Source organism: Actinotalea fermentans (genome assembly GCF_007991475.1).
GTDB classification, from domain to species: Bacteria; Actinomycetota; Actinomycetes; order Actinomycetales; family Cellulomonadaceae; genus Actinotalea; species Actinotalea fermentans.
In genome coordinates this window covers 1-114,587 of record NZ_BJYK01000001.1, presented here as the reverse complement: position 1 = coordinate 114,587, position 114,587 = coordinate 1, and the positions used below count along the sequence as shown (strand labels likewise).

Genomic DNA, 114,587 nt, shown 5'->3' with positions numbered 1-114,587 from the left:
GGCCATCCCCAGCAGCATCGCCACGCCGCCCATCCGCGGGATCGGCGTCACGTGCACGTCCCGGTCGCGCACAGCGGTGATCGCACCGGTGCGCAGGGCCAGCCACCGCGCGAGCGGCGTCGTCAGGTAGGTGACGGCGGCCGCGACGAGGGCCAGCAGCACGTAGATCCTCACCCGGCGCTGCCCTCCGGGCCCTCGACGGCGGCCACGGCGGAGAGCTCCGCGACGCCGAGCGCGCCCAGGCGGACCACGCGCAGCCGCGGCGTGGTCGCGTCGACGATGGTCGAGGCCACTCCCCCGGGCGCGACACCACCGTCGAGGTAGACGGCGACGGCGTCGCCGAGCTGGTCACGCGCCTCGCCCGCCGTGAGCGCGGCCGGCGAGCCGGTGCGGTTCGCGCTCGAGACCGCGAGCGGTCCGGTCCGGCGCAGCAGCGCCAGCGCCGCGGGATGGTCGGGCATCCGCACGGCGACGGTGCCGCGCGTCTCGCCGAGGTCCCACGCGAGCGAGGGCTGCGCCCGGCAGATGACGGTCAGCGCGCCCGGCCAGAAGGCCTCCATCAGGCGGCGAGCGGCGTCGGGGACGTCGTCGCAGAGACCGTCGACGGTGCGCACGTCGGGCACGAGGACCGGCGGCGGCATCTGGCGGCCCCGGCCCTTCGCGGCCAGCAGCGCCGCCACGGCGGCCGGTGAGAAGGCGTCGGCGCCGATGCCGTAGACGGTGTCGGTGGGGAGGACCACGAGTCCCCCGCGACCGAGGGCGTGCACCGCCTCGTCGATCGCCGGGCCCCAGGTGGCCGGGTCCGTGCAGTCCATCACGGAGCCCGAGTCTGTCATGTCCCGTCGGCGCCGTGGTCACCCACCCGCCGCGCCACCACCATCCGGTCCCGGCCGGTCAGGTCCGACACCGTGCTGACCTGCTCGAACGCGCCCAGGCGTGCGACGGCGTCGCGCATCCCCGCGCCCTGCACGTCGGCGTGCTCGACCACCAGCAGCCCACCTGCCCGCAGCAGCGCGGCCGCCCGCGCGACGACGCCGCGGGGCACCTCGAGCCCGTCAGGCCCGCCCCCGTAGAGGGCGAGCGCGGGGTCGTGGTCGCGCACCTCCGGGTCCAGCGGGACGGCGTCCGGCGGGATGTACGGCGGGTTCGACACGACGACGTCCACGATGCCGTCGAGGTCCGCGAGCACCCGGGGGTCGGTCGCGTCGCCGTGGACCACCGGCACGGCGGCCCCGCAGGCCCGGGCGTTCTCGCGCGTGAGCGCGACCGCCTCCGCCGACGCGTCGACGGCCGTCACCACCGCCCCGGGGACCTCCGTCGCCACGGCCAGCGCGATGGCCCCGGTACCGCAGCACAGGTCGACGACGACGGGGGTCCGTCCCGCGGCCGTCAGCCGCCGGGCCTCGTCGACGGCGAGCTGCGCGACGGTCTCCGTCTCCGGGCGCGGGACGAAGACGCCGGGGCGCACGGCGAGCGTCAGGTAGCGGAACGGCGCCGAGCCGACGATGTGCTGGAGCGGCTCCCGCGCGCACCGGCGCTCGACGAGTGCCGCGAACACCGGGAAGAACGACGCCGGCGGGGTCGGCGCGAGGGCGGGCTCGACCCGCTCGACCCCGAGCACGTGGGCGGCCAGCGCCCGCGCGTCGTGCTCGGCGGAGGGGACGCCCGCGGCGGCCAGCAGCCGCGCGGCCTCGCGCAGCGCCGCCCGCAGGTCACGTCGTCCCGGGTCCACCGGCGAGCGCCCGTCCACCCGGCTGCCCTCGTCCACCGGCCCGGTCACCGGCCCGCGTCCGCCAGTCGCGCCGCGTCGTCGGCCTCGATCGCCGACCGCACGACGGCATCGAGGTCGCCATCCAGCACCTGGTCGAGGTTGTAGGCCTTGAACCCCGTGCGGTGGTCCGCGATCCGGTTCTCCGGGAAGTTGTAGGTCCGGATCCGCTCGGACCGGTCGACCGTGCGCACCTGCGAGCGCCTGGCCTGGGACGCCGCGGCCGCGGCCTCCTCCTGACGCGCCGCGAGCAGCCGGGCCCGCAGGATGCGCAGGGCCTGCTCCTTGTTCTGCAGCTGCGACTTCTCGTTCTGGCAGCTGACGACCAGGCCGGTGGGCAGGTGCGTGATGCGCACGGCGGAGTCGGTCGTGTTCACCGACTGCCCGCCGGGGCCCGACGAGCGGTAGACGTCGATGCGCAGGTCCGCCGGGTCGATCTCGACCTCGGCCTCGTCCTCGACCTCCGGGAGCACGACGACGCCGGCCGCGGACGTGTGGATCCGACCCTGCGACTCGGTGACCGGCACGCGCTGCACGCGGTGCACGCCGCCCTCGTACTTCAGGTGGGCCCACACGCCGTCCTCCGGTGCGACGGCGCCGCGCGAGCGCACCGAGACGGTCGCGTCCTTGACCCCGCCGAGGTCGGAGTCCGTGAGCTCGAGGACCTGCGTGACCCAGCCGCGGCGCTCGGCGAAGCGCGTGTACATGCGCAGGAGGTCGCCGGCGAAGAGCGCGGACTCCTCGCCGCCCTCCCCCGCCCGGATCTCGAGCAGGACGTCGCGGGCGTCGTCGGGGTCACGTGGCACGAGGATGGCGCGCAGCACCTCGGCGCTCTCGCGCTCGGCCGCGATGAGCGCGGGGAGCTCCTCCGCGATCGAGGGGTCCTCCGCGAGCTCGCGCGCCGCCTCGACGTCGTCGGCCGCCGCGCGCCAGGCGCGGTAGGCACCGACCACCCGGCCGAGCTCGGCGTAGCGGCGGCCGAGCGCGCGGGCGCGGGCCGGGTCGCCGTGCACCGCGGGGTCCGCCAGGGCTGCCTCGACCTCGGCGTGCTCGGCGAGCATCGCCGTCGGGTCGAACGCCGTGCCGAAGGCCTCGTGCCTGTCCTCGGGCCCTGCCATCTCCGCCGTCCTCCGCCTCGGTGGTCGACCCGGGCTTCCCGGGCCGCAGACGCGACGACGCCGGCGGGACCAGGTCCCGCCGGCGTCGGCGAAGCGCTACTTGGCGGCGGCGTCGGCCTTCTTGCCGTACCGCGCCTCGAACCGCGCCACCCGGCCACCGGTGTCGAGGATCTTCTGCTTGCCCGTGTAGAACGGGTGGCAGTTGCTGCACACGTCGGCGTGGATCTCGCCGGACGTCTGCGTGCTGCGGGTGGTGAACGTGTTGCCACACGTGCAGGTGACGGTGGTCTCCACGTACTTCGGGTGGATGTCCTTCTTCACGGTCTCTCCTCGTTGCCGTCGACGGGTCGCCGCGCGGGTGCGGGCGTGAACCGCCGAGCCAGGGTCAAGTCTGCCAGAACACGGGCCGGGCTCCGAATAGTCCCGATCGCCCGTGCGGACGTTCAGTCGCCGGAGTGCCCGGGCGGGGCCGGCGTCGTCTTCTGCACCTGCAGCAGGAACTCCACGTTGGACTGCGTGTCGCGGAGCTTGGACAGGAGCAGCTCGATCGCCTGCTGGGTGTCCAGCGCGCTCATCACGCGGCGGAGCTTCCAGCTGATCTTGAGCTCGTCGCCCGGGATGAGGATCTCCTCGCGCCGGGTACCGGAGGCGTCCACGTCGACGGCGGGGAAGATCCGCTTGTCGGCGAGCTGCCGGGAGAGCTTGAGCTCCATGTTCCCGGTGCCCTTGAACTCCTCGAAGATGACCTCGTCCGCCTTGGAGCCCGTCTCCACGAGGGCGGTGGCCAGGATCGTCAGCGAGCCGCCGTTCTCGATGTTGCGCGCCGCGCCGAAGAAGCGCTTCGGCGGGTACAGCGCGCTCGAGTCGACGCCACCGGACAGGATCCGGCCCGACGCCGGCGCCGCGATGTTGTACGCCCGGCCGAGGCGGGTGATCGAGTCGAGCAGCACGACGACGTCCTGGCCGAGCTCGACCAGCCGCTTGGCCCGCTCGATGGACAGCTCCGCGACGGTGGTGTGGTCCTCCGCCGGGCGGTCGAAGGTCGAGGCGATGACCTCGCCCTTCACCGTGCGCTGCATGTCCGTGACCTCCTCGGGGCGCTCGTCGACGAGCACGACCATGAGGTGGACCTCGGGGTTGTTCTGCGTGATGGCGTTGGCGATCGCCTGCAGGACGAGCGTCTTGCCGGCCTTGGGCGGCGACACGATGAGGCCGCGCTGGCCCTTGCCGATCGGTGCGACCAGGTCGATGACGCGCGTCGTCATGACGTTCGGCGCGGTCTCCAGGCGCAGGCGCTCCTGCGGGTACAGCGGCGTGAGCTTGCCGAACTCCGGCCGGCTCTTCGCCTCCTCCGGGGACAGCCCGTTGACCGAGTCGAGCCGCACCAGCGCGTTCACCTTGGACCCGCGGCCCTGCGGCAGCGGCTCGCCCTCCCGGGGCGCCCGGACCGCGCCCACGATGGCGTCTCCCTTGCGCAGCCCGTAGCGCTTGACCTGGTTCATCGAGACGTAGACGTCGTTGTCGCCGGGCAGGTAGCCGGACGTGCGCACGAACGCGTAGTTGTCCTTGATGTCGAGGATGCCTGCGACGGGGACCAGGACGTCGTCCTCGGTCACCTCGATCTCGTCGAGGCCCAGGAGGTCCCCGGAGCCCGTCCGGCCGCCGCGGCGGTTCTTGTTGCGGTCTCGGTCCCGGTACCGGCGGCCACGACGGCGGCCGCCGCCCTCCTCGTCGTCCCGCTGCTGAGCCTGCTGGGACTGCTGGCCCTGCTGGCGACCGTCCCGCTGGCCCTGCTGGCCGTCGCGCTGGGGTGCCTCCCCCTGACCGGCGTCGCGCTGGCTCTCGCGCTGCGTCTCTCGCTGGCCGGCGTCGCGCTGCGTCTCGCGCTGGCCGGCGTCGCGCTGCGTCTCGCGCTGGCCCGCGTCGCGCTGCGTCTCGCGCTGCGCGTCCCGCTGACCGGACTCGCGCTGCTCGCCGGGCGCGCCCGCGGCCCGCGCGGCGCGGCGCTGCTGGCGCTCGACGGCGACCGCCCGGGCAGCCTCGGCCGCGCGGCGCGCGCGGTCGTCGCCGGACTCGTCGTGCTCCTGGCCCGCGGCACGGCGTGGCGCCTGCCCGGACCCGGCGCCCGTCTCGGCCGCCTCCTGGGCGGGAGCGGCCGCGGCGGGGGCGGCCGCGGCGGGAGCGGCCGCGGTGCGCGCGGCCGACGTGCGCGCCGCCGTCGTGCGCGGGGCCGCCGCGCGCGTGGCGCCTCCGGTGCCGCCGCGACGCTCACGGATCGCCTCGACGAGATCGCTCTTGCGCATGCCCGACGTGCCCTTGAGCCCGAGCTCGCTGGCCAGGGCCTGCAGCTCCGGCAGGCGGAGCGCGCTGAGCGCGGCGGCACGGCCGGCGGCACCGCCGGTGCCCGACGCTGCGTCGATGGTGTCTGTCACGAAGGTCCTTCCCCCTCGTCGGCGGCCGGAGGACACGGGCCGCGGAAGTTCGCCGGACGTGCTCCGGCGCGTTCGCCCGCCACGGGATCGCTGAGCGATCGTGACGGTGACGGGATCCCCCTGCACCGCGGCGACGGCGCGTGCGTGGTTGCACCGTGACCGCTGGGGTTTTCCGGGGGATTGGCCCCAACGGTACCACCCGCCAGGAAGGGCTGCGGGGCCCTCCCGGGTGATCTCCCGGCACGGCCGGCGCCGACCCGCCGGGCGGGCCCCGCGTGCCTCAGAGGCGCTCGGCGAGGGCCCCGTCCGCCGCGATGCCCGGGGCGACGACGGCCCAGTCCTCCCCCGTCTCCGCGAGGACCTGCCGGCGGATCGCCGCCGACTCGTCCCCCGCGCTCGCGCGCTCGAGGACGAGCACCGACGGGCCCGCCCCCGAGACGACGGCCGCGAGACCGGCCTCGCGCAGCGAGCGGACCAGGCGCCACGTCGACGGCATCACCGGCGCGCGGTACTCCTGGTGCAGCTTCTCGGCCGTCGCGTCGAACAGCAGCTCGGGACGGTGGCACAGCGCCTGGACCAGCAGGGCGGACCGGCCCGCGGTGAAGGCGGCGTCGGCGTGCGGGACGGTGCCCGGCAGGACGCCGCGAGCGGTCCGCGTGGCCAGGCGCACCTGGGGCACCAGGGCGACCGGGACGACGTCGGGGTGCAGGGGCAGCTGCGTCGCGTGCGGGCCGTCCGGGCCGGTCCATGAGATCGTGGCGCCGCCCAGGATCGCCGGCGCCGCGTTGTCCGGGTGGCCCTCGAACTGGGTGGCGATCTTGAAGGCGGCCGTGTTGTACAGCGCCTCCGGCTCGTTGATCATCATCCGCACCGCGAGGATGCCCGCCACGACGGCGGCGGCCGACGAGCCGAGACCGCGCCCGTGCGGGATCCGGTTGTCGCACGTCAGCTCCAGGCCGACCTGCGACGCCCCGACGGCGTCGAGCGCGGCCCGGATCGCCCGGACGACCAGGTGGTCCTCGCCGTCCGGGAGCTCGCCGGCGCCCTCACCGGTGACCGAGACGCGCACGTCGGTGCTGCCGAGCGCGCGGACCTCGATGGTGTCGTAGTGGGCCAGCGCGAGACCCATGCAGTCGAACCCCGGGCCGAGGTTCGCGCTCGTCGCGGGCACCCGCACGCGCACGTGGTCGCAGACCAGTCGCATCGTCCGCTCCCTCAGCCCAGGCCGAGCGCGTCGGCGATCGACACCACGTCGGGCGTCACCCGGGTCAGCTGGACGGGCTCGCCGTCGGGCGTGCGCAGCGCCCACTGCGGGTCCTTGAGGCCGTGGCCCGTCACCGTCACGGTGATCCGGGCGCCGGCCGGCACGCGGCCCTGCTCGGCGAGCATGAGCAGGCCGGCGACGCCGGCCGCGGACGCCGGCTCGACGAAGACCCCGGCCTCGGCGGACAGGATCCGGTGCGCCGCGAGGATCTGCTCGTCCGTGACGGACTCGATGAGGCCGCCCGACGTGTCGCGCGCCTCGACGGCCTGTCGCCAGGACGCCGGGTTGCCGATCCGGATGGCGGTCGCGATCGTCTCCGGCTCGTCGACGGGGTGGCCGAGGACGATCGGCGCGGCGCCGGCGGCCTGGAAGCCCCACATCATGGGCGTCCGGGTGGCGGGGCCGTCCGTCGCGTACTCGGTGAACCCCTTCCAGTACGCCGTGATGTTCCCGGCGTTGCCCACCGGCAGCACGTGGATGTCGGGCGCGTCGCCGAGCCAGTCGACGATCTCGAACGCGGCCGTCTTCTGGCCCTCGATGCGGTCGGGGTTCACCGAGTTCACCAGCTCGACGGCGTAGCTCTCGGCGAGCTTGCGGGCCGCGACGAGGCAGTCGTCGAAGTTGCCGTCCACCTGGAGCAGGCGCGCGCCGTGCGCGACCGCCTGGCTCAGCTTGCCCATCGCGATCTTGCCGTCCGGGACGAGCACCGCGCAGGTCATCCCCGCAGCCGTGGCGTACGCGGCCGCCGACGCCGACGTGTTGCCCGTCGAGGCGCAGATCACCACGCGGACGTCGCGGGCCGCTGCCGACGAGATCGCCGTCGTCATGCCGCGGTCCTTGAAGGAGCCGGTCGGGTTCATGCCCTCGACCTTGAGGTGGACGTCCGCGCCGGTGCGCTCGGAGAGGGCGCGCGCGGCCACGAGCGGCGTGCCGCCCTCCCCCAGGGTCACCACGCGCTCGCGCACGTGGTCCGGCAGACGCTCCGCGTACTCGGCGATGACGCCGCGCCACTGGTTGGCCATCACGCCCCCTCGACCCGCAGCACCGACAGGACCGCCGACACGGCGTCGAGGCCCTCGAGCGCGCCGACGGTGGCCGCGAGCGCGGACTCCTTGGCGCGATGCGTCACCACCAGCAAATCGGCCGCCTCGCCCGTCGACCCGTCGGGGGCCACGGCCTGCCGCACGGTCTCGATCGACACGTCGTGCGCTGCGAAGGCCCCCGCGACCTGGGCGAGCACGCCCGGCCGGTCGGCGACCCGCAGCCGCACCTGGTACCGCGTGACGGCCTGCGCCATCGGCAGCACGGGGAGGTCCGCGTAGCGCGACTCCGCCGGCCCGCGGCCGCCCTGCACCCGGTGCCGCGCGATCGTCATGACGTCGCCGAGCACGGCCGAGGCGGTGGGCACGCCGCCCGCGCCCTGCCCGTAGAACATCAGCGGCCCGGCGGCCTCGGCCTCGACGAACACCGCGTTGAACGCGCCGCGCACGCCGGCGAGCGGGTGCGCGAGGGGCACCAGGGCCGGGTGCACGCGGGCGACGACTCCGGCGTCGCCGGGCAGCCGCTCGGCGACCGCGAGGAGCTTGAGCACGTGGCCGGTCTCGGCCGCCCACGCGACGTCCTCGGCGGTGACGGCGGTGATGCCCTCGCGGTGCACGTCCGCGGTCGACACGCGGGTGTGGAACGCGAGCGAGGCGAGGATCGCCGCCTTGGCCGCGGCGTCGAAGCCTTCGACGTCGGCCGTGGGGTCCGCCTCCGCGTAGCCGTGCGCCTGCGCCTGCTTGACGGCCAGGGCGAGGTCCTCGCCCGTCGTCGCCATCTGGTCCAGGACGTAGTTCGTGGTGCCGTTGACGATGCCCAGCACGCGCGTGATGCGGTCGCCGGCGAGCGACTCGCGGACCGGGCGGATCAGCGGGATCGCGCCCCCGACCGCGGCCTCGTAGTAGAGGTCGACGCCGGCGGCCTCGGCGGCGGCGTAGAGGGTCGGCCCGTCCTTGCCGAGCAGCTCCTTGTTGGCCGTGACGACCGACGCCCCGGCCGCCATCGCGCCCAGGATCATCGTGCGCGCCGGCTCGACGCCGCCGATGAGCTCGATCACCACGTCGGACCGGGCGACCAGGCCCTGCCAGTCGGTGGTCAGGAGCTCCCGCGGGATGACGGGGTCGCGCTCCGCCTCGGTCGACCGCTCGGCGATCCCGACGAGCCGGACCTCGTCGCCCACGCGGGCGGTGAGCTCGTCGGCGTTGGTCAGGAGGAGGCGGGCCACCTCGGTGCCCACCGTTCCGCACCCGATCAGAGCCACCCGGACCGTCACGCGCCTCACGCTCCCGACCTCGTCCACGCCGGGCAGGGGCCCGGGCGGCCCCAGGATACGGGTGAGCCGATCACGCGCGAGCGGCTGTCCGCGCCGATGCCACGCGCGGACCCGCCGAGGCCGGGAACCCGTCCCGGCGTCGTGTCGATCCGTCCTTCCGACGATCGTCATGAGGGTGTCAGGATCACCGAGGACGGAAGGACCGACCATGCGCTACACCCTCCTGCTCCACTACCCCGAGATGACGGCCGAGGAGCTCGGCCCCGAGGCCCTGGCCGAGGGCATGGCCGCGTTCGACGCCTACACGAAGGCGCTCGACGCCTCCGGCGTGCTGATCTCGGCCGAGGTCCTGCAGCCCGTCGCCCACACGACGACGGTCTCGCTCGCGAGCGGGACGCCGGTCGTCCAGGACGGCCCGTACGCCGACACGAAGGAACAGCTCGGCGGCACGGTGGTGATCGACGTCCCGGACCTGGACGCGGCGCTCGCCTGGGCGCAGCAGGCACCGCCCGTGCACTACGGCACGGTCGAGATCCGGCCGAGCGCGACGCATTTCGCCGACGGCGCCTGGACGGCGTTCGACTTCCAGTGAGCTCCACGGACGAGGCGCGCGCCGCGGCGACCCTGGCGGCGCGCGCCTCGTACGGACGCCTCGTGGCGATCCTCGCAGCACCCACCCGGGACATCCCGGCGGCGGAGGACGCCCTCGCCGACGCGTTCGAGCGTGCCCTGCGCAGCTGGCCCCAGGTCGGTGTGCCCGACAACCCCGAAGGGTGGCTGCTCACGGTGGCACGCAACCGGGTGCGCGACGCGCTCCGCTCGGCGGCCCACCGCACGGCCGCGCCGCTGACCGACGCGGCGACGGTCCCCGCCGACCTGCTCGAGGTGGACGTGGACGCCATCGGCGACAAGCGGCTCGAGCTGCTCTTCGCGTGCGCCCACCCGCGCGTCGACCCCCCGGTGCGCACGCCCCTGATGCTCCAGGTGGTCCTCGGGTTCGACGCGCGGGAGATCGCGCGCGCGTTCGCCGTCCCGACGGCGACCATGGCCCAGCGCCTGGTCCGCGCGAAGCGCCGGATCAAGGGCGCCGGCGTCCCCTTCGCCGTCCCGACGAGGGCGGACATGCCCGAGCGGCTGCCACCCGTGCTCGAGGCGATCTACGGCGCGTACGCGATCGACTTCCTCGGGGGTTCGCCGCTCCCGGACGAGGCCCGCTTCCTGGCCCTCACGACGGCCGTCCTGCTCGGGGACGAGCCCGAGGCCTGGGGCCTGGCGGCGCTGCTCACGCTCGCCCAGGCGCGGGCGTCCGCCAGGACCGGCGACGACTACGTCCCGCTGTCCGAGCAGGACGTCGCCACCTGGGACCGGGCGCTCGTGGCCGAGGGCGAGTCGCTGCTGCGCCGGGCCGCCGCCTTCGGCCGGCCCGGGCGTTTCCAGCTGGAGGCGGCCATCCAGTCGGTGCACTGCGACCGGGCCCGCACCGGGACGACCGACTGGGCCGCGCTGCGCCGTCTCTACGCGGCGCTCGTCGCCCTCACGCCGACGCTCGGTGCGCGCACCGCGCTCGCGGTCGCGATCGGGCGGGTCGACGGCGCCCGGGCCGGGCTCGCGGCCCTCGACGCGATCGACGACCCGGGGATCGGGCGCTTCCAGCCCGCGTGGGCGGCCCGTGCCGAGCTGTCGGGCGATCCCGCGGCGCTCGCCAAGGCGATCTCGCTCACCACCGACCCGCGCGTGCGCAGATGGCTCGAGTCGCGGGGCCTGTCGGACGACCGGTGAGTCAGCCGAGGTCGAGCGCCAGCAGGTCGTCCTCCGTCTCGCGGCGCACGATGACGCGGGCGGCGCCGTCGCGCACGGCGATCACCGGGGGCCGGGGCACGTGGTTGTAGTTGGAGGCCATCGAGCGGCCGTAGGCCCCCGTGGCCGGGACCGCGAGGAGGTCGCCGGGGGCGACGTCGTCGGGCAGGGCGACGTCGTGCACCACGATGTCGCCCGACTCGCAGTGCTTGCCGACGACGCGCGCGGCCACGGTCGTCGCGCCCCCCCGCCGCGAGGCGAGTGCCGCCGTGTACCGGGCACCGTAGAGCGCCGGGCGCAGGTTGTCGCTCATCCCGCCGTCGACCGACACGTAGGTGCGCGTGCCGCCGTCCTCCAGCGTCACGGGCTTGACGGTGCCCACGCGGTAGAGCGTGAGGGTGGTCGGCCCGACGATGGCGCGGCCCGGCTCGATCGAGATCCGCGGCAGCGGCGTGCCGAGCTCGGCGCACGCACCCTCGACGACGCCGGCGAGGTCCTTGGCGACGCGACCCGGCTCGAGCGGGACCTCCCCCGGCAGGTAGGCGATGCCGAAGCCGCCGCCGAGGTCGACCTCCGGCAGCAGGTGACCGGTCGCGGCGGCCAGCTCCGCACGCAGCTGGAGCACCCGGCGTGCGGCCGCCTCGAACCCGGAGGGGTCGAGGATCTGGGAGCCGATGTGCGAGTGCACGCCGATGAGCTCGAGCTCCGGGCGGGCCAGGATCGCGAGCAGGGCCACCATCGCCGGGCTGGCGCCCTCGCCGGCCAGCGACAGGCCGAACTTCTGGTCCTCGTGGGCCGTCGCGATGAACTCGTGCCCGCCCGCGTGGACGCCCGTCGTGAGCCGCACCATGACCGGCGCGCGCACGCCCGCACGCGCGGCGGCGTCGGCCACCCGGTCCACCTCACCGAGGGAGTCGACGACGATCCGCCCGACGCCGGCGGCGAGCGCGCGCTCGATCTCGGCGTCGGACTTGTTGTTGCCGTGCAGCCCGATGTCGGCGCCCGGGACGCCCGCGCGCAGCGCGACGGCCAGCTCGCCACCGGTCGCCGTGTCGATCCGCAGGCCCTCCTCGTGCGCCCAGCGCGCGACGGCGACCGAGAGGAACGCCTTGCCGGCGTAGTACACGTCGACGCCCGCGCCGACGGCGGCGAACGCGCGCTCGAACGCCTCGCGGAAGCCCCGGGCGCGGGCCCGGAAGTCGGCCTCGTCGAGGACGTAGGCGGGCGTCCCGTGCTCGGCCGCCAGGTCCCGCAGGTCCACGCCGGCGACGCTCAGCGCACCGTCGTCGCCCCGCCGTGCGCCGGCGGGCCAGACGTGCGGGTCGAGGCTCACATGCGCTCCGGCGCGCTCACCCCGAGCAGGCCCAGGCCGTTGGCGAGGACGGTGCGCGTCGCGTCGTTCAGCCACAGACGCGTGCGGTGGCCGTCGGAGACCTCCTCCTCGCCGAACGGGACGACGCGCCGCTGCTGGTCGTACCACTTGTGGTAGACCCCGGCGAGCTCCTCCAGGTACCGGGCGACGCGGTGCGGCTCGCGCAGCTCGGCGCCCTGCGCGACGACGCGCGGGAACTCCGCGAGCTTGCCGAGCAGCGCCGACTCGCTCGGGTGGTCGAGCAGCGACGGGTCGAACCCGTCCTCGCGGCGCACCCCGAGGTCGGCGGCGTTGCGCGCGATGTTCGCCGTGCGCGCGTGCGCGTACTGGACGTAGTAGACGGGGTTGTCGTTGCTGCGCGAGGCGAGCAGGTCGAGGTCGAGGTCGATCGCCGAGTCCGCGGACGAGCGGGCGAGCCCGTACCGGCCGGCGTCCACACCGACGGCCTCGATGAGGTCGTCGATCGTGACGACCGTGCCCGCGCGCTTGGACATCCGGACAGGCTCGCCGCCCTTGACGAGGTTGACCATCTGCCCGATGAGGATCTCGAGGTTGACCCACGGGGTGTCGCCGAACGCAGCGCACATCGCCATCATCCGGCCGATGTACCCGTGGTGGTCGGCGCCGAGCATGATGATCGCCCGGTCGAACCCGCGCTCGCGCTTGTCCAGGTAGTAGGCGAGGTCGCCGGCGATGTAGGCCGCGTCGCCGTCGGACTTGACGATGACGCGGTCCTTGTCGTCGCCGAACTCCGTGGTGCGCAGCCACGTGGCGCCCTCGGACTCGTAGACGTGGCCGAGCTCGCGCAGCCGCGCGATGGCGTGCTCCACCGCGCCCGACTCGTGCAGCGAGGCCTCGTGGTAGTAGACGTCGAAGTCGACGCCGAACGTGTGCAAGGTCGCCTTGATCTCGTCGAACATCAGCGCCACGCCGCGCGCCCGGAAGATCTCCTGCGCGGCGTCGTCGGCCAGGTGCGTCGGGTCGGGCTCGCCGGCCGCGACGGCGTCGGCGACGACGCGCGAGGCGATCTCCTCGATGTACGCGCCGCCGTAGCCGTCCTCGGGCGCCTCCTGGCCGCGGGCGCGGGCGAGCAGCGAGCGCGCGAACCGGTCGATCTGCGCGCCGTGGTCGTTGAAGTAGTACTCGCGGGTCACCTCGGCACCGCAGGCCTGCATGAGCCGGGCGAGCGAGTCGCCGACGGCGGCCCAGCGCGCGCCGCCGATGTGGATCGGCCCGGTCGGGTTCGCCGAGACGAACTCCAGGTTGATCCGCTCGCCTGCGAGCGCGTCGTTCGTGCCGTAGGCCGGGCCGGCCTCGACGATCGCCTGCGCGAGCCGCCCGGCGGCCGCCGCCTCGAGCGTGATGTTGAGGAAGCCCGGGCCTGCGACGTCGACCTTCGCGATGCCCGGCTCGGCGGCCAGGCGCGCGGCCACGAGCGCGGCGAGGTCGCGCGGAGTCATGCCGGCCTTCTTGCCCAGCTGCAGGGCGACGTTCGTCGCCCAGTCACCGTGCTCGCGCTGCCGCGGTCGCTCGACGACGATCTCCTGCGGCAGGTCCTCGGCGGACAGCGCGACGGCGCCGTGTGCGACGAGGCCGGTCAGGACGGCGTGCAGCGACTGGGCGAGCTCTGCGGGGGTCACCGGCAAAGCCTAGCGAGCCGACGCCGTCCGCCCGGTACGTGAGCTCGCCGGTGCGGCCGCGACCGCGCGTCCGCCAGGCCCGCCCCAGGTGTCCTCGAGCATCACCGGGCGGCACGCGAGGACCCCGGCGACGGCCAGCACGCCCACCATGCCCAGCAGCATCGCGATCGTGGCAGTCCAGTCCCCTGTCGCCTCCCGGAGCAGACCGGCGGCGACCGGCCCGGCCGCGGCGAGCGCGTAGCCGAGGCCCTGCACGAAGCCGGAGAGCGCCGCGGCGCCGTCGGCCGTGCGCGTGCGCAGGCCGACGAGCGTGAGGACCAGCGGGAACGAGCCGGGCGCGGTGCCCAGCAGCGTCACCCAGAGCCACAGGGGCGCCGTCGGGCTCACGAGGAGCCCGACGTACGCCACGACGTAGAGCGCCGCGAACGCCACCATGAGCCACCACGGGTTCGCCACGCGCACGGCCACGAGCGGGACGAGGAGGGCGGAGACGAGCCCGAGGGCGCTGAAGAGGGCGAGCCATCGGCCCGCGGCGACCTCCCCGACCCCGACGTCGCCGAGCAGGTCGGGGAGCCAGGCGAACACGATGTACACGTTCGCCGTGTTCATCGCGAAGGTGACCGCCATCGCCCAGGCCAGCGGGGCCCGCCAGACGTGCCCGCGCCGGTGCGGACCGGTCGCCACGTGCTCGAGCACCGGACGCAGGCGGCTGCGCGCCGCCGCGGACCGGGCCACGACGACCAGCCAGGGCACGACCGCGAGCACGCCTACCACCGACCACGCCCCGACCGCCTGCCGCCACCCGACGGCCTGCGCCGCGGGCACGGCGACCAGCGGCGGGAGCGCGGCGCTGACCGCCATGCCGACGGCGTAGGCCGCCGTCACCGCCCCGATCCGGTCCGGGAAGTAGCGCTTGACCAGCGGTGGCACCAGGACGTTGCCCATGCCCATCCCCGCGAGCGCGACGAAGGAGAAGACGAGGAACCCGGCGGGCGAGGTGGCCGCGGCCCGGGCGACCTCGCCCAGGGCGGACAACGCCATCGCGGCGACCAGGGCGGGCTCGAGGCCCCACCGGCGGCCGACCGCAGGCGCGAGCGCCCCGAACACGGCGAAGGCGAGCACGGGCGCGGCGCCCAGCAGCCCGGCGTCGGCGGTGCTCAAGGGGACGTCCCGGCGCACCAGGTCGAGGATCGGCGACACCGCGGCCACAGCCACCCGCAGGTTCAAGGAGACCAGCACGAGGCCGGCGAGGACGACGAGGCGCCCGCGCCATGGCGCGGGTGGATCGACCGGGACGAGGGACATCGCCGGAGATCCTCCCACCTTTGCCCCGGCGCCCACGCGCCCACAGCCCGGGGGAAGCGGGCGCCCACGGTGCGGCGGGGTGCGCGGGATGCCCCGACGGGTGTTGACTTCCTCTCACTGACCCCCGGGAGGTGGGATGACTCGGCGCACGAACCTCATCGACCAGGCGGTGGGGCGCTTGCGGAAGCAGATCACGTCGGGCGCGTGGCCCGTCGGCACGCGCATCCCGCCGGAGCCCGAGCTCACCGAGCTCATCGGAGTCGGCCGGAACACCGTCCGCGAGGCCGTCCAGTCGCTCGTCCACGCCGGCATGCTCGAGCGTCGCCAGGGCTCCGGCACCTACGTGATCTCGGACTCCGAGCTCGGCACCGCCATGGGCCGGCAGATCGCCGGCGCCCACCAGCGCGACGTGCTCGAGGTGCGCCGCTGCCTCGAGGTCGAGGCCGCGCGTCTGGCGGCCCAGCGCCGGTCGGACGAGCAGCTCGCCACCCTGACGGAGCTGCACGACCAGCGGGCTGCCGCCTACGCGGCCGGCGATCTCGACGCCGCGACGGTGGCCGACCTGGCCTTCCACCGCGGCATCGCCGAGGCAGCCGGGAATCCGGTCCTGCTGGCGATCTACGAGACCCTGCTCGACGCCGTCGTCGCGAACATCCGGTTCAACTTCGAGCACCCGGCCGAGGAGCACGACGTCGCCCACACCGCGCTCCTGGACGCCATCGAGACCGGGGACACGACGCGGGCCATGACGGAGATCGACGACTACCTGTCGCTGTTCATCGGCGACGACCCGGTACCCGCCTGACCGAGGTCCGCACGGCGGCTGTCCACCGGCGACCGCCGCCCCGCCCGTCCTGGTAAGGTTGCGGACCGTCCCGCCCGAGTAGCTCAGCGGATAGAGCGTCTGCCTCCGGAGCAGAAGGTCGCAGGTTCGAGTCCTGTCTCGGGCACCACGGCTGGTTCCGGAAAGTCACGTCGATGACTTCCGGAAAGTCAGCCAGCAGGACGACGAAGGAGCCCCGGACCACCAGGTCCGGGGCTCCTTCGCTTCGTCGGCGCTGGCGCTGCCGGCTTCTGCTGCCCAGCCACACCCGCCGGGTGAATCTGGTTGGTCCGCACCTTCCGTCCTCCATCCCGGCGCTAGCCTCGCGGCGACGGCTGTGTGGTCTGTGGGGGCGGATCGATGGCGGATGCGGCTGGGCTTGGCGTCGACACGGACGAGCTTCGGGCTCGGGGGTCGACCTTCGTGCGAGTTGGTGACGACGTGGTGGCCTCGGCCAACCGCGGGGTGCTGCTGGCGCACGATGGGTACGGCGACCGCGACCTGAGCGCGGCGGCGGGCCGGTTCGCCGGGCGGTTCACCTACCTGTCCAGGGGTCTGGGTGAGGATGCCGGGGACCTGGGCGTGCAGATGCGTGGGGCGGCGTTCGCGTTCGAGGAGCTCGAGGCGAGCGTGGCCGACGGTTTCCAGGCGATGCCGTACTGATGGCGCGCGTGGGCGGCTACCCCGAGCTGGGGTACACCTCTGACCCGGTGGTGCTGGTTCCGGGGTCGTTGTCGGGTCTGCGGGCGGACATCGACGACCTGACCGCGCGAGCGGAGGATCTCGCGCTGGCGGCCGAGGACCTCGCTCGCGGGTATGTGTCGTCGTGGGAGGGCGAGACGGCGGTCGCCGCGAACGAGCACCGGGCCGCCCTGGTCGACGCGCTGACGGTCAACAGCGACCTGTACCGCGTCGTGGCCACGGTCCTGGCCGGGCACGTGGACACGATCCGGTGGGCGCGGGAGCGGGCGTCGGTCGCGGTGCGCCTGTGGGAGCAGGCCAAGGCGCTCGGGGCGGTGGAGATCCGGGGCCCGGCCATGCCGTCGAGCCGGGGTGGGTGGCCGCCGCCGACCCCGAGCATCGTGGGCGATGGCCGCGGCGCAGACTTGGCCGAGGCCGCCCAGCAGATCCTGGCCGCTGCCCGCGAGGAGGTGCGCCTGTCGGCCCAGGCGGCGGCCCGGGTGATGGACCAGTTCTCCGACGGGCTGCCCGACGGGCGGTTCACCTGGATGAGTTCCTGCGTGGTATCGGGGGTTGGGTCGCCGGTCTGGCCGGCCTGGTCTGGAAGTTCAACATGGTCCGCCTGGCCGTCGACCCGGGCGGCGTGGTCGACGACGCCCTCGAGATCGGCCGGGGCGCGTGGGACACCGGCGCCTACCTGCTGGACAACCCCGACCAGGCGGTCCCGATCCTGCTGGACACCCAGACCCTGCACGACAACCCCGGCCGGTGGTGGGGAGCCCTGTTCCCCGACCTGGCCCTGACCGCGGTCGCCGGGGCGGGCGCGGTCACCCGCGGCCTGAACACCCTGCGCCGAGGCGTCGACATCGTCGATGAGCTGCCAACACGGTCCGGCCTGTCAGCCCTGGCCCAGTCCAAGATCGAGATGTACCAGCGGCTCATGGACCGCGCCGGGACCCCGGACTGGATGCGGCGCATGTTCGCCGGCTCCCAGTTCGACTGGACCCAGCAGCACCGCTACACCGCCAACCAGGTCTGGATCGACCAGCTCGACAACCAAGGCAACCTGGTCGGCAGGTTCCGCCTCGACTCCATGAACCCCGGCGAGGAGATCGTCTCCCGCAAGCTCACCGACCTCTCCGCAGTCACCGAAGCCACCGCCCGTACCTACATCGACGAGATCCTGGACAAGTACAACCCAGGGCGAGCGAACCTGGTCGTCGCAGACACACCCGCCAACCAGGCCCAGCTGGGACACGTCGACGACGTCATCGGTAGACCGATGACCGGGGGGCGCGTGCTCGAGGTCCCGGTCCAGCCCAACGGCATACCGCAGGCGGTGCTGGACTACGCCACCGAGAACCTCGTGAGGATCCGTGACGTCACGGGCCACTCCTACAATCTGACCGGCTAGAGGAGGCAGGGTGACCGAGGACGTGCTGTACACCACGCAGTGGAACGACTTCACGCGTCGGCCGGTGATGCGGCACCGGTGGCTGACCGAGGCCGAGGCGCAGGAGGCGTACCACGGCGAGGACGGCATTGAGGTCGTCGATGCGGTGAGCCGGGACGCCGACGGCAACCCGATCCCGCGGTGGGTGATCGGCGGGGGTGCCTCGGGGCGGATTCGGGTGAGGTTCTTCACGCCCGGCGGGTCGAACTGGCGCACGACCGACTACGACGTCATCGACGGGCGACTGTGGCGGTGGATCTGCTGGACGTACGTCTACCCCGACCAGGACACTCGCTACGACCTCACTCAGGCCACACGGGTCATCAGAGAGGAGTTCCGGCCCGACCGGACCGGCAGCGTGCAGTTCGACGAACGCGACGGCCTCCTGCACAAGGCCACCATCACCGACGCCCCGGTCGACGGCTTCTGGCTCGACCGCCCCGCCTTCGGCGACTGGACCAACCTCGCCAACCCCGACTACGGCGTACCCACCGACGCCGACTGGCCCACACCCTCCTGAACCACGGGCCTCTGACCTGCGGCTGTGGAGCGTCCCGCCCTTAGCCGGTGGAGCGATCACGCCCACGCGCACATCGCTCCAGGTCACCCACCTTTCCGGAACCAGCCGCCACCACACGTGGGCCCCGTCCTCTCGAGGACGGGCCCACGTGCGTCTTCAACGCCCGATCGACCCGGTCACGCGCGAAGCGAGCGAGGCGATCCGCGCACCGATCGGCCGCGCGCACAGGGCTCAGGAGAGTAGACCGGTCATGAGCGCCCCGACGTCACGGTCGGCCCCGTCGGCGACCCGAGCCGGGCGGCCGATCGAGCAGCAACGGGGGCACAGATGGACGCGCGCGACAGCATCGATCACCCGCAGCACCAGGCGCACGGCCCGGACAGGACCAGTGCACCACCTGCCGTCCGCTGGTACCGGCGCCCATGGGGCGTCGCGGTCCTCGCGGCCGCGGTCCTTCTCGTCGTCGGTGGCGTGGCCGCCGCCGTGGCGCTTGCCGGCGGCGACGACGGCGCCGATCCGGTCGTCGCCTCGCCCTCCTCCCCGGCGACGCAGACGCCGACGCCGAGCACCACACCGACGCCGACGCCCACCGCGGCCCCCTCGGTGACGCAGGAGCCCGAGGCGCCCGCCATCCCCGGGCTCGAGGCCTGCGGAACGGTCGTCCCGGCGCCTGCTGAGACCTCCCCCGACCTCTGGGTCGGCGACTACGGCGGGGGTATCGACGGCGACGTCATGGTGCCGCTGGACCTCGGCTGGTCGGCCATCACCGGCGAGGACTGGAGCGGGCAATCGGTGGCGGCGACCGTCGTCGGGCTGTGGCTCGTCTCGGAGCAGGACGTCGTCGTCGCCGTCCCCACCACGCCGCCCCCGGCGTCCGTCCCGGTGACGATGACATCGGGCTCGGAGGGTGGCGGCAGCGGGAGCGAGGGCCGGATCGAGCTCAGCACCCAGTTCGCGGCCTGCCCGGACGGCACGGGCGCCCTCCCCGCCGCGACGTACCGCGCGCGGATCGGCGTCGAGCTGAGCAACGGATCGAGCACCGAGTCCGCCTGGGGGGACATCCCGGTGTTCCTCCCGGACTACGCGACCGCCACCGCCGGGTGACCGGCACCGGCCCTTGGGCGCCCCACCCCGCCCGGGCCGGGGCGCACCACATCTGAGCCGTCGCGCACCTACGCTGGTGCGGCATCGTGCCGTGCGAGGCGGAGAGGAGCGGCGGTGCTCGCCAGCCAGCGCCAGGCGCTGATCCGTGACATGGTCCGCGCCCACGGCAGCGTCCGCGTCACCGATCTCGTGCGCGAGCTCGACGTGTCGGCGATGACGATCCGCCGCGACCTCGACCACCTCGCCCAGGAGGGCACCGTCCAGAAGGTGCACGGGGGCGCCACGCTCCCCGGCCGTTCGACGACCGACGAGCCTGGCTTCGAGTCCAAGCTGGTCCGGGACCTGGCGGAGAAGGAGGCGATCGCCGCCCTGGCGGCCACGCTGGTGCGCCCGGGCTCGGCGATCGGGCTCTCGGCGGGCACGACGACGTGGACGCTCGCGCACCGCCTGCTCGGCGTCGACGGCATCACCGTCGTGACCAACTCCGTGCGGGTCGCGGAGGTGTTCGACGGACAACCGGGAGAGCGCACGGTGGTGCTGACCGGGGGCGTCCGCACACCGTCGGACGCGCTCGTCGGGCCGGTCGCCGTCGGCAGCCTGCGGCACATCAACCTCGACGTCGTCTTCCTCGGCACCCACGGCATGGACGCCCACCGGGGGTTCACCTCGCCCAACCTGCTCGAGGCCGACATGAACCGGAGCCTCGTGGCGTCGGCACAGCGCGTGGCCGTGGTGGCGGACCACTCGAAGTGGGGACTCGTCGGGATGGGCACGTTCGCGGCGCTGGAGGACGTGGACGTCCTCGTCACGGACGACGGCCTGCCGGCAGCGGCGTTGGAGTCGCTCGAGGCGGCCGTGGACGAGGTGCTCGTCGCGACCACGCTGCCGCTGGGCGGGCAGGTCGCGGCCGCGCCCCGGCCGGCGGTGTGACCGGGGCGCGACCGCGACCAGCGGATCAGCCGTCCGCGCAGACGAGCCGGGCGTCCGCCCAGTCGGCGTGGTCGAAGTTCTTGCCGTTCGTGGCCTCGTGCGCCCGAAGCGTGAGCCGCCGCACGTCGGACACGTCGACCGCCATCGGCACGCCGCCGTCGGCACTGGTGACGACGCCCGTCTGAGCCAGGAGGGCGCCGTCGCCCCAGACCTCGAACCGCACGGACCCGCTCTGGGAGACCTCGTCGTCGATCCCGACGACGGCCTCGAACACCGTGCACGAACGCCCGAGCCACACGGTCAGCTGGCCCGTGGCGTGCATGCCGATGCCCTTCGCGTAGACGGCGCCCGCGATGGTCAGCGGACGACCGTCGCCCCGCGCCGCCTCCCCGTTGGACATGTCCCGCTCGATCGGGCCGTAGCCGTTCGACTCGCCGGTCCACTCGAGGTCGCTGACGTACGGCGTGCCGGTCGGTCCGGCGGGCTCCTCCGGGGGTTGCGGTCCCTCGGCGTCACCGCACCACACGCGGGCGTCGCCCCAGTCGGTGTGGTCGTTGTTCTTGCCGTCCCCGCCGTCGGTCGTCTGGAGCGTGAGCCGGTCCACCCCGCGGACGTCCACCACCATCTCGTACGGGTCGGAGGTCGCGCGCAGGACGGGTGACTCGGCGAGGATCCGCCCGTCGCCGAGCACACGGAAGGCCGCTGAGCTCTCCTGCGGCTTCTCGACGCCGTCGTCGGTGCCCACCACGGCACGGAATACGGAGCACTGCTCGCCCGTCCACACCGTCACGGTGCTCGGGGCGTGGGTGCCGATGCCCTTGTCGAAGACGGTGCCGCGGATGGTCAGGGGCGTGCCGGCGTTCGCCGCGTCACGCCTGTTGCTGGCCCACCCCGACGCGTCCTCGAGCCACGGCAGGTCCGACAGCCAGGCTGCCCCGGTCGGCGCGTCGGGCGCCACGAAGACGTCGATCCCCTCCGCGGCGAAGACGTCGCGCCCGCCGGACGTGAACGCCGCCCCGACGGCGACCTCGACGTCACCGCGCACGGCCTCCGGGCCGACCGTCAGCCGCCACGCGCCCTCGAGCACGTCGCCCGTGGCGATGGCGTCGCGGGTGACGGGCGCGCCGTCGAGCGTCCACCCGGCCGGCACGCGCGGCCCGAAGACCACGTCCGTGCCGCTCCCGGAGGTGACGACCGCCCGGGCGCTGACCTCGACGACGTCGCCCACCTCGAGCTCCGCCGCCGTCGGCGTGACCGTCACGTCCAGCGTCGCCGTGGGCTCCACGGGCGTCCAGCACGAGGTCCGGCCCGGGGTCGCCGGGCAGGCGACGACCACCGCTCCCCCGTTGCTCGCCGTCGTGACGCGGACCACGTCACGGGACGTCAGGGTCGCCACGTCACCCGCGAGCACGGACCCGTCGCCGCCGGCGTCGCTGATCGTGTGCACGATCCACGGCCCGTCGGCCAGCACGGCCAACGGGATCTCGAGCGACGCCGGCGCACCGGCGCGCATCGCCCCGACGAACCAGGTGTCACCCGACCTGCGCGCCAGCACGACGTGCTCGCCGGGCTCGCCCGAGACCAGCTGGGTCTCGTCCCAGACGGTCGGCAGGTTCTGCAGGAACTCCTCGGCGATCGGCTCCGCCGCGTAGCTCTCCGGCTTGTCGGACATGTGCTGCCAGGCCGACTCGTAGACGACGCTCATCGCGAGCTCGTGCGCCTTAGACGAGTTCCCGTTCCCGCGGGAGAACGTCACCGGCGTCCAGTCCATCGAGCCGACGACGCCGCGCGCGAACGGAACGGTGAGGGAGCGCGCGGACGAGATGCCGTTCTCGGCGCCGCGGACGGCCTCGTAGCTCATGATGTGCGGCCACGTGCGCTGCAGCCCGTGCGGGAGCGTCGAGCCGTGGAAGTTGATCATCAGCTCGTGGCGCGCCGTGTCGGCCAGGACGTCGTCGTACCACTGGTGCGTCGCCTGGCTGTCGGAGTCCATGAAGTCGACCTTGATCCCGGCGACCCCCCACTCCTTGACGAGCGGCAGCCAGTGGTCGCGCTGCTCCTGCGTCCACAGGTCGCGGCTGTGGAACCAGACGATCGTGTCGACGCCGCGCGCGTTCGCGTAGCGGGTGACCCTCGGCACCCAGTCGGCGCTCCACCCCTCGTCGAGCAGGACGTACTCCCACCCGTTGCGTGCCGACAGGTCCACGAAGTCGCGCTGCCGGGCTTCGTCGCGCGGGCTGCCCCAGTCGGTCATCCAGCTCCAGCTCGACACCCCCGGCTCGATCCAGCTCGTGTCGGCCAGGCGGCTCGGGTCGGCGAGGTCGTCGACGAGCGTCGACTCGACGACCGTGTCCAGCCCGCCGACGACGGCGACGCGCCACGGGGTCTCGAGCGGGCCGTCGTGCGTGACCGGCTCACCGCCGTAGAGCCCGAGGCCGTAGGCGAGCGAGCCCGCCTCGTGGACCAGGTGCGAACCGGCGTACCGACCGTCGACGGCCGCCTCGGTCAGCAGGGTGTAGGTGTCGCCCGTCTGGAAGAGGGCCGGGAACGCGAGGTCACCGGCGACGTTCCCGGCGATGCTCCGCTCCGTCCAGTCAGCCTCGTAGTTCGGCTGGTACCCGGTCTGGTTCCAGGCGGTCCCGTCCGCCGCGAACACCCAGCGCCCGGTCTCCTGGCGCACGACGTGCCGGGCGTCCTCGGGCAGCACGTACCGGTAGGCCACGCCGTCGGCGGACACGCGGACGCGCAGCTCGAGCTGCGCGCCGTCCTCCGTCGACAGGTCGAAGACCGACTCCGTCGCGCGGTACCGCCGCTCCTGGGCCTTCCCGGCGATCATGGAGTAGGTCTCGTCGACCGGGCGGGTCGTCCGCCCCTCGACGCGCAGGCCGGTGCTGAGGTCGGCGCGGTCCGTCACGAGGCCGAGCTGTTCGACGGTCATCACCTCCGAGCTGCGGCGGCGGACCTCGAGCGAGAGGTCACCCTCCTCGAGGACGAGCCGGGCACGGATCTGTCCCGGGCCGTTGACGGGCCAGCTCGCCGCACCGCCCGGCGGTTGGGCGACCGCCGCTGCGGCCGGCACGAGCGCTCCGAGGGTCAGGAGCACCGTGAGGGCGGGGGCGAGGCGTCGCATCGGCGCCGTCAGGCGCGCGGAGCGTGGTCGTGGCGTCATGGGTCCCCTTCGACTCAGGCCTGCGAGGGGGCGTCGTCGCCCGCCCCGGTACCCCGTACGCGGCCCGACAGCGCGCGATTCGCACATAATCGACCGTGACTAACGGGGTACGGCGCCACTTTCGCACAGATTCGCACAGAGTCAACCCCTCGCCCTTCCCGATGCGGCGGTGGGTCACCGTGCGGAAAGCCGGCTCGCTCGCGCCCGCCGCCCGGACAACGCACGAGCCCCCCGGGGGTCACCAGGGGGGCTCGTGGAGGTGCAGGTCCGCGCGTGCGGCCGCTGTTACCGCGTGCGCGGAAGGGGGATCAGACGTCGGTCCCGATCAGAAGTCCGTGTCGCGCGGGGCGGGGATGCCGGTGAGCAGGCTCCGGACCTCCGCCTCGCTGTAGCGACGGTGACCGCCGAGCGTGCGGATGGCCGAGAGCTTGCCGGCCTTGGCCCAGCGGGTCACGGTCTTGGGGTCCACACGGAACATGCTCGCCACCTCGGAGGGGGTGAGCAGTGCGCCAGGCGTCTCGGTGCGGTTCGCCTTGGCTGGGGTCTGAGGCGACATGTGCGCTCTCCTTTGTCGTTCGGTTCGCCCGGCCGACCTCGAGGGTCCCGTGGCTTTGCGTCCCCACCTCGCGGTGGGTTTGCCCTTTTCGCTGACATGGACAGGGTGCCACAAAACCGGACATTGACCAAGGATCGAACCCCGGCGTGGCGAAAGATCACCCGTTTGGCACAACCCGCTCACCCGTGCGGAGTAACCCCGGCCGAGCCGGGGACAACGCCCACCGGCGACCCCGCTCGACGGGCGGGTCCGCCTCCCCACACCTAGCGTGGACAGCGACCGATCGTCAATCTCTCACGCGGAGGTGGCTGACATGCCGACCGTCGAGCAGTCCATCGACGTCAACGTCCCGGTGGCCACGGCCTACAACCAGTGGACGCAGTTCGAGACCTTCCCCGAGTTCATGAGCGGCGTCGAGGAGGTCCACCAGCTCACCGACGAGATGACCCACTGGCGCACCACCGTCGGCGGCGTGGAGCGGGAGTTCGACGCCGCGATCACCGAGCAGATCCCCGAGGAGCGCGTCGCTTGGCGCAGCGTCGACGGCAAGACCCACGGGGGCGTCGTGACGTTCCACCGCCTCTCCCCCGACACCACGCGCGTCATGGTGCAGATCGACTGGGAGACCGAGTCCCTCACCGAGAAGGCGGGTGCGCTCGTCGGCGCGGACGACATGCAGGTCAAGCGGGACCTGGGTCGCTTCAAGGAGTTCATCGAGTCCCGCGGCACCGAGACCGGCGCCTGGCGCGGCGAGGTGCACTGACCCGGCACACCGGCCACCCGAGGGCCACGACGGCCGTCCGAGGCGCCTTCGGCCACCCGGCCGGGGGCGCCTCCGGTGTCCCTGGGACCCAGGGCTCCGACCGCTCCGTGCGCGACCGATACGGTGCGCCCATGAGCGACCCTCGTGACCTCCTCGACCCCGACGCCCTGCGCGCACGCGGCAGCCTCAAGTGGACCGGGATGCCGGCGGACATCGCCGCCTGGGTGGCCGAGTCTGACCTCGGCGTCGCCCCCGTGGTCCTCGAGGCGGTGCACGACGCCGTCGGCCGCGGCCTGCTCGGCTACCTGCCCCCGGCCGTGCGCGCCGCGCTCGGCGAGGCCTTCGCCTCCTGGGCCGGGCACGCCTACGACTGGCACCTCGACCCTGCGCGGGTGCGCCCCGTCGGTCACGTGACCGAGGGCCTGCGCCTGGCGATCGACCTCTTCTCCCGCCCCGGCTCGCCGGTCATCCTGCCGACGCCGGCGTACATGCCGTTCGTCACCGCCCCTGCGGTCTGGGGCCGCGAGGTGATCCAGGTCCCGATGGCGCGCGACGCCGTCGGCCGCCCGACCCTCGACCTCGACGCCGTCGACGCCGCGTTCCGGGCCGGCGGGCACCTCTTCGTGCTGGTCAACCCCCAGAACCCGACGGGCCGCGTCGCCGAGCGGGCCGAGCTCGAGGCCCTCGCCGAGGTGGTCGAACGGCACGGCGGCCGGGTGTTCGCCGACGAGATCCACGCCCCACTGGTGCACGGGTCGGGCCGGCACGTCCCCTACGCCTCGGTCTCGCCCGCGACCGCCGCGCACACCGTCACCGGGGTGTCCGCGTCGAAGGCCTGGAACATCCCCGGCCTGAAGTGCGCGCAGGTCGTGCTCACCAACGACGCCGACCTCGAGACGTGGCGCCGGCACGACGACCTGCTCACCGAGGGCGCGTCGACCGTCGGCGCGGTGGCCAACACGGCCGCCTACACGCATGGTCGCGCGTGGCTCGCCGACACGCTCAGCTACCTCGACGGCAACCGCCATGCCCTGGCCGAGGGCCTCGCCGTCGACCCGCGCATCGGGTACCGGATGCCCGAGGGGACCTATCTCGCCTGGCTCGACCTGCGCGAGGCCCTCGCGGCCCTCCCCACGGGCGCCGGTCCGGGGGCCGAGCCGCTGGGCACCTGGCTGCGGCGCACGACGGGCGTCGCGCTGACCGACGGCGCCCTGTGCGGCGAGGCGGGCGCCGGGCACGTCCGGGTGAACCTCGCGATGCCGCGCCCGCTCGTGGTCGAGGCAGGACGGCGCATCGCCGCCTGCCTCGACCGGTGAGCGACGCCCGGCGTCAGCTGCCGGAGACCTCCGCGCGGGGCTGGTCGCCCGCATGGATCGCGGTGGCCTCGTGCGCGCGCCGCACCTCGATGCGCCGTGGCTTGGCCTCCTCGGCGACCGGGATGGTCAGCGTGAGCACGCCGTCGGCGTAGCTGGCCGTGATGCGGTCCAGCGCCAGGCCGCGACCGAGCGTGAGCTGACGGACGTAGGTGCCCGTGGGGCGCTCCCGCGCCAGCCACTGCAGGTCGGTCTCGGTGCGGGCGGTCCGCTCGGCGCGGATCGTCAGGGTGCGGTCCTCCACGTTCACGTCCACGCTGCCCGGGTCGGCGCCCGGAAGGTCGACGTGCAGCACGTAGTGGTCGCCGGCACGGTAGAGATCGACGGGCATCGCCGCCGCGTTCAGGGCCGACGACTCGCGCACCGCGCCCATCATCTGGTCCATCCACCGAGCCGTCTCGGCGAACGGGTCGAAGCGCGTAGCCACGCTCACCACCTCCTCCGGATGCGTCCCGGACCGTCCGGGACGTCGCGTGGACCCGGGCCGTGAGCGGCGGCTGAGCGCCGGGCTCCGACCCGGGCGGCTACGCCTCCATTGTTAGCACTCTCCCTCGCTGAGTGCCAGTGGTGGGATGACCTCCGGGCAGCACCGTGAAAATCGCCCGTCTGCGCCGGGACTTTGGGCACAAGGAAAGTCATCCCAGGTCGCCTAGCGTCGATCTCGGGTCAAGGGCGATCCACTCCGACAGAGCAGACCGGCCCGGGAGGATCCCCGTGAGCAACCGCAAGAACGGCGGCGACGCCGCAGTCCCCGTCCAGCGACCGGCCACCGGGAGCGCGATCGACACGCTCGTCGCGGGCGCCGCCAAGGCACTCGCCGCGTACGCGTCGTTCACGCAGGAGGACGTCGACCACATCGTCAAGAAGGCCTCCGTCGCCGCCCTGAACAAGCACGGTGAGCTGGCCAAGCTCGCGGTCGAGGAGACCCGGCGCGGCGTCTTCGAGGACAAGGCCGTCAAGAACATCTTCGCGTGCGAGCACGTGACGCACTCGATGGCCGAGCTCAAGACGGTCGGCATCGTCGGCCGCGACGACCTGCACGGCATCGTCGAGATCGCCGAGCCCGTGGGCGTGATCTGCGGCGTCACCCCGGTCACCAACCCGACCTCCACGGCGATCTTCAAGTCGCTCATCGCGCTGAAGACCCGCAACCCGATCATCTTCGCGTTCCACCCGTCGGCTCAGGCCAGCTCCGTCGAGGCCGCCAAGGTGGTCCGCGACGCCGCGGTCGCCGCCGGCGCTCCCGAGCACTGCATCCAGTGGGTCGAGCAGCCGTCCATCGACGCCACCAACGAGCTCATGAACCACCCGGGCGTCTCGCTCATCCTGGCCACCGGCGGGAACGCGATGGTCAAGGCCGCCTACTCGTGCGGCAAGCCCGCCCTGGGCGTCGGCGCGGGCAACGTCCCCGCGTACGTCGAGAAGTCGGCCAAGCTCAAGCGCGCGATCAACGACATCGTGATGAGCAAGTGCTTCGACAACGGCATGGTCTGCGCGTCCGAGCAGGCCGCGATCCTCGACGCCGACATCTACGACGCCGCGATGGCCGAGTTCGCCCGGCTGCACGCCTACCGCTGCAACGCGGAGGAGAAGGCCAAGCTCGAGCAGCTTATCTTCGGGGTCACCGCCGCGGACGCGAACTGCGCCGGCGCCAAGCTCAACGCCGCCGTCGTCGGTCAGTCCCCGGTCCGGATCGCCGAGATGGCCGGCTTCACCGTGCCGGAGGACACCTCGATCCTGGTCGCCGAGGTCTCCCAGGTCGGCCCGGGCGAGCCGCTGACCCGCGAGAAGCTCTGCCCCGTGCTGGCGGTCCTGCGGGCCGAGACGCGCGAGCAGGGCCTGCTCATGGCCGAGGCGATGGTGGAGTTCGACGGCCTCGGCCACTCCGCCGCGATCCACACCGAGGACGCGCAGCTCGCCGAGGAGTTCGGCCGCCGGGTCAAGGCCGTCCGCGTGATCTGGAACTCGCCGTCGTCCCAGGGCGGCATCGGCGACATCTACAACTCCTTCATCCCCTCGCTGACGCTCGGCTGCGGCTCGTACGGCGCGAACTCGGTGTCCAACAACGTCTCGGCGGTGAACCTCATCAACATCAAGCGGATCGGCCGGCGCAACAACAACCTGCAGTGGTTCAAGGTGCCGGCGAAGACCTACTTCGAGCCGAACGCCATCCGGTACCTCGAGGACATGTACGGCGTGGACCGCGTGACGATCGTCACCGACGCCACGATGACCAAGCTCGGCTTCGTCGACCGGATCATCGACGTCCTCAACCGCCGCCCGGGCAAGGTGGCGCTGCAGATCATCGACAACATCGAGCCCGAGCCGACCATCGCGTCGGTGAACCGCAACACGGAGCTCATGCGCGAGTTCGGCCCGGACACGATCATCGCCCTCGGCGGTGGTTCGCCGATGGACGCCGCCAAGGTCATGTGGCTGCGGTACGAGCACCCGGAGATCGTCTTCGCCGACATGCGCGAGAAGTTCTTCGACGTCCGCAAGCGCGCCTTCAAGTTCCCGACGCTCGGCGAGGTCGCGAAGCTCGTCTGCATCCCGACGACGTCGGGCACCGGCGCGGAGGTCACCCCGTTCGCCGTCATCACCGACGAGAAGACCGGCGTGAAGTACCCGCTCGCGGACTACGCGCTCACGCCGACCGTCGCGATCGTCGACCCGGCGCTGACCGGCAAGATGCCTGGCTTCCTCGCCGCCGACTCGGGCTTCGACGCCCTCACGCACGCCACCGAGGCGTACGTGTCCGTCTACGCCAACGACTTCACCGACGGCATGGCGCTGCACGCCATCAAGCTCATCTTCGAGAACCTCGAGGAGTCGGTGAAGGGCGGCGAGGCCGCCGTCACGGCGCGGGAGAAGATGCACAACGCCGGGACCATCGCCGGCATGGCGTTCGGCAACGCGTTCCTCGGCATCGTGCACGCGATGGCGCACACCGTGGGCTCGACCTTCCACCTGGTGCACGGCCGCACGAACGCGACGCTGCTGCCCCACGTGATCCGGTACAACGGCACGGTCCCGACCAAGCTCACGAGCTGGCCGAAGTACGAGTACTACGTCGCCCCGGAGCGATTCCAGCAGATCGCCAAGCACCTGGGCCTGCCCGCCGCCACCCCGGAGGAGGGCGTCGAGTCCTACGCCGCGGCGGTCGAGCGGCTGCGCGACGCCGTCGGGATCCCGCCGTCGTTCCAGGCGCAGGGCGTCTCGGAGCAGGCGTTCATCGGCAAGCTCGACGACCTCGCGATGCGGTCCTACGAGGACCAGTGCGCGCCCGCGAACCCGCGCATGCCGATGCTCGACGACATGAAGGACCTGATGACCGCGGCGTTCTACGGGACGTCGCTGCAGGACGTGCGCCGGCGGCGCGCGGCGTCGGCTGACGAGCGGTCCGCCCAGGAGACCGAGACCGTCGCCTGACGCGGGCGTGCCCGCCCGGTCGCGCGGGCGGGCACGCCCATCCCGGCCAGCGGCCGTCGTCCCCTGGGGGACGGCGGCCGCTCGTCGTTGCGGGCCTCGGCCGCTGCCGTATCCGTCGGCGAGACATCCGGCCTTCTGGGCCGGAGATCCGGCCTCGTGCCGCGTCCGGGGCACTAGCCTGCCGGGGTGATCTCCCAGCCCGCCGGCGACGCCGCCGCACCCCTGTCCGGCCACCAGCTCAGCATCGCCTCCGGCGAGCACGAGGCCACCGTCACCGACATCGGCGCCAAGGTGCGTCGCTACTCCGTCGGCGGGCGCGACGTCTTCACGCCCTACCGCGAGGACGAGGTGGCCCCCGCCGGCCACGGCGCGCTCCTCGCCCCGTGGCCCAACCGGCTGCGCGACGGCCGGTACTCGTTCGGGGGGGCGGAGTACCAGGTCGACCTCAGCGAGCCGAAGACCAGCACGGCCCTGCACGGCCTGGTGATGTGGCAGCGCTGGTCCGTCGTGCCCGTCGACGACGCGGACCACGCCCGTGGCGCGGCCGTGACGCTCCAGGTCCGGCTGCCCGCCAGCGGCGGCTACCCGTTCGACCTGCTGCTGCAGGTCACCTACCGGCTCTCCGACGCCGGCCTGCACGTGCGCACGACGGCCACGAACCTCGGCGCGAGCGCCGCGCCCTACGGCGTCGGCTTCCACCCGTGGCTCTCGCCCGGCGAGGGCTCGCTCGACGAGTGCACCTTCCAGCTCGACGCCGCCACGCGCGTCCTCGTCGACGACCGCCTGCTGCCGACGGGCACCGAGCCCGCCTCCGGCGACTACGACCTCCGGGCGGCCAGGTCCGCGCGCGGCCTCGACCTCGACGACGCCTACCTCGACGTCGTCCGGGACGCGGACGGCCTGTCGTGGGCCCGCCTCACCGGCGCCGACGGGCGCACGGCCGCCGTCTGGATGGACGAGTCGATGGACTGCTGGCAGGTCTGCTCGGGCGACCACATCGACCCGACGCACTACCGCCGCACCGGCATGGCCGCGGAGCCGATGAGCTGCATCGCCGACGCCTTCCGCACGGGCGACCGGCTCGTCGTCCTGGAGCCCGGTGCGTCGCACACCGTCACCTGGGGCGCGACGCTCCTGTGAGACACCTGCCGGGCCCGCCCCTGCGGGCCCGGCAGAGCCACGAACGAGGAGGGGCCCCGGCTGTTGCCGGGGCCCCTCCTCGTTGCGACGTCTGCGGGGTCAGCGACCCCAGTCCGTGCCCTTCTCGACCGTGCCGGGGACGTACTCCCAGTGCCACGGCTCGTGGGGGCCGGAACCACCGCGCTTGGCCCACGGGGGGTTCTCCCAGCCGTAGGTGGGTCCGTTGTCGTTCAGCCAGGTCATGACGGAGCTGCTGTTCGTCTCGGACGAGCACAGGTCGATGGCGAGTCCCCAGCCGTGGTTCGACGTGCCCGGCGTGGCGGCGAGCCCGCCCTTCGTGTACGCCAGACGCCGCTGCTCGGCGAGCGTCCGGTACGAGTCGGTGATGCACAGGTCACGGCCGAACGACGCGCGGTACCCCAGGTTGAGCTCCGCGAGCGCGACGGCGGCGTCGCCACGCAGCATGTTGGCGCCGTCCCAGAGCGTGCACAGGTCGGCCGTCGCGATCTGTCCGTTCGCGCCGCTGTCCACGGCGATGCCCGTGCAGTCGGGCAGCGGGGTCCGGGCGAGGGCGCGGCTCGCGGAGTCGGCCATCCGCACCGTGCCCGGCACGGCCGCGAGCAGCGACGTGGGCGTGCCGTCGACGACCGTCCCGGACAGCACCTCGAAGGCCGTCGGCAGGCCGGTGGCGTCGATCGTGACGGCCTCCAGCGGGGTCTGCCGACCGTCCAGCTCGGCGGCCACCGGGACCCCGATCGTCGCGACGCCGAGGGCGGCGAGGATGGCCGTGCGCGGCACCCACGCGCCGCGGGCAGAGGTCCGCCCCGCGTCCTGCGGGCGGCGGCTCCGCCGCTCGGCCCGGTTGGGGGTCTCGTCCGTGCGGATCGCGCGTCGCGAGGCCGGAGTCTCGGGGGACGCCGAGGGCGGCGTCCACGACCGACGAGACTCCACAAGACCTCCGTTGCAGCTCACGACCCACCGGGTCCGGGCCGCAGGCACGCGTGTGGCTGAGGACCCGTCATCGAGGTGGTAACGGAACAGTAACGGGTGGCGTCCGGTGTCTCCAAGACCCGGAGGGACCGCATGCCGAGACACTCGTCACACCTGCCTTGTTCAGGCCTTCGTCGCCGCTTGTTCACGCGCCCGGGGCCGGCCCGGCCGCCCGGGCGACCGATCGTCAGCGCTCTCAGCGCTGCCGGCGCTGCATGGCGTCCCGGACCTCGCCCACCAACTCCTCGAGGATGTCCTCCAGGAACACGACGCCGACGACCCGCTCGGTCCCGTCCCCAGCCGCGTCCCCGGGCGCGCCGCGCTCCCCCGGCGCCCGGGCGGCCGTCACGCGGGCGAGGTGGACGCCGGTGCGCTGCATCGCCGCCAGGGCCTCCTCGACCTCGTCCTCGGGACGGACCTGAGCCAGCGGCCGGACCCGCCACCCGGGGACCGGTCGGTCCCGGTCCTGCGGACCGGCCCACAGCACGTCCTTGACGTGCAGGTACCCGACCGGCACGCCGTCGTCGTCGGTCACCGGGAAGCGCGAGAAGCCCGTCCGGGCCACGGAGCGCTCCACCTCGTCCACGGTGCAGCCCGACGGCACCGAGACCAGGCGCTCCAGCGGCACCATGACGTCGGCCGCCGTCCGGTCCGAGAACTCGATGGCGCCGGCCAGGAGGCCCTGCTCGTCCCGCAGGAGGCCCTCCGCCTGCGACCGCGCGACGATCGACTGCACCTCCTCCGCCGTGAAGGCGGACGCGACCTCGTCCTTCGGCTCGACGCCGCCCAGCCGCACCACGTGGTTCGCGAGCCAGTTGAGGACCGTGATGACCGGCCGCACGACCCGCGCCACCCAGACGAGCGGCGGTGCGAACCACAGCGCCGCCCGGTCGGGCCCGGCGACCGCGAGGTTCTTCGGCACCATCTCGCCGAGCACCACGTGCAGGTACACCACGACCGCCAGCGCGATCACGACGGCGACGGCGTGCACCGCGGCCTCGCCGAGGCCGAGCGCCGCCAGCGGGCCCTCGAGCAGGTGGGCCAGCGCGGGCTCCGCGACGGCGCCGAGCGAGACGGAGGCCAGGGTGATCCCGAGCTGCGCGCACGCCAGCATCAGCGACACGTTCTCCATCGCCCACAGCGCCGTGCGCGCCCGGCTCGACCCGGCCGCGGCGAGCGGCTCGATGGCGCTGCGGCGCGCCGAGACGACGGCGAACTCCGCGCCGACGAAGAACGCGTTGGCGGCCAGCAGCGCGACGGCGATGGCGATCCCCAGGCCCGGGCTCACGGCTGGTCCCCGTCCGCCGGCGCGGCGAGGACGCGGAGCCGGTCGACCCGTCGCCCGTCCATCCCCTCGACCTTCAGCACGACGCCGGGCACCTCCACGACGTCGCCCACCACAGGGATCCGGCCGAGAGCGGCCATGACGAGCCCGCCGAGCGTCTCGTACGCGCCGTCCTCGGGGACGACCAGCCCGGTCTGCTCGGTGAGCTCGTCGGGCCGGAGCAGGCCCGGCACGCTCCACGCGTGCTCGCCCACGCGGCGCGCGCCGGCCTCGCGAGGGTCGTGCTCGTCCGCGACCTCGCCGACGAGCTCCTCGACCACGTCCTCGAGCGTCACGACGCCGGCGGTGCCGCCGTACTCGTCGACCACGACGGCCATCTGCAGGTTCTCGCGCAGCTCGACGAGCAGCGGGCCGAGCGCGACGGTCTCCGGGACGCGCGGCGCCGGGTCCATCAGCGCGGCAGCGGGCACCTCGCCGCGCCGCTCCCACGGGACCGCCACGGCTCGACGCAGGTGCACGAGGCCGACGACGTCGTCGTGGCTCTCACCGATCACCGGGAACCGCGAGTGGCCGGTCGCGTGGGCCCGGGCCAGCACGTCGGCCGCGGTGTCGTCGCGGCGCACCACCTCCATGCGCGTCCGGTCCGTCATGACGTCGACCGCCGTGAGCGTGCCGAGCTCGATGGAGTTCGCGAGCAGCGTGGCGGTGCCCTCGTCGAGGGTGCCGGCCGCCGCCGAGCGCCGCACCAGGGCGAGGAGCTCGGAGGGCGAGCGCCCGCCGGAGAGCTCCTCGCGCGGCTCGACGCCGAACCGGCGCAGCAGGGCGTTCGCGCTGGCGTTGAGCACGGCGATGACGGGGCGCAGCGCCGTCGTGAAGCCGCGCTGGAGCGGCGCCACCGCGCGCGCGGTGGGCAGCGGCGCGCTGAGCGCGAAGTTCTTCGGCACGAGCTCGCCGAAGAGCATCGAGAACCCGTTCACCACCACGATGGCGAGCACCGTCGCCACGCCCCCGGCAGCAGCCGCGCCGAGCCACCCGTCCAGCGGGCCCTCCACGAGGCGCACGAGCGCGGCCTGGGCCGTGTAGCCGAGCAGGATCGTGGTGAGGGTGATGCCCACCTGGGCGCCGGAGAGCTGGGTCGACAGCTCGCGGACCGCGGCCCGCACGGCCGCGCCCCGGCGGTCGTGCCGACGCTCCTGGTCCTGCTCGACCAGGCCGGGGTCGAGCGTGACGAGCGCGAACTCGGCCGCGACGAAGACCGCGGTGCCGGCGGTCAGGAGCACGCCGAGGCCGACGAGGAGCCAGTCGGTCAGCACGGGACGTCACCGCACCATGCGGTGCCGCGTCGACCGTCGCCCGTGCGACCGGCGAACCGCGGGAGGGTCAGGACCTGGAGCGCGCCGGTGCTGAGGGTGCAGCACCGGCACGGACTTGAGCTGTCCATGATGCGGCGAGCATAACTCAGCACCCCCGGGACGCTGTGCCACGCTAGGCGCGTGATGAGCCGAGCAGCGCAGCCGTCGAACGGTGGGACCCGCGTGCTGGTCGTGGAGGACGAGCCGGCGATCGCCACGGCGATCGCGCACCGGCTCACCGCCGAGGGCTGGCAGGTCGACGTCGCGGGCGACGGCCCCTCGGGCGTGCGGGCCGCGACCACCCTCGAGCCGGACCTCGTCGTGCTCGACGTCATGCTCCCGGGCATGGACGGGCTCGAGGTGTGCCGGCGGATCCAGGCCGAGCGCCCCGTGCCGGTGCTCATGCTCACCGCGCGCGACGACGAGACCGACATGCTCGTCGGCCTGGGCGTCGGCGCCGACGACTACATGACCAAGCCGTTCTCGATGCGCGAGCTGGTGGCCCGCAGCAAGGCGCTCCTGCGGCGCGTCGAGCGCGCCGCACAGCTCTCCGACGCCGCTCCGCCCTCGATCGCGAGCGGCGACGTCGTCATCGACCGGGCGCAGCGCCGCGTCTCCCGCGGCGGCGAGCCCGTCCACCTGACCCCGACCGAGTTCGACCTCCTGGTCACGCTGGCGTCGTCGCCGCGCACCGTGCTCACGCGCGAGCGGTTGCTGGCCGAGGTGTGGGACTGGGTCGACGCGAGCGGCACGCGCACCGTGGACTCGCACGTGAAGGCGCTGCGGCGCAAGCTCGGCGCGGACCTCATCAGGACCGTGCACGGCGTCGGGTACGCCTTCGAGCCTGCGGAGGCCTGATCGGTGGACACCCCGCGGCACGCCGGGCGCCGGCTCCTGCCGGACGTCCGGCCGCTCGACCGGTTCTCCTCGATCAAGATCAAGCTCGGCATCCTCGTCACCGCCACGGTGACGCTCGCCGCGCTGTTCACGTGGGTCGGCCTGCGCAACCACCTGGGGCCAACCCGGACGCTCCCCCTCGCCATCGTCGTGAGCGTGATCGCGGTGCAGGTCATCGCGCACGGCATGACGGCCCCCCTGCGCGAGATGCGGACCGCCGCGCAGGCGATGGCCTCCGGCGACTACAGCCGTCGGGTGCGGGCGACCAGCCGCGACGAGGTGGGCCAGCTCGGGCAGGCGTTCAACACCATGGCGCAGGACCTGGAACAGGTGGACACGCTGCGCCGGGAGATGGTCGCCAACGTCTCGCACGAGCTGCGCACGCCCGTCGCCGCGCTGCAGGCCCAGCTGGAGAACATGGTCGACGGCGTCGTGCCCGCGGACACCGCGACGTTGCAGGCGGCGCTCGACCAGACCGAGCGGCTGGGGCGACTGGTGACCTACCTCCTCGACCTGTCCCGGATCGAGGCGGGCGCCGTCGGCCTGGAGATCACCGAGGTGGCGGTGGCCGACTTCCTCCGCGAGGCGGCGGCCACCACCGAGCCGCTGGGCGCCGCCAAGGGCATCACCTTCACCGTCGACGTGCGCCCACCCGAGCTCACGGTGCCGGCCGACGCCGAGCGCCTGCACCAGGTCGTGACGAACCTGCTGCACAACGCCGTGCGCCACTCTCCCGAGGGTGGCGAGGTCCGGCTGGAGGCCCGACGCGCGGGCGGGACGGTGGTCATCGACGTCGTCGACGAGGGCCCCGGCATCGCGCCCGCGGACCGTCAGCGCGTCTTCCAGCGCTTCACGCGCGGCAACGCCCCCGCCCAGACGGGCCGGGCCAGCACGGGCGGCACCGGCCTCGGGCTCGCCATCGTCCGCTGGGCGGTCGAGCTGCACGGCGGCACGGTCGCGGTCGCGGACTCGCCCACGGGTGCGCGGCTGCGCGTGACGCTGCCCGGTGGCCGTGGGGGCGCCGTCGGCGGGCCGCCGCTCCGGGCGCACCCCGGCGACTGACGCCGTCGCGACGGCTAATGCGTTTGTTATAGCGATACTCAAACAACTAGGGTGAGCGGCATGACGACCTCGATCGACGGTGTGGTGAGCGTCCAGCACCTGTCCAAGACCTTCGGCTCTGTGCACGCCGTGGAGGACCTCAGCTTCGAGGTCGGACCCGGCCGTGTCACCGGCTTCCTCGGCCCCAACGGCGCCGGCAAGACCACGACCCTGCGGATGCTGCTCGGGCTCGTCGTCCCGACGTCCGGCACGGCGACCATCGGCGGCCAGCGCTACCTCGACCTCCCGCGTCCTGGCCGCGTCGTCGGGGCGGCGCTCGAGGCGTCGAGCTTCCACCCCGGACGCACGGCGCGCGACCACCTGCGGGTGCTCGCCCCCCAGGTCGGCGTCTCCACCAAGCGCTGCGACGAGGTCCTCGAGCTGGTCGGCCTCAGCGACGCCGCCCGACGGCGGGCCGGCGGCTTCTCGCTCGGCATGCGCCAGCGACTCGGGCTCGCCACGACGCTCCTCGGCGACCCGCGGGTGCTGCTGCTCGACGAGCCCGCGAACGGCCTGGACCCCGAGGGCATCGCGTGGCTGCGCTCGCTGCTGCGCTACCTGGCCGCGGAGGGGCGCACCGTCCTCGTGTCCAGCCACGTGCTGTCCGAGGTCCAGCAGACCGTCGACGACGTCGTGATCATCGCCAAGGGCCGCCTGGTGCACGCCTCCTCGCTGCCGGAGCTCGAGGCGCTCGCACGCCGTGAGGGCCTCGCGCGTCGGACGACGCTCCTGGCCTCCCCCGACGCCGCCGGTCTCGAGCGCCTGGTCGCCGAGCGCTGGCCGGGCCGGGCCACCGCCGTGCCGGGGCGCACCGGCGCCGTCTGGCTGCAGGACGTCGAGGCGCACGAGGCCGGCGCCGCCGCGTTCGCCGCGGGCGTGGAGGTGCACGAGCTGGTACCGGGCGAGGTCAACCTCGAGGACGTGTTCCTCCGCCTGACGGGCGGGCATACCGGCGCCCCTGCTGCCGCGGAGGTGGCGGCATGACCACCCTCCTGCTCCCCGCCCTGCGGTCCGAGTACCGCAAGTTCGTCACCACGCGCCTGTGGTGGGTCCTGCTGCTCACGATGGCCCTGTACATGGCCTTCATCGCCGTCGTGATGGCGTTCGCCCTGACCAACGACCCGGCGAGCGCCACCGCGGGCATGCCTGGCACCGACGGCGCGGCCGCCCCGATCCCGCCGCGCGACATCGCGCTCGCCGTCTACACGCTGGCGCCGTCCCTCGGCTACGTCTTCCCGGTCATCGTCGGGGCGATGTCGGTCGCCGGCGAGTTCCGGCACATGACGATCACCCCGACGCTGCTCGCCGAGCCGCGACGCGACGTCGTCATCGGCGCCAAGCTGCTGGCGAGCCTGCCGGTCGGCCTGCTCTTCGGCCTCGCCGGCGTGCTGGCCACCTTCCTGCCGGGTGCCGCCGTCCTCGCCGCCAGCGGCGAGAGCACCTTCCTGACGGACTCCGAGGTCGTCCAGGCCGGCGTCTGGTCGGCTGTCGCGCTCGCGGTGTGGACGCTCGTCGGCGTCGGCTTCGGCACCGCGCTGAAGAACCAGGTCGTCGGCATCGTCGTGATCCTGGCGTTCACGCAGATCGTGGAGCCGGTCCTGCGCATCGCCTTCGCGATGATCGAGCCGCTGGCCGGCGTCGCCCGCTGGCTGCCCGGTGCGGCGGGCGAGGCCATCGCCGGGTCGAGCTTCTACTCCGCGGCCGGGATGAACGAGCTCCTGCCCCGGTGGCAGGGCCTGGTCGTGCTCGTCGCCTACGGCCTGGTGCTCTCCGCCATCGGCCGCATGACGACCTTCAGCCGCGACATCACCTGATCCCGCGCCCCCACCTCCCCACCGTGTGGAGCGTTCGGGACCGACACGCCCGGCGTGTCGGTCCCGAACGCTCCAGCCGCGGCTCGAACGCTCCACTCGCGCGCAGAACGCTCCACACGGGGCGGCTTGACCCGGTCGCGGGCAGGGCTTTGCGCCGTCCTGGCCGGGTTCTGACCGGCCAGTGACCAACCCGGTCGGCCATGGGACGAATGCGCCCGATCACCCGCCCCGGACCGGGACCTAAGGCCCGGGTTGGCCTAGGGTGGGACCCGGAATCGGCCGCATCGGCGCGGCCCTCGTCACGGTGGAAGAGGCGATCCCCGCGTGTCCCAGCAGGCAGACCGAGGCACCCTCCGGTCGACGTTCGGCGCCAACGAGTGGCTCGTGGACGAGCTCTACGAGCAGTACCTCGCTGACAAGGAGTCCGTGGACCCGGCGTGGTGGGAGTTCTTCGCCGACTACCGGCCACGCAACGAGGTGCACGCCCCGTCGGTGAACGGCTCGACCACCCCCCCGACCGGTGACAGCGGCCCGGCGCCCGCAGCTCCCCCGGCACCCGCCGCGGACGAGGCCGGCACCCCCGGGCCCACCGCTCCCCCGACGACGCCCGACGAGCGCCCGGCTCCCGACGCGCGGGCCATGCGCTCGCCGGCCCAGGCGACGCCGCGCACGCCGCGCGAGCCCGAGACCACGGCACCGATCGCGGCGGCCCAGCCTGCGACCGCCCCGTACGCCGAGAAGCCGCAGGCCCGGGTGCAGTGGCCCGAGACCTCCCCGGAGCCGGTCGTGGAGCGCCTGCGCGGGCCTGCCGCGCGCGTCGTCACCAACATGACGGCCAGCCTCGAGATCCCCACGGCCACCTCGGTCCGGGCAGTCCCGGCCAAGCTCATGGTCGACAACCGCATCGTCATCAACAACCACCTGCGCCGCGGCCGCGGCGGCAAGGTGTCCTTCACGCACCTCATCGGGTACGCGGTCGTCGAGGCCCTCGCCGACATGCCCGTGATGAACGCGAGCTTCGCCGAGGAGGACGGCAAGCCCGCCGTCGTGCACCACGGGCAGGTGAACCTCGGTCTCGCCATCGACCTGGCCAAGCCGGACGGCACCCGCCAGCTGCTCGTGCCGAACATCCGCAGCGCCGACGCGATGGACTTCGGCCAGTTCGTGGCGGCCTACGAGGACGTCGTCCGCCGCGCGCGCGCCGGCAAGCTGACGGTCGAGGACTTCGCCGAGACCACCATCAGCCTGACGAACCCGGGCACCATCGGCACGGTCCACTCCGTGCCACGCCTGATGCCGGGCCAGGGCACGATCGTCGGCGTCGGCGCCATGGACTACCCCGCCGAGTTCCAGGGTGCCTCCGAGGAACAGCTCGCCCGGATGGGCGTGTCGAAGGTGCTGACCCTCACCTCCACCTACGACCACCGCATCATCCAGGGAGCGCAGTCCGGGGAGTTCCTGCGCATCGTCGGCGCCAAGCTGCTGGGCGAGGGCGGCTTCTACGACCGCGTCTTCACCTCGCTGCGCGTGCCCTACGAGCCCGTGCGGTGGGTCCGCGACAACACCGTGGACGCCGACACCGAGCTGGCCAAGCCGGCGCGCATCGCCGAGCTCATCCACGCCTACCGCTCGCGCGGGCACCTCATGGCCGAGACGGACCCGCTCGCCTACCGCCAGCGCAAGCACCCGGACCTGGACATCCAGAACCACGGCCTCACGCTGTGGGACCTCGACCGGTACTTCCCGACGGCGGGCTTCACCGGCCAGCCCCGCGCGACGCTCCGCGAGATCCTCGGCCTGCTCCGGGACTCGTACTGCCGCACCGTCGGCGTGGAGTACATGCACCTGCAGGACCCGCGTCAGCGGCGCTGGCTGCAGGAGCGGCTCGAGGCCGGCTGGGCGCCGACCCCGCGCGAGGACCAGCTGCGCATCCTGCGCCGGCTCAACGCTGCGGAGGCCTTCGAGACCTTCCTGCAGACCAAGTTCGTCGGCCAGAAGCGGTTCTCCCTCGAGGGCGGCGAGTCCCTCATCCCGCTGCTCGACGCGATCCTCACCGAGGCCGCCGAGAGCGGGCTCGACGAGGTCTGCATCGGGATGTCCCACCGCGGGCGCCTCAACGTGCTCACGAACCTCGCGGGCAAGAGCTACGGGCAGGTGTTCGCCGAGTTCGAGGGCAACCAGGACCCCCGCAGCGTCCAGGGCTCGGGCGACGTGAAGTACCACCTCGGCACCGAGGGCGTCTTCACCGCCGACTCGGGCGCACAGACCCGCGTCTACCTCGCCGCCAACCCGTCGCACCTGGAGGCCGTCGACCCGGTGCTCGAGGGCATCGTGCGCGCCAAGCAGGACCGGATCGACCTGGGCGGCGACGGCTTCTCCGTGCTGCCCGTGCTCATCCACGGCGACGCCGCGTTCGCCGGCCAGGGCGTCGTCGTCGAGACGCTCAACCTGTCCCAGCTGCGCGGCTACCGGACCGGCGGCACGGTGCACGTCATCGTCAACAACCAGGTGGGCTTCACGACGGGTCCCTCGTCGTCGCGCTCGACCTACTACTGCACCGACGTCGCCAAGGGCCTCCAGGTCCCCATCTTCCACGTCAACGGGGATGACCCGGAGGCGTGCGTGCGCGTGGCGGAGATGGCGTTCGAGTTCCGCGAGCAGTTCGACCGGGACGTCATCATCGACATGGTCTGCTACCGCCGCCGCGGCCACAACGAGGGCGACGACCCCTCGATGACCCAGCCGCTCATGTACAACCTCATCGAGGCCAAGCGCAGCGTGCGCAAGCTGTACACCGAGGCGCTGGTCAGCCGCGGCGACATCTCCGTCGAGGAGGCGTCCCAGGCCCTGCAGGACTACCAGGCCCAGCTCGAGCGCGTCTTCGCCGAGACCAAGGAGAACGCGGCCCGGCCGAAGGTCGACGGCGAGTCGCTGTCCGGCCTGGAGAAGCCGGAGTCGCAGCAGGAGGACGCCGGCACGATGGTCGGCTGGCGGACCGCCGTCGCCCCCGAGGTCCTCCAGCGCATCGGCCGGGCGCACGTGCGCCCGCCGGAGGGGTTCTCCGTCCACCCCAAGCTCGAGCAGCTCCTCGCCAAGCGCGAGCAGATGTCGGCCGACGGCGGCGTCGACTGGGGCTACGGCGAGATCCTGGCGTTCGGCTCGCTGCTCCTGGAGGGCACGCCGGTGCGCCTCGCCGGGCAGGACTCGCGGCGCGGCACCTTCGTGCAGCGGCACGCCGTCCTGCACGACCGGAGCACGGGCGCGGAGTGGACGCCGCTGCTGTACCTGTCGAGCGACCAGGCGAAGTTCTGGGTCTACGACTCCTCGCTGTCGGAGTTCGCCGCGATGGGCTTCGAGTACGGCTACTCGGTCGAGCGGCCCGACGCGCTGGTCCTGTGGGAGGCCCAGTTCGGCGACTTCGCCAACGGCGCCCAGACGATCGTGGACGAGTTCGTGTCCTCCGCCGAGCAGAAGTGGGGCCAGCGCTCGTCGGTCGTGCTGCTGCTCCCCCACGGCTTCGAGGGCCAGGGCCCGGACCACTCGTCGGCCCGCATCGAGCGCTACCTGCAGCTGTGCGCCGAGAACAACATGGCGGTCGCGATGCCCAGCACGCCGGCGTCGTACTTCCACCTCCTGCGCCGGCAGGCCTACGACCGGCCGCGGCGTCCCCTGGTCGTCGCGACGCCCAAGTCGCTCCTGCGGCACAAGGCGGCGACGTCGTCGGTGGCCGACTTCACGGAGGGCCAGTTCCGGCCGGTGATCCCCGACGAGCACCTGCCGTCCGACGCGCGGGTGGACCGCGTGCTGCTGTGCTCGGGGAAGGTCTACTACGACCTCCTCGCGCACCGCGTGAAGACGAGCGACGCCGCGACGGCGATCGTCCGGCTCGAGCAGCTCGCCCCGATCGACGTCGAGGCGCTCCGCGCGACCGTGGACGCCTACCCGGACGCCGAGCTCGTGTGGGTGCAGGAGGAGCCGGCCAACCAGGGCGCGTGGACGTACGTCTCGACGTCCGTCGGCGACCAGCTGGGCCGACCGCTGCGGCGGGCGTCCCGGTCGGCCGCGGCGTCGCCGGCGACCGGGTCCAGCAAGACCCACCTGGCCGAGCAGGACGCGCTGGTCGCGGAGGCTTTCGCGCGCTGACGGCACGCAGGCGTGGCCCGGGGCCCGGTGGCGCGCGTCGCTCCCGCCGGGCCCCGGCGCCGTCCGCCAGACTGCTGGGGTGACGGGAGGGCACCATGGCGGCTGAGCAGCGACGGATCTGCATCGTGGGCGACGAGCTGGTCGCCGGCACCGGCGACCCCAAGGCGCTCGGCTGGGTCGGTCGCGTCTGCGCACGGACCGCGCTCGAGCCGGCGCCCGTGGTGATGCCGCTCGCCGTCCCCGGCGAGACGACGGCGGGGCTCGCCGCCCGCTGGGAGGCAGAGGTCATGCTCCGGCTCGGCGCCGACCCCGCACCTGGCGCCAACCACCTCGTCATCGCCCTCGGCCGGGCCGACCTGGCTGCGGGGGTCTCGCTCGCCCGCAGCCGGCTCAACCTCGCCAACGTCCTGGACACCGCCGAGTCCCGGCGCCTGTCGACCTTCGTCGTCGGGCCGCCACCCGGTGCGCACGAGGACCCGGAGCTGCAGGCCGAGCTCTCCGCCGCCTTCGCCGACGTGACGACCCGGCGCCGCGTGCCCTACGTGGAGACCTACACCCCGCTCGCACGGCACGAGCAGTGGCTCGCCGACCTCGCCGGTGGCGACGGCCGGGTGCCCGGCCAGGCTGGGTACGGCCTCATGGCCTGGCTCGTGCTGCACTCGGGCTGGCACCGCTGGCTCGGCCTGCCCGAGGACGGCCAGTGACCCTGGGCACGCCTGGGCACGCCTGGGCGCGCCTGAGGGCACCCGAGGGCGCCTGAGGGCACCTGGGCGCCCGACGGCTCGACGCCCCGCTAGCGCGCCAGCTCCAGGCCGTTCTCGGTGCTCTGGAGGAGCTCCCAGAGTCCCGCTGCGTCCATGGGCCGGGAGAACAGGTAGCCCTGGCCCAGGGCGCACGCCGAGCTGCGCATGACGTCGCACTGGTCGACGGACTCGATCCCCTCGGCGACCGTGGACAGGTGCAGCGTGCGGCCGAGCTCGACGATCGCGCGCGCCAGCTGCGCAGCCTCCTGGTCGCGGGCGACGTCGTCGACGAACGCCTTGTCGATCTTGAGGATGTCCACCGGGAACGAGCGCAGGTACGTCAGCGACGAGTACCCGGTGCCGAAGTCGTCGACCGCGAGGCCGACGCCGAGCGCCTTGAGCTCGCGCAGCCGCGTGATGGCCGTCTCCCGGTCCTTCATGAGGATCGACTCGGTGATCTCCAGCACGAGCGCGTCGGCCGGCAGGCCGGTCTCGGCGAGCACGGCTGCGACCTGGTCCGCGAACCCCGGTTCCTGGAGCTGACGTGCGGAGAGGTTGACGGCGACCGCCGGGGCGAGGCCACGGGACAGCCCCGTGTGCCACCCCCGCGCCTGGCGGCAGGCCTCCCGCAGCACCCACTCGCCGATGGCCAGGATGAGTCCGGTCTCCTCCGCCACCGGGATGAACTGCAGCGGCGGCACCCACCCGTGCCCCGGGCGCGACCACCGCAGCAACGCCTCGACGCAGACGACGTCGCCCGAGGCGAGGTCGACGATCGGCTGGTAGTGCAGCTGCAGCTCGTGGTGCGCCAGCGCCGAGCGGAGGTCGCCCTCGAGCGCCACGCGGCGCTCGAAGCTGTCGCGCATCTCGAGGTCGAACACCACGTACCGGCCGGCGCCCGACTGCTTCGCCTGGTACATGGCGACGTCGGCGTCCCGCACGAGGGACTCGGCGTCGATCTCACCGGGCGTGGTGGTCACGATGCCGATGCTGGCGTCGACGAAGACCTGGCGGCCGTCGATGATCGCCGCCTGGCGCAGGCTCTCCCCGATCCGGTCCGCGATGGCGACCACCTGCGCGACGTCCTCGACGCTCTCGACCAGGACGGCGAACTCGTCGCCGCCGAAACGCGCGGCCGAGTCCCCGGGGCGCAGGCAGGCCCGGATCCGGGCGCCCACCTCGAACAGGAGCTGGTCGCCCGCTGCGTGGCCGAGCGTGTCGTTGACCATCTTGAAGCGGTCGAGGTCGATGAAGCACACCCCGACCAGCGGACCGGCCGACGCGGTCAGCGACTCGTCCAGGCGCTGCATGAACAGCCGGCGCGTCGCGAGGCCGGTGACCGTGTCGTGGTTGGCACGGTCCATCTCCGCGAGGGTGAGCGCGTCGGTCAGCGCGAGGCTGACCTGCTCGGCGAACGCCTCGAGGACCGCCTGCTCCTCCACGCCGTAGTCGCGGGCCGGGTCGGCCGACGCGACGACGAGCACGCCCGCGGGCCGCGCACCCTCGTGCACCGGTGCGGCGAGCGCCACGCGGGGCGGGCGTCCGCCGGGCCACTCGTCGGGCTCCGGACCGCGCAGCACCGGACCACGCGCGAGGACCACCCGGTCGGCCCTGATCGCCGCCCAGGTCGGGTCGGTGGAGGACGGCCGCGACCGGCGCACCTCGACCTCCGCCGCGGCAGGCATCCCGCGTGACATGACGTGCACGAAGCGCGTGGGGTCGGCCCTGTCGACCAGGCAGATGGCCGCGACGTCGTCCTTCAGGAGCGTGCGTGCCGAGTCGACGATCGTGCCGAGCACCTCGTCGAGCGGGGCACGGCGGGTGACGGCGCGCTGCACGCCGACGAGGTGCTCCAGGAGCTGGTGGCGCACACGCAGGGACTCCAGCAGCCGGGCGTTCTCGGCCGCGTGCTGCTCCGAGAGGGCGCGCATGGCCCGCTCGCCCTCGACCGTCCGCAGGGACCCGACGGCCACGTGGTAGGCCCGCGCCATGCCGCGCAGGAGGTGCGCCTCGGCGGTGGAGAAGGGGACCGTCGACGCGCGGGCGACCACGAGGTGCCCGTCCGCCGGCTCCCGCAGCGGTGCGGCCAGCGCGGCGCACAGGCCGATGCCGGGCACCTCGACCTCCCGCTGGCCCCGGTGGGCCACGCCGAGCACCTCGTGCCGCCCGGCGACGCCCTCGGGCAGCCCGACCGCGGCGACCACACCGTCGAGGACGACGGCGCCGACCTCCGCCTCGAACGCGGCCGCGGCCCGTTCCGCAGCGACGACGGCGGCCGCATCCTCGTCGGCGCACGACGAGACGGCCGTGAGGAACTGCACGAGCAGCTGCGTGGAGAAGACCTCGGCGGGACTCGGCATCGCCGTGTCAGCTCTGCACCGGTACAGGACGGGTGCGGCCGACTGACGTCTCCGCCGCGTCCACGGGACGGGCCATCACGGCCATCTCACCCTCCGGGCAGCATCCAGGGGTGTGATGCCGCTCAAGGTCCATCGGCCCGCGACGCCGACATCTGAGCCGAACCGCGGGTGAACTGCCAGAAAGCATGCCCTACCCGGAGCCCAGTGTCCCCCGGATCGCCGTCCGCGCCGAGTCCAGGACGGTGCGGACGGTGTCCACCGTGAGCCGCCCGATCGTCCCGCGCGCGTCGGCGCGACGGATCTCGGCGCGCATCTCGTCGCGGAACTCGTGCAGCATCGCCTCGATCTCGGCGCGGTGCGCCCGCGACGTCGCCCGCGCATCCGGCCCGGTCGCGGACCGTGCGGAGGCGCGCGCCTCCTGGGCCGCTGCCGCGAGGTCGGCGCGCAGTCCCGCCATCGCCCCGCGAACCTCGTCGCGGACCTGGTCGGCGAGGGTGCGGACCGTCTCCGCCAGGTCCTCCTCGATCGCCGCGAGGTCGCCCTGGCGGGCGGCGAGCTCGGCGCGGCCCGCGGCCGTGAGGGCGTAGGTCCCCTTGCGGCCCTCGTCCGACCGCGTGACGAGCCCCTCCTCCTCGAGCCGGGCGAGCCGGGGGTAGATCGTCCCCGGGCTCGGCCGGTAGGTGCCCCCGAACCGGTCGGAGAGCGCGGTGATGAGCTCGTAACCGTGCTTGGGCCCCGAGTCCAGCAGGGCCAGGAGGTACAGGCGCAGCTGCCCGTGCGCGAAGACCGGCATCAGTACTCGCCCTCGTGGCGCACGGGTGCGGACCGCAGCACGGTGAGGTGACCGGAGACCGTGTTGGCCTGGATCCGGCAGACGCCGTCGCCGACGGTCACCTCGACGTTGCCGGTGAGGGGGCCCTCGCCCGTGCGGGCCTCGCCGTCGACCACGACACGCCCGGAGACGCTCCGCGCCGCCACCGTGACACCCACGCCTTCCGGCAGGCGGACGGTGGCGTCGCCCGAGACCGTCTGGAGGCTCACCCCGGCGGCGCGCGCCGCGTCGAGGGTGACGGCCCCGGAGACCGTCGTGAGCGAGGCCTGGGTGAAGGCGCCGGAGGCCGTCACGGAGCCGGACACGGCGTTCGCCCGCAGGTCGCCGGTGTGCCCACGGACGACGACGTCGCCCGACACGGCCTTGACGGTGAGCAGGCCCTGCGTGCGGTCGGTGACGAGCGAGCCCGACACGGTCGACACCTGGGCGCCCTGCGCGACGTCGCCGAGGAAGCCCTCCGCGCTCACCGTGCTCAGCCGGACCGCGACGTCGCGCGGCACGGCCACGTGCACGTCAGCACGGTCCGCGGGACGCCAGGACAGGAACTTGTCGAGCCACCCCTCCCAGCCGCCGAGCGTGAACGCGTAGCCGACCCGCAGCTCGCCGTCGACGAGCCCGACCTCGAGGGGGCGTCCGGTCACCCCGTGGACCTCGATCCGGGCGCCCGGCTCGTCGCGCCCGACGACGTCGACCCGGCCGGCCACGAGCGCGACGCGCAGGGCGCGCACGTCCTCGACCTCGATGATCTGCGGGCCGGTGACGACCCACGACTCCCCGCTGGTCCCGCTCACGAGCACGCCTCCTTGACGAGATATATCGCGTTACGGGAGAACACGTTATATCTCGTCTTGCCAGGGCGCAACTAGCGGACGATGCCCGCCGCCCGCAGCTCGACGGTGAGGTCCTGCGCACGGCTCGCGACCGTACAGGCGTCCTCGTAGGAGACGACGCCCTCGCTGACGAGCGTGAACAGGTGCTTGTCGAAGGTCTGCATCTTGTAGAACTCGCCGTCGGCGATGAGGTCCTCGAGCGGCGGGTTGTCGAAGGGCTCGACGATCGCGTCGGCCGTCCGGCCGGTGTTCACCAGGACCTCGACCACCGCCACCCGGCCGGTGCCGTCGGCGCGGCGGACGAGGCGCTGCGACACGATGCCGCGCAGGGCCTGGGCGAGGGCGCCACGCACCTGCTTCTGCTCGTGCGGGGGGAAGAAGTCGACGATCCGGTTGATCGTCTCCGAGGCGTCGATCGTGTGCAGCGTCGAGAGCACCAGGTGCCCGGTCTCCGCGGCGGACAGGGCGGCGCGCACCGTCTCGACGTCGCGCATCTCGCCCACGAGGATCACGTCGGGGTCCTGCCGCATCGCGGCACGGAGGGCGACCGTGAAGTCGGCGGTGTCGTAGCCGACCTCGCGCTGGGAGACGATCGCCTTCTTGTCCTTGTGCAGGATCTCGATCGGGTCCTCGATCGTGACGATGTTGACCTCTTTGAACGTGTTGATGAGGTCCACCATCGACGCGAGCGTCGTCGTCTTGCCCGACCCCGTCGGGCCCGTGACCAGCACCAGGCCCCGCGGCTCGAGGGCGAGCTCGCCGAGCACCTCCGGCAGGTGGAGGTCCTCCAGGGTCTGCGCGCCCATCGCGACCCGCCGGAACACGAGACCGAGGGTGCCGCGCGCGCGGAACACGTTGACGCGGAAGCGGCCGACGCCGGACAGGGAGTAGGCGAAGTCCGCCTCGTTGGTGCGGGCGAAGCTCTCCCGCAGCTCCTCGGGCAGCACCTGGGACACCATGTGCTCGGTGTCGGCCGGGTGCAGGTCAGGGACCTGCAGCCGGCGCAGGCGGCCGTCCACCCGCAGGCGCGGCGCGGAACCGACCTTGCAGTGCAGGTCGGAACCCTTGCTGCTGGCGAGGGCGTGCAGGAGCGGGATGACGGACTGCGGCTGCGGCGAGGTCTGCTCGGTCACCCGTTGTTGATCGGGCGACGACGCGCCCGACTTGAGCGCCGACGCCCACCTCGGGGCGTCAGTCCGCGGTCTGCACCTGGGCGCGCAGCACGGTGAGCTGCTGACGGATCCGCACGTGCAGCTCGGTGGGCGCCACCTCGGTGCACGAGCGCCGGACGAGCTTCTTGAGGTGGTCCGCCACGTCGTACTCCGACAGGCACGGCTCGCAGTCCGCCAGGTGCCGGCGGATGCGGTCCCCCTCGAGCTCGTCGATCTCGGCGTCGATGAACTCGAACAGCCGCGCGAGCGCCTCGCCGCAGTCGACCTCGTGCTCGGAACCGTCGTCGTGGGTGTGGCCGGCGTCCGGCCCGGCGCCTGTCGACGTCACGACTCGCTCCCCTCGGTGCGGGCAGGGACGAGGCCCCGCTCACGCGCGTAGTCCGTCAGCAGCTCCCGCAGCTGGCTGCGGCCACGGTGCAGGCGGGACATCACCGTCCCGATCGGGGTGCCCATGATCTCGGCGATCTCCTTGTAGGCGAAGCCCTCGACGTCGGCCAGGTACACGGCGATCCGGAAGTCCTCACCGATCGCCTGCAGGGCCTCCTTGACGTCGGAGTCCGGCAGGTTGTCGAGGGCCTCGGCCTCCGCGGAGCGGAGCCCCGTCGAGGTGTGCGACGCGGCGCGCGCGAGCTGCCAGTCCTCCACGTCCTCCGACGCCGCCTGGAGCGGCTCCCGCTGCTTCTTGCGGTAGGAGTTGATGAAGGTGTTCGTCAGGATCCGGTAGAGCCACGCCTTGAGGTTGGTCCCCGGCCGGTACTGGTGGAAGGCCGCGAAGGCCTTCGCGATCGTCTCCTGCACGAGGTCCTCGGCGTCCGCCGGGTTGCGGGTCATCCGCAGGGCCGCCGAGTACAGCTGGTCGACGTAGGCGAGCGCCTCGCGCTCGAACCGCTCGGCCCGCGCGGCCGGGGCCTCCTCGGGGGCACGGTCGGTCCCCGCGTCGTCGGCGTAGGTGCCCTCGTCGGGCGCGTCGGTGTTCATCGGCCACGAGCCTAACGGCGCGACCGCCGTCGGGCCGCTCCCGCGGTACCCGGGCGCCCAGGCCCACCCGTCCCGGCCGTCTCCGGCGGGCCGCCCGGGCGTCACGACGGCCGCGGGGCGCACCAGGACCATGCTCATGCCAGTGCCAACGCGCGCACCGACGCCCACCATTCCCGCACCCTTCCCGTGCCGGCACCGCGACCAGGGGATAGCGTGCTCGCAGGACCGAGGAGGAGATCATGCTGACCCGTCGGATCGCCCGTCCCCTGCTCGCCGGATGGTTCGTCACCGAGGGTGTCGATGCCGTCCGCCACCCGGGGCCGCACGTCGAGCGGATGCGCGACGCGTGGCGCCGGCTCGCGGCCCGCACCGGGCTCGGCGACCCGCCGCCCACCGACACGCTGCGCCTGGCCGTCCGGCTGCACGGTGGCGCCATGGCGGGGGCCGGCGTGCTGCTCGCCGCGGGCAAGGCCCCGCGCACCTCGGCCTGCGCGCTCGCCCTCCTGACGCTTCCCCTGGCGGTCGCGGACGCACCCGTCCGCACCCAGGGGGCGGTCACGCCCGCCACCCTCGCGGCGGGTGGCGACCGCGGGGCGCGGACGCTGCTGCGCGACCTCAGCCTGATCGGCGGGGCGCTCATCGCCGGGCTGGACAAGGAGGGGGCGCCCAGCCTCGGCTGGCGGGTCCGGCACGCCCGCCTCGACCGCGACGCCGAGCTCGTGGCCCGACGCACGGTCGCCTCGGCACGCAAGGAGGGCAAGCAGCTCGCACGGGAGACCCGCGCGGCGCTCGCCGCCGCGAAGGGCGCCGTCCGCGACTGAGCCGACGGCTCCCCCGCCCGACAGCGCCGCCCGACGCACCGCCCGACGCGCCGCCCGTGACCGAGCCAGCCGCGCCCGACGCCGCCCCGGTAACCTCGTCGACATGACGACCGAGCTCGCGCACGCCCCCGAGTGGGCGGCGCCGGAAGCCGAGTCGCCCCTGGACGCCGTCGTCGAGGTGCCCGGCTCGAAGTCCCTGACCAACCGGTACCTCGTGCTGGCCGCCATCGCCGACACCCCCGGCCACATCCGTGGCGCGCTGGCCTCCCGCGACACGGTGCTCATGGCCGACGCCCTCGAGGCGCTCGGCGCGCGCGTCGAGCGGCGAGGTTCGGACTGGGCCGTCGAGCCGATCCGCCTGGGGCGCCGCGCACCGTTCGGTGCGGGTCCGATCGAGGTCGAGTGCGGCCTCGCCGGGACCGTGATGCGCTTCGTTCCGCCTGTCGCCGCCCTGCTCGGCCGGCCCGTCCGGTTCGACGGCGACCCGGAGGCTCGCGTCCGACCGATGGGCCCGGTGCTGCGCGCCCTGCGCGACCTCGGGGCTCGCGTCGACGACGGGCCCGACGGCGGCCGCGGGACGCTCCCCTTCACGGTCACCGGCCCGGGCGTCCTGCAGGGCGGGCTTGTCGACGTCGACGCCAGCGCCTCGAGCCAGTTCGTCTCGGGTCTGCTCCTCTCCGCGCCGCGCTTCGCCCAGGGGCTCGTGCTGCGGCACACCGGGCCGACCCTGCCGAGCCTGCCGCACATCGTCATGACCGTGGACGTGCTCCGCGCCGCCGGTGTGCGCGTGGACGACTCGCGGCCGCACATCTGGGAGGTCGCCCCCGGACCGGTCGCCGGCCGCGACGTGCGCGTCGAGCCGGACCTGTCGAACGCGGCCCCCTTCCTCGCCGCGGCCCTGGTGGCCGGCGGGACCGTGCGCGTGCCCGGCTGGCCCGAGGCCACCACGCAGCCCGGGGCACTGCTCCCTGACCTGCTCACCCGGATGGGCGGCCGGGTCGAGCGTTCCGCCGACGTGCTCGCCGTGTCGGGGACCGGCGTCGTGCACGGGATCGACGTCGACCTGCGCGAGGCCAGCGAGCTCGCTCCGACGATCGCCGCGCTCGCGACGCTGGCGCACGGCCCCAGCCGACTGCGGGGCATCGCGCACATGCGCGGGCACGAGACCGACCGGCTGGCGGCGCTCGCCACGGAGATCACGCGGCTCGGCGGCCAGGCGGAGCAGACGCACGACGGGCTCGTCATCACCCCGCGCGCGCTGCACGGGGGCGTCTGGCAGACCTACCGCGACCACCGGATGGCCACCGCGGGCGCGCTCGTCGGCCTGCGCGTCAGCGGGGTGCGCGTCGTCGACGTCGACACGACCGCCAAGACCCTCCCGGGCTTCACCGGGATGTGGGCCCGCATGCTCGGGGTCGCCTGAGGCATGCGGGCCATCGGCCGGCTCGACGAGGACGCCGTCCGCACCCGACCCGGGCGCGGCTCCCGCCCCCGCACGAAGCGCCGGCCCGCGCACGAGGACGCCGTCCGCGCGCTCGTGACGGCGGTGGACCGCGGCCGGTACGCCGTCCTCGTGGCCCCGGACACGCCCGGCGAGCGTGCCGTCACCGCGGTGAAGGCACGCGAGCTGGGCCGGGAGCGGGTCGTCTGCGGGGACCTCGTGGACGTCGTCGGCGACACGAGCGGCGCGACGGGATCGCTCGCCCGGATCGTGCGCATCGCCGACCGCCGCACCGTGCTGCGCCGCACGGCCGACGACACCGACCCGGTCGAGCGCGTGATCGTCGCGAACGCCGACCAGCTCGTCATCGTGACCGCGCTCGCCGACCCGGAGCCGCGCACCCGGATGATCGACAGGTGCGTGGTCGCCGCGTACGACGCCGGCATGGACGTGCTCCTCTGCCTCACCAAGGCCGACCTCGCCGACCCGGCCCCGCTCGTCGCGCTCTACACCCCGCTCGGCGTCCAGACGACCGTGACCGCGCGCGACGACGCCGCCGGCATCGGAGGCCTGGACCGGCTCCGGCACCACCTCTCCGGGCGCGTCTCGGTGCTGGTGGGGCACTCGGGCGTGGGCAAGTCGACGCTGGTCAACGCCCTGGTGCCGGACGCCGACCGGGCTACCGGGCGCGTGAACGTCGTGACCGGTCGGGGCCGGCACACGTCGTCCTCCGCCGTGGCCCTGCGCCTGCCCGAGCAGGACGGCTGGGTCATCGACACCCCGGGTGTCCGGTCCTTCGGACTCGCCCACGTCACACCGGAGCGCCTGCTCGCAGCCTTCGAGGACCTCGCCGCGGTCGTCGAGGAACGCTGCCCCCGGGGCTGCACCCACGCGGCGACGGCGCCCGACTGCGCGCTCGACGAGTGGGTCGCCGAGGCGGCGGGCGCCGAGGCGGAGGCACGGGCGCGCCGCGTGGACTCCCTGCGTCGGCTCCTGGCGGCGCGCACGGGCGACGCGCGCGCCGACTGACGGCCGGCTCGGCCGCGCCGGGGCGCCTCGGCGCTACGGTTCACCTCATGGCCTACGACGACGACCTGCGGCTCGCCCACGTGATCGCCGACCAGGTCGACGCGGTGACCATGTCGCGCTTCCGGGCGCTGGACCTGCACGTGGAGACCAAGCCGGACCACACCCCGGTGTCCGACGCCGATCGCCTCGCCGAGGAGGTCGTGCGCGCGCAGCTGGGCCGGACCCGGCCGCGCGACGCCGTCGTGGGTGAGGAGCTCCCGGCGACGGGCCACGGGCCGCGGCAGTGGGTGATCGACCCGATCGACGGGACGAAGAACTTCGTCCGCGGCGTGCCCGTGTGGGCCACGCTGATCGGGCTCATCGACAACGGCGAGGTCGTGCTCGGGCTGGTCAGCGCGCCGGCGCTCGGTCGTCGGTGGTGGGCGGCGGTCGGCTCGGGGGCCTGGAGCGGGCGCTCGCTGTCCTCGGCGACCCGGCTGCAGGTGTCCCAGGTCGGGGCTCTGCACGACGCGTCGCTGTCGTACTCGAGCCTGTCGGGCTGGGAGGAGCAGGGGCGCCTGGACGGCTTCCTGGACCTCACGCGGGCCGTCTGGCGCACCCGGGCCTACGGCGACTTCTGGTCCTACGTGCTCGTGGCCGAGGGCGCCGTGGACGTCGCCTGCGAGCCCGAGCTGGCGCTGCACGACATGGCCGCGCTCGTGCCGATCGTGACCGAGGCGGGCGGCACGTTCACCTCGGTGCGCGGCGTGCCCGGCCCGTTCGGGGGCTCCGCGCTGGCGACCAACGGCCTCCTGCACGACCAGGTGCGGGCCTTCCTCGACCCGTTCGACGAGGACTGACCCCCGCCGGCGCGGCTAGTGCAGCGAGCCCGCGGCCAGGCGGTCGAGCTCGCTCGAGTCGTACCAGAGCAGGTCCCGTTCGGCGAGGCGCTCGACGGCGTCGTCGTCCCCCGCGAGCGCTGCGACCACGTCCGCCTCCGCCGCGGCCTCGTCGACGTGCGCGCACGCGACGTCGTCCCAGCCGACGGGGATGGTGAGCCGGACGACGGACGGCGCGTGCGGGTCGTCGACGGCCTCGACGACCGCCTCGGGGACGTCCACCGCGACGACCACGCGTCGGCGCGGGGCGTCGGTGCCCTCGAGCCGGTCGAGGCTGTCGTCGGCGGCCAGCAGCTGCGCGGCGTACTCGAGGCCCTCCTCGTCCTCGTCGGGCAGGGCCGCCCGGAGCGCTGAGGTGACCGCGTGGACCAGACGCGGCTGCAGGCCGCGGCTGGGGTCGAGCTCGGCCAGGGTCGAGGGGACGTAGATCCGCATGGCTCAGTGTGCCCCCGCGGGCACCGCGGCGGGCACCAGTTCCGCGGCGAGCCCCGCGAGCGCACGGCGCAGGGCCGACGACGGGGCGTGCTCGGCGAGCGTGCGTGCGTGCAGGAGCGCGCCGTCACAGGTCACCTGGTCGTCCGGGAGCACGACGGCGTCGACCACGCCCGCGTAGCGTCGCAGGGCCTCGCGCACCGCGTCCCCGGGTCGGGGGCCGCTGGCACTGGCACGGACCCGGTTCACGACGACGCGCCGACGGGCCGCCAGCGCCAGCTCGTCGAGAGCGCCGAGCCCGCGCACGAGCCTCTGCAGACCGACCGGGTCGCCCGCGCCCACCACCACGACGACGTCAGCGGTCGCCAGCGCGGAGAGCGTCGCCGCGTTCCGCTGCGGCGCGCGGGTGTCGTAGGTCAGGGCCTCGTCCTGCTCGAGGCAGAACCCGCAGTCCACCACCGTCACGTCCGCGAGAGACCGACAGGCGGGCCAGACCAGGTCCAGGCTCGTCGCGGGGACCTCCGGCCACCGGTCGGGCCGGCTGAGCCCGGTGAGGACCCGCAGACCGCCCTCGAGCCGCGGGGTCAGCGCCGCGAGCCCCACCTCGTCGAGCCGACCTGCCGCGGCCGCCCGCGCCGCCGCCGCGAGACCGGGTGCCTCGTCGAGGAGTCCCAGGACCTGGGCGACCGTCCCTCCGTACGTGTCCGCGTCCACGAGGAGCACGGTCGGCCCCTCCGGGAGCCGCCCGGCGGGGCGAGCGGCGAGCTCGGCAGCGAGGTTCACCGCGACGGTCGTGCGCCCCGGCGCTCCGGTCGGTCCCCACACCGCCACCACGACGCCGTCCGCCGGCCGGGCCGGCGGGCCCGGGTCCGCCGCAGGAGCCGCCGGACGGCCACCGTCCAGCACCCGCTGGACCGCCGGTGCGACGCCGGGCGCCGCGGTCACCGCGTCCGCGCCGAGCCCGTCCACGCGCCCCCGGTCCTCCGCGGCCGCGACCACGACGACCCAGACCCCCGAACCGTGCAGGTGACCGACCGCTGCCCGGTCGAGTCCCGGCAGGTCGGCCGAGACGACGGCGACCCGGCCGATGCCTGCCGCCCCGGCCGCGAGGAGCTCGGCCAGGTCCGCGCACCGGCGCACCACCTCGACGCCGCGCTCGGCGGCCAGGACCTGCACCACCGTCGCCTCGTCGTCCCCCGTCACGGCACTGAGGACGCCGATCCGCGCGCTCACCGACCTCCCCCGGGCACCAGGACGACCTCGACCGACCCCTCGGCCGCGAGCGCGCCGAGCACCGTGGGCAGCTCGTCCACGGGCACGAGCACGTGGACGGTCACCGCCGAACCCACCGCCAGCCCACCGCGTGGCTCGCTCACCTCGGCCACGGTGAGCCCGGCCGCGAGGAGCTGTGGCTCGACGGTCGGCGCGCCCCGGGTCGCCCCGACCGAGGACGACGGCGCCACCCCGGCGTCCCCCTCGGGGACGAACCAGAGGTCGACGGCGGCCCCGGCAGCGAGCCCCTCCGGCAGCGCGCCGTCCGGCTCGATCGCCACGGGACGCAGCCCGAGCTCGGTCTGCGTCGCGACTGCGGACCTCGGGAGCAGCTCCCCCGCACCGACGACCCTGGTCGCGACGAGGTCGTCCGCCAGCGGCTCGTCCGCGCGCACGTAGGTGGCGCCCGCAGCGTCGAGACGCACCTGCCGGACCGTGAGGTCCGCCGCGGCGAGCGCGTCGCCGGGGACGAGCGCCTCGGCGGCCGCGTACACCGGCACGGTCCGCCCGGCGGACGCGACGAGCGTCGACCCGAGCGCGACGGAGGCGGCCACGAGCACGACCCCCAGCAGAAGGCGAGGGTCCCGCCAGCCGGGCCGACGCAGGCGCAGTGCAGGTGGGCTGGCGGGTGGGTGCGGGTGGTCGGCCATGTCCCCCTCGTTCGGTGTCGTCCCCGCGGGCGTGCCCGTGGTCCGCGTGCGCTCGCCGCGGGCTGCCCTGCCCATCTGGCGCGCGCCCGCGCCCGCCCATCATGCCCGTTCTGGTCGGTTTCGTCCCGGTCTTCAGTCCCACCTGTGCACGGTTCGGTGGCGTGCGCCCGACGTGCCAGACTCCTGCCATGCCGCGGTTCCTGACGCTCGCCGACGTGACGGATGTGCTCAACATCTCGATGACGCAGGCGTACGCCCTCGTGAAGTCCGGCGACCTCCCCGCGATGAAGATCGGCGGACAGGGCAAGGCCGGCCAGTGGCGCGTCGAGGCCGACCAGCTCGAGGCCTACATCGAGCGGATGTACGCCGAGACCCGCGCGAGCATCGAAGCGGGGTCAGCCGCGGCTCAGCACGAGCAGGGCTGACCAGGCGACGGCGCACCGGGCGCCGGTCGGTCGGTCGTCGTCCGGCCGCACCAGGGCCACGTCGAGGTGCTCCGTACCGACGGCGTCGACCCTGCCGACCACCGTGCCCGCCGTCGTGAGCACGCGCACGACGGACCGGTCGCGCGCGACCGCACGCAGCGCGTGACCGAGGCGGAGCCGGCTGCCGACGACGCCCGCCGGCGGCGCGGCGACGTCGCCCAGCCCGGCGACGACGGCGATGGCGTCGAGCGGGACCAGGTGCTCGCGGGGACCGTCCGCGAGCAGCACCCACTGCGGCCCGACGTCCTGGAGCACGCCGCGCCGGCACTCGCCGCCGTGCACCGTGACCGAGAGCTCGCCCGTGTGGGCGCGCAGCCGCGCACCCAGGTCGACGGCGGCGCGCTCGGCCCGCGTGAGGTCCGGCACGTCGTCGAGCCGGCCGCGCGACTCCGCGGCATCGAGCTGTAGCTCGAGATCGGCGAAGAGGGCCTGCCAGCGCATGCGCACACGCTAGGGCGCCGACCTGGCCCACATGTCCGCTTTGTCCACACAGTGGTCGTCCAGTCGACGTGACGGAACTCGATCCTCCATCATCGTTCTGCATCATCCTGCATCGGTTGAGATCGCCCGCCGCGCGGCGCTCGGCCACCTCCCGGATCGGAGCACCCGTGGACCCTCGGAGCACCCCTCGACACGGCGCCTGGCGCGGCCTCACGGCGACCGCCGCCTGCGCCTGCGCGGCGGCCGTCCTCGCCCGCCTTGCCGTGAGCGCCTCCGCGCAGGCGCCGGCTCCCGACGCGATGGTGGGCACCGCGGTGCTCGCGGTGGGGGCCCTCGCCGCGGCCGTGCTCACCGGCGGCTGCGCCGTCCTCACCGTCACGGCCGTCGCCGCCGGCCTCGGACACCGGTGGTCGCGCACCGAGGCCGTGGCCCAGCGGGTCGTCCCCGCCGTCCTGCGCCGTGCGCTGACCGTCGGCGTCGGGGCAGGGATGTCGCTCGGCATCGGCGGCACCGCGCTGGCCGAGGACGTCGACGTGGACTGGCAGGTCACCTCGACCGTGTCGCAGACGTCCTCGGCACCGACCGCCCCCGGCTCCACCGTGAGCGGGGTGAGCCCGGTCAGCGCGGTGAGCCCGGTCAGCGCGGTGAGCGGACCTGTCCCCCTGGCGAGCCCGCCGGCTCCCACGACCCCGACCCCCGGTGCGCAGCCCGCCCCCGCCGTGGAGCCGACCTCGATCGTCGTCCAGCCCGGAGACAGCCTGTGGAGCATCACGGCGAGCCTGCTGCCGCCGGACGCCCCCGACGCCGCGGTCGCAGCCGCCTGGCCCTCGCTCTACGCGGCCAACCAGGCGCTCGTCGGCCCCGACCCGGGCCTGATCCACCCCGGTGACGTCCTCACCGTTCCTGCCGGGATCTCGGTATGAGCGCCGCGCTGGCGACGTCGGCCGACGCACGGACCGGATCTGCGACCGCACCGGCCAGGACCCGCCCCGCCGCGCGCGCGGCGACGACCGCTCCCCCGCGCCTGCTGCTCCCCCCGACCGCGGAGCCGTCGCACGTGGCGCGGAGCGCGTCGATCGGCCAACCGCCGGTCGGTCGTTCGGTGCTGTCCCCGCTGACCTCTGCCGCGTGGCCCACGGCCGCCCCCGAGCCACCGCGCGAGGAACCGCTGGAGGACCCGACCCGGCTGTGCGGCGCCGTCGTGATGGCGGCGATCGAGGCGCTCACGTCCGCCCGCCCGCTGGTCCAGCTCGCGCGCTGGGTCAGCCCGGAGGTGTACGAGGCGCTGGCACGGGCCGTGCGCCCCGGCCCGGCCACCGGTCGACGCGGCGTCGTCCTCCGCGCGGTCCGGCTGTGCCGCGTCGGCCCCACCGTCGCCGAGGGCACGGCGGTGGTGCACGACGGTGCGCGCGTCCGCGCGGCCGCCGTCCGTCTCGAGGTGCACCGCGGGAGCTGGCGGGCCACGGTCCTGCAGATCGGCTGACCTGCTCCCGCCGCTGACGGAGCGCGAGCCCGGCCGGTGACCGGCCGGGCTCGCCCTGGCGTCAGGCTGCTTCGTTCTTCCCGTGGCAGAGCTTGTACTTCTTGCCCGAGCCGCACGGGCACGGCGAGTTGCGCGGGGTGCCCGGGAACGTCTGGCCGTCCTTCTCCGCCGCCACGGCGCCGCCCGAGCCCGAGGCCGCCGTCACAGCGTTCGCGTCACCGTCGACCGACGGGGCCGAGTACTGCAGCGGCGCCCGCCGTTCCGGCGCCTCGAGGCCCTTGGCCACCATGCGCGGCACGGGCCGCGCGGCACGCGTCGGCTGCTCCTCGGCGGCGACCGCGGCCCGCGGCGCCGCGACCGTCGCGGGTGCGGTCGTGGTGACCGCCGGCTGCTCCGCCGCGGCGGCGCCGTCGGTACCTGCAGCCTCGCCGGCCGCCTCGGCGCCGGCGTCCGCCGGTGCGGCCTCCTCCGGCTGCTGGAGCTTGACCTCGAGGTTGTACAGGAACGTGACGGACTCCTCCTTGATGGCGTCCGTCATGGCCTGGAACAGCTGGAAGCCCTCGCGCTGGTACTCCACCAGGGGGTCGCGCTGCGCCATCGCCCGCAGGCCGATGCCGTCCTTGAGGTAGTCCATCTCGTACAGGTGCTCGCGCCACTTGCGGTCCAGGACCGAGAGGACCACGCGACGCTCGAGGTCGCGCATGTTCTCCGTCCCGAGCTGCTCCTCGCGCCGCTCGTACGCCATCCGGGCGTCGGAGAGCAGCTCGTCCAGGAGCAGGTCGCGCGTCAGCCGCTGCGCCGAGCCGGCCTCCTCGATCACCTCGTCGGGCGTGATCGAGACCGGGAAGACGAGCTTGAGGGCGGTCCACAGCGCGTCGAGGTCCCACATCTCGGGGGTGCCCTCGGCCACGGCCGCGTCGACGTAGGCCGTGACGACGTCGGTGACGAAGTGCTGGACCTGCTCGTGCATGTCCTCGCCCTGGAGCACGCGGCGCCGCTCGGCGTAGATCACCTCGCGCTGGCGCGACATGACGTCGTCGTACTTCAGGACGTTCTTGCGGACCTCGAAGTGCCGCGCCTCGACCTGGGACTGCGCGCTCTGGATGCCGCGGGTGACCATCTTGGACTCGAGCGGCAGGTCGTCCGGGTACGCGGCCCGGTTCATCATCGACTCCGCGAGCCCCGAGTTGAACAGCCGCATGAGGTCGTCGGTCATGGACAGGTAGAAGCGGGACTCGCCCGGGTCGCCCTGCCGGCCCGAGCGGCCGCGCAGCTGGTTGTCGATGCGCCGGGACTCGTGGCGCTCCGTGCCCAGCACGTACAGGCCACCGAGCTCGACGACCTCGTCGTGCTCGGCCGCGACGGCGGCACGCGCCTTCTCGAGCGCGGCGGGCCAGGCGGCCTCGTACTCCTCCGGGCTCTCCGCGGGGTCCAGGCCCTGCTCGGCGAGCGCCTGCACGGCCATGAACTCCGCGTTGCCGCCCAGCATGATGTCGGTACCGCGACCGGCCATGTTCGTGGCGACCGTCACGGCACCCTTGCGGCCCGCCTGCGCGACGATCGACGCCTCGCGAGCGTGCTGCTTCGCGTTCAGCACCTCGTGCGGGACGCCCATGCGGCGCAGCATCTGCGAGAGCTTCTCGCTCTTCTCGACGCTCACCGTGCCGACGAGGACCGGCTGGCCCTTGGCATGCCGCTCGACGATGTCGTCCACGACCGCCTTGAACTTGACCTCCTCGTTCTTGTACACGAGGTCCGGCTGGTCCTTGCGGACCATCGGCTTGTTCGTCGGGATCGGCACGACGCCGAGCTTGTACGTGCTCATCAGCTCGGCGGCCTCGGTCTGGGCCGTGCCGGTCATGCCGGCGAGCTTGTCGTAGAGCCGGAAGTAGTTCTGCAGCGTGATGGTCGCCAGCGTCTGGTTCTCCGCCTTGACCTGCACGCCCTCCTTGGCCTCGATGGCCTGGTGCATGCCCTCGTTGTACCGGCGGCCGGGCAGCATGCGGCCGGTGTGCTCGTCGACGATGAGCACCTCGCCGTTCATGACGACGTAGTCCTTGTCGCGCTTGTAGAGCTCCTTGGCGCGCAGCGCGTTGTTGAGGAAGCCGATGAGCGGGGTGTTCAGCGACTCGTACAGGTTGTCGATGCCGAGGTAGTCCTCGACCTTCTCGATGCCCGGCTCGAGGACGCCGACCGTGCGCTTCTTCTCGTCGACCTCGTAGTCGACCTCCGGGTGGAGCCGCAACGCCATCTTCGCGAACTCGGCGTACCACTTGTTCGCGTCGCCGGAGGCGGGGCCCGAGATGATCAGCGGCGTCCGCGCCTCGTCGATGAGGATCGAGTCGACCTCGTCGACGATGGCGTAGTGGTGACCGCGCTGGACGAGCTCCTCGGGCCGCCAGGCCATGTTGTCGCGCAGGTAGTCGAAGCCGAACTCGTTGTTCGTGCCGTAGGTGATGTCCGCGAGGTACTGCTTGCGGCGCTCCTCGGGGTTCTGACCGGTGACGATGCAGCCGGTCGTGAGCCCGAGGAAGCGGAAGACGCGGCCCATGAGCTCGCTCTGGTAGGAGGCGAGGTAGTCGTTGACCGTGACGACGTGGACGCCCTTGCCGGTGAGCGCGTTGAGGTAGGCGGGCGCGGTGGCGACCAGCGTCTTGCCCTCACCGGTCTTCATCTCCGCGATGTTGCCGAGGTGCAGCGCGGCGCCGCCCATGAGCTGCACGTCGAAGTGCCGCTGGCCGAGCGTCCGGCGGGCCGCCTCGCGCACGGCGGCGAACGCCTCGGGGAGGATGTCGTCCAGCGTCTCGCCGTCGGCGAGACGGGCCTTGAAGCGGTCGGTCTCCTCGCGCAGCTCGGCGTCCGTGAGCGACTCGAAGCTCGGCTCCAGAGCGCCGACCTGCTCCGCGATCCCGGCGAGCTTCTTGAGGGTCCGGCCCTCGCCCATCCGCAGGACCTTGTCGAGGATCGAAGGCACGCGCGTCTCCCAGTGTCCGTGTGTCCGCGCCGAGCGGCACGGTCCGGGCCCGTCGTCCGCCCTTGGGCACTCCGACGGCTGCTCCGTCGGGCCGCCCGGGCGCAGGCCACCAACCATCGTAGGCGAGGCACCGCCCACGCCCCGTACCAACGACCGACGCGCGGACGGGGTTCCCCGCCGCACCGGCCGCGGGCCGGCCTGCGCGACCGCCTACGAAGCCGCCGACGGCGTGGCGAGCGCCGTCAGGAGAGCGGGCAGGAGGTCGCCGCCCGCTGCCGGCCCGGCCGCGACGTCGGACAGGCCCAGCCAGGAGGCGGCGAGCCGGAGCTCCGCGGCGAGGGCCTCGGCGACGGCGCCCGGGGACTCGCCGGCGCGCCCCGTCGGCTCGGCGTGCGCGGCCTGGACGAGCAGGACGCCCGCGCGTCGGTCGGCCTTGAGGTCGACGCGCGCCACGATCCGGTCGCCCAGCAGGAAGGGCAGCACGTAGTACCCGTGCACGCGCAGGTGCGCCGGCGTGTAGATCTCGATGCGGTACCGCGTGCCGAACAGCTCCTCGAGCCGGCGGCGCTCGAAGACGAGCGGGTCGAAGGGGCTCAGCAGGGCACGTCCGGTCGCCGAGCGCGGTACGCGCGCGTCGCGGTGCAGGTAGGTCGGCCGCTCCCACCCCCGCACGACGACGGGCCGCAGCACACCGTCCTCGACCAGCTCGGCGACGGCCCGGCGCGCGGGGGCTGCCTTGATCCGGAAGTAGTCGGCGAAGCACGCCACGGTGCCCACCCCGTGCGCGCGCGCACCGATCTCCACGAGCGCGCGGACGGCGTCGTCGTCGGCGGGTTCCGGCGCGGCGAGGACGGCGGGCGGCAGCACGCGGGACGTCAGGTCGTACCGACGCTCGAAGGCCGCGTTCCGACCGGCCGAGGTGAGCTCGCCCGTGAAGAAGAGCAGCTCGAGGACGCGCTTGCTGACCGTCCAGTTCCAGCCCCAGTCCGCGCGCTGCCGGGGGTGCTCGGCCGCGTACTCGGCGTGCACCTCGCGCGCCGTCACGGGACCGCGCTCGGCGACGAGGTCGCGGATCTCGTCGACGAGGTGCGCGTGCGTGTGCAGGACCGACGTCGCCATGCCCCAGGCGTGCTCCCGCCACGCGCGCTGGCGCCAGCCGAGGAGGCGGTAGGTCTCCGGCGGGACGAACGAGGCCTCGTGGCCCCAGTACTCGACGAGGCGCCGCGGTGCCCGCCCGCTCGCCCGGTCGAGCAGGCCGGGGTCGTACGGGCCGATGCGCGAGAAGACGGGCATGAGGTGGGCGCGGGCCACCACGTTCACGGAGTCGATCTGCAGCAGCCCCAGACGGTCGACGACTTGCCCGAGGTGGCGCATGGTCGCCGGCCCCGCCCGCTCGGCCCGGGGCCGCGACAGCCCCTGGGCGTCGAGCGCGACGCGGCGGGCCTGGGCGAGCGTCAGCTGCTCGGGCGGGGCGGTCACCGGGCCATCGTGGCGGTCCCCTCCGACATGCGCCGCCCTGACGCGCCCGGGCGCCGACGCCGGACGCCACCACCGGACGCCGCTGCACGCGACGGGCGCGGGCCTGCGGCGCTCGGCCGCGGGCCCGCGCCCGCCGGTGTGCTAGACCGCCTGCGCGCTGACGGACACCGGCGAGTCGAGCCGGATGACGCCGTAGCTCCACCCCCGGCGCCGGTAGGCGACCGAGGGGAGCGACGTCTCCGCGTCCACGAAGAGGAAGAAGTCGTGCCCGACCATCTCCATCTCGTAGAGCGCGTCGTCCAGGGTCATGGGCTGGGCCGTGTGCAGCTTCTCGCGGATGACGATCGGCGAGTCGCCGAGCATCTTCTCGACGGCGCCGTCCTCGGTCACCGTGACGCCGGCGTCGGGCTCGGCCTCGACGACCTCCTCCGCCTCGGCGGCACGCACCTCGACGGGCGTCAGCGGGGCGCCGCGGTGGTCCTTGCGCCGGTCGCGCGCGCGCCGCAGCCGCTCCATGAGCTTGGTCATCGCGATGTCGAGGGCGGCGTACGGGTCGTCAGCCATGGCCTCGGCGCGGATCACCGGCCCCTTGCCGCGAACGGTCAGCTCGACCCGCTCGCAGATCTCGGACAGTCGGGGGTTCTTCTCGTGCGTGACCTCGACGTCCACCCGCTGCGCACGCGGTGCGAGCTGGGCGACCTTGCTGAGCTTGTCCTCGACGTGGCGGCGGAACCGCTCAGGAACCTCGGTGTGGCGGCCGACGACGACGATCTCCATGGCTGACCTCCTTGGGTGGGACGGGCGAACCGTCCGACGGGACCTGGATCACTCACAGGTAGGGACGCGGTGTGGGCACCACCTCCTCCCGCAGGCCTCTGCGGAACCGGGCGGCGGTCCGGGGGATGCGCCATCCGGTCGTCAGCTACCACGACCGTAACCCGGAACCGCGGACAGGAGAAGCGGGCTCACTTCACCTGTCCGCGGTGTCCCGCACAGTTCACCCTGAGGCGTCGGTCCGTCAGCCCAGCCGCGCGTCGACCGCGGGCACCCCGGCCGCCAGCGCGAACGACGCGCGGGTGTCGCGGGCGCTGACGGCGTAGTCGCCGAGCCAGCCCTGCACGGTGAGGCGGCCGGCGGCGTCGGTCCGCATCGTCGTCGGGGCGAGCCACCACTCCCCCTTCACGAGCCCCCGCAGGGCGTCGTACGACGGCTTGCACGAGCCGTCCTTGCGCACGAAGCCGCCCGGGGCGCCGAGCCACATGCCGTCGTCGGACAGCCCCCAGTAGGTGATGCTGCGGACCGAGGGGTGCGCCAGCAGCGTGCGGTAGTGACGCTCGACCTCGTCCGCCTGGCGGGCCTCACCCTCGGGCGTGCTCGGCCAGTCGGGGATCTGGTAGTCGTTCAGGTCGACGATCTCCTCGGGCATCAGGTGCCCGCTCAGGAGCGTCGACTCCGTGAAGTGGATCGGCAGCCCGTAGCGCGAGAAGCGCTCGAGGATGCGCAGCGTCTTCTCCTCGCCCCAGTACCCCTGGTGCATGTGGCTCTGCAGGCCGAGCGCGTCGACCTCGATGCCCGCCTCGAGCACCCCCTCGATGAGGCACTCGTACGCGGTGGACATGTCGAAGTCGTTGAGGAGCAGGGTGGCCCGCGGGTTCGTCGCGCGGGCCTCCTCGAAGGCGAGGCGGATGGTCGCGAGGCGTCCGATCCGGTGTGCGAGCCGCGTGATGCCGTTGTCGCCGTTGGTGAACACCGGCATGATCACGACCTCGTTGATCGCGTCCCAGGTGTCGACCAGGCCGGCGAAGTCGGCGACGTCACGCCGGATCCGCTCCCGCTGCACCCGCTCGATCTCGTCGACCGGCAGGTCCAGCAGCCACGACGGCTGGACCGTGTGCCACACCAGCGGGTGCCCCTTGAGCTCGACGCCGCGGTCGCGGAACCACTCCGCCGTGCGCCGCAGACGCTCGGTCTGCGGCTGGCCGCGCCGGGACTCGAACCGTCCCCAGTAGAACGGGAGCGTCGCCGTGTTGAAGACGTCGAGCCAGAGGTCGGCCAGGTGCTCGAGAGCCTCGAGCGACGCACCGCCGAAGGTCTCGACGTCGTCGTCGGGGTGCGGCACGGTCTCACCGTTGGCGAGCGGGATGAAGTCGAACCCGATGTTGCCGAAGCCGAACGCGTGGCGCGTCTGCTCGACCGTGACCTCGGTGTCAGCCAACGGCGCACCGGTCGGGTCGAGCACGGTCACGGTCGCGGTCGCGACCCGGTGCGCGAACGTCGGGTCGGGCACCACGGACGTGGGCGGGAAAGGGCGGGGCATCGGGGACCTCCTCGGTGTCCACGCCAGCCTGCCACCCGTGGCATCACGGGGTGCGCGTTCGGGCGGACGGGGTGCTAGGATCGAATCGTTCCGATCCTAGCGCCCCGGCGTGCTGACCCCGGACACGGCCGACGGCGACGGCGTGGCCGCGAGCACGACCGCCCCCACCACGAGCGCCCCGGCGCGTTCGAGCGCCGCCCGGCACGCGGCCAGGGTGGCGCCGGTCGTCACGACGTCGTCCACGAGCACCACCACGCGCGCCGCCACGGCACCTCGGCGCACCGCCACGGAGCCCGCCGCGTTCCGCCCCCGCGACCGGGCACCGAGGCCCACCTGGTCCCGGCGCCGGGGATCCCGGCGCCGACGCAGCACGGCTGCGACTGCGGCCGGCACGCCTGCCTCGCCGAGGCCGCGTGCCAGGCCGTCCGCGAGCAGCCGGACCAGGTCCGCGCCCCGACGACGCCGGGCACGCGCCGTCGTGGGCACCGGCACCAGGGCCAGCCCGCCCCACCGGGCGACCTCCCCGAGAGCCGGCGCCAGGTCGCGCCCCGTGCGCTCGAGCGCGGCGACCAGTGGCCGCGTGAGATCGGCACGGCCGCGGTCCTTCCAGGCGACCACGACGCCGCGCACCGGTCCGACGTAGGGCACCACCGCCCAGACGGGTGGGGGCGGTGCGCCGTCCATCCGGTCCAGCCGCGGCACCGCCTCCTCGCATCGCGCGGCGCGGGCGGTCAGCAGCTGCGCGCACGCCGGGCAGAGCACCGTGTCGAGCCGGCCGCACCCGGGGCACTCGACGGGCAGCACGAGCCGCCCGACGTCCCTCGCCGCCGCGACCAGCACCCCACGCCCCAGACCCACGGCCCCAGCGTGGCCGCACCGGCGCGCCCGGACCGGCCGTCCACAGGGTGATCAGCCGGGGAAGACCGGGTCCACGACGCCCGACGTGGTCTCCACCCAGCTCGACCCGCGCAGCAGCCGGAGCACCCCGTCGGTGTCCACGACGTAGATGCCGTCGTTGCCGCGGGCCGCCGCCAGCCCCACGGTGCCTTCGGCGACGACCTGCTGCAGGGTGGTGCGCCCGCCCACCGTGGCGAGGTAGACCGCCCGCTGCTCGGAGCCCGCGGCCGTGCCCAGCACGGCGAGCGCCTGCTCCGTGGACCAGGCGAGCTCCGTCACGTCCGTCAGCGACGCGCCCACGGTCAGAGCCCCGTCGCCGAGCGCCCTCGGCTCCCCCGCCTCGTCCGCCGCGCGGACGATGGAGGCCACGTGGATCGTGCTGCGACCGTCGGCGTCGACCGAGGCGATGGCGATCCGCGCCCCGTCCCGCGACACGCGCATCGACCGGAGCTGGCGGTCGGCCAGGAGCGGCGCGTTGACCGGGACCGTCGTGCCGTCGGGCAGGACGGCGGTGAGCAGACCCGCGGAGTCCTTCTCCCCCGTCCACACCCAGCCGAACCTGTCGACGGACGGCGGGAGCAGGTCGGCGCCCTCGAGGAGCGTCTCCGGTTCGGCGCCGCCCGCGGGCAGCAGGACGAGCCGCCGCGTGCCGTCCAGCAGCACCCACAGCGTCCCGTCGGCGCTGACCGCCGGATGGTTGGGCGCCGCGAGGTCCGTGACCGCGGGGAGGTCGGCAACCGGCTCGGCCAGCTCGCCGCTGACGTCGGCGATCACGCCGTCGACGACGGCGTAAGGGCCCGAGCGGGGCTGAGGATCGGTGAGCAGCGTCGGCACCTCGTCCGGCTGCACCGGCAGCGGCACGGGGCCGTTCGAGCTCGCCACGGTGAGCCCGACGGACGACACGGCACCGCGCAGCCGCCCGGTGAAGAGGGTGGCCTCGAGCTGCGCCTGCAGGTGGCCGCGCTGCTCGTCGGCCCAGCTCTCCTGGAACGCCTCGGCGGGCAGGTCGATGGTCACGACGCCGTCCGCGCCCGGGTCGGCCACCTCCACAGGTGCGCCGAGCGGCGGGGCGGCGTTCGCGACGCCGTCCGCGAGCCACGGCGCCGGGCCGTCGAACAGCGCCAGCACGGCCCGCCGCAACGCGCTCTGGTCCGGGAGCCAGCGCACCTCGGGGACGGCGATCTGCCAGTCCGGTGTGGCGAAGTACACGGGCACCGGCGAGAAGGAGGCGTCGAACGCGGAGTCGCGGATCACGATGCCGTTCTGGAGGTCGGCGATGCGCCACTGGTTCGCGTGGTTGCGCTGCATGCCGAACGAGAGCGTCACCTCCGAGCCGGGGGCCGCCTCCTGGAACACCCCCTCGCTGTCCACGCTGCCGGCCAGGTCGACGACGGCGACCACCATGTCGCCGTCCATCGACAGCTCCGGGTCGCTCGCCGCGACCAGGAGCCGCTCGCGCGGGTCCCAGGCGGCGTCGGCGTTGCGCGTCAGGAACTCCCGTGCGACGTCGAAGTCGTCGAACACGCCCGCGCGGGCGGCGCTGAAGAAGCCCGCGACGATGCCCTCGGGCGTGTCGTCCTGCTGGGGCAGCGCCGCGAGCGGGATGGGCGGGCTCTCGTCGACGGGGGCGGGGCTGCCGGTGGCGATCGGGCCCGACGTCGGGATCGCGACGCAGCCGGCGAGAGCGGCCGCGGCGAGCCCCAGCACGAGCGCGGCACTGCGGGCACGGGTCGGGCCGGCCATCACGCCTCCAGCCTGTCGAGGTCGGGGACGGCGGCGGGGTCCGCGCCACCCGGGCCGCCCAGGGCCACGGTCGGCCGGGACGCGGGCTGCTCCTCGGGCTCCAGCGGCAGCGGCGACGCGTCGGCCACGATGCCGGCGCGGCGCGGGAGCGTGAGGCGGAAGGACGCCCCCTGGCCGGGCCTGGCCCAGACCTCGAGGCGGCCGCCGTGCAGGTTGGCGTCCTCCTGCGAGATCGCCAGGCCGAGGCCGGTGCCGCCGGTGGTGCGCGCCCGGGCGGGATCCGCGCGCCAGAACCTGTCGAAGACGTGCTCGGCCTCCTCGGGCGTCATCCCGATGCCGTGGTCGCGCACACGAACGGCGAGCACCCGCGCGTCGGCCGCGAGCCGGACCTCCACCGGCGTCCCCTCGGCGTGCTCGATCGCGTTGACCAGCAGGTTCCGCAGGATGCGCTCGACCCGGCGCGGGTCGACGTCCGCGACGACGGGCTCGTCGGGCAGGTCGGCCTCGAGCCAGACCCCGCGCCGCGAGGCGAGGGCCGAGGCCTGGTCGACCGCCGCCACGACGACGTCGCGGACGTCGCGGCGCTCGGCGTCGAGCATGGCCGCGCCGGCGTCGAACCGGCTCATCTCGAGCAGGTCGGCGAGCAGCGCCTCGAACCGGTCGAGCTGGGTGCGCAGGAGCTCCGCGGACCGTGCGGCCGCCGGGTCCAGGTCCTCGCGGGCCGCGTGCAGGATCTCGGCGGCGATGCGGATCGTCGTCAGCGGCGTGCGCAGCTCGTGGGAGACGTCGGACACGAACCGCCGCTGCAGGCGCGACAGGTCCTCCATGCGCTGGATCTGCGTCTGCAGGCTCTCCGCCATCTCGTTGAACGACCGCGCGAGCGTGGCCATCTCGTCCACGCCCCGCACCGTCATCCGCTCGGCGAGGAGCCCGTCCGCGAGCCGTTCCGCCACGCGCGCGGCGGCTCGCACCGGGAGCACGGCCTGCCGGGTCACGAGCCAGGTCAGGGCGCCGAGCAGCACCACCAGGGCGACGGCGCCGAGCAGCAGCACGCGCTGCAGGAACTCCAGCGTCTGCTGCTCGGGCGACAGGTCGTACAGGTAGTAGAGCTCGTAGGCGCCCGCCGTCGGCACGGTGACGGTGGACCCGACGAGGATCCCCGGCGCGAGCGGGCCTGCGGCGTCCCCCTCACCGGTCTCGAGCGCGCCGGACGCCGACTCCCCCGGCGGGATGCCGACGGGCATCCACAGCTGGACCTGCGACTCGCGCACCGCCGCGCGCAGCTCGCTCGGGATGAGGCCGACGAGGTTGGGGTCCGTCGCCTGGTCGTTCGCGAACAGCCTCGTGTTCTGCCCGGGTGACCGCAGCACGAACACCTCGCGGCGCTCACCCGTGCCGCCCACGCGCAGCTGCCCGATGACGTCCTGGAGGAGCCGCTCGAGGTCCTGGTCGGTCGACCGGTCGGCCGCGGACGCGGTGAAGCGTCGCTGCGCCTGCTGGCTGGAGGCGGCCGAGTCGGCGAGCAGCTGCTCACGCCGGTCGTCGTACAGGCCGGAGGCCACGCGGTCGGACAGGAACCACCCGAGGACGCCCACGGCGACGATGCCGAGCACGAGGGCGGAGCTGATGACGCGCAGCTGCAGCGAGCCGCGCCACCGGCTCACCACACCCCGCACGAGCAGCGCGACCCGGCCCCCGACGCGCCGGCCCAACCGCGCGGCGCGTGCCGGCCAGGTGGCGACCCGCGCGCTCACGGCGCCCCGGTGCCCGCCTTGTATCCGACGCCGCGCACGGTCACCACGATCTTCGGGTCCTCGGGGTCGTGCTCGACCTTGGAGCGCAGCCGCTGCACGTGGACGTTCACGAGGCGGGTGTCGGCCGCGTGCCGGTAGCCCCAGACGCGCTCGAGGAGCACCTCGCGCGTGAAGACCTGCCACGGCTTGCGCGCCAGCGCCACCAGCAGGTCGAACTCGAGCGGCGTGAGCGGGATCGTCACGCCGTCGCGCGAGACGCGGTGGCCTGTGACGTCGATCTCCAGGTCGCCGATGGTCAGGTGCTCCGGGCTGGGCTCGTCCGTGCGGCGCAGCCGTGCGCGGACCCGCGCGATGAGCTCCTTGGGCTTGAACGGCTTCGAGATGTAGTCGTCGGCGCCGGACTCCAGCCCCAGGACGACGTCGACGGTGTCGCTCTTGGCGGTGAGCATGACGATCGGCACGCCCGACTCCGCCCGGATCAGGCGGCAGATCTCGTTGCCGTCCTTGCCGGGCAGCATGAGGTCGAGCAGCACCAGGTCGGGCTGACCCGTGCGGAACGCCTCCAGCGCCTCGTCGCCGTGCGCGCAGAAGAGCGGCTCGAAGCCCTCGGACTTCAGGACGATGCCGATCATCTCGGCGAGGGCGACGTCGTCGTCGACCACCAGGACACGACCCTTCATGCGCCCATCGTGGCACCCGCGGGCCGGACGCCGCGAACGCCCCGCGGGTGAGGTACGTCCCGACGGCGTCGCCCACCGACTCTCGGCCGCCCTACCCTCCCGCCTGGCGGCCTCCGCCGTGGCACGATGGGCGCGGTCCGCGGGGCGCCCGTCGCCACGCCGACGGCAGCCGACGGCATCGAGGAGTGAGGCGTGAGCGAGCCGCAGGAGCAGCCCCGCCCGGGCGAGGACGCATCGAACGGGTGGTCGTGGGGCGGGCAGGACGCGGCGCCCCCGGGCTACGGGCCGCCCCCGGCCGCGACGCCGCCGGTCACGCCGCCGTACAGCGGGCGCCAGTACGGCGGGCCCCAGTACGGGCAACCTCAGTACGGGCAGCCCCAGTACGGCGGGCCCCAGTACGGCCAGCCCCAGTACGGGCAGCCCCAGTACGGCGGGCCCCAGTACGGGCAACCTCAGTACGGGCAGCCCCAGTACGGCCAGCCCCAGTACGCACCCGCCGGCTACGTCCCCGCGCCCGTCCAGCGCGGCGTCGTGCCGCTGCGCCCCCTGACCCTCGGTGAGATCTACGACGGTGCCTTCCGCTCCATCCGCGCCAACCCGCGCGTGATGTTCGGGTTCAGCGCGATCGTCGTCGGCGTCGCCGCGATCGTGGGCGGGCTGGCCTGGTGGCTGGTCATCCCGTCCGTCGCCGCGCTCGTCGACGCGAACCTCCCGTCCGAGTTCACGGCCGACGGCGGCGACGACTTCATCGCGTCGCTGTACTCGATGTACGCGATGATCCCGTTCCTCGTGCTCGCGGGCATCGTGCTCACGGGCGTGCTGACCGTGTCGGTGAGCCGGTCCGTCATCGGGCAGAAGGTCGCGGTGGGCGACCTGTGGCGCCAGTACTGGAAGCGGGTCCTGCTCGTCGGCGGCTACACGCTGCTCCAGTCGACGGCTCTCGTCGTCGTCATCGTGGTGTTCATCCTCATCGTCGCCGCCGCGGCGACGGCGTCCGGCGCGCTCGCCGGCGTCATCGGCGTGCTGGGCGGCCTCGGGCTCGTCGTCGGGATCTTCTGGGTCACCATCCGGCTGATCTTCGTTCCGCCGGTGCTCATGCTCGAGGGCCGGCGCCTGTTCCCCACGATCGCGCGGGCCTGGCGCCTCACCCGGGGCTCGTTCTGGCGGATCCTCGGCATCAACCTCCTCGCCCAGCTCATCGCGCAGGTCGTGAGCCAGGTGCTGGCGGTGCCCACCAGCATCATCGGGGGCATCATCGCGGCGACCACGCCCGACGGCGCCACCTCCGGCGGCTACATCGCCGCGACCACGATCGGCATGGCGGTGGCCTACACGATCCCGGCCATCTTCCTGGCGGCCGTCGTCGCCCTGCAGTACATCGACGTCCGCATCCGCAAGGAGGGACTGGACGTCCAGCTCGCCCGCGCCGCCGAGGCCGGCCAGGGGCGGCCGGCGTGACGTCACCCTGGGTGTGGCCGGCGGCCCGCATCCTCCAGGACGTCCCCGTGGACCCGGACGCCGGGACCGCGCGCGAGTGGGCGGAGGCCGAGCTCGCCGACCCGATCTACCACCAGGGCCAGAGCCTGCTCGACCGGATCGTCGAGTGGCTCGTCGACCTCGTCAACGACGCGCGGGCCTCCGCGGTCAACGTCGACGCGCGGACCGCGGGCCTGGTCCTCGTCGCGATCCTCGCCGTCGTCCTCGTGGCCGTGCTGCTCTACACCGGTCCCGTCCGGCGCGCCCGCCGCGCCCGCGCGTCCACGGAGGTCTTCGAGGACGACGCGCGGTCGGCGGCCGAGATGCGCGCGAGCGCCGACGCCCTCGCCGCGGCCGGCCGGTGGAGCGAGGCCGTGCTGGACCGGTTCCGCGCGCTCCTGCGCTCGCTCGAGGAACGGGCCGTCCTCGCCGAGCGTCCCGGCTGGACGGCCGACGAGGCCGCCGCCGAGGCCGGGCTGGCGCTGCCCGGGTGCGCCGGCGACCTCCGGCGGGCGAGCGCCCTCTTCGACGACATCCGCTACGGCGACCGGCGGGCCCGCGCCGAGGACGACGCGTGGCTACGCACCGTGGACGACGCCGTCCGCACGGCCCGCCCGGTGGCGCACGCCGAGGCACCCGAGCCCACGCTGGCGGTCCCCCGATGACGGCGGGCCCGATCCTCGACGCGCCGGGCGAGACCGCCGTCGTCGGCGACGGCACGACGGTCATGCTGCGCGCCCGCACGCGCTGGGAGCGGCTGCGCTGGCCGCTCGCCGCGCTCGTGACGTTCCTCCTGCTCGTGCTGATGAGCTCGCTGCTGCAGGCCCGCACGTCGGGCGTCGCACTCGCACCCGACAACCCCGGGGAGCGCGGGGGGCGCGCGGTGGCGCAGATCCTGGGCGACCAGGGCGTCGACGTGCACTACGTGCGCACGGTGCGCGAGGCGCGTGCCCTCGCCGGCGAGGGCACGACGCTGCTGGTCGCCGGGACGGCGGCCCTGGCCGAGAGCGAGGCCGCCGAGCTGGCGGACGTGCCGGCCGACCTCGTCGTCGTCGGGCCGGACCAGTACCTGGTGGACGCGCTCACCGACGGCGAGTTCCGCGCCGAGGGCGGCTTCTACCTCTCGGGCGTCCAGAGCGCGGCGTGCGGCGACGCGGACGCGCGGGCGGCCGAGGAGATCGCGAGCGAGGGCCCCGCGCTCGTGGCCACCGGCGACGGCGTCGTCTGCTTCCCGGACCAGGGCTCCGGCCCGCGGGCGGGCGCGTACGGCTCGGTCGAGCGCGACGGCCGCCGCATCGTCGTCATCAACGACGCCGACCTCATGACGAACGCCGACCTCGCCGACCACGGCCACGCCGCGCTGGTGCTGCGCGCTCTCGGTCAGCACGAGGACCTGGTCTGGCTCGTGCCCGCACCGACCCCCGTGGCCGGCCCGGGTACCGGCGACCTCGTGGGCCTCCTGTTCCCCGACTGGGCACCGACGGTCGCGCTGCAGCTCCTCGTGCTCCTCGTGGCCCTCGCCCTGTGGCGCGGGCGGCGCCTCGGGCGCGTGGTCACCGAGCCGCTGCCGGTGACCGTGCGGGCCGCCGAGGCGACCCTCGGCCGCGGGCGCCTGTACCGGCGGGCCCGCGCCCGGGGTCACGCGGCCGCCGCCCTGCGTGCGGGCACCGCGAGCCGCGTGGCGGCCCGGCTGGGACTGCCCCGCGCGGCGGGCGCCACCGACGTCATCGACGCCGCCGCCCGGGCCACCGGCCGCAGCGTCGACGAGATCTCCGGGCTGCTGTACGGCCCACCCCCCACCGACGACGGCGGGCTGCTCCAGCTCGCCCGGCAGCTCGACCAGCTCGAGAGCGAGGTTCACCGCACGTGACCGAACAGTTCGGCCAGCCGGCCCAGTCGCCCGCGTCCCCGGCCTCCCCCGCCGCCCCGCCCGCACCGCCCGCGCCCCCGGCGCCGGCGCCGCTCACCCCGTCCGAGGACCTGCGGGCCGGCTTCGCCGCGCTGCGCGCCGAGGTGGGCAAGGCGGTGGTCGGCCAGGACGCCGCCGTGACCGGCCTGGTCATCGCCCTCCTGTGCCGCGGCCACGTGCTGCTGGAGGGCGTGCCCGGCGTCGCGAAGACGCTGCTGGTCCGGGCGCTGTCGGGCGCTCTCGACCTGGACACCAAGCGCGTGCAGTTCACGCCCGACCTCATGCCCGGCGACGTGACGGGCTCGCTCGTGTACGACGCGCGGACGGCGGAGTTCTCCTTCCGCGAGGGCCCGGTCTTCACGAACCTCCTGCTGGCGGACGAGATCAACCGCACGCCCCCCAAGACCCAGGCCTCGCTGCTCGAGGCCATGGAGGAGCGGCAGGTCTCGGTGGAGGGCACCCCGCGGCGGCTGCCCGACCCGTTCCTCGTCATCGCCACGCAGAACCCCGTCGAGTACGAGGGCACCTACCCGCTGCCCGAGGCCCAGCTGGACCGGTTCCTGCTCAAGCTGACGATGCCGCTGCCCGAGCGGAACCACGAGATCGAGGTCCTGCGCCGGCACGCGACCGGCTTCGACCCGCGCGACCTGGCCGCGGCCGGCGTCCGGGCCGTCACCGACGCGCACCAGCTCGAGCGCGCCCGGGCGGAGATCGCCCAGGTGCAGGTCGCGCCCGCGGTCCTCGGGTACGTCGTCGACGTCTGCCGGGCCACCCGCCAGTCGCCGTCGCTGTCGCTCGGCGTCTCCCCCCGCGGCGCGACGGCGCTCCTGGCCACCTCGCGCGCCTGGGCGTGGCTGTCCGGCCGCGGCTACGTGACGCCCGACGACGTGAAGGCGCTCGCCCACCCGACGCTGCGCCACCGCGTCCAGCTGCGCGCGGAGGCCGAGCTCGAGGGCGTCACGCCGGAGAGCGTGCTCGACACGGTGCTGGGCGCCGTGCCCGTGCCGCGCTGACCACCCATGGCCATCACCTGGCGGGCGGTCGTCCTGGTCGCCCTCGGCCTCGTCCCGGCTCTGCTCGTGCCGGCGCCGTTCACCGTGCTCGCGTGGCTCGGGCTGGTGCTCCTCGCGTGCCTGCTGGACGTCGTGCTCGCCGCCTCCCCCCGCCAGGTGGCGGTGCGGCGGTCGGTCCCCGGGTCGGTCCGCCTCACGGAGGCCACCCGGTCGACGCTCACCGTGACGAACCGCTCGTCGCGCCGGCTGCGCGCCGTCGTCCGCGACGCGTGGCAGCCCTCGGCGGGCGCCGGGCAGAACCGGCACCGGGTCAGCCTGCCCGCCGGTGAGTCGCGTCGGCTGGTGACGCCGCTGCGGCCCACGCGCCGCGGCGACCGGCTCGCCGACCGGGTGACGATCCGCTCGTTCGGCCCGCTCCGCCTGGCCGCGCGCCAGGTGAGCATCCCCGTGCCCGGTCGGCTGCGCGTGCTGCCCGAGTTCGCGTCCCGTCGGCACCTGCCGAGCCGGCTGGCGCGCCTGCGCGAGCTCGACGGACGCACGGCCGTGCAGATCCGCGGCGCCGGGACGGAGTTCGACTCGCTGCGCGAGTACGTGATCGGCGACGACGTGCGCTCGATCGACTGGCGCGCCACGGCGCGGCGCAGCGACGTCGTCGTGCGCACCTGGCGGCCCGAGCGGGACCGGCGCGTGCTCATGGTGCTCGACACCGGGCGCCTCGCTGCCGGACGCATCGGCGACCTGCCGCGCATCGACGCCTCGATCGAGGCCGCGCTGCTCCTCGCGGCGCTGGCGTCGCGCGCGGGCGACCGGATCGACCTCATCGCCTTCGACCGCCGCGTGCGCACCCAGGTGGCCGGGACCAACGGTCCGCGGCTCATGCCGGCGGTCGCCGACGCGCTGGCCCCGGTCGAGCCTGCGCTGGTCGAGACCGACTGGCCCGGCGTCGTCGCCGCGGTGAGCCAGCGCATGTCGCGGCGCGCGCTCGTCGTGCTCCTGACCAGCCTGGAGCCGGCCGCCGTGGAGAGCGGGCTGCTGCCCGTGGTCGGCCCCCTGGCGCACGAGCACACGGTGGTCCTGGCCTCGGTGGCCGACCCCGAGGTGGCCTCGCTGCGACGTGGGCGCGGCTCCGCGGCCGAGGTCTTCGACGCCGCGGCCGCCGAGCGCGCCGAGCTCGAGCGCGCCGCCGTGACCGTGCGGCTGCGTCAGCGCGGCGTCGAGGTCGTCGACGCCCTCCCCGACGAGCTCGCGCCGAGGCTCGCGGACACCTACCTCGCGCTCAAGGCCGCCGGCCGGCTCTGACCGTCAGTCCAGACCGGCCACACGGCGTCGTCCCTGGTCCGTGGCCAGCTCCGCGCGCGCGGCGGGGTCCTGCCGGTAGCGGGCGATCGCGCGGATCAGAGCGGCCGGGTCGACCGGCACGGCCGGGCCCGGGATCTCGACCCACGGCCCCGCGGGCGTCGTCGCGCGGGACGCGGTGCGGCGTGGCCGGTACCGCCACGACGGCGCCGGGTCCGTCCCGACGACCCGGAGCACGCCCCACCAGCCGACGTCGACGACGCCGATCCCGCGGAGGTCGTCCCAGTCGAGCCACGCGTCGCCGTCCGGGCCGGTGACGCCGATCCCCTGCGGGGCCAGGACGAGCCGTCCCGGCCTGCGGGCGCGCACCACGGCCTGGGGCACGACGACGAGCACGAGCAGCGCCGCGGCCGCGGGCACCCACCAGCCGGCGTTGCCCGCGGACCCGAGGACGACCGCCAGTCCCGCGAGCAGGACCATGACGAGCGCGCTGAGCACGACCGGTCGACGCAGGAAGGCGGTCCGCCACGGGAGCACGACGGCCGGCCCGTGCTCGGTGTCGCCCAGGAACGCCCGGTCCGGGTCCCATGACGGGCGCCGCAGGTACGTCAGCCAGAACCCGAGGGTCCCGACCCCGAGCCACGCCAGCGCACCGACGGCCACCGCGACGGACGCCGGCACGCTCCAGGCGCGGTCGGGCGCCGGCGTGGCCAGCTGGTCGCCCGCGACGAGCAGGAGACCGAGCCCGAGGGTCGCGTTGACCACGACCACGCCCCACAGGAGAGCCCTTCCCCGGCCGCCCGCCGCGAGCACCGGCCCGGCGGGCAGCGCCGCGGAGGTGCCCGCCGGGTCAGAAGATGGCATTCCAGGCGTCCTTGAGGCCGCCCCCGATGGCGCCCGCGGCGTCGCCGATCATCTCGCCGGCATCGCCGACGGTCTCGGTCATCTCGTCCCAGCCGTCCGCGATCGCCGAGCCGACGTCGCCGAGGCTGTCCACGCCGTTCTCCCACATCGAGTCGATCATGCCGGAGGTCACCAGCCCGACGACGGCACCGCCGACCGCGCCGACGATGCCGCCCACGATCGTCCCGCCCACCGGCAGCACCGAGCCGACGCCCGCACCGATGAGCGCACCCGCGCCCATCGACGCCAGGAAGCCGCCGCCGTTGGAGACCGCCGCCTGCGCCGGCGACTCGCCGTTCTGGATGTCGTCGTAGATCCCGTAGCCCGTGGCGACGACGCCGAGGGCCAGCAGTCCGCGCGCGACGCCGGCAGGCACCCGCGGCGTGGCCGCCGTGCGGCCGGCGCGCGCGGCGTCGTCGAGGTGCTGCGCGCCGGTGTCCACCAGGTCGTAGAAGTGCTGGGGCGTCGTCGTGAGCCGGCCGCCGGGCGTCACCGCCGTGACGTGCCTGGCGTACGCCGCCGCGGAGTCGAGGTGGAAGCCGCGCAGGAGCTTGGCGTTGTACGCGACCACCGCCATCGCCGAGGCGCTCACCCCGCCGCTCAGGAGCTCGGAGAACAGGCCCACGAGGTTGCCCTTGTTGCCCTCCCACACGCCCACGGCCGAGTCCACGGCCGTCGCCCACCGCTGGTGCCCGGCGTCCACGATCTCGACGAGGGTGTTCCACAGTGCGCAGCGCCGGTCCCAGGCGGCGATGGCGGCCAGCGCCTGCCCGTGCGCCTGGGCCTCGGCCGACGAGGCGCCCGCGGGCAGCGGCGGGACGTCGGGAGGCGGGTCGCCGGGCCCGTGGATGACCGTGCCCACGACGCGCAGCCCGCCCGCACCGGCCTGCTCCCGCGCCCCGCTCATGTCGGTGAGCGTCAGCTCGAGCGCCGTCGCCAGCGCCTCGAGCTCACGGGCCATGGTCGTCGCGACCTGCGAGAGCGTCCCGCCACCGTTCGCGAGCGTGGACAGGCGCCCCCGGAGCGGCTCGGCACCCTCCCCCTCCCACGCGGGCGCGACGCCGCGGTACTGCTGGTAGACGTCCTCGTCGAAAGTCGTGCTCCCTGCCGCGAGGCTGTCGAGCAGCCAGGCGGCGGCCGCACGGATGCTCGACGGCGACCCGTCGACTCGCGTCTCGAGCGCCAGGCTCACTGCTGCCCCCCGCCGAGCGCGGCGAAGGCTCCCGCCTCGGCGTCGTCGCCGCGGGCGAGCTCCGCGTTGGCCTCGTCCACGATGCCCGCGATGTGGTGGGCCTCGTACGTCAGGCGCATCATCGCCTCACCGACGGTGGCGAGCACGTCCCCGAGCAAGGGGCCCGCGACGCCCGCGGTGACGGCCGCGGGGGCGCCGCGACCCGACTCGTCGAGCCCCGTGCCGGCCGCACGCAGGCCGCTCGCGATGGCGGCGAGGGCGTCGTGGTCGACGGAGAGGCTCACGGCGCCACCACCTGCCGCTCCGACTCGGGCACCAGGAGGTCGAGGAGCACGAGGTCGAAGGGCGCCGCGTCCCACAGCGTCTGCAGGTTGGCGGTGGGGAGCGTGAACCAGGGCTGGTCCCGCCCGCAGCCGGCGAGGAGCCGGTCGAGCGCCGAGTAGACCAGCAGCGCGCTGCGACCGTCCTTGGTGATCCGGTACTGGACCTCGAGGTCCGCCGGGTCCGTCACGTGCCGCACGCACGGGATGTACAGGATCGGTGGGTAGTCCTGGGGCAGCTGCCGGTTCACGTGGTCTCCTCGTGGCGGGGATCAGGCGGCGATCGGAAGGGCGTCAGCAGCGTGCTGCGGCGAGATGTCGCCGGTCTCGCCCGCGCGGACGGCCTTGCGGCCGACCACCAGGACGTAGGCCCAGAAGAGCGCGAACGGCACCGCGCCGATGGCGATCTTCACCGGCCAGGGCAGCGTCGACGGCGTCACGAAGCCCTCGACCAGGCCGGACACCCCGAGCGCGAGCGCGAGCCCGAGCACCACGGTGACCAGCGCGCGCCCCTCCTCGGCGACCGCGCGGCCGCGCGGCCGGCCCGCCGGGTCGATCCAGGACCAGAAGAGCTTCAGCCCGGCGCCGCCGGCGACGAAGACGCAGGTCAGCTCGAGCAGCCCGTGCGGCAGGATGAGCTGGAAGAAGAGGTCCAGGTACCCCGCCTCAGCCATCTGCGCAGCGCCCATGCCGATCGAGACCGCGTTGAAGAACAGGACCAGGGCCGTGCCGACGCCGGAGATCCCGAGCGCCACGCACAACGCCGCGATCCAGGCGTTGTTCGTCCAGACCATCGCGGCGAAGCTGCCGTGCGGGTGCTCGCTGTAGTAGTTCTCGAAGGCCTCGTTCGCGTACTGCGCCCGTGCCTCGGGCGGGCCGGCGAGCTCCATGCCGCCCGGCGTGGTGAGCATCGTGACGGCGACGAGCACCCCGATGCCGACGACGGCGACGGCCACCCCGAGCGTCCACCAGCGGACCCGGTAGAGGGCGGCCGGGAGCGCGAGGCGGAAGAAGCGTGCGGCGTCGGCGAGCGACGGCTCGTGGGCGCCGGCGATGGCGGCACGCGCCCGGCCGAGGACGTCCGACAGCCGGCCCACGAGAGCCGGGTCGGGCGCCGTCGAGCGCACGGTGGACAGGTGGGTCGCGACGAGCTGGTAGAGCCGCACGAGCTCGTCGGACTCCGCGCCCGTGAGGTGCCGCTGCTTCGACAGCTGCTCCAACCGCGCCCACGTCCCCGCGTGCACGGCGGAGAAGGCGTCGAGGTCCACGGCGGCCAGCCTGCCACAGCGACCTCGTCGTCGCTGCGCGCTGTGGCAGGATCGCGACGTGCAGGACGAGATCCTCCTCGGCGAGGGCGTCGCGATCGACGCGCGACCGGCGTCCTTCGCCGTCCGGATGCTCGGGGCCCTGCTCGACGTGGTGATCATCTACGCGGTCCTCTTCGCGCTCAGCATCATCGCCACCACGGTCGGGATCGGCGTGGACCCGGCCGCGGCGCAGGCGATCCTGCTCTCGGTGACCGTGCTCGCGCTCGTCGGCATCCCGGTGACGGTGGAGACGCTCACGCGCGGCCGGTCCGTGGGCAAACTCGCCACGGGGGTGCGCATCGTGCGCGACGACGGCGGTCCCGTCCGGTTCCGGCACGCGTTCGTCCGCGGCCTCGTCGGCGTCTTCGAGATCTGGCTGACGTTCGGGTGCGTGGCCCTCATCGCCTCGATGGTGCACCCGAAGGGCAAGCGCCTCGGCGACATGCTGGCGGGCACGTACGCGGTGCGGGTGCGCGGCGGGCAGCGGGCGCTGCCGCCGATCGTCATGCCGCACGAGCTCGCCGCCTGGGCCCGGGCGGCCGACATCCGGCGCCTGCCGGACGGCCTGGCCCTGTCGGCGCGCCAGCTCCTCGGCCGCGCGAGCACGCTGAACCCGGAGTCCCGCGTCAGCCTCGGCCTGCAGATCGCCGGGGAGATGGAGCAGTACGTCGCCCCCGGCCCGCCGTTGGGCACGCACCCGGAGCGGTTCATCGCCGCGGTTCTGGCTGAGCGGCGTGACCGCGAGTTCCGGCTCCGCGTGGCCGAGGCCGCCCAGGCCCGGCAGGAGGCCGCCCTGGTGCACCGACTCCCGTACGCGGTCCCCGACCCCGTCGACTGACCGGGGCGCTCAGCGACCCGAGGTCGAGAAGTGCTGGTAGTCGATCGGACCCGGCCACAGGCCACCCCACTGCCAGCCCTCGGCCGCGAAGGCGGCCACGACGGCGTCGTCGGCGTGGATCACGCCCGGCTCGTCCGGCCGGGAGGCGAACGCCCGGCCCGTGCGCGGGCCGACGTGGCTGCCGGTCACGTACGGGTTCTCCACCGGGTTGAGGTCGATCGCGCGGCCGTACGCGTGCTCGGACCACGCGGTGCCACCCGTGATGGCGCGACAGTTGAACGCGGACGTGTTGTCGGCGTAGATCGACGCCGTGTCGTCCGCGCCGAAGTCGTCGACCAGCCGCATCGACCGGACCGGGTACCGCTGCTCGAACAGCGCGGCGAACACCCTGGTCACCGCCTCGGCGACGTCGGCGTGCACCACCAGCTCGCCGGTGCGGACGACGCCGTCGAAGTCCACGTGCGTGACGGTCACGTACCGCAGGTCCTCGAGCGGCACGGGGCAGCCGGGCCGCCAGGACGCGCTCATCCGTGCCGTGAGCGCGTCGTCGATCGTCGCGATCGACGACGCGTACATCGGCCCGGCCTCGGCCGGGCGAGCCGGCGGCAGGGCGCGCGTGACAGGCACCGCGGCGGCGACCTCGACGACGTCGGGCTCGGGGAGCCCGGCCCCACCGCACGCGGCCGCGAGGACGACGACGGGGGCGAGCAGCAGCGCGATCGCTGCCGCCCGCCCCCTCGTCATGGAGCGAGTATCACGCGCCGGCTCCCCGCGCGGGGATCCGGGCGGCAGGCTCAGTAGCGGTAGTGCTCCGGCTTGTACGGGCCGGCGACGTCGACGCCGATGTACTCGGCCTGCTCCTTGCTCAGCTGCGTGAGCCGGACGCCGAGGGCGTCCAGGTGCAGGCGCGCGACCTTCTCGTCGAGCACCTTCGGCAGGCGGTGCACGCCGAGCGGGTAGGCCCCGGCGTTGCGGAACAGCTCGATCTGCGCGATGACCTGGTTCGAGAACGAGTTGCTCATGACGAACGACGGGTGGCCCGTCGCGTTGCCCAGGTTGAGCAGGCGGCCCTCCGACAGCACGATGATCGACCGGGCGGGCCGGTCGCCGTCGGCCGGGAAGGTCCACTCGTGGACCTGCGGCTTGATCTCGGTCTTCCGGGCGCCGGGCACGGCGGCCAGGCCGGCCATGTCGATCTCGTTGTCGAAGTGCCCGATGTTGCCGACGACGGCCTTGTCCTTCATCCGGGTCATGTGCTCGGTGCGGATGACGTCCTTGTTGCCGGTCGTCGTGATGAAGAAGTCCGCCTCGCCGAGCACGTCCTCCAGCCGGGCGACCTCGTAGCCGTCCATGGCGGCCTGCAGGGCGCAGATCGGGTCGATCTCGGAGACGATGACGCGCGCACCCTGGCCGCGCAGCGACTCGGCCGCGCCCTTGCCGACGTCGCCGTAGCCGGCGACGAACGCGACCTTGCCGCCGATGAGGACGTCGGTGGCGCGGTTGATGCCGTCGGGCAGCGAGTGGCGGATGCCGTACTTGTTGTCGAACTTGGACTTGGTCACCGAGTCGTTGACGTTGATCGCGGTGAAGAGCAGGCGCCCCTCCTCCGCGAGCTGGTACAGGCGGTGCACGCCCGTCGTCGTCTCCTCGCTGACGCCGCCGATGCCCTGGGCGATCCGCGTCCAGCGCTGCCCGTCCACGGGCAGCGACCGGCGCAGGACGCCGAGGATGACGTTGTACTCGTGGCTGTAGCCGGGGTCGCCGGGCGCGAGGTCCGCCGGGACCGCGCCCGCCGCCTCGAAGTCCACCCCGAGGTGCACGAGCAGGGTCGCGTCGCCCCCGTCGTCGAGGATCATCGTGGGGCCCTCACCGGGCCAGAGCAGGATCTGCTCGGTGCACTCCCAGTACTCCTCGAGCGTCTCGCCCTTCCAGGCGAACACCGGGACGCCCTGGGGGTCCTCGGGCGTGCCGTTCGGCCCGACGGCGACGGCGGCCGCCGCCTCGTCCTGGGTGGAGAAGATGTTGCACGAGGCCCAGCGGACCTCGGCGCCGAGCGCGACGAGCGTCTCGATGAGGACGGCCGTCTGGACGGTCATGTGCAGGGAGCCGGCGATGCGGGCGCCGGCGAGCGGCTGGGCGGCCGCGTACTCGGCGCGCAGGGCCATCAGCCCCGGCATCTCGTGCTCGGCGAGCCGGATCTGGTGACGGCCGGCGGCGGCCAGCGAGAGGTCACGGACCTTGAACCGGCCGGGGACCTCGTCGAAGTGCTGAGCGGACATGCTTCACCTCGGATGGGACGGCGCGACGGGGCGCGCAGGACAGGGGCCGACGGCCCGGGCGCGCGAGATCGTGCGTCGCGTGCGGGTCCGCCTTCGCCCGGCGCGGCCCCTCCGGGCCGACGGCATCACCTGCGCCAAGCACCTCCATCGTACGTGACCGCGCGTCGTCCGTCTCTGGTGACCTTCCGGGCCCCGCAGGGCGAAGGACCCGTTCCGGACGTGCCGGGCGCAGCCCGGCTCCCGGGCGCGCGCAGCGACCGACGGACAGGGTGTGCTGCTCCGATCGGGGGTTTCTCAGGACGGTTTTCGTCACGACTGGGTAACGATCAAGCAAAGGCGTTTCGCCTGGTCAGTCGGCGATCGAGGGGGACGCGGACCGCGCTTCCACCCGTTCTGTCCCGATTCGTCCGGGTGGACCGGGGCTTGCACGCTCCGCGAGGGTGGTCGGCGGCCGGGAGGCGGCCGAGGGTCGGGCAGGCCGTCGGCACGGCGCGGCCGTGGCGGCGGTGGCCCCGGACCCGGGGCCACCGGCACCGCCGCGCAAGGACGAAAAGGTGAGCTCTCGTGACCATCCTGTGTGCTGAGAACGTCTACAAGGTCTTCGGCCGGCGACCGGCCGACGCCGTCCGGCTCCTTCGAGCCGGCGCCGACCGGGACGACATCAAGGCGCACGGGACGGCGGCTGTCATCGACGCCTCGTTCGAGGTCGAGAAGGGCGAGACCTTCGTCGTCATGGGCCTGTCCGGGTCCGGCAAGTCGACCCTGATCCGCATGCTCAACGGGCTGTGGCGGCCCACCGCGGGCCGGATCCGGCTGGGCGACGCGGACCTGGGTGCGGTCTCCGCCCGCGAGCTGCGCGTGCTGCGGCAGCAGCGCGTCTCGATGGTGTTCCAGCACTTCGCCCTGCTGCCGCACCGCACGATCATCGACAACGCCGCGTACCCGCTGGCGATCCGCGACGTGGACCGTGCCGAGCGCCGGCGCCGGGCGGGCGAGGCCCTCGAGATGGTCGGCCTGGGCGGCTGGGAGGACCACCTGCCGGCCGAGCTGTCGGGTGGCATGCGGCAGCGCGTGGGCCTCGCCCGCGCGCTCGCGGCGGACACCGACGTGCTCCTCATGGACGAGGCGTTCTCCGCCCTGGACCCGTTGATCCGCCGCGAGATGCAGGACCAGCTCGTCGAGCTGCAGCACACCCTCGGCAAGACCATCGTGTTCATCACCCACGACCTCAACGAGGCCATGCGGCTCGGTGACCGGATCGCCGTCATGCGCGACGGACGCATCGTCCAGATCGGCACCTCCGAGCAGATCCTCTCCGAGCCGGCGAACGACTACGTCGCGCAGTTCGTCGCCGACGTCGACCGGACGCGCGTGCTCACGGCATCGTCCGTCATGGTCCGCCCGAAGGCCGTGGTCGTCGTCGGGGCCGGCCCCCGGGGCGCGCTGCGTGAGATGCGCGAGGCGCAGACGTCCGCCGCCTACCTCGTCGATCGCGACCGGCGCCTCCTCGGCGCGCTCCGCGACGACGACGTGCTCGCCGGTCAGCGTCGCGGGGTGGAGCGCCTGGTCGAGCTGACTCGTGACGAGGTCAGCGCGGTAGCCGTGGACGCACCGCTCGCCGAGGTCTTCGCGCCCTCCGCCGAGACCCCCCTGCCGCTCCCCGTGGTGGACGACGCGGGCCGGCTGGTCGGCGTCATCCCGCGGGTCACGCTCCTGGAGGCGATGGCCTCCGGCGACAGCGTCGCGACCGGCCCCGCGGCGGAGGTGTCCTCAGCCGCGTCCGCCGAACGGGACCGATCACGACCACAACCCGGCGCGGTCGACCCCGGCGAGGAGCTCTCGGCCGACACGGCGGTGCCGGCATGAGCCCGGAGGAGCTGGGCTTCCGGATCCCCCTGGGCGAGTGGATCGAGACAGGCGTCGACTGGGTGACGGCGGCGTTCGGGCTGCTCTTCGACGCCATCCGGACCGTCCTGGTGGCGGCGTTCGACGCCACGGAGGCCGTGCTCACCGGTCCCCCGTGGTGGGCCGTCGTCGTGGTGCTCGCCGCCCTCGCGGTGTGGGCCAAGGGCTGGCGCCTCGGCCTCGGCGCGCTCGCGGGGTTCGTCGTCGTCATCGGCGTCGACCAGTGGGACAACGCGATGGCCTCGCTGGCCCTCGTGCTCGTGGCGAGCGTCATCGCCCTGGCCATCGGCATCCCGCTGGGGGTCTGGGCGGCGCGCAACGACCGCGTCTCGGCCACGGTGCGACCCGTGCTCGACTTCATGCAGACGATGCCCGCCTTCGTCTACCTCATCCCCGTCGTCGTGATCTTCCGCGCCGGCGTCGTGCCGGGCCTCGTGGCCACGATCATCTTCGCGCTGGCACCCGGTGTGCGGTTCACCGAGCTGGGCATCCGTCGGGTCGACCGCGAGGTCGTCGAGGCCGGGCACGCCTTCGGCGCCCCGCCCGGTCGCATCCTGCGCCAGATCCAGATGCCGCTCGCGATGCCCACGATCATGGCCGGCGTCAACCAGGTGATCATGCTGTCACTGTCGATGGTGGTGATCTCCGGGCTCGCCGGGACCCGCGGGCTCGGCCGCGAGGTCGTCAGCGCCCTGAGCACCATCGACATCGCCCTCGGCTTCGAGGCGGGGCTCGCCGTCGTCATCCTGGCGATCTACCTCGACCGGATCACCTCGGCCCTGACGAGCCGCTCGCCCGTCGCCCGCGCGTTGGCGACGACCGCCGCCCGCTGATCCCCCGACCTGCCCGGCGCCGCCTGCGCCCGGGCGCCCGCTCGCACCGCGAGCGTCGCAGACGGGCGGTCCGCCGCCCGAGAGAGGAAACGATGAGAGCACGGAGCCGGAAGACACTGACCACCGTCGCGACCGGGACGGCTGCCCTCCTGGTCCTCGCCGCATGCGCCGGCGACGACGGAGGTGACGACACGAGCGGCGACGCGCCCGAGGAGGACCGCGCGATCACGATCGCGCTCCCGCCGGGCGGGTGGCCGGAGGGGGACGCCGCGACCTACCTGTGGGCGAACCTGCTGGAGTCGGAGGGCTACGACGTCACGCTCGAGTCGGGCGGCGACATGGGCGTGATCTACACGGCGGTGGCCGGTGGTGACTACGACCTGTTCTTCGACGCGTGGCTCCCCGTCACCCACGGCACCTATCTCGACGAGTACGGCGACGACATGGAGCGCCTCGGCGCCTGGTACGACGACGCCCGGCTCACCATCGCCGTGAACGAGGACGCGCCCATCACGTCGCTGACGGAGCTGGCCGACAACGCCGCCGCGTTCGACTCTCGCATCGTCGGCATCGAGCCCGGGGCGGGCCTGACCCGGATCACCAAGGAGAGCGTGATCCCGACGTACGGCCTCGACGGTCTCGAGTTCGTCGAGTCGTCCACGCCCGCGATGCTCGCGGAGCTGTCGGGCGCGATCGACGAGGGCCGCGACGTCGTCGTGACGCTGTGGCGCCCGCACTGGGCCTACGACGCCTTCCCCATCCGCGACCTCGAGGACCCGGAGGGGACGCTCGGCGACGCCGAGAACATCGAGGTGGTCGGCAGGTCAGGGTTCGCCGACGACCACCCCGAGGTGGCGAGCTGGCTGGAGGCGTTCACGCTCTCCGGCGACCAGCTCTTCTCGCTGGAGAACATCATGTTCAACGAGAACGACGGCGAGAACCCGGAGGGCTCCGTCGAGCAGTGGCTCGAGGAGAACCCGGACTTCTTCGACCAGGTCAAGGACGCCGCCGGCGACGCCTGACGGCTCCGGCGGCCCATGCGCGGCCCCGTGTGCGGACGACGACGACCGCGCGCGGGGCCGCCCCGTCCACGGGGGCGAGCCCGGGCGGGGTGCCGGGTCAGGGCAGCGCGTGCCGCAGGTCCGGCTCGAGGTAGATGAGCCGTGCGATCGGCACCGCCGCCCGCACCCGCACCTCGGCACGGTCGATGGCCGCCGCCACGTCGGCCGCCGTCGCCGCCTCCGGCACCTCGATCTTGGCGGCGACGAGCAGGTCCTCGGGCCCCAGGTACTCCGTGCGCAGGTGGATCACCGAGGTGACGCCGGCGCCGACCAGGGCGGCTCGGATCGCCGCCACCTGCTCCGCCGTCGCCCCTTCGCCCATGATGAGCGAGCCGGTCTCGCGGGCCAGGATCACAGCGACGCAGATCAGCAGGGCGCCGATCGCCGCCGAGCCCGCGGCGTCCCACCGGCCGTCGTCCGTGACGAGGGTGAGCGAGACGCCCGCCAGAGCGAAGAGCAACCCCGTCAGGGCCGCGCTGTCCTCGAGCAGGACGACCGGCAGCTCGGGCGCCCGGCTGCGCCGGATGAACTGCGGCCACGTCAGGTCGCCCTTGGCGGGCCGCGCCTCGTGCACGGCCGTGCGCAGCGAGAAGCCCTCCATGCCGATCGCGGCGAGCAGGACGGCGATCGGCACCCACTGCCAGCTGTCGATCGGGTGCGGCTCGCGCCACTTCTCGTACGCCTCGAACATCGCGAACAGGCCACCGAGCGTGAAGAGCACGACGGCGACGAGGAACGCGTAGAAGTAGCGCGAGCGGCCGTAGCCGAACGGATGGGTCTCGTCGGCCGCGCGGCGGGCACGGCTGCCGCCGAGCAGCAGCAGCAGCTGGTTGCCCGAGTCGGCGACCGAGTGGACGGCCTCGGCGAGCATCGACGACGAGCGCGTCAGGCCGAACGCCAGGAACTTCGTCGCCGCGATACCGAGGTTCGCCGCGAGTGCGGCGACGATCGCCTTGCGGCCGCCATCGGTGCTCATCGGGCGCTCATCAGACGGTGCCGGCCGCCGGGTACGCCTCGTCGACGAGCAGGACCGGGATGCCGTCGCGCACCGGGTAGGCCAGCGCGCACGCCGCACCGGTGCAGACGAGCTCCGGGGCGCCGTCGGGCCGGACCCCGTCGGCCAGCGGGGAGCCGCACGCGGGGCAGCGCAGGATCTCCCGCGCCCACTGCGGCAGGGCGTCGCTCACGGCTGCTCCTCCCCGTCCTGCCGCACCAGCGACAGGACGTCGTCGCGGACCTTCTCCATGACGTCCTCGTCGGCCGCCTCGACGTTGAGCCGCAGCAGCGGCTCGGTGTTCGACGCCCGGAGGTTGAACCACCAGCGAGGCTGGCCGTCCCAGTGGCTGACGGTCAGGCCGTCGAGCTCGTCGACGGTCACCGGCCCGGCCTCCTCGCGGGTCACGTAGGCGTCGACCACACGCTGCCGCGCCGCGGCCACGTCCGCCACCCGGGAGTTGATCTCGCCGCTCGCGACGTAGGGCTCGTAGGCCTCGGCCAGCTCCGACAGCGTCGCGCCGGAGCCGTCCGCGCGTCGGGCCTCGCCGAGCGCCGCGAGCACGTGCATCGCGGCCAGCATGCCGGTGTCGGCGAAGAAGAAGTCCCGGAAGTAGTAGTGCGCGCTGTGCTCGCCGCCGAACACCGCGTCGTGCTCGGCCATCTGGGCCTTGATGAACGAGTGGCCGACCCGGGTGCGCACCACCCGCGCGCCGGCGGCCTCCAGCAGGTCCGGGACGGCGGCGGAGGTGATGAGGTTCCGGATCACCGTCGGCGTCCGCCCCGCCGCGCGCTCCCGGGCCACCTCGCGCAGGCCGACGAGCGCGGTGATGGCTGACGGGCTGACGGCTGCGCCCCGCTCGTCGATGACGAAGCACCGGTCCGCGTCGCCGTCGAAGGCGAGGCCGATGTCCGCACCGTTGGCCACGACCGCCGCCTGGAGGTCGATCAGGTTGGCCGGCTCGAGCGGGTTGGCCTCGTGGTTCGGGAACGACCCGTCGAGTTCGAAGAACAGGGGCACGACGTCGAGCGGCAGCGCGGGCAGCCCGGCGGCCTCCCCCAGGACGGCGGGCGCCGTGAGCCCGGCCATGCCGTTGCCCGCGTCGACGACGACCTTCAGCGGACGGAGGCCGCTCAGGTCCACCAGGCCACGCAGGAAGGCGGCGTACTCCGCGAGCATCTCGTGGTCGCTGACGGTGCCGCGCGTCGCGGCCGGGGCGGGCAGCCCGTCGTCGAGGTAGCTCTCGGCCAGCCGCCGGATCTCGGTCAGGCCCGTGTCCTGCCCCACGGGCCGGGCGCCGGCGTGGCACATCTTGATGCCGTTGTACTCGGCCGGGTTGTGGCTCGCGGTGAACATGGCCCCGGGCACGTCCAGGGCCCCGGAGGCGTGGTACAGCCCGTCGGTGGAGCACAGGCCGATCCGTACGACGTCCACGCCGCGGCTCGTGACACCCTCGGCGAAGGCGGCGACCAGCTCCGGCCCGGACGGCCGCATGTCCTGCCCGATCACGACGCGCGGTCCGCCCACCACCTCGGCGAACGCGGCGCCGATGGCGCGCGCGACGGCCGGGGAGAACGGGTCCGGCGTGACGCCACGCACGTCGTACGCCTTGATCAAGGAAGCCAGAGAAGTCACGCCCGGCAGCCTACTGACCGCCCGCGGCGCCCCGGGCATCGGACCCGCGGGTGGGTTCAGTGACGGCGCGACGACCGGCGCAGCACCACGTCGATCGGCGCGGTGCGCCACGTGCCGTCGGGCATCGGGAGCAGCCACTCGCGCGACTCGCAGGCGTTGCACGAGATGAAGGTGACGTCGGTCCCGTCGGTGAGCACCATGGGCAGGCGCGTCAGGTCCTCAGCGCCGCACGACCCGCACGTGCGGGGCGTTCGGCCGGCGTCCGGGCTCTCCTCGGGCACGGGTCAGGACCCCTCGCCCGGCAGCACCCGCAGGTGCCCGCGACGGACGCCCTCGCCCGTGTCCACCGGTGCCGTCGCCGCCGGACGTGGGCGGCCGGCCTCGCGCACCGCCTCGGCGAGCGCCACCAGGTCGTCCGGCGTCGGGCCCGTCGGGACGAACTCCGGGGTCAGCCGCACGACCTCCCAGCCCCGCGGGGCGGTCAGCCGGTTCGCGTGCTCGCTGCACAGGTCGTACGAGTGCGGCTCCGCGAGCTGGGCGAGCGGGCCGAGGACCGCCGTCGAGTCCGAGTAGACGTACGTCAACGTCGCGACGGCAGGATTGCCGCAGGCGCTGCGGGAGCACTGACGTCCGGACCTCACGACGCGAGGCTACCCGGCGTCACCGACGTCGTCGTCCCCCGCCACGCCGCACCACCGCCCGGGCCGGTCCCCCGCGCGTGCCGGACGTACAGTGGCCGCGTGAGAGGCCCCCGCCCACCCGCCGTCCGGACGCCCGTCGCGCGCCGGCGCGACCGCCGGGGCCGTGGCCTGCGCGGACCGGTCATCCCGCCGACCCTGCCGGCCTACCGCACGCGTGCCGAGCGCTTCGACGACCAGGTGCTCGACGCCGTCGAGCGCCTGGAGAGGCGGTGGGCGCGCCAGCTCGAGGGCGCCGAGTTCGCGGTCGAGGAGGTGCCGCCGTCGGCCCCCGCGCCGTGGGAGCACGGCGGGGTCCCGATGGGCCGCTACTTCCCCGCCGACGCCGGGCTGCCGCCGCGCATCGTCGTCTACCGTCGCCCGGTCGAGGCGCGCGCCGTGGACGAGGCCGACCTGGCCGACCTGGTCCAGGACGTCGTGGTCGAGCAGGTCGCGCACCTGCTCGGTCGCCGTCCGGAGGAGGTCGACCCGCGCTACCGCCCGTGAATCCGCGGCTAGGGTGCAGGTCGTGACCTCCGACCGGCCGGCCGTGCGCGTGGTGTGCGTGGCCTACCACCCGGGCGTCGAGGAGCTGACCGCGTTCGCGACGTCGCTGCGCACGGCCACCACCGCGGACGTCGAGCTCGTCGTCGTCGACAACGGCGCGGACCAGTCCGTCGCCGCCCAGGTCGCCCGCGAGCAGGGGGCGCGCCTCGTGGTCCCCGGGCGCAACCTGGGCTACGGCGCGGCCGCCAACCTGGGCACGCGCGGCGCGACCCAGCCCTGGCTCGTCGTCGCGAACCAGGACATCGTCTGGCACGAGGGCGCGCTCGACGCGCTCCTGCAGGCCGCGGCGGACAGCGGGGCGGGCTCCGCGGGCCCGACGCTCCTGAACACGGACGGGACCCGGTACCCGTCGGCGCGCGCGCTCCCGTCGCTGCGCCTCGGGGTGGGGCACGCGCTCCTCGTGCGGGTGTGGCCGGGCAACCCGTGGACGCGGCGGTACCAGGAGGGCGCCGACGAGGCCGAGGCCGTCCGCGACGGCGAGCCGCGCGCCGCGGGCTGGCTCTCGGGGGCGTGCCTGCTCCTGCGCCGCGACGCGTTCGAGGCGCTCGGCGGCTTCGACGAGGGCTATTTCATGTTCTTCGAGGACGTCGACCTCGGCGAGCGACTCGGCCGGGCGGGCTGGCTGAACCTGCACGTGCCCGCGGCGCGGGTCACGCACGTCCAGGGGACGTCGTGGAAGTCGCGCCCCGCGCCGATGATCCGCGCCCATCACGCGAGCGCACGGCGGTACCTCGCGCGGCGCTACGCCCGCTGGTACCAGCTCCCCCTGCGCGTGGCCCTCGGCCTGGGCCTGCGGCTGCGGGAGCGCCTCGAGCTGCGACGCGCGTCGTCCTGAGGACGACGGTCCTGAGGGCGACGGCGGGGTCGCAGCGGTCTCAGCAGGCTCAGCGGGCTCAGCGGGCTCAGCGCAGGGTCACGGCCAGCTCGGACCGCACCGCCTGCTCGGGCAGCGGGGCCAGGACGGCCACGGAGCCGCCCGTGTCCAGCACGACGCCCCACGTGAGCCACGGGTCGTCGCTCCGCACGACCAGGGCCGCCGGGCGTGCGTCGGACGACGCCGACGACGTGAGCTCGGCGAGGTCCAGCGCCACCGTGCGCCCGGCGCCGACCACCACGTCCTGACGGGCCAGGACGCCGCCCACCGCGTCCACCGCGACGACCTGCGCGCGCGACGTGGACACGCCGTCCGCGGGCGCGGTGGCCAGGACCAGACGGCCCGGCTCGTCGCCGGGCAGCGCGAGGGGGGAGGCGAGACGGCTCGGCACCGCGGGCGCCCAGGCCCGGTCGACCGGCGCGGCCTCCCCCGGCTCGGCGGTGCCCGCGCGGCTCAACGTCGCGCCGGCGACGACCGGCAGGTCGGCGGTCACCCACGCGGCGTAGTCACCGGCCGGCAGCCCGTCGAGGGGGATGTCGACGACCTCGCCGACGTCCACGGACACGTCCTCCGTGCCCGGCAGCTCCACGACCCCGTCCGGCCCGAGCAGGGTCACGTGCACGGTCCCACCGGGCGTCGTGCCGTCGCCGTCGTCGTCGCCCGGGTCGCCGGCGTCGGCGTCCTGACCGTCCTGCGGCAGATCCCCCGGGGCGAGCACGCGCAGGGCGGCGGCCGCGGGGGCGTCGTCGGTCACCGAGATCACGGGGACGACGAGCTCGGTCGCCGGGCGCGCGCCGCCCACCACCAGGTCCACACCGGCGGCCACGAGTCCGTCGGTGCGACTGTCCTGGAGGTACGCCGAGACGAGCCCGCCCGTGGCCGTCACCTGGACGACCATCTGCCCCTGCTCGGCCGCGAGCCCCTCGAGCAGGATCGTCTCCTCCTGGCCCGGCGGGACGAGGTAGTCGGGGGCACCGGCGAGCTCGACGGGCCCGCGCGCGCCCCACAGGCGCAGGCTCACCGTGGCCGGGGTGGCTCCGGGGTTCTGCAGGACCAGCCGGGCGCTCGACCCGAGCACCGTGCTACCGCCGACCAGCCACGTCTCGGCCGTGGGCCGCTGGCACGACGCCGCGGCGAGCCCGCGCAGGTCGCCGGTGCCCGCGCGCCACGCGACGCCGGCGCCGACCTGCGGCGGCACGTCACCGACCGGGTCGGCCCGCACGACCAGGCCGGCGTCCCCGCCCGCGCGAGCCAGCACCCCCGCCTCGACCCCGGCCGCCAGCTCGGCGAGCGACGTACCGCCGGCCATCGGGGTCAGACGCGCCGCGGCGGCGCCGCCGCTCGCCGTGCCCGCCGTCACCGCGACGAGGTCGCTGGTGGCGTCGGCGGGCGACGGGTCGAACGCCGGGTCGTACGTCGCGTCCGTGCCCGCCTGGTCGGTGGCCAGGCGCAACGGGCCCGGGCAGACGAGCGCTGCGGCCGCCGGCGGCGGGAGCGCCAGCGCCGGGGCCACCGGCTCGGACGCCTCCCCCGGGATGCGGGTGGCACCGAGGACGACCGCCGCCCCCATGGCCAGGACGAGGACCGCCCAGACGGTCCGACCGAGCACGGAGAGCGCCGTGCGCACGGGAGCCTTCATCGGCGTACCGCCTTCCGTCGTCGGAGCGGCACAGCCAGCAGGAGCGTCACCAGCAGCACGCCACCCTGCAGCGCGAGCCACGGCACCCGCTGGGCGGGGGCGTGCACGACGACCAGCTCGCCGCCGTCGGCCGGCAGCTCGAAGGCCTGCCGCCAGGTCGTCTCGACCGCGCGCAGCGAACGACCGTCGAGGGTCGCCTGCCAGCCCTCGTCCGCTCGCTCCGCCAGCACGAGGACGCGCCCACCGGCGCCGGGACGCACCTGCGCACCGCTGCCCGGGACCGCCTGCACCGTCGTCCCGTCGTCCGCGGTGCCCTCGACGACCCGTGCCCAGCCGGCCGCGCCGGAGGTCGCCCCGGCGACCCGCCAGATGATGCCGGCGCCGGCTCGCGTCACCCGCTCCAGGCCCGGGGTCGCGTCCAGCGCTGCGGCGAGCGCGACGGACTGCGTCCCAGGGGCCGACGGCACCAGGACGGCACCGACACCGAGGTCCGCGAGGGCCGCGGAGACGTCGGCCGAGGCGCCGGCCGTGAGCCGGGCGGCCACGTCGACGAGCTCGTCGTCGGCCGCGTCGGTGGTCGGGCTCGCCGCGTCCACCCCGGCGGCCAGCAGCCGGCGCACCTCCACCAGGCGGGAGGTCTCCGTCAGCTGCACGCCGTTCCCGTCCAGCAGGGTGACGACGACGCCGTCCTGCGCCGGCGCGAGCTCGAGCACCCGCAGGCCGGCCGCCGACTGCAGCTGCCGGCCCACGGTCGGGACCGCGTCGACATCGCTGGCCACGAGGTCCAGGTCACCGCCACGGATGTCCAGGGTCCATGCGGTGAGCACCACGCCCGGGCCCGCCACCGCGGCGACGGCGAGCAGCGCGGCGAGCGCGTGCGGCAGGCCCAGCGGGCGGCGCCCGAGGGCGCTGCGCACGCCGCTCGCCCCGAGGAGCGCGGCCGTGAGCGCACCGGCGAGGGCGAGGCTCAGACCCGGCGAGGCCGACGCGGTCGCGGTGACGAGGCCGTCGTCGGTGAGGGCGACGCCCGTCGCGACGCCCGAGGCCGCGAGCGCGGCGGCCGTGCCGACGGCCACCGCGACCCACCCCACGCGCGCCGCGCGCCCGACGGGTGCGCGGAGCCAGAGCGCCGGCAGGGCGAGGAGGAGCACCACCCCGGTCGCCACGAGCGGCACGACGCCGGCACCGGCGCCCGACCAGGGCAACGACAGCGCGTCCGCCGGCACCGGCCAGCCCAGCACCTGCTGCCACGGCGGCGCGGCGACGCCCGCAACCGGCTGACCGGGGTCGGCCAGGAGCACCCGCCAGCCGCCGTCGGACCAGTGCGCGACGGCCTCCGCGAGGAGCGGGCCGTGCACGGCGAGCGCCGGCACCGGCACCCACAGGAGCCGGGCCCGCCGCCTGGCGACGGGCGCGACAGCCAGGAGCACCAGCAGCAGGGCGGGCAGGAGGACGGGTCCGGCTGCGGTCACGACGACGAGCGCCAGGGCGGCGGCCGCTGCGGCCGCCAGCGACGGCTCTGCGACGGCGGTCGACGGCGGCCGGCCGGGCCCGGGCAGCGGCCCGACGACGGCGGCGTGGGCGTCGCGCTCCCCGCTGTCGGCCTCGGCCTCTGCATCGCCAGGGACGTCGGCGTCGACATCGGCGGCGGCATCGGCATCGGCGTCGGCATCGGCGTCGGCATCGGCGGCGTCGTCGGTGGCGGGCTCGTCGGGGTGGGACTCGCCGGGTTCGGTCTCGTCGGAACCGGCTCCGTCCGCAGCCGACTCGGTGTCGTCCTCGACCTCGTCGTCGTCCTCGTCATCGTCGAAGGTGAACCGCCGCCGCGCGTCGGCCGCCGGGACGGCCGCGGCGACGACGTCGCGATGCACGAGGCGCTGGGCACCGACCAGACCGGAGAGGACGGCGTCCGTGCGCGCCGCACCGACCCCCTTGGCCAGTGCGAGCAGGAACCACGGCAACGACACGTGCACGAGGACGGCGCCCAGCCGGGCCTGCTGGACTCCGACGAGCAGCGCAGGCGCCGCGGTCCACACCAGCGCCGCCCAGGCGCGCAGCGCGACGGAGCGGGTGGCCGCTCCGGCGGCGAACCAGGCCCCGAGCGCCGCGAGCGCGAGCGAGCCGAGGAGGACGATCGCCGTCGCGCCGCCGAGGCCGCCCGTGACGGCCACGACCGGGAGCAGCGCGGCGAGCAGGGGTTCGGGGGCCGTGGCGTGACCGAGGCCGCCCGAGCTCCACCATGACGTGGCGGCCGACCAGAGAGACCCGAGGTCGCCGTCGCCGAAGAGCAGGCTGCCGCCGCTGAGCCGGGCGCCGCCGAGCACCGGCCCGAGCAGCGCCCCGAGCGCAACCGCGTTCAGCGCCACCCCCGCCACGGCGACGACGGCGAGCGTCCAACGGCGCCGCACCCGGAGCGCTCGCAGCTCGGCGAGCTCCAGCTCGCTGGGCGCCGTCCGCGCTCGACGCAGCTCCGCGGCGCTCAGCCGGCGGTCCCGCAGCTGCGCGACGACGTCCCGCCACGACGCCTGCAGCGGCCGCAGCGTGCGCCGCGGCAGCACGCTCGTCGCCCGGGCGCGGCGACGGGCGCGCGCGACGCGGGCCGGCGTGGCGAGCACGCGCCACGGGGCGAGGAGCTCGCCCGCGACGAGCTGGGGCTCCTTGGTGGCGAACCGCCCGAGGGCGCGCACGACGCCGGAGGCCACCGCCAGCACGGCCACCACGGGGACCAGCCACGCCGGGACCGCCACGAGCTGGGCGTGCAGGAACGCCTCGCGCCGGGCCCGCACGGACCGGCGCGCGTCCCAGTCGGCGCGGCGACCCGCGAGCGTCGCCTGCGCGTGACGCACCACCGCCGCCGGCACGACGACGACGCGGTGGCCCGCGAGCCGGGCACGCCGGCACAGGTCCAGGCCGTCGCCGTAGGGACCGAGCGCCGGGTCGGGCCCGCCGAGCTCGTCCCACACGTCGCGGCGCACGAGCGCACCCGCGAGGCCCACGGCGAGGACGTCGTCGCGTGCGTCGTGCTGGCCCTGGTCGACCTCCGGCTCGTCGATGCCGGTCATCCGGCGGCCGAACCGCGACGTCGTCACCCCGGCCTCGACGACGCGCGCCGGCGCGTCCCAGGTCCGCTGCTTGGCTCCCGCGACCCCGACGGACGGCGCCACCTCGACGGCGCGGACGAGCGCGCCCAGCGCACCTGGCTCGGGTGCCGCGTCGTCGTGCAGCAGCCACACCCACGCCGGCCCGACGTCGGCCGGACCGCTCGGTGCGCCGTCGGCCGCGGCGGTCTTCGCCTCGTCGGCGAGCGCCGCTCGCACCGCGCCCCCGAACGTGCGCACCCCGGGTGCAGCCACCAACCGCGTCGGGACGACCTCGCCGAGCGCGGTGAGGGCACCGCGGAGCTCCGGGGCGACGGCCAGGTCGCCGGGCTGCGCGTCCGGGGCGGCGTCGACGACGAGGAGGCGCTGCGGCGGGCGGTCCTGGCGCGCGACCGCCAGGAGGCTCTCGGCCAGGTACTCGCTCACCCCGCACGTCACGACGACGGCGGTGACGGACACGCGGCTACCGCGGGACCGGCGTCCGGCGGCGGGCTGCGGACGTGCGGCGTCCGCGACGGTGGGGTCGGGCACGGCGGGCGCGCGCCCGTCTAGGGCCTGGCTCATCGGGGTCCATCATGACTGCCGGTCCGACCGGGGCCACTCGCGCCGCGCCCGGGCAGCGGGTGATCCACGCCTCAGCGCGGCACCCCCGCAGTCGCGTCAGACGACCCGCTTGCGGAGCTTGCGACGCTCACGCTCGGACAGGCCGCCCCAGATGCCGAACCTCTCGTCATGGGCGAGGGCGTACTCCAGGCACTCCGCGCGCACGTCGCAGCGGGTGCAGACCTTCTTCGCCTCGCGCGTCGAGCCGCCCTTCTCGGGGAAGAACGCCTCGGGGTCGGTCTGGGCGCAGAGCGCGCGCTCCTGCCAGCCGAGCGCCGTCTCGTCGTCCGGCTCGCCGAACAGCGGCAGCACGGGCGCCATACCGTCGGTCGGGCGGGCCAGGTCGGACGGGAACGCTGCGTCGTCGTCGAGCAAGTTCCACATGTCGAGAGCCTCCGTGCCCATCGGTGCCCGTCAGGTCGTGCTGGTCCTGCGCGCTACGAGTCGTACCTTGTGTTCGTCATGTCCGCGCTGCTGTCGCTGCTCATACCGCTCGTGATCGTGGCTGATGACGCGTGCTGATGATGCTGCTGTGAGCGAACGCTCTGAGAGAATTACACGCGTGTCATCCGCTGCAGTCAAGCCGGGATGTGCTACACGCAGCACGCAAGTGGTGCACCGGGTGAAATTCACCCGCGCTCGCGCGCCGCTCCGGCGCGGTCGAACGCGGGTGCACAGGCCCGAGCGTCCCTAGGCTGACCCCGTGACCGCCGCCATGCCGCTGCCCGGCCTCCTCGCCCGCCTCACCGCCGACCCGGGCCGACCGCGCCTGACCTGGTACGGCGACGACGGCGAACGCGTCGAGCTCTCCGGCCACGTCCTCGACAACTGGGTGACCAAGACCGCCAACCTGCTCGTCGAGGAGTACCAGGCGGGCCCCCTCACCCGCGTCCTCCTCGACCTGCCTGTGCACTGGCGTGCGGTCGTGTGGGCCATGGCGACCTGGCGCGTCGGGGCGTGCGTCGTGCTGCCACCGGCCGGGCGCCCGGACCTCGTCGTCACCCACGAGCCGGCGCGCCACGTGGGCGAGGGCACCGACGTCGTCGCCGTCGCACTGCCCGCCCTGGCCCGTCACCTCGAGGGCGAGCTGCCGGCCGGCGTCGTCGACGCGACCTCCGCCGTCATGACCTACGGCGACGTGCTCACGTGGATGCCCGAGCCCTCGCCGAGCGCGCCCGCGGTCAAGGTCGGCGAGCAGCTCGTCGCCCACGCCGCGCTCGAGCACTGGGCGCGCTCCGTCCTCGAGCGGCACGGCGAGTGCCCGCCGGGCGGGCGGCTGCTGGTCGCCGTCCCCGCCGACGCCCTGGAGGACGGCCTCGGGCTGGCGCTGGCGGTCCTGCTCCTCGGCGGCTCGGTGGTGCTGTGCGGCCCGGGGATCGACGCCGTGGCGCGTCAGCGCATCGCGCGGGCGGAGCTCGTCGTCGGGCAGGTCGTCGTCGCGGGCTGACCTGGGGTCTTCTGCCGGGTGACGCCCGGGTGGGGCGACCGGTCAGGGCACGTCGGCCTGCACGACGGTGCCGGCACCCCCGACGCGAAGCGGCCCCTCGACCGCCGGGACGAAGACCGACTCGCCCCGCGCGAGCTGCGTCTCGTCGTCCTCGGACCGGACCGTGACCTCGCCCGACACGCACAGGACGATGCGGGGACCACGGCCGGGGAGCGGGTGCACCTGGCCGCCCTCGACCTCGGCGACGGAGAGCTCGAAGTCGTCCACGGGCGCGTAGAAGACCTTCGCGGCGCCGTGGAACACCTCGGGCGCGACGCGGATCGGCGGCGCAGCGACGTAGTCCACGTTCACGAGCAGCTCCGGCACGTCGACGTGCTTGCTCGTCAACCCCGCACGCAGCACGTTGTCGGAGTTCGCCATGACCTCGACGGCGAGTCCCTGGAGGTAGGCGTGCACGCCGCCCGCCGGGATGAACATCGCCTCGCCGGGCTCGAGCGTCACGGGGTTGAGCAGGAGCGAGGTGACCGCGCCCGGGTCGCCGGGGTACGCCTCCGCCAGCTGCACGACCGTCCGGTCCGCACGCGGCGACGGCGAGCCGCTCGCCAGGCGTTGCCGGCACGCGCGCGCCACCGCCTCGACCTCGCCCGTCGTGGGTCGCAGCTCGGGTTCGAGCAGGCGACGGAACGCGGTCCGGATCCCGCGCACGGACGGCTCCGCGGCGAGGACGCGGTGCAGGGCCTCGGCCAGCGGCGCGTCGAGACCGACGAGGAGCTCGGCGGCGCGACGCGGCGCCCGGAAGCCCGACAGCGCCTCGAACCGGGTGAGCGCGTACACGAGCTCGGGCTTGTGGTTGGCGTCCTTGTAGTTGCGGCGCGGGTCCGTCAGCGGGATGCCGGCCGCGTTCTCGGCGACGAACCCCTCACGTGCGCGTTCCACGTTCGGGTGCACCTGGAGGGAGAGCGGCTGCTCGACGGCGACGAGCTTGAGCAGGTACGGGAGCGAGCGGCCGAACCTGGCCATGACGTCCGGGCCCAGCATCGACTCCGGATCCGCACGCACCAGCGCGTCCAGCGGGACGCCCGCGGGCTCCTCCGCGGTGGCGACGCGCGACGGGGCGAGCGGGTGCGCACCCATCCAGAGCTCGGCGACCGGGCGGCCGGGCGGGGCGGCACCCAGCAGCTCCGGGATCGCGGTCGACGATCCCCAGGCGTAGTCCTGTGTCTGGTTGACGAGCCTGTACATGGCCCCCCGTCCGAACGTCCAGTGGTCGCCATGATGCTAGTGGGCGGCCTCGAGTCGGCGGCCTCCGCCGAGCGAGCGGGTGTCTGCCCGGGCCGTGATGCGCCAGACTGGTCCACCATGCGAGGGATCATCCTGGCCGGCGGCTCCGGCACGCGACTCCACCCGATCACCATGGGTGTCAGCAAGCAGCTCGTCCCCGTGTACGACAAGCCGATGATCTACTACCCGCTCTCGACGCTGATCCTCGCCGGCATCCGCGACGTCCTGGTCATCACGACGCCGCACGACGCCGAGCAGTTCCAGCGGCTGCTCGGGAACGGGTCGCAGTTCGGGATCTCGATCTCCTACACGGTGCAGCAGGAGCCGAACGGCCTCGCCCAGGCGTTCGTCCTGGGGGCCGACTTCGTGGGCAACGACAGCTCCGCGCTCGTGCTCGGCGACAACATCTTCTACGGCCCGGGCCTGGGCACCCAGCTCGCCCGGTTCGAGGACATCGACGGCGGGGCCGTCTTCGCCTACCGCGTCGCCGACCCGACCGCGTACGGCGTCGTCGAGTTCGACGACGAGGGGCGCGCCCTCTCGCTCGAGGAGAAGCCGAAGCAGCCCAAGAGCAGCTACGCGGTGCCCGGGCTGTACTTCTACGACAACGACGTCATCGCGATCGCGCGCGACCTCGAGCCGTCGGCGCGAGGTGAGTACGAGATCACCGACGTGAACCGCCACTACCTGGACCAGGGTCGCCTGCAGGTGGAGGTGCTCCCGCGCGGGACCGCGTGGCTCGACACCGGCACGTTCGACTCGCTGCTCGAGGCCTCGGACTTCGTCCGGACCGTCGAGCACCGGCAGGGCCTGAAGATCGGCTGCCCGGAGGAGGTCGCCTGGCGCCGCGGCTTCCTCTCCGACGAAGAACTTCGCGACCGTGGCGAGGCCCTGGTGAAGTCGGGGTACGGCGCTTACCTCCTGGGCCTCCTTGCGGCGACCGGGTAGTGCGCCCCCGGCGGACGCCGGTGATCGCGCGAGGGCTGTGGCCGGGAATCGGCCCACAGCCCTCGCGCGATGCTGCGCCTACAGCGTCACCGAGCGACCCTCGTCAGCCGACGTGAGAACCGCTTCGGCGACGCGCACCGTCGCGAGACCCTCGACCATCGTCACGATGTCCGACGAGACGCCGAGAATGGCGTCGCGGAAGGCCTCGTGCTCCACGAGCAGGGGCTCTCGCTTGCCCAGCGCGTAGCGGACCACATCGCCCTCGGTCATCCCGCGGAAGCCGGCAAGGGACTCCCAGGTGTTCTCGGTGGTCCCGTTGGCGTAGTACGTCAGGTCGGCGGTCAGCGTGTCCGCGACCAGCGTCCCCAGCTCCCCGGTGACGACGGTCGAGCGCTCTTTGAGCGGGGACAACCAGTTGACGAGGTGCGTGGCGATCACGCCGCCCTCGAGCTCACCGACGAACGCGACCAGGTCCTCGTGCTGACGTCCCGATCGGAAGGCGACGTGCGCAGCGACACTGGTGTACGGCGCACGCGCCACCCACGCGGTGAGGTCGATGTCGTGCGTCGCGAGGTCCTTGACCACGCCGACGTCCGCGATCCGCGGCGGGAACGGCCCCTGCCGGCGCGTGGAGACCTGGTAGATCTCGCCCAGCTGACCAGCGTCGAGACGAGCCCGCAGCCCACGCAGGGCAGGGTTGTACCGCTCGATGTGACCGACCGCACCGATGAGGCCGCGCTCGCCGAACGCTGCCGCAAGGCGGCTCGCCGCCTCAGCGGTGTGTGCGAGCGGCTTCTCCACGAGCGTGTGCACCCCGGCCTCGGCGAGGGCGAGGCCGATCTCGAGATGCAGGTTCGTCGGCACCGCGACCACGGCGTAGTCGATGCCCGCCGCGATGAGGTCGTCGACCGACGACCCCACGTCGAGACCCGCCGCCACCCCGTGGCGGTCGCCGCCCGGGTCCGCCACGGCCACCAGATCGACACCGGGGAGCGACCGCAGGACGCGGGCGTGGTGCCGCCCCATCATGCCGAGGCCGATGAGTCCGGCGCGCAGGTCCGCCATCAGGCACCGGCCTTGGCAAGGGCGTTCACGCCGGTGACGATCCGCTCGAGGTCCTCCTGCGAGAGCGCAGGGTGTACCGGCAGCGAGAGCACCTCGGCGCACGCCCGGGCCGTGACGGGCAGGTCCGCGGCCACACCGAACGACGGCAGCTCATGGTTCGGGATCGGGTAGTACACGCCCGAGCCGACGCCGTACTCGGCGGCCAGGGCCTGCGCGAAGGCGTCCCGTCCCTCGGGAACGCGGATGGTGTACTGGTGCCACACGTGGGTCGCGCCGTCCGCGACGACCGGCACGCCGACGCCGTCGAGGTGCGCACTGAGGAAGTCGGCGTTGGCCCGGCGCTGCGCAGTCCACGCGGGCAGTTTCCGTAGTTGCACGCGCCCGATGGCGGCGTGGACGTCCGTCATCCGCGAGTTGAAGCCGACGACCTCGTTCTCGTAGCGACGCTCCATGCCCTGGTTGCGCAGCAGGCGCACGTTGCGCGCGATCTCCTCGCTCGCGCAGGAGACCATGCCTCCCTCGCCCGACGTCATGTTCTTGGTCGGGTAGAGGCTGAACATGGCGAAGTCGCCGAACGAGCCGACCGGGGCGCCCTGCCAGGTCGCCCCGTGCGCCTGCGCGGCGTCCTCGAACAGGCGCACGCCACGACGGTCGGCGAGCTCCCTGAGTGCCGACATGTCCGCCGGGTGCCCGTAGAGGTGGACCGGCATGATCGCCGCCGTGCGCTCGGTCAGGACCTCTTCGACGGAGGCGGCGTCCAGGCAGAACGTGGTGGCGTCGATGTCGGCGAAGACGGGCGTCGCGCCCGCCAGGGCCACCGAGTTGGCAGTGGCCGCGAAGGTGAACGACGGGACCACGACCTCGTCGCCCGGGCCGATGCCGGCGGCCAGCAGGCCGAGGTGCAGGCCCGACGTACCGGAGTTGACGGCCACGCAGGTGCGTCCGCCGACGAGCTCGGCCGCGAACTCGGACTCGAACGCGGCCACTTCCGGGCCCTGCGCGATCATGCCGCTCGCGAGAACCCTGTCGACCGCCGCTCGCTCCTCGTCCCCGATCAGCGGCTTCGCCGCCGGGATCATGCTCTGCCCCATCACTCGTCTCCCTCGTTCGCCGTGACGAGCGTCAACCCGTCACCCGTCTGCTGGTACGTCTCTCCAGTCGCGGGGCAGCGCCATCCGCCGCCGCCGATGTCCTCCAGGCGCACGCCCGCCCGCCCCACCCAGCCGATGCGCCGCGCCGGGACGCCGGCCACGAGTGCGTGATCGGGCACGTCCTTCGTGACCACGGCGCCCGCCGCGACGGTCGCCCAACGACCCACCGTGACGGGGGCCACACAGACGGCCCGAGCTCCCACCGCGGCACCGGTCCGCAGAGTGACGCCGACCGCCTCCCAGTCGTGGGCGGACTTCAAGGTCCCGTCCGGGTTCACCGCCCTCGGGTAGGTGTCGTTCGTCAGGACCGCGGCCGGACCCACGAACACACCGTCCTCAAGGACGGCAGGCTCGTAGACCAACGCGTAGTTCTGGATCTTGCAGCGGTCGCCCACACGGGCGCCCGAACCGATGTAGGCGCCCCGTCCGACGACGCAGTCCACGCCGAGCACGGCCCCGTCACGGACCTGGGCGAGGTGCCAGATGCTGCTGCCATCGCCGACGTGCGCCGAGGGGTCGACGTCCGCCGAGTCTGCGATCCGGGTGGCCACGGGGACCTGCCTTTCCCTGTCGTCCTGAAGTGAGCCGACGTGTCGTCGCCAGAAGCGAGCCTAGGGAGCCCGGCCCGCGATCGGGCCGGACCCTCGTCCCACGGCTCAGCCGCCGACCCGCGCGGCCGCCCCGCCACCGAGCGCCTCGATGGCATCGACGATCAGCGCGCTCGGCCGGACGTCGCCGACGGTACCCGCACTGCGGTGTCTCTCGTGCCCCTCGAGGAACTGCGACAGCGCGTCCCTGTCGAGCCCGGTGAGGACCATGCTCACGCCCACCCCGTCCATGCGTTCGGTATGCCTGCGGTGGACGGCGCACGGGATGCCGAGATGTGCGGACTCCTCTTGCAGGCCACCGCTGTCGGTGACGACGAAGCGCGCCTTCGCGAGGACGGGGAGGAACCGGACGTAGCTCAGCTTCTCGGCGAGGACGAACCGTTCCTCGTCGAAGAGCGACAGCAACCCGTACGAGCCCAGGCGTTCGAGCTCGGACCGTCCTGCGAAGTAGACGATGGGGTGGCGCCTGCGGGCGTAGTCGGCCAGGCACTCCAGCGCGTCCCGGTAGAGCGACTCGTCGCGGACCAGCTCGAAGCGGTGCAGGGTCGCCACGCCGTAGCCCTCGGGGAAGGAACGGGCATCCTCCTCCTCCGGGCGCTCCAGCGCGTAGCGGACGGCATCCACGACGGTGTTGGCGCCCGTCACGACGACCACGCCGCGGCGGCGGCGGAGGTTGTGCTCCTCGCGCTCCGTCGGCGCGAAGTGGATGTCCGTGAGGTGCGCCACCGCTCGGCGGTTGAGCTCCTCGGGGAACGGGTGCAGGAGGCTCCCGCTGCGCATCCCCGCCTCGACGTGCCCGATCCGAGCACCGAGGCGGCGGCCGATCAGGGCACCGAGCGGCGCCGTGAAGGTGTCGCCGTGCACCAGGACCACCGCCGGCGTGCCGTCCACCGTGAGTCGCCGACGCAGCTCTGCTCGGCGCGCCCAGGTGGTCCGCACCACGCGGACGAGCCAGGCCGGGACCTCCGCCGGCCGTGCGAGGTTGCGAGCGGTGCCCCGCGGCACGAGCCAGACCGCGGGTTCGGGAAGGTCGAGGTCGCGCGAGGTAGGACTGAGCTCGTCCACGTGCTGCCCGGTGTACCAGATCTCAGCGAGCCGGCCGCGGGCGGCGAGCTCGTGGAACACCGGCGCCATCTTGATGAGCTCCGCGGTGGTCCCGACGATCAGCGCAATCACGGTGTGCCGTCCTCCTCGCCGTGGCGGTCCGCATCCGGTCCCGGCGCGGTCGGCGCATGAGCATAGCCCGCTGTCCCCTGCGGGCCACCGCCCGGCACGCGGCGGGACAGATGCAGGTGCGCGGCGAGGAACGCCACGAGGACGGCGACGCCCACCGCGCCGTTGAACACGATGAAGGTCTCGACGGAGGGCAGTGCCGCCTTGCCGCCGAACCACTGGACGAGGGCCAGGACGAGCAGAGCACCCACGCCGACCCTCGTGCTCGCAGCGGTGAGCCGGATCAGGAGGCCCTGAGCCATGGCCCAGGGGATCCACGCGACGGCGAGCAGAGGCAGCAGCTCCGCCGTCTGGGCGTAGCCGTCCCCGAAGATCGCCGCCACGACGTCGCCGAGCCATGTGACGAGGCCGACCATCACGAGGCTGGCGACCAGGGTGATGCCCAGGGTCACGGCCACTCCCAGCCGCGTCATGGAGGAGTCGTCGCGCCGCGCGACGAAACGCGGGAGCAGGTACAGGGAGAGCGTCGACGGCACGATGAGAATCGTCTTGATGACGGTGACCGCCGCGGCATAGGCGCCGGCCACGTCGGCCGGAGAGCCGCCACGGACGAGGACGACGTCCATGCTGGTCACCCAGGTGAACACGACGGTCAGCAGCAGCACGACGACGGTGTCGGCGCTGAACGCACGCGGGCCCGTGCCGAGCGCACCACGCCTCGCCTGGGCCGCGGCCCCGACTGTCCCGAGGACCGACGTCAGCAGCAGGGCCCCCAGGACGCCCACCGCAGACCACCCGAGGGCCAGCGCGACGACGCTCAGGCCGAGCTGGAGCACCTGGGCTCCCGTGGACCACAGGACGACCGCTCGCGCACGACCCGCGCCCTGGAGCAGACCCTGCGCTCGCGCGAAGAGGAAGTAGGGCCCGACTGTGAGAGCGGCGAAGACGAGCGCCAACGGCGAGACCTCACCCGATCCGAGCAGCGGAGACGCCACGAGTACCCCGACGGTGCAGATCGCGCCGAGGACGAGCGCCTCGATCGTCGAACCATCGAGCCGAGGACCCCGTCTGACGGGCCGACGGCGGGCCTCGGCCGTCGCCACGGCGACGGAGTTCCGCAGCGCCGCGCTACCGATGGAGGCGACGTTGATGAGGGCGAGGAAGGAGGCGAGCAGCCCGTAGTCCGACGGGCCCAGGCCCCGGATCACCAGGAGCTGGAACGCGGCCGTCGACGCGACACCGACGGCACTCACGACGAGGACGCCCGCCAACGCACGCGCATGCTGCTGTGCATGTCCCCTGGCGGTTGCGCCGGCCGACGTCACCGGGACCATCGGAACGCCATCCGGAGCTGTCACGTCGGCTCGGCCCGCCGCCACAACGTTGCCCGGTGGATGACGAGGCCCCGGACGAGGCCCCGCCAGAACGCGACGCCGAACGGCAGGATGTACGCGACGTAGGCAACGAGGGCACGCCGCGGAACCCTGCGCGCACCGCCGATGGCAGCGGGCAGGGCCACCGCGACGGCGGCGGCCGCGGCGATTCCTGCGACGGCCCGCCAGGCGTGGCAGGCGGAGGCGACGGCGAGGCCCGCGACCGCCAGCGGAGGCGCGACCCCGAGCCCGACGAGGGCAGCACTACGTGCGGGGCTGGTGCCGCCGTAGCTGTCGACGAAGAGGGTGCCGCGGTTGCGGGCGTGCGACAGGAACCGGCGCACCGTCGTCCTGGGCCGATAGGTGGCGGAGAAGCCCGGCTCGAGGCGGATGGGCACCTCACGTGCGACGAAGCGCAGGAGCTTGGTGTCGTCGGACGTGAACCGCGCGTTCTCGGCCGGCCACGACGCGTCGTACGCCCGGAGCATGAGGTCGCGGTCGATGAGGAGACAACCGGTCCCCTTCGGCACCCGGTCGAAGTTGTCGGGCGTGATGAGCATCGGCCGAGGGTTGGCGAGGTAGGAGCTCCAGAAGACCCCCGTCGGCACCTCCCAGAACCGCCCCACGAGGGGCGTCTGCGGGTCGGTGACGACGTGGCCGTTCCACGGCTCCCGGCCCCCGAGGGCGTCGTGCTCAGCCAGGTACGCGAGCGCACCCGGGTGGAGGAGCAACCTCGAGTTCAGGATGAGCACGTGTGCTGACTCGGCGGCCCGCAGGCCCTCCCAGACGGCCACGAACACGCCGAGGTTGTCCTGGGGCACGACCCGCAGCGGATGAGGGTACCGGGCACCGATGGAGGCCAGGACGTCAGCCGTGCCGTCCGTGGAACCGTCGTCGACGACGACGACCTCGGCGGCCCACGACGTGGCATCGAGAGCCACGCGGAGCGCCTCGAGCGTCGTAGGAAGCCACTCCGCGGAGTTGTACGCGGGGATCACCACCGAGACGTCCGGGCCGCTGGGCGCCAAGGGATCGTTCTCCTCACTCCGGTCGACGGGCTCACCGTCAAGGCGATGACGGCGGCGGGCGGTGCTTCGGAGGTCGACCGGACGCCGGCCGCCGCACCGACGGTCCAGGCTACCGGAGCGACTCTGGCCCGGAGGAGCGGTCCGACGCCCCGGGCGTCGAGGCCACCTCGACGCCCGGGGCGGCCGGAGCAGTGTCCCCGCGCAAGGTCGGCGCCGTCGGCGTCACGGAGACTTCCTGCACGACGAGTTCCCTCGACAGCAGCACGAGGCCGGCTGCAAAGGCCGACGAACCGAGGAGCCAGACGACCATCGGCCCGGGGACGCCGCCGGACCACCACCATTCCGATGCGACCCCGAGGTTGATGGATTCGACGTCCGTGCCGTAGACGTACCGCCGGATGTTCGAGTAGAGCGCGAGCGCGTGCGCAGCGCTCATGCCTCCGACGGCCAGCCAGCGCTGGCCGGTGGAGATCGTGGGCGCGCGGCCGTCCACCCGGCACACCACCGTCAGGACCAGGAGGATCATCAACGGCAGCACGTAGCGAGGCTGGACGTACGCGCCGACCGGAACCCCGGTGAGGTACTGGATGTACGCCGGTACCAGCAACGCGGCGAGGGCAGCGCCCGCCACCGCCAGCCCCTGCGGCCGCGCGATGCCGCGGATCCCACTGACCAGCACGGTCATGAAGAGACCGAACATCACCGTCCAGACGAGGGCGGGCATCCCGGTGTCGAGCCAGCCGAGGCCCCAGGAGCCCAGCGCGCCGGCCCACAGCGCGGGCACGTCGGCAACGGTGCGCAGCACCCGGCCCAGCGAGAAGACCTGGGCCCCCGTCCCCTCGACCGCTGACGACTGCCCGACGGTGAGGAACGCTATGCCGGACAGACACGCCAGCACGGCCGGGTAGACGGCCCGGACGACCCAGCGCCGGTCGGCGCGCAGCGTGACGAGGAGGGCCGCGCCGATGCTCAGCCCGGCGTACAGCGCGGCATCGCCTCGGGCACCGGCGCCGAGCCCGACCGCCAGGGCCAGCAGCCCTGCCGACAGGAGCTGCCGACGACGACCGTTCGCCGTGAGGTGCACCAGACAGGTCACGAACACCGTCGCCGCGGACGTCAGCGCCCAGCTGCTCGGGTTGACCGACGGCACGATGAAGGTGCCGAGCGGCACGAAGGTGACGGCGACCCCCAGGACGAGCCCTCGCCGCAGGGCCGGCGTCGCGAGGACGAAGGCGCCCGCCACGAACAGCACGAAGATCATGGCGTTGAGGAGCCGCATCGCTATGACGGAGCCCTCGATGCTGTCGCCCACGAGCACGCTCATCACGCTGAAGAACACGGGCGGGTAGTCGCCCAGGAAGTTCCCGCGCTCGGTGTCGAGCATCCGGCCGTCAGGATCGGTGATCGAGCTGCCCTGGCAGGCCGCGCTCTCCTCGGGGTGGAAGGCGTAGCAGCGGGCCTCGTGAAGTGCGGCCGGCACCTCGCGCGAGACGGGCGAGCCGCCCTCCTCGCAGAGCCCGTCCCGGACGCCCTGACCGCACCAGATGCTGGTGAGGTGGAAGTCCTCGTCGGGCGAGGAACCGACAGGGCTCCCGACGGCCCAGGCCGCGAGGGACACCATGACGAGAACAGCGCTCAGGACGCGCACGACGGTGGTACGGCCGACGACGGCCCCGAGGCTCCGCACGGCGCGCAGGTTATCAGCCCGCCCCCGAAGCACCGCGCGGCCGTGCGAGGACGTCGCCGGGCGGCTCCTCGGTACAGTGCCGGTGTGCCCGACGCTCACACCGACCTCCTCATCATCATTCCCGCGTGGAACGAAGAGGTGACGATTGGCGCCGTCGTGCGGGAGGTGCACGAGGAGGTCCCGCAGGCAGACGTGCTCGTCGTGAACGACGGCTCCATCGACGCGACCGCCGAGGTCGCCCGGGCGGCGGGTGCCCTCGTGCTCGACCTTCCCGTGAACCTCGGGGTGGGCGGCGCCATGCGGGCCGGCTACAAGTACGCGTTCCGCCGCGGATACCAGCGCACGGTCCAGCTCGACGCAGACGGCCAGCACGACCCCGCCTCGGTCGAGCGCCTCCTCGGCGCGATGCGGGAACGGGGCGCGGACATCGTGATCGGCGCCCGGTTCGCCGGCGTCGGCGAGTACTCCGTCCGGGGGCCGCGTCGCTGGTCCATGAAGATCCTGGCGAAGGTGTTGTCACGGGTCACGGGCACGCGGCTGACGGACACGACGTCGGGGTTCAAGGTGTGTGGCCGAGCCGCCATCCGCTTGTTCTCGGCCGACTACCCGGCCGAGTACCTCGGTGACACCGTGGAGTCGCTGGTCATCGCGACACGCGCCGGACTGAAGGTCGACCAGGTGGGAGTGGCCATGCGGCCCCGTGCCGGCGGAAGCCCCTCGCACAGCCCCATGAAGGCTGCCGTCTTCCTCCTTCGCGCGGTCTTCGCACTCGCCATCGCCCTCTCGCGGCCCAAGGCGCCGCTCCCGGCGGAGCTGACGGCATGACGGGCTACGCGCTGGCAGTCACGCTCTGCCTCCTGGTCGTCGCACTGCTCTTTGCTCTGCTGCGCCGCCGCCGGATCCGCGAGAAGTACGCCGCCCTGTGGGTGATCCTCGCGATCGCCGTCGGCCTGCTGGGGGCCTTCCCCCGGCTCGCCTTCTGGCTCTCCGACGTCGTGGGTGTGCAGGCGCCCGTGAACCTGCTGTTCGCGACGGCCTTCGTGGTCCTCCTCGCGGTCTGCATCCAGATCTCCTCCGAGGTGTCGAGCCTCGAGGAGCAGACGCGCACCCTGGCCGAGGAGATCGCGCTCCTGCGGCTCGAGGTGCGCCAGTCGACGGAGCTCGCGGGACCGGCGGAGCAGACGCCGTCGACGGACGCCGCGAGCGCCGACTCCACCACGACGGACGGGCCGAGCGCCTGACGGAAGGCCGAATGGTCGGTCGCCGGCGGCGGTTCGTGATTCCCCCGGGCCCGAGAGTGGTGAAAGATTCCTTGGGACAACTCGGCGTGCTCAGGGGGATCTCATGAGGCAGACGCGCGTACTCCTGGCCGCCGCCGTGGCGGTGATGCTGACGGCCCCGGTCGCGAGCGCCTCGGCAAGCGCAGCTCCATCCGCCCCCACGACCGGTGGGCCGACACCCCGCGCGTCCGCGGCCGCGCTCGGCAGCGACGGCGGTGACGGTCTCTCGGTCGTCGAGCTCGACCTGCCGAGCGTCGACCGCGCGTCCGTCGACGCCCTGCCGGAGTCGGCGCCGATGCCGGACGAGGGCGGCACGCCTCTGGCGGCAGCCGCCGCGCCCGTGGGCTCACCTGACGTGCTGTCCGCGGAGCTCGACACGGCCCCGTTCTCGGTGCTCGGCGTCACGTGGCAGGCCGACCCGGCGCTGACGGGGGTGGTGATCCGCTACCGCGTCCGCCAGGCGGGCGAGTGGACCGACTGGGCGGCCGTGTCGGCCTCGGACGTCGCCCCGGACGCCGACTCGACCGAGGGTCGCAGCACCGGCGCGCGCGACGGCATCGATCCGATCGTCGCCGTCGACGCCGACGGCGTGCAGATCTGGGCCGACGCCGCGACCGGGGTCGTGGCCGGCCTGACGGCCGTGCTCATCGACCCGGGCGACGACCCCCCGTCCCTCGATGCGGCCGCGTCCGTGTCGCCGAGCAGCGGCGCCGAGCTGACGGCAGGCGGTTCCGGAGCATCGGTGGCGGGGCTCGGCATGGCGCAGCCCTCGATCATCTCCCGAGCCGGCTGGGGCGCCGACGAGTCCCTTCGCCCCTGCGAGCCCGACTACTCCTCCGGGTTCGCCGCGGCGGCGGTGCACCACACCGCGTCCACGAACTCCTACGGTCCCGACGACGTGCCCGGCCTCATCCGTGGCTTCTACGCGTACCACACCCGTCCGGAGTCGGCCGGGGGCCGCGGTTGGTGCGACATCGGCTACAACTTCCTCGTCGACAAGTTCGGCCGCATCTTCGAAGGTCGCGCGGGGGGCATCGACCGCTCGGTGATCGGCGTTCACACCGGCGGCTTCAACTCGCGCACGATCGGGGTCGCGGCCATCGGCGACTACTCGCAGGCCGCAGCCCCTGCCGCGATGATCGAGGGGCTCAGCCAGGTGATCGCCTGGACCTTCACCGTGCACCGGATCTTCGCCGGCCAGAGCGTCTCGCTGGTGTCCGGGGGCGGCGCGTCCAAGTACCCCGAAGGTACCGTCGTGCAGTTCCCCACTGTCTACGGACACCGCGACGCCCAGCTCACCGCCTGTCCCGGGCAGGCTCTGTACGACGCCCTGCCGGCGATCCGCGCCCGGGTGGCGCAGCTCGCCAACGCCACCGTCTCGTGGTCCCCGTACGGCAACTGGGAGTCCACCCGCGTGGACGGGCGGCAGGTGTCCCTCAAGGGCTGGCTGCACGACCCCGACACCACCGCGCCGATCCAGGTCGCAGTTGAGGTGAACGGGGTCACCACGACGGCGCTCGCGGACGGCGCCCGTCCAGACGTGGACGCCGCCGTACCGACCGCCGGTCCGCGCCATGGATTCCAGGTCACGGTGAACACGACGCGGGACCGCAACGTCGTCTGTCTGCGGAGCCGCAACGTGGGGCTGGGTGCCGACGTGAACCACGGCTGTCGCGTGGTGACGACCCGGTCCTCTGCGCCGCCGACGGGCCGCATCGAGCAGATCTCGGGCTCGACCGGCCAGGTTCTCGTCTCCGGCTGGGCCTACGACCCTGACACGACCGATCCCATCGACCTCCGGATCGACGTGGGCGGCGTCGCGCACGTGGTCACCGCGGACGGGAGCCGCCCGGATGTGGGTGCCGCCTTCGGCAAGGGCGATCGGCACGGCTTCGTCGCGTCGCTACCCGCTGCGGTCGGCGCTCAGCGCGTGTGCGTCTACGCCACGAACGTTCCGGGCACGGAGCTGCAGCTGCTCGAGTGCCGCGTGGTCGACGTCGTGAACCGGGCACCGTCAGGCCGGGTCGACGAGCTGACCGTGACCAACCAGGGCGTCACGGTGCGCGGCTGGGCCCTGGACCCCGACACGACCGCCTCGATCGAGGTCCACGCCTACGTCGACGGCGGCGGGCGCCGCTTCGTGGCCGACCTGCCCCGACCCGACGTCGGTCGCGCCTTCGGCCTCGGCGACAACCACGGCTTCCAGTTCGACGTCCCAATGACCCCGGGCCGGCACCAGCTCTGCCTCTACGCCCTCAACAGCCCCGCCGGCTACAACCCCGCCTTCCACTGCCAGACCGTGCAGGTCGGTTGATCTCGGACGACCGCCGGCGGGGGGGTCACGCCCCGAGGACGAGCGGTCCTGCCACGGCCCACCGTTGCGCCCAGTCGCCGATCGGGGCGACGTCTGCTGCCACGAGCGCACCGTGGTCGAGAACGGAGAACGGTGGCCGTGCTGCGGCGCGGCCGAACGCGGCGCTGGTCGTGGCGGTCACGAGCGCAGGGTCGCCGCCGGCCGTCGTCACGACGGCGCGGGCGAAGTCGAACCACGAGGCCCGGCCGGCAGACGTGCCGTGGTACGTCCCCGCCGGCGCACCTGCGTCGATCATGCGGACGACGAGGTCCGCCAGGTCGGCGGACCATGTCGGCTGGCCCACCTCGTCGGCCACGACCGCTACCGTCCCCCGTTCGGCGTAGATGCGGGCGATGGTCTTCGGGAACGACGAGCCCTGTGCCCCGTACAGCCACGCGGTGCGGATGATGAGGTGGTCCGGCGCCTCCGCGCGGACCGCCCACTCGCCGGCCGCCTTCGTACGGCCGTACGCCGAGCGAGGCGCGATGGGGGTGCCCTCCGCGTACGGGGTCGTGGCCGCGCCGTCGAAGACGTAGTCCGTCGAGATCTGGACGATCCTGGCGCCATGACGGGCCGCTGCCCGGCCCAGGTTGGCCGGGCCGACGGCGTTGACGGCGAACGCGGCGGCTTCCTGCTCCTCTGCCGCGTCGACAGCCGTCCACGCGGCGCAGTTGACGACGACGGCGTGGCCGCCGACGGCCTCCATGACCGCGCCGGGGTCCGTGATGTCCACCTCGTCGCGGTCCACCGCCGTCACCTCGTGGTCGCGGCTGCGGAGCGCTGCCACCATGTCGTGCCCGAGCATCCCTTGCGCTCCCACCACGAACCAGCGCACCACGCCTCCAGCGTCTCGTCCACACCCGGTCTCCGCCGTACCCGGCCGCGGCCAGCGTAGCCGGGACCGCTACCCTGGCCGACGACGACCTGACGAAGGAGCGACACAGTGGAGTACCGCGAACTGGCCGTGCCGGGAGCCTGGGAGATCACGCCCCGACAGTTCGGCGACCCTCGCGGGGTCTTCCTCGAGTGGTTCAAGAGTGAGAGGTTCGAGGCCGCTCTCGAACACCCGCTCCGGCTCTCGCAGGCGAACCTGTCCGTCTCGGCCGCCGGTGTCCTGCGCGGCATCCACTTCGCCGAGGTGCCGCCCGGGCAGGCGAAGTACGTCACGTGCGTGCGTGGTGCCGTGCTCGACGTGGTGGTGGACATCCGCGTCGGCTCCCCCACCTTCGGCGCGTGGGACAGCGTCCTGCTCGACGACGTTGACCGACGCGCCATCTATCTGGGCGAGGGGCTCGGCCACGCGTTCATGTCCTTGGAGGACGGCTCGACCGTGACCTACCTGTGCTCGACGCCCTTCGCGCCGGGCCGCGAGCACGGTGTCCACCCGCTGGACCCAGCGATCGGCATCGACTGGCCGACCACGGGTCGCGACGGCGGCCCGCTCACACCGCTCCTGTCCGCCAAGGACGCCGCCGCACCGTTGCTCGGGGATGCCCTCGAGCGCGGGCTGCTTCCCACGCTGGACTCCGTGGAACGGTATCTGGGATCTCTGCGTGCCTGAGCCCGCTGCGCGCGTCGTCGCGGTCGTTGTCACCTATCGTCCCGACACGGCGGCCACGACCGCACTCATCGACGCGCTGGCCCCTCAGGTGGCAGCGCTGGTGGTGGTCGACAACGGGAGCCCTGAGCCGGTGGTCAGCGAGCTCCGCCGCGCCTGTGCGGCCCTCGGCGGAGCGGCCGAGCTGCTCGAGCTCGGGTACAACCGCGGCATCGGCGCGGCTCAGAACGCGGGCGTCGTGCGCGCCGGCGAGCTCGGGGCCGACGCGGTCCTGCTCTCCGACCAGGACTCGCTGCCTTCCCCCGACATGGTGGCCGTCCTGCTCGACGGACTCACCGCTGCACGCGCCGACGCTGCAGCGGGGCGGATCGCGCCACCTGCCGCCGTCGGGCCGGTGATCACGGACGGGCGCAATCAGGGGGCCGTTCTGCTCTTCTCCGATCATCGTTGGGGACCGCGACGCGCGCACGTGTCGGACCGGCACGGCGCACTGGTGCCCGCCACCTTCCTGCTCGCGTCAGGGTGCCTCGTCCCGGTCGGTGCGCTCGACACGGTCGGCCCCATGAACGAGGCGTGGTTCATCGACCACGTCGACCTCGAGTGGGGGCTCCGGGCGCGTCGGGCCGGGCTCGGACTGTACGGCGTCGTCGGCGCGACGATGTCGCACTCGCTCGGCGATCGGACCCAGCGCATCCCTGGCCGGCAGCGGGACGTGCACGTCCACGCGCCCGTGCGGAACTACTACATGGCGCGGAACACGGTGCTGCTCATCCGCTCAGGACTCATGCCGGTTGCCTGGCGCTGGGGCTACGCCGCGTGGATCGCCAAGTACGCAGTCTTCTACATGCTCGCCGTCGCACCACGTGCCCTCCGGGCACGCCTGCTGCTGCGCGGCCTCGTCGACGGGTTGCGCGGCCGGTCCGGGCCCGCCCCCGAGGGGCGTCGGAACCGCTGAGACGGCGCGCGACGGAATCAGGTGACCGTGACGG

The 114,587-nt window shown here is 74.1% G+C and carries 103 protein-coding genes, 1 tRNA gene, 2 pseudogenes and 1 riboswitch (1 of these 107 running past the window's edge); of the genes and pseudogenes, 45 read left to right on the top strand and 61 right to left on the bottom strand.

The features are described 5' to 3' along the window. The 9 genes from AFE02nite_RS00520 to AFE02nite_RS00480 form a co-directional block, all read right to left on the bottom strand. A protein-coding gene (locus AFE02nite_RS00520; RefSeq protein WP_146818919.1) for an MraY family glycosyltransferase crosses the window boundary here: on the bottom strand, positions 1–174 show its start. The gene continues 1,047 nt to the left of window position 1, outside the view; only the first 174 of its 1,221 coding nucleotides appear in the window; it begins with the start codon at positions 172–174; its stop codon lies beyond the left edge, outside the window. Further along, complete coding sequence (locus tag AFE02nite_RS00515) at positions 171–836, bottom strand: L-threonylcarbamoyladenylate synthase (RefSeq protein ID WP_034245293.1); 666 nt, start codon at positions 834–836, stop codon at positions 171–173. The genes AFE02nite_RS00520 and AFE02nite_RS00515 overlap by 4 nt, the downstream gene beginning before the upstream one ends. Further along, the gene (gene prmC, locus AFE02nite_RS00510; protein WP_407643077.1) at positions 833–1,699 is read right to left on the bottom strand and encodes a peptide chain release factor N(5)-glutamine methyltransferase; all 867 of its coding nucleotides are present in this window, start codon (positions 1,697–1,699) and stop codon (positions 833–835) included. Before prmC ends, AFE02nite_RS00515 begins: the two co-directional genes overlap by 4 nt. A 77-nt stretch (positions 1,700–1,776) precedes the next feature. Next, the gene (prfA, locus tag AFE02nite_RS00505; RefSeq protein WP_052114084.1) at positions 1,777–2,886 is read right to left on the bottom strand and encodes a peptide chain release factor 1; all 1,110 of its coding nucleotides are present in this window, start codon (positions 2,884–2,886) and stop codon (positions 1,777–1,779) included. Positions 2,887–2,982: 96 nt separating this feature from the next. Then, complete coding sequence (rpmE, locus tag AFE02nite_RS00500) at positions 2,983–3,207, bottom strand: 50S ribosomal protein L31 (protein ID WP_034249190.1); 225 nt, start codon at positions 3,205–3,207, stop codon at positions 2,983–2,985. Positions 3,208–3,329: 122 nt separating this feature from the next. Then, positions 3,330–5,318 (bottom strand): transcription termination factor Rho, encoded by a 1,989-nt coding sequence (rho, locus tag AFE02nite_RS00495; RefSeq protein WP_146818918.1) that lies wholly within the window; start codon positions 5,316–5,318, stop codon positions 3,330–3,332. 280 nt (positions 5,319–5,598) lie between these two features. After that, on the bottom strand, positions 5,599–6,522 hold the full coding sequence (gene thrB / locus AFE02nite_RS00490; protein WP_034243700.1) for a homoserine kinase: 924 nt from the start codon (positions 6,520–6,522) through the stop codon (positions 5,599–5,601). Positions 6,523–6,533: 11 nt separating this feature from the next. After that, entirely contained in the window at positions 6,534–7,604 is a 1,071-nt protein-coding gene (gene thrC, locus AFE02nite_RS00485; protein WP_034243737.1) for a threonine synthase, read from the bottom strand. Beyond that, positions 7,604–8,905: a homoserine dehydrogenase gene (locus tag AFE02nite_RS00480; protein WP_052113422.1), complete on the bottom strand. Its 1,302-nt coding sequence runs from the start codon at positions 8,903–8,905 to the stop codon at positions 7,604–7,606. The genes thrC and AFE02nite_RS00480 overlap by 1 nt, the downstream gene beginning before the upstream one ends. Positions 8,906–9,104: 199 nt before the next feature. Here AFE02nite_RS00480 and AFE02nite_RS17555 point away from each other — a divergent pair, with 199 nt between their 5' ends. Both AFE02nite_RS17555 and AFE02nite_RS00470 read left to right on the top strand, forming a co-directional pair. Then, entirely contained in the window at positions 9,105–9,488 is a 384-nt protein-coding gene (locus AFE02nite_RS17555; protein ID WP_034243704.1) for a YciI family protein, read from the top strand. Beyond that, entirely contained in the window at positions 9,485–10,675 is a 1,191-nt protein-coding gene (locus AFE02nite_RS00470; RefSeq protein WP_034243705.1) for an RNA polymerase sigma factor, read from the top strand. The genes AFE02nite_RS17555 and AFE02nite_RS00470 overlap by 4 nt, the downstream gene beginning before the upstream one ends. 1 nt (position 10,676) lies before the next feature. Here AFE02nite_RS00470 and lysA read toward each other — a convergent pair whose 3' ends face one another. The 3 genes from lysA to AFE02nite_RS00455 are packed head-to-tail and all read right to left on the bottom strand — an operon-like array spanning position 10,677 to position 15,010. Then, positions 10,677–12,026 (bottom strand): diaminopimelate decarboxylase, encoded by a 1,350-nt coding sequence (lysA, locus tag AFE02nite_RS00465; RefSeq protein WP_034243707.1) that lies wholly within the window; start codon positions 12,024–12,026, stop codon positions 10,677–10,679. Continuing rightward, the gene (gene argS, locus AFE02nite_RS00460; RefSeq protein ID WP_034243709.1) at positions 12,023–13,705 is read right to left on the bottom strand and encodes an arginine--tRNA ligase; all 1,683 of its coding nucleotides are present in this window, start codon (positions 13,703–13,705) and stop codon (positions 12,023–12,025) included. The genes lysA and argS overlap by 4 nt, the downstream gene beginning before the upstream one ends. Before the next feature lie 9 nt (positions 13,706–13,714). Beyond that, on the bottom strand, positions 13,715–15,010 hold the full coding sequence (locus AFE02nite_RS00455) for an MFS transporter (RefSeq protein WP_034243710.1): 1,296 nt from the start codon (positions 15,008–15,010) through the stop codon (positions 13,715–13,717). 136 nt (positions 15,011–15,146) lie between these two features. Here AFE02nite_RS00455 and AFE02nite_RS00450 point away from each other — a divergent pair, with 136 nt between their 5' ends. The 8 genes and pseudogenes from AFE02nite_RS00450 (at position 15,147) to AFE02nite_RS00420 (ending at position 20,521) form a co-directional block, all read left to right on the top strand. Continuing rightward, a complete protein-coding gene (locus AFE02nite_RS00450; RefSeq protein WP_034243712.1) occupies positions 15,147–15,815 on the top strand; it encodes a FadR/GntR family transcriptional regulator in 669 nt (222 codons plus the stop codon). A 72-nt stretch (positions 15,816–15,887) separates the two neighbouring features. Then, positions 15,888–15,963 (top strand) — tRNA-Arg (locus tag AFE02nite_RS00445). 293 nt (positions 15,964–16,256) lie between these two features. Further along, positions 16,257–16,496, top strand: a complete 240-nt coding sequence (locus AFE02nite_RS00440; protein WP_146818916.1) for a hypothetical protein — start codon at positions 16,257–16,259, stop codon at positions 16,494–16,496. Next, positions 16,496–17,014 (top strand): annotated as a pseudogene (locus AFE02nite_RS17980) (putative T7SS-secreted protein); the annotation flags it as partial. The gene AFE02nite_RS00440 and the pseudogene AFE02nite_RS17980, both read left to right, overlap by 1 nt. A gap of 113 nt (positions 17,015–17,127) precedes the next feature. Further along, a complete protein-coding gene (locus AFE02nite_RS00435) occupies positions 17,128–17,928 on the top strand; it encodes a hypothetical protein (RefSeq protein ID WP_034243717.1) in 801 nt (266 codons plus the stop codon). A 10-nt stretch (positions 17,929–17,938) separates the two neighbouring features. Beyond that, positions 17,939–18,487, top strand: coding sequence for a hypothetical protein (locus AFE02nite_RS00430; RefSeq protein ID WP_034243719.1), 549 nt, complete (start codon positions 17,939–17,941; stop codon positions 18,485–18,487). Between the two features lie 327 nt (positions 18,488–18,814). Further along, the gene (locus AFE02nite_RS00425) at positions 18,815–19,591 is read left to right on the top strand and encodes a hypothetical protein (protein ID WP_034243720.1); all 777 of its coding nucleotides are present in this window, start codon (positions 18,815–18,817) and stop codon (positions 19,589–19,591) included. 114 nt (positions 19,592–19,705) lie between these two features. Next, entirely contained in the window at positions 19,706–20,521 is an 816-nt protein-coding gene (locus AFE02nite_RS00420) for a DeoR/GlpR family DNA-binding transcription regulator (protein ID WP_034243722.1), read from the top strand. A gap of 25 nt (positions 20,522–20,546) precedes the next feature. On the opposite strand, the gene AFE02nite_RS00415 is transcribed toward AFE02nite_RS00420, so the two are convergent. Then, positions 20,547–23,690 (bottom strand): NPCBM/NEW2 domain-containing protein, encoded by a 3,144-nt coding sequence (locus AFE02nite_RS00415; protein ID WP_186814432.1) that lies wholly within the window; start codon positions 23,688–23,690, stop codon positions 20,547–20,549. Between the two features lie 325 nt (positions 23,691–24,015). Continuing rightward, positions 24,016–24,246, bottom strand: coding sequence for a BldC family transcriptional regulator (locus tag AFE02nite_RS00410; protein ID WP_052113423.1), 231 nt, complete (start codon positions 24,244–24,246; stop codon positions 24,016–24,018). 19 nt (positions 24,247–24,265) lie between these two features. Beyond that, a riboswitch (cyclic di-GMP riboswitch) is annotated at positions 24,266–24,340 on the bottom strand. A 219-nt stretch (positions 24,341–24,559) separates the two neighbouring features. Between AFE02nite_RS00410 and AFE02nite_RS00405 the strand changes: the two genes are divergently transcribed. Beyond that, positions 24,560–25,009, top strand: a complete 450-nt coding sequence (locus tag AFE02nite_RS00405) for an SRPBCC family protein (RefSeq protein ID WP_034243724.1) — start codon at positions 24,560–24,562, stop codon at positions 25,007–25,009. A 131-nt stretch (positions 25,010–25,140) separates the two neighbouring features. Beyond that, positions 25,141–26,325 carry a MalY/PatB family protein gene (locus AFE02nite_RS00400; RefSeq protein ID WP_034243725.1) on the top strand — a complete coding sequence of 395 codons (1,185 nt, stop codon included), beginning with the start codon at positions 25,141–25,143 and terminating at the stop codon, positions 26,323–26,325. A gap of 13 nt (positions 26,326–26,338) precedes the next feature. On the opposite strand, the gene AFE02nite_RS00395 is transcribed toward AFE02nite_RS00400, so the two are convergent. Beyond that, positions 26,339–26,809, bottom strand: a complete 471-nt coding sequence (locus AFE02nite_RS00395; RefSeq protein ID WP_034243743.1) for an Hsp20/alpha crystallin family protein — start codon at positions 26,807–26,809, stop codon at positions 26,339–26,341. 287 nt (positions 26,810–27,096) lie between these two features. Between AFE02nite_RS00395 and adhE the strand changes: the two genes are divergently transcribed. After that, complete coding sequence (gene adhE, locus AFE02nite_RS00390; RefSeq protein ID WP_052113424.1) at positions 27,097–29,814, top strand: bifunctional acetaldehyde-CoA/alcohol dehydrogenase; 2,718 nt, start codon at positions 27,097–27,099, stop codon at positions 29,812–29,814. Positions 29,815–30,000: 186 nt separating this feature from the next. Continuing rightward, complete coding sequence (locus AFE02nite_RS00385; RefSeq protein WP_261765335.1) at positions 30,001–30,954, top strand: aldose 1-epimerase family protein; 954 nt, start codon at positions 30,001–30,003, stop codon at positions 30,952–30,954. 99 nt (positions 30,955–31,053) lie between these two features. Here the strand turns inward: AFE02nite_RS00385 and AFE02nite_RS00380 are convergent, their stop codons facing one another. From AFE02nite_RS00380 to AFE02nite_RS00370, 3 genes are all read right to left on the bottom strand, one after another. Further along, positions 31,054–31,905 carry a M15 family metallopeptidase gene (locus AFE02nite_RS00380; RefSeq protein WP_034243727.1) on the bottom strand — a complete coding sequence of 284 codons (852 nt, stop codon included), beginning with the start codon at positions 31,903–31,905 and terminating at the stop codon, positions 31,054–31,056. Positions 31,906–32,140: 235 nt separating this feature from the next. After that, a complete protein-coding gene (locus tag AFE02nite_RS00375) occupies positions 32,141–33,232 on the bottom strand; it encodes a hemolysin family protein (RefSeq protein WP_034243729.1) in 1,092 nt (363 codons plus the stop codon). Further along, positions 33,229–34,542: a hemolysin family protein gene (locus AFE02nite_RS00370; protein WP_034243731.1), complete on the bottom strand. Its 1,314-nt coding sequence runs from the start codon at positions 34,540–34,542 to the stop codon at positions 33,229–33,231. The genes AFE02nite_RS00375 and AFE02nite_RS00370 overlap by 4 nt, the downstream gene beginning before the upstream one ends. A 183-nt stretch (positions 34,543–34,725) precedes the next feature. Here AFE02nite_RS00370 and AFE02nite_RS00365 point away from each other — a divergent pair, with 183 nt between their 5' ends. The 6 genes from AFE02nite_RS00365 to AFE02nite_RS00340 all read left to right on the top strand — a co-directional run bounded on the left by AFE02nite_RS00365 (position 34,726) and on the right by AFE02nite_RS00340 (position 43,240). Next, complete coding sequence (locus tag AFE02nite_RS00365; protein ID WP_034243733.1) at positions 34,726–35,439, top strand: response regulator transcription factor; 714 nt, start codon at positions 34,726–34,728, stop codon at positions 35,437–35,439. Between the two features lie 3 nt (positions 35,440–35,442). Then, positions 35,443–36,540 (top strand): HAMP domain-containing sensor histidine kinase, encoded by a 1,098-nt coding sequence (locus tag AFE02nite_RS00360; protein WP_146818914.1) that lies wholly within the window; start codon positions 35,443–35,445, stop codon positions 36,538–36,540. 60 nt (positions 36,541–36,600) lie between these two features. Next, positions 36,601–37,563 (top strand): ABC transporter ATP-binding protein, encoded by a 963-nt coding sequence (locus AFE02nite_RS00355; protein ID WP_034243749.1) that lies wholly within the window; start codon positions 36,601–36,603, stop codon positions 37,561–37,563. Further along, entirely contained in the window at positions 37,560–38,393 is an 834-nt protein-coding gene (locus tag AFE02nite_RS00350; RefSeq protein WP_034243751.1) for an ABC transporter permease, read from the top strand. Before AFE02nite_RS00355 ends, AFE02nite_RS00350 begins: the two co-directional genes overlap by 4 nt. Before the next feature lie 324 nt (positions 38,394–38,717). Then, the gene (locus AFE02nite_RS00345) at positions 38,718–42,536 is read left to right on the top strand and encodes a multifunctional oxoglutarate decarboxylase/oxoglutarate dehydrogenase thiamine pyrophosphate-binding subunit/dihydrolipoyllysine-residue succinyltransferase subunit (RefSeq protein ID WP_034243752.1); all 3,819 of its coding nucleotides are present in this window, start codon (positions 38,718–38,720) and stop codon (positions 42,534–42,536) included. A 95-nt stretch (positions 42,537–42,631) separates the two neighbouring features. Continuing rightward, a complete protein-coding gene (locus tag AFE02nite_RS00340) occupies positions 42,632–43,240 on the top strand; it encodes a GDSL-type esterase/lipase family protein (RefSeq protein ID WP_034243754.1) in 609 nt (202 codons plus the stop codon). 89 nt (positions 43,241–43,329) lie between these two features. On the opposite strand, the gene AFE02nite_RS00335 is transcribed toward AFE02nite_RS00340, so the two are convergent. From AFE02nite_RS00335 to AFE02nite_RS00310, 6 genes are all read right to left on the bottom strand, one after another. After that, positions 43,330–45,639 (bottom strand): putative bifunctional diguanylate cyclase/phosphodiesterase, encoded by a 2,310-nt coding sequence (locus AFE02nite_RS00335; protein ID WP_034243756.1) that lies wholly within the window; start codon positions 45,637–45,639, stop codon positions 43,330–43,332. Positions 45,640–45,829: 190 nt separating this feature from the next. Further along, positions 45,830–46,435 (bottom strand): PadR family transcriptional regulator, encoded by a 606-nt coding sequence (locus AFE02nite_RS00330; RefSeq protein WP_034243758.1) that lies wholly within the window; start codon positions 46,433–46,435, stop codon positions 45,830–45,832. Beyond that, positions 46,432–47,262: a DUF4097 family beta strand repeat-containing protein gene (locus AFE02nite_RS00325; RefSeq protein WP_034243763.1), complete on the bottom strand. Its 831-nt coding sequence runs from the start codon at positions 47,260–47,262 to the stop codon at positions 46,432–46,434. The genes AFE02nite_RS00330 and AFE02nite_RS00325 overlap by 4 nt, the downstream gene beginning before the upstream one ends. A gap of 71 nt (positions 47,263–47,333) precedes the next feature. Continuing rightward, positions 47,334–48,434, bottom strand: a complete 1,101-nt coding sequence (locus AFE02nite_RS00320) for a type IV pilus twitching motility protein PilT (RefSeq protein WP_034243759.1) — start codon at positions 48,432–48,434, stop codon at positions 47,334–47,336. Between the two features lie 58 nt (positions 48,435–48,492). Next, entirely contained in the window at positions 48,493–48,801 is a 309-nt protein-coding gene (gene rsrA, locus AFE02nite_RS00315) for a mycothiol system anti-sigma-R factor (RefSeq protein ID WP_146818911.1), read from the bottom strand. Beyond that, a complete protein-coding gene (locus tag AFE02nite_RS00310) occupies positions 48,798–49,583 on the bottom strand; it encodes a sigma-70 family RNA polymerase sigma factor (protein ID WP_407643076.1) in 786 nt (261 codons plus the stop codon). Before AFE02nite_RS00310 ends, rsrA begins: the two co-directional genes overlap by 4 nt. Before the next feature lie 107 nt (positions 49,584–49,690). Between AFE02nite_RS00310 and AFE02nite_RS00305 the strand changes: the two genes are divergently transcribed. The 4 genes from AFE02nite_RS00305 (at position 49,691) to hisN (ending at position 53,581) form a co-directional block, all read left to right on the top strand. Beyond that, positions 49,691–50,272, top strand: a complete 582-nt coding sequence (locus AFE02nite_RS00305) for a DoxX family membrane protein (protein WP_146818910.1) — start codon at positions 49,691–49,693, stop codon at positions 50,270–50,272. 103 nt (positions 50,273–50,375) lie between these two features. Next, positions 50,376–51,695: a 3-phosphoshikimate 1-carboxyvinyltransferase gene (gene aroA, locus AFE02nite_RS00300; RefSeq protein ID WP_034248581.1), complete on the top strand. Its 1,320-nt coding sequence runs from the start codon at positions 50,376–50,378 to the stop codon at positions 51,693–51,695. A gap of 3 nt (positions 51,696–51,698) precedes the next feature. Next, positions 51,699–52,742: a ribosome small subunit-dependent GTPase A gene (gene rsgA / locus AFE02nite_RS00295; RefSeq protein ID WP_034248583.1), complete on the top strand. Its 1,044-nt coding sequence runs from the start codon at positions 51,699–51,701 to the stop codon at positions 52,740–52,742. A 47-nt stretch (positions 52,743–52,789) separates the two neighbouring features. Further along, a complete protein-coding gene (hisN, locus tag AFE02nite_RS00290; protein WP_034248584.1) occupies positions 52,790–53,581 on the top strand; it encodes a histidinol-phosphatase in 792 nt (263 codons plus the stop codon). A gap of 15 nt (positions 53,582–53,596) precedes the next feature. On the opposite strand, the gene AFE02nite_RS00285 is transcribed toward hisN, so the two are convergent. From AFE02nite_RS00285 to AFE02nite_RS00275, 3 genes are read right to left on the bottom strand one after another with little or no spacing between them, the layout of a single operon-like run. Then, on the bottom strand, positions 53,597–54,055 hold the full coding sequence (locus AFE02nite_RS00285) for a DUF6912 family protein (protein ID WP_034248586.1): 459 nt from the start codon (positions 54,053–54,055) through the stop codon (positions 53,597–53,599). Positions 54,056–54,058: 3 nt separating this feature from the next. Beyond that, positions 54,059–55,285 carry an AAA family ATPase gene (locus tag AFE02nite_RS00280; RefSeq protein WP_146818909.1) on the bottom strand — a complete coding sequence of 409 codons (1,227 nt, stop codon included), beginning with the start codon at positions 55,283–55,285 and terminating at the stop codon, positions 54,059–54,061. Continuing rightward, complete coding sequence (locus tag AFE02nite_RS00275; RefSeq protein ID WP_034249024.1) at positions 55,282–55,974, bottom strand: hypothetical protein; 693 nt, start codon at positions 55,972–55,974, stop codon at positions 55,282–55,284. The genes AFE02nite_RS00280 and AFE02nite_RS00275 overlap by 4 nt, the downstream gene beginning before the upstream one ends. Before the next feature lie 188 nt (positions 55,975–56,162). Between AFE02nite_RS00275 and AFE02nite_RS00270 the strand changes: the two genes are divergently transcribed. After that, entirely contained in the window at positions 56,163–56,399 is a 237-nt protein-coding gene (locus AFE02nite_RS00270) for a helix-turn-helix domain-containing protein (RefSeq protein ID WP_034249023.1), read from the top strand. On the opposite strand, the gene AFE02nite_RS00265 is transcribed toward AFE02nite_RS00270, so the two are convergent. Further along, a complete protein-coding gene (locus AFE02nite_RS00265) occupies positions 56,370–56,900 on the bottom strand; it encodes a hypothetical protein (RefSeq protein WP_146818908.1) in 531 nt (176 codons plus the stop codon). The genes AFE02nite_RS00270 and AFE02nite_RS00265 overlap by 30 nt on opposite strands. Positions 56,901–57,067: 167 nt before the next feature. On the opposite strand from AFE02nite_RS00265, the gene AFE02nite_RS00260 reads away from it, so the two are divergent. Both AFE02nite_RS00260 and AFE02nite_RS00255 read left to right on the top strand, forming a co-directional pair. Further along, complete coding sequence (locus AFE02nite_RS00260; RefSeq protein WP_146818907.1) at positions 57,068–57,823, top strand: LysM peptidoglycan-binding domain-containing protein; 756 nt, start codon at positions 57,068–57,070, stop codon at positions 57,821–57,823. Beyond that, positions 57,820–58,383, top strand: coding sequence for an Rv3235 family protein (locus AFE02nite_RS00255; RefSeq protein WP_052114062.1), 564 nt, complete (start codon positions 57,820–57,822; stop codon positions 58,381–58,383). The genes AFE02nite_RS00260 and AFE02nite_RS00255 overlap by 4 nt, the downstream gene beginning before the upstream one ends. A 61-nt stretch (positions 58,384–58,444) precedes the next feature. Here the strand turns inward: AFE02nite_RS00255 and AFE02nite_RS18030 are convergent, their stop codons facing one another. From AFE02nite_RS18030 to mtrA, 9 genes and pseudogenes are all read right to left on the bottom strand, one after another. After that, entirely contained in the window at positions 58,445–58,558 is a 114-nt protein-coding gene (locus AFE02nite_RS18030; protein ID WP_456047855.1) for an SEC-C metal-binding domain-containing protein, read from the bottom strand. 36 nt (positions 58,559–58,594) lie between these two features. Next, positions 58,595–61,357: pseudogene (gene secA / locus AFE02nite_RS00250) on the bottom strand (preprotein translocase subunit SecA); the annotation flags it as partial. Between the two features lie 210 nt (positions 61,358–61,567). After that, a complete protein-coding gene (locus AFE02nite_RS00245) occupies positions 61,568–62,836 on the bottom strand; it encodes a winged helix-turn-helix domain-containing protein (RefSeq protein ID WP_034248875.1) in 1,269 nt (422 codons plus the stop codon). Positions 62,837–62,977: 141 nt separating this feature from the next. Further along, positions 62,978–63,613 carry a ribosome hibernation-promoting factor, HPF/YfiA family gene (gene hpf / locus AFE02nite_RS00240; protein ID WP_034249447.1) on the bottom strand — a complete coding sequence of 212 codons (636 nt, stop codon included), beginning with the start codon at positions 63,611–63,613 and terminating at the stop codon, positions 62,978–62,980. A 241-nt stretch (positions 63,614–63,854) separates the two neighbouring features. Then, positions 63,855–65,153, bottom strand: coding sequence for an endo-1,4-beta-xylanase (locus AFE02nite_RS00235; protein ID WP_034249446.1), 1,299 nt, complete (start codon positions 65,151–65,153; stop codon positions 63,855–63,857). 96 nt (positions 65,154–65,249) lie between these two features. Beyond that, positions 65,250–66,011: a ComF family protein gene (locus AFE02nite_RS00230; protein WP_261765333.1), complete on the bottom strand. Its 762-nt coding sequence runs from the start codon at positions 66,009–66,011 to the stop codon at positions 65,250–65,252. Positions 66,012–66,062: 51 nt separating this feature from the next. Next, positions 66,063–67,793: an LpqB family beta-propeller domain-containing protein gene (locus tag AFE02nite_RS00225; protein ID WP_034248066.1), complete on the bottom strand. Its 1,731-nt coding sequence runs from the start codon at positions 67,791–67,793 to the stop codon at positions 66,063–66,065. Then, positions 67,793–69,547, bottom strand: coding sequence for an MtrAB system histidine kinase MtrB (mtrB, locus tag AFE02nite_RS00220; protein WP_261765332.1), 1,755 nt, complete (start codon positions 69,545–69,547; stop codon positions 67,793–67,795). The genes AFE02nite_RS00225 and mtrB overlap by 1 nt, the downstream gene beginning before the upstream one ends. After that, complete coding sequence (gene mtrA, locus AFE02nite_RS00215; protein WP_034248067.1) at positions 69,544–70,227, bottom strand: MtrAB system response regulator MtrA; 684 nt, start codon at positions 70,225–70,227, stop codon at positions 69,544–69,546. Before mtrA ends, mtrB begins: the two co-directional genes overlap by 4 nt. 192 nt (positions 70,228–70,419) lie before the next feature. Between mtrA and AFE02nite_RS00210 the strand changes: the two genes are divergently transcribed. From AFE02nite_RS00210 to AFE02nite_RS00190, 5 genes are read left to right on the top strand one after another with little or no spacing between them, the layout of a single operon-like run. Continuing rightward, positions 70,420–71,685, top strand: a complete 1,266-nt coding sequence (locus AFE02nite_RS00210; protein ID WP_146818905.1) for a glycerophosphoryl diester phosphodiesterase membrane domain-containing protein — start codon at positions 70,420–70,422, stop codon at positions 71,683–71,685. Then, positions 71,682–72,368, top strand: coding sequence for a DUF4129 domain-containing protein (locus AFE02nite_RS00205; protein ID WP_146818904.1), 687 nt, complete (start codon positions 71,682–71,684; stop codon positions 72,366–72,368). Before AFE02nite_RS00210 ends, AFE02nite_RS00205 begins: the two co-directional genes overlap by 4 nt. Next, positions 72,365–73,573 carry a DUF4350 domain-containing protein gene (locus AFE02nite_RS00200; RefSeq protein WP_261765329.1) on the top strand — a complete coding sequence of 403 codons (1,209 nt, stop codon included), beginning with the start codon at positions 72,365–72,367 and terminating at the stop codon, positions 73,571–73,573. The genes AFE02nite_RS00205 and AFE02nite_RS00200 overlap by 4 nt, the downstream gene beginning before the upstream one ends. Beyond that, a complete protein-coding gene (locus tag AFE02nite_RS00195; protein WP_146818903.1) occupies positions 73,570–74,625 on the top strand; it encodes an AAA family ATPase in 1,056 nt (351 codons plus the stop codon). Before AFE02nite_RS00200 ends, AFE02nite_RS00195 begins: the two co-directional genes overlap by 4 nt. Positions 74,626–74,631: 6 nt before the next feature. Beyond that, complete coding sequence (locus AFE02nite_RS00190; protein WP_034245035.1) at positions 74,632–75,924, top strand: DUF58 domain-containing protein; 1,293 nt, start codon at positions 74,632–74,634, stop codon at positions 75,922–75,924. 3 nt (positions 75,925–75,927) lie between these two features. Here the strand turns inward: AFE02nite_RS00190 and AFE02nite_RS00185 are convergent, their stop codons facing one another. The 5 genes from AFE02nite_RS00185 to AFE02nite_RS00165 are packed head-to-tail and all read right to left on the bottom strand — an operon-like array spanning position 75,928 to position 79,604. Beyond that, on the bottom strand, positions 75,928–76,785 hold the full coding sequence (locus AFE02nite_RS00185) for a hypothetical protein (protein ID WP_146818902.1): 858 nt from the start codon (positions 76,783–76,785) through the stop codon (positions 75,928–75,930). After that, on the bottom strand, positions 76,772–78,016 hold the full coding sequence (locus tag AFE02nite_RS00180) for a hypothetical protein (protein WP_052113574.1): 1,245 nt from the start codon (positions 78,014–78,016) through the stop codon (positions 76,772–76,774). The genes AFE02nite_RS00185 and AFE02nite_RS00180 overlap by 14 nt, the downstream gene beginning before the upstream one ends. Next, positions 78,013–78,300 carry a hypothetical protein gene (locus AFE02nite_RS00175; RefSeq protein ID WP_034245039.1) on the bottom strand — a complete coding sequence of 96 codons (288 nt, stop codon included), beginning with the start codon at positions 78,298–78,300 and terminating at the stop codon, positions 78,013–78,015. Before AFE02nite_RS00175 ends, AFE02nite_RS00180 begins: the two co-directional genes overlap by 4 nt. Further along, entirely contained in the window at positions 78,297–78,587 is a 291-nt protein-coding gene (locus tag AFE02nite_RS00170) for an SAV_915 family protein (RefSeq protein WP_222594304.1), read from the bottom strand. Before AFE02nite_RS00170 ends, AFE02nite_RS00175 begins: the two co-directional genes overlap by 4 nt. A 21-nt stretch (positions 78,588–78,608) precedes the next feature. Then, on the bottom strand, positions 78,609–79,604 hold the full coding sequence (locus AFE02nite_RS00165; protein ID WP_034245040.1) for a stage II sporulation protein M: 996 nt from the start codon (positions 79,602–79,604) through the stop codon (positions 78,609–78,611). A 58-nt stretch (positions 79,605–79,662) separates the two neighbouring features. On the opposite strand from AFE02nite_RS00165, the gene AFE02nite_RS00160 reads away from it, so the two are divergent. Further along, positions 79,663–80,481 carry an RDD family protein gene (locus tag AFE02nite_RS00160; RefSeq protein ID WP_034245042.1) on the top strand — a complete coding sequence of 273 codons (819 nt, stop codon included), beginning with the start codon at positions 79,663–79,665 and terminating at the stop codon, positions 80,479–80,481. Between the two features lie 9 nt (positions 80,482–80,490). On the opposite strand, the gene AFE02nite_RS00155 is transcribed toward AFE02nite_RS00160, so the two are convergent. After that, positions 80,491–81,225 (bottom strand): M15 family metallopeptidase, encoded by a 735-nt coding sequence (locus tag AFE02nite_RS00155; RefSeq protein WP_146818901.1) that lies wholly within the window; start codon positions 81,223–81,225, stop codon positions 80,491–80,493. A gap of 50 nt (positions 81,226–81,275) precedes the next feature. Continuing rightward, complete coding sequence (gene ahcY / locus AFE02nite_RS00150; protein WP_052113575.1) at positions 81,276–82,760, bottom strand: adenosylhomocysteinase; 1,485 nt, start codon at positions 82,758–82,760, stop codon at positions 81,276–81,278. 564 nt (positions 82,761–83,324) lie between these two features. Between ahcY and AFE02nite_RS00145 the strand changes: the two genes are divergently transcribed. From AFE02nite_RS00145 to AFE02nite_RS00135, 3 genes are all read left to right on the top strand, one after another. Beyond that, positions 83,325–84,626: a quaternary amine ABC transporter ATP-binding protein gene (locus AFE02nite_RS00145; protein ID WP_146818900.1), complete on the top strand. Its 1,302-nt coding sequence runs from the start codon at positions 83,325–83,327 to the stop codon at positions 84,624–84,626. Continuing rightward, positions 84,623–85,498 (top strand): ABC transporter permease, encoded by an 876-nt coding sequence (locus tag AFE02nite_RS00140; RefSeq protein WP_034245044.1) that lies wholly within the window; start codon positions 84,623–84,625, stop codon positions 85,496–85,498. Before AFE02nite_RS00145 ends, AFE02nite_RS00140 begins: the two co-directional genes overlap by 4 nt. A 92-nt stretch (positions 85,499–85,590) precedes the next feature. Further along, complete coding sequence (locus tag AFE02nite_RS00135; RefSeq protein ID WP_034245047.1) at positions 85,591–86,520, top strand: glycine betaine ABC transporter substrate-binding protein; 930 nt, start codon at positions 85,591–85,593, stop codon at positions 86,518–86,520. A 97-nt stretch (positions 86,521–86,617) separates the two neighbouring features. Here AFE02nite_RS00135 and AFE02nite_RS00130 read toward each other — a convergent pair whose 3' ends face one another. The 5 genes from AFE02nite_RS00130 to AFE02nite_RS00110 are packed head-to-tail and all read right to left on the bottom strand — an operon-like array spanning position 86,618 to position 89,829. After that, positions 86,618–87,535: a cation diffusion facilitator family transporter gene (locus AFE02nite_RS00130; protein WP_034245049.1), complete on the bottom strand. Its 918-nt coding sequence runs from the start codon at positions 87,533–87,535 to the stop codon at positions 86,618–86,620. 10 nt (positions 87,536–87,545) lie between these two features. Next, positions 87,546–87,746 carry a Trm112 family protein gene (locus AFE02nite_RS00125; RefSeq protein ID WP_222594303.1) on the bottom strand — a complete coding sequence of 67 codons (201 nt, stop codon included), beginning with the start codon at positions 87,744–87,746 and terminating at the stop codon, positions 87,546–87,548. After that, entirely contained in the window at positions 87,743–89,227 is a 1,485-nt protein-coding gene (locus AFE02nite_RS00120) for a phosphomannomutase/phosphoglucomutase (RefSeq protein WP_052113576.1), read from the bottom strand. Before AFE02nite_RS00120 ends, AFE02nite_RS00125 begins: the two co-directional genes overlap by 4 nt. Positions 89,228–89,244: 17 nt before the next feature. Next, the gene (locus AFE02nite_RS00115; RefSeq protein ID WP_146818899.1) at positions 89,245–89,469 is read right to left on the bottom strand and encodes a hypothetical protein; all 225 of its coding nucleotides are present in this window, start codon (positions 89,467–89,469) and stop codon (positions 89,245–89,247) included. Between the two features lie 3 nt (positions 89,470–89,472). Beyond that, entirely contained in the window at positions 89,473–89,829 is a 357-nt protein-coding gene (locus AFE02nite_RS00110) for a DUF3499 domain-containing protein (RefSeq protein ID WP_034245055.1), read from the bottom strand. A 99-nt stretch (positions 89,830–89,928) separates the two neighbouring features. On the opposite strand from AFE02nite_RS00110, the gene AFE02nite_RS00105 reads away from it, so the two are divergent. Both AFE02nite_RS00105 and AFE02nite_RS00100 read left to right on the top strand, forming a co-directional pair. Continuing rightward, entirely contained in the window at positions 89,929–90,372 is a 444-nt protein-coding gene (locus AFE02nite_RS00105) for a metallopeptidase family protein (RefSeq protein ID WP_186814431.1), read from the top strand. Positions 90,373–90,394: 22 nt separating this feature from the next. Further along, entirely contained in the window at positions 90,395–91,267 is an 873-nt protein-coding gene (locus AFE02nite_RS00100; protein WP_034245073.1) for a glycosyltransferase, read from the top strand. Positions 91,268–91,334: 67 nt separating this feature from the next. On the opposite strand, the gene AFE02nite_RS00095 is transcribed toward AFE02nite_RS00100, so the two are convergent. From AFE02nite_RS00095 to AFE02nite_RS00085, 3 genes are all read right to left on the bottom strand, one after another. Next, positions 91,335–92,945: a DUF5719 family protein gene (locus AFE02nite_RS00095; protein ID WP_146818898.1), complete on the bottom strand. Its 1,611-nt coding sequence runs from the start codon at positions 92,943–92,945 to the stop codon at positions 91,335–91,337. After that, positions 92,942–96,607 (bottom strand): glycosyltransferase, encoded by a 3,666-nt coding sequence (locus AFE02nite_RS00090; RefSeq protein ID WP_146818897.1) that lies wholly within the window; start codon positions 96,605–96,607, stop codon positions 92,942–92,944. Before AFE02nite_RS00090 ends, AFE02nite_RS00095 begins: the two co-directional genes overlap by 4 nt. Before the next feature lie 96 nt (positions 96,608–96,703). Then, positions 96,704–97,030 (bottom strand): WhiB family transcriptional regulator, encoded by a 327-nt coding sequence (locus AFE02nite_RS00085; RefSeq protein WP_034245905.1) that lies wholly within the window; start codon positions 97,028–97,030, stop codon positions 96,704–96,706. A 319-nt stretch (positions 97,031–97,349) separates the two neighbouring features. On the opposite strand from AFE02nite_RS00085, the gene AFE02nite_RS00080 reads away from it, so the two are divergent. Then, a complete protein-coding gene (locus tag AFE02nite_RS00080; RefSeq protein WP_261765328.1) occupies positions 97,350–98,093 on the top strand; it encodes a TIGR03089 family protein in 744 nt (247 codons plus the stop codon). Between the two features lie 42 nt (positions 98,094–98,135). Here AFE02nite_RS00080 and manA read toward each other — a convergent pair whose 3' ends face one another. Next, entirely contained in the window at positions 98,136–99,335 is a 1,200-nt protein-coding gene (gene manA, locus AFE02nite_RS00075; protein ID WP_034245911.1) for a mannose-6-phosphate isomerase, class I, read from the bottom strand. Between the two features lie 117 nt (positions 99,336–99,452). Between manA and rfbA the strand changes: the two genes are divergently transcribed. Further along, positions 99,453–100,322, top strand: coding sequence for a glucose-1-phosphate thymidylyltransferase RfbA (gene rfbA, locus AFE02nite_RS00070; RefSeq protein WP_034245914.1), 870 nt, complete (start codon positions 99,453–99,455; stop codon positions 100,320–100,322). Positions 100,323–100,400: 78 nt separating this feature from the next. Here the strand turns inward: rfbA and AFE02nite_RS00065 are convergent, their stop codons facing one another. The 7 genes from AFE02nite_RS00065 to AFE02nite_RS00035 form a co-directional block, all read right to left on the bottom strand. Beyond that, the gene (locus AFE02nite_RS00065) at positions 100,401–101,387 is read right to left on the bottom strand and encodes a Gfo/Idh/MocA family protein (RefSeq protein ID WP_034245916.1); all 987 of its coding nucleotides are present in this window, start codon (positions 101,385–101,387) and stop codon (positions 100,401–100,403) included. Continuing rightward, positions 101,387–102,478: a DegT/DnrJ/EryC1/StrS family aminotransferase gene (locus AFE02nite_RS00060; protein ID WP_034245917.1), complete on the bottom strand. Its 1,092-nt coding sequence runs from the start codon at positions 102,476–102,478 to the stop codon at positions 101,387–101,389. Before AFE02nite_RS00060 ends, AFE02nite_RS00065 begins: the two co-directional genes overlap by 1 nt. Further along, entirely contained in the window at positions 102,478–103,089 is a 612-nt protein-coding gene (locus tag AFE02nite_RS00055) for an acyltransferase (protein WP_034245920.1), read from the bottom strand. The genes AFE02nite_RS00060 and AFE02nite_RS00055 overlap by 1 nt, the downstream gene beginning before the upstream one ends. Before the next feature lie 105 nt (positions 103,090–103,194). Then, positions 103,195–104,322: a UDP-N-acetylglucosamine 2-epimerase gene (locus AFE02nite_RS00050; protein WP_034245923.1), complete on the bottom strand. Its 1,128-nt coding sequence runs from the start codon at positions 104,320–104,322 to the stop codon at positions 103,195–103,197. Continuing rightward, positions 104,319–105,572, bottom strand: a complete 1,254-nt coding sequence (locus AFE02nite_RS00045; RefSeq protein WP_146818896.1) for a lipopolysaccharide biosynthesis protein — start codon at positions 105,570–105,572, stop codon at positions 104,319–104,321. Before AFE02nite_RS00045 ends, AFE02nite_RS00050 begins: the two co-directional genes overlap by 4 nt. Before the next feature lie 101 nt (positions 105,573–105,673). Continuing rightward, positions 105,674–106,720, bottom strand: coding sequence for a glycosyltransferase family 2 protein (locus tag AFE02nite_RS00040; protein WP_034245926.1), 1,047 nt, complete (start codon positions 106,718–106,720; stop codon positions 105,674–105,676). 109 nt (positions 106,721–106,829) lie between these two features. Then, the gene (locus AFE02nite_RS00035; protein WP_034245929.1) at positions 106,830–108,407 is read right to left on the bottom strand and encodes a DUF2142 domain-containing protein; all 1,578 of its coding nucleotides are present in this window, start codon (positions 108,405–108,407) and stop codon (positions 106,830–106,832) included. Between the two features lie 84 nt (positions 108,408–108,491). On the opposite strand from AFE02nite_RS00035, the gene AFE02nite_RS00030 reads away from it, so the two are divergent. The 3 genes from AFE02nite_RS00030 to AFE02nite_RS00020 all read left to right on the top strand — a co-directional run bounded on the left by AFE02nite_RS00030 (position 108,492) and on the right by AFE02nite_RS00020 (position 112,001). Then, complete coding sequence (locus tag AFE02nite_RS00030) at positions 108,492–109,232, top strand: glycosyltransferase family 2 protein (protein ID WP_034245932.1); 741 nt, start codon at positions 108,492–108,494, stop codon at positions 109,230–109,232. Continuing rightward, a complete protein-coding gene (locus tag AFE02nite_RS00025) occupies positions 109,229–109,648 on the top strand; it encodes a DUF2304 domain-containing protein (RefSeq protein ID WP_034245935.1) in 420 nt (139 codons plus the stop codon). Before AFE02nite_RS00030 ends, AFE02nite_RS00025 begins: the two co-directional genes overlap by 4 nt. Before the next feature lie 103 nt (positions 109,649–109,751). Next, positions 109,752–112,001, top strand: coding sequence for an N-acetylmuramoyl-L-alanine amidase (locus tag AFE02nite_RS00020; protein WP_146818895.1), 2,250 nt, complete (start codon positions 109,752–109,754; stop codon positions 111,999–112,001). Positions 112,002–112,026: 25 nt separating this feature from the next. Here AFE02nite_RS00020 and rfbD read toward each other — a convergent pair whose 3' ends face one another. Beyond that, positions 112,027–112,875, bottom strand: coding sequence for a dTDP-4-dehydrorhamnose reductase (rfbD, locus tag AFE02nite_RS00015; RefSeq protein ID WP_034249412.1), 849 nt, complete (start codon positions 112,873–112,875; stop codon positions 112,027–112,029). Positions 112,876–112,983: 108 nt separating this feature from the next. Here rfbD and AFE02nite_RS00010 point away from each other — a divergent pair, with 108 nt between their 5' ends. After that, on the top strand, positions 112,984–113,601 hold the full coding sequence (locus AFE02nite_RS00010) for a dTDP-4-dehydrorhamnose 3,5-epimerase family protein (protein WP_034249410.1): 618 nt from the start codon (positions 112,984–112,986) through the stop codon (positions 113,599–113,601). Further along, positions 113,594–114,553: a glycosyltransferase family 2 protein gene (locus AFE02nite_RS00005; RefSeq protein ID WP_034249408.1), complete on the top strand. Its 960-nt coding sequence runs from the start codon at positions 113,594–113,596 to the stop codon at positions 114,551–114,553. Before AFE02nite_RS00010 ends, AFE02nite_RS00005 begins: the two co-directional genes overlap by 8 nt. The last annotated feature ends 34 nt before the right edge of the window (positions 114,554–114,587 follow it).

Excerpts from the sequence above, each read along its gene's own strand:
- AFE02nite_RS00270 (WP_034249023.1), top strand. The coding sequence starts at position 56,163 with ATGCCGCGGTTCCTGACGCTCGCCGACGTGACGGATGTGCTCAACATC.
- AFE02nite_RS00275 (WP_034249024.1), bottom strand. The coding sequence starts at position 55,974 with ATGGCCGACCACCCGCACCCACCCGCCAGCCCACCTGCACTGCGCCTG.
- hisN (WP_034248584.1), top strand. The coding sequence starts at position 52,790 with ATGGCCTACGACGACGACCTGCGGCTCGCCCACGTGATCGCCGACCAG.
- AFE02nite_RS00200 (WP_261765329.1), top strand. The coding sequence starts at position 72,365 with ATGACGGCGGGCCCGATCCTCGACGCGCCGGGCGAGACCGCCGTCGTC.
- AFE02nite_RS00090 (WP_146818897.1), bottom strand. The coding sequence starts at position 96,607 with ATGAGCCAGGCCCTAGACGGGCGCGCGCCCGCCGTGCCCGACCCCACC.
- AFE02nite_RS00155 (WP_146818901.1), bottom strand. The coding sequence starts at position 81,225 with ATGACGAGGGGGCGGGCGGCAGCGATCGCGCTGCTGCTCGCCCCCGTC.
- ahcY (WP_052113575.1), bottom strand. The coding sequence starts at position 82,760 with ATGTCCGCTCAGCACTTCGACGAGGTCCCCGGCCGGTTCAAGGTCCGT.
- AFE02nite_RS00020 (WP_146818895.1), top strand. The coding sequence starts at position 109,752 with ATGAGGCAGACGCGCGTACTCCTGGCCGCCGCCGTGGCGGTGATGCTG.
- AFE02nite_RS00305 (WP_146818910.1), top strand. The coding sequence starts at position 49,691 with ATGCTGACCCGTCGGATCGCCCGTCCCCTGCTCGCCGGATGGTTCGTC.
- AFE02nite_RS00410 (WP_052113423.1), bottom strand. The coding sequence starts at position 24,246 with ATGTCGCCTCAGACCCCAGCCAAGGCGAACCGCACCGAGACGCCTGGC.
- hpf (WP_034249447.1), bottom strand. The coding sequence starts at position 63,613 with ATGGAGATCGTCGTCGTCGGCCGCCACACCGAGGTTCCTGAGCGGTTC.
- thrB (WP_034243700.1), bottom strand. The coding sequence starts at position 6,522 with ATGCGACTGGTCTGCGACCACGTGCGCGTGCGGGTGCCCGCGACGAGC.
- AFE02nite_RS00235 (WP_034249446.1), bottom strand. The coding sequence starts at position 65,153 with ATGCCCCGCCCTTTCCCGCCCACGTCCGTGGTGCCCGACCCGACGTTC.
- AFE02nite_RS00450 (WP_034243712.1), top strand. The coding sequence starts at position 15,147 with ATGACTCGGCGCACGAACCTCATCGACCAGGCGGTGGGGCGCTTGCGG.
- prfA (WP_052114084.1), bottom strand. The coding sequence starts at position 2,886 with ATGGCAGGGCCCGAGGACAGGCACGAGGCCTTCGGCACGGCGTTCGAC.
- AFE02nite_RS00340 (WP_034243754.1), top strand. The coding sequence starts at position 42,632 with ATGGCGGCTGAGCAGCGACGGATCTGCATCGTGGGCGACGAGCTGGTC.
- AFE02nite_RS00265 (WP_146818908.1), bottom strand. The coding sequence starts at position 56,900 with ATGCGCTGGCAGGCCCTCTTCGCCGATCTCGAGCTACAGCTCGATGCC.
- rsgA (WP_034248583.1), top strand. The coding sequence starts at position 51,699 with ATGCGGGCCATCGGCCGGCTCGACGAGGACGCCGTCCGCACCCGACCC.
- AFE02nite_RS00120 (WP_052113576.1), bottom strand. The coding sequence starts at position 89,227 with ATGCCCGGGGCGCCGCGGGCGGTCAGTAGGCTGCCGGGCGTGACTTCT.
- AFE02nite_RS00225 (WP_034248066.1), bottom strand. The coding sequence starts at position 67,793 with ATGGCCGGCCCGACCCGTGCCCGCAGTGCCGCGCTCGTGCTGGGGCTC.
- AFE02nite_RS00135 (WP_034245047.1), top strand. The coding sequence starts at position 85,591 with ATGAGAGCACGGAGCCGGAAGACACTGACCACCGTCGCGACCGGGACG.
- AFE02nite_RS00515 (WP_034245293.1), bottom strand. The coding sequence starts at position 836 with ATGACAGACTCGGGCTCCGTGATGGACTGCACGGACCCGGCCACCTGG.
- AFE02nite_RS00310 (WP_407643076.1), bottom strand. The coding sequence starts at position 49,583 with ATGGTCCTGGTGCGCCCCGCGGCCGTCGTGACGCCCGGGCGGCCCGCC.
- AFE02nite_RS00085 (WP_034245905.1), bottom strand. The coding sequence starts at position 97,030 with ATGTGGAACTTGCTCGACGACGACGCAGCGTTCCCGTCCGACCTGGCC.
- AFE02nite_RS17555 (WP_034243704.1), top strand. The coding sequence starts at position 9,105 with ATGCGCTACACCCTCCTGCTCCACTACCCCGAGATGACGGCCGAGGAG.
- AFE02nite_RS00455 (WP_034243710.1), bottom strand. The coding sequence starts at position 15,010 with ATGTCCCTCGTCCCGGTCGATCCACCCGCGCCATGGCGCGGGCGCCTC.
- AFE02nite_RS00335 (WP_034243756.1), bottom strand. The coding sequence starts at position 45,639 with ATGCCGAGTCCCGCCGAGGTCTTCTCCACGCAGCTGCTCGTGCAGTTC.
- AFE02nite_RS00025 (WP_034245935.1), top strand. The coding sequence starts at position 109,229 with ATGACGGGCTACGCGCTGGCAGTCACGCTCTGCCTCCTGGTCGTCGCA.
- AFE02nite_RS00255 (WP_052114062.1), top strand. The coding sequence starts at position 57,820 with ATGAGCGCCGCGCTGGCGACGTCGGCCGACGCACGGACCGGATCTGCG.
- rfbA (WP_034245914.1), top strand. The coding sequence starts at position 99,453 with ATGCGAGGGATCATCCTGGCCGGCGGCTCCGGCACGCGACTCCACCCG.
- AFE02nite_RS00425 (WP_034243720.1), top strand. The coding sequence starts at position 18,815 with ATGGACGCGCGCGACAGCATCGATCACCCGCAGCACCAGGCGCACGGC.
- AFE02nite_RS00285 (WP_034248586.1), bottom strand. The coding sequence starts at position 54,055 with ATGCGGATCTACGTCCCCTCGACCCTGGCCGAGCTCGACCCCAGCCGC.
- aroA (WP_034248581.1), top strand. The coding sequence starts at position 50,376 with ATGACGACCGAGCTCGCGCACGCCCCCGAGTGGGCGGCGCCGGAAGCC.
- AFE02nite_RS00365 (WP_034243733.1), top strand. The coding sequence starts at position 34,726 with ATGAGCCGAGCAGCGCAGCCGTCGAACGGTGGGACCCGCGTGCTGGTC.
- manA (WP_034245911.1), bottom strand. The coding sequence starts at position 99,335 with ATGTACAGGCTCGTCAACCAGACACAGGACTACGCCTGGGGATCGTCG.
- AFE02nite_RS00185 (WP_146818902.1), bottom strand. The coding sequence starts at position 76,785 with ATGCCATCTTCTGACCCGGCGGGCACCTCCGCGGCGCTGCCCGCCGGG.
- AFE02nite_RS00415 (WP_186814432.1), bottom strand. The coding sequence starts at position 23,690 with ATGACGCCACGACCACGCTCCGCGCGCCTGACGGCGCCGATGCGACGC.
- AFE02nite_RS00190 (WP_034245035.1), top strand. The coding sequence starts at position 74,632 with ATGGCCATCACCTGGCGGGCGGTCGTCCTGGTCGCCCTCGGCCTCGTC.
- AFE02nite_RS00130 (WP_034245049.1), bottom strand. The coding sequence starts at position 87,535 with ATGAGCACCGATGGCGGCCGCAAGGCGATCGTCGCCGCACTCGCGGCG.
- AFE02nite_RS00350 (WP_034243751.1), top strand. The coding sequence starts at position 37,560 with ATGACCACCCTCCTGCTCCCCGCCCTGCGGTCCGAGTACCGCAAGTTC.
- AFE02nite_RS00065 (WP_034245916.1), bottom strand. The coding sequence starts at position 101,387 with ATGGCGGACCTGCGCGCCGGACTCATCGGCCTCGGCATGATGGGGCGG.
- thrC (WP_034243737.1), bottom strand. The coding sequence starts at position 7,604 with ATGGCCAACCAGTGGCGCGGCGTCATCGCCGAGTACGCGGAGCGTCTG.
- AFE02nite_RS00435 (WP_034243717.1), top strand. The coding sequence starts at position 17,128 with ATGGTCCGCCTGGCCGTCGACCCGGGCGGCGTGGTCGACGACGCCCTC.
- AFE02nite_RS00405 (WP_034243724.1), top strand. The coding sequence starts at position 24,560 with ATGCCGACCGTCGAGCAGTCCATCGACGTCAACGTCCCGGTGGCCACG.
- AFE02nite_RS00060 (WP_034245917.1), bottom strand. The coding sequence starts at position 102,478 with ATGGGGCAGAGCATGATCCCGGCGGCGAAGCCGCTGATCGGGGACGAG.
- mtrA (WP_034248067.1), bottom strand. The coding sequence starts at position 70,227 with ATGAAGGGTCGTGTCCTGGTGGTCGACGACGACGTCGCCCTCGCCGAG.
- AFE02nite_RS00400 (WP_034243725.1), top strand. The coding sequence starts at position 25,141 with ATGAGCGACCCTCGTGACCTCCTCGACCCCGACGCCCTGCGCGCACGC.
- AFE02nite_RS00095 (WP_146818898.1), bottom strand. The coding sequence starts at position 92,945 with ATGAAGGCTCCCGTGCGCACGGCGCTCTCCGTGCTCGGTCGGACCGTC.
- AFE02nite_RS00140 (WP_034245044.1), top strand. The coding sequence starts at position 84,623 with ATGAGCCCGGAGGAGCTGGGCTTCCGGATCCCCCTGGGCGAGTGGATC.
- AFE02nite_RS00355 (WP_034243749.1), top strand. The coding sequence starts at position 36,601 with ATGACGACCTCGATCGACGGTGTGGTGAGCGTCCAGCACCTGTCCAAG.